Consider the following 111,283-nt stretch of genomic DNA (forward strand, 5'->3'; position numbering starts at 1 on the left):
GCGCCTTGCATGAACCAGCCCATTCCGCTGCCGCCGCGCGCGTCCGAACCCGATCCGATCCGTGGCGTGCTGGCCATCGTGGCGGTCTTTGCCGTGCTGGTGTTCTGGCGCCTGGGCACGCCATCGAAGATCATGTTCGATGAAGTGCATTACCTGCCTGCCGCGCGGCACTTGATCGCGCTGTCCAGCCGGCTCAATCCCGAACACCCGCTGCTGGGCAAGGAATTGATCGCGCTGGGCATGATGCTGTTTGGCGACAATCCGTTCGGCTGGCGGTTCTGCAACGCGCTTTATGGCGTGATCGGGCTTTACGGTGCGATCCGGGCGTTCTGGTGGGCCAGCCTTTCAGGCCGCGGCACCCTGCTGTTCGGCGTGTTCCTGGCGACCAATTTCATCTGGTTCGTGCTGTCGCGCATCGCCATCCTCGACATGGCAATGGCCGCTTCGCTGGCCCTGGCCTTCTGGCAATGGGCGCTGGCGGCGCGCAAAGGTGCGCGCGTGCACCTGGTGCTGGCGGGCCTGTTCATGGGCCTGTCGATGGGCGGCAAGTGGAACGGCGTGCCGCTGATGGTCTTTCCCGGCCTGTGGTATGCCCATGCGCGTTGGCGGGCCAGTGCGGGGCAGGCCAGCGCGGGGCAGGCAAGCGCAGGCCGCCCGCATCGCGCCCTGGCCTGGTTGGTCGGGCGTGCCGGCGGCCCGGTGCCGGGCGTGTGCCTGATCGAGGCTGCACTGTGGCTCGGGATCTGGCCGGTGCTGGTCTATTTCGCCACGTTCACGCCGGCGATGTTCTATGCGGTCAATCCGCTCAGCCCCTGGCACCTGGTGGAATGGCAGCAGACCATGCTGAAATTGCAGGACAGCGTGGTGAAGCCGCACCGCTACATGAGCCACTGGTACCAGTGGATGCTCAACGCGCGGCCGATCTGGTTCTTCTATGAAAAGTGGGACGGCGCCCAGCGCGGCGTGCTGATGATCGGCAATCCCTACACGATGTGGGCGGGGCTGCCCGCGCTGCTGTGGTGCGCGGCAGACGGCGCGATGGCGCTGGCCCGCCGCAGCCTGGCGCTGCCGGGCAAGTGGTGGCCCACCGGGCGTGATCGCCTGTCGGCGCTGAGCGGCATGGTGGCGCTGTTCTACGTGGGGTCGCTGTTCTTCTGGGCGATCAATGGCAAGCCGGTCCAGTTCTATTACCACTACCAGCTTGCCGCCGTGTTCCTCGACGCGGCGCTGGCGCTGGTGCTGGCGCAGCTCTGGCGGCGGGGTCTGCGTTGGCCGGCCTGGACCAGCCTGGCCCTGGCCTTGCTCGGTTTCGTCTATTTCTTCCCGATCCTGGCGGCCTTGCCCTTGCCCAGCGTCAAGTCCTTCCGCCTCTTCACCTGGATGCCGGTGTGGAAGTGACGGGCATTTCGGCCGGGCAGGGGTACTAAAAACCAGTTGTCTCAATCCGTTCGGGCTGAGCCTGTCGAAGCCCTTTTCGACGCCATGCGCCGCGCCACGATGACCGCCCCCGCCACGATCGCGCCGGCGCTGGCGCAGGCCATGTCCTTTTGCGAATCCCACAGGTCGCCCTGCTGCCCGTTGTAGGCATCGGCATCCGTGGTGGCCATGATCACGGTCAGCAGCCATTCGAAGATCTCGTAAAGGCAACTTCCCGCCATCACGAATTCCACCGCGACATAAAGCGACAGGCGCGGCCCCACGCCGCCCTGCCGCATCAGTGCCTGGCGGATCGGGTGGACCATCAGCAGGCCGAACGCAAAGTGCACCAGCCGGTCATAGGAATTGCGCGGCAGGCCGAGCAGCCGGTTGGGGCTGGGCAGGGCCAGCTCTTGCGCCCAGCGTTCATAGGGTACGTAGGAATAGATGTATTTCCCGCCCAGCGCATGCAGGGCGAGGAACGCGCAAAGGCATGCCACGGCCGACGTGGGTTGCGGGCGGCGCCAGGCCCATATGGCAACGCCGCCCAGAATGGCTAGCGTGGGGCCATTCTGCAGCGGCGCATAATAAGGATAAGGTGATGTCAGCAGGCAATAGACCGTCCAGATGCCGGTTGCCGCCACGATTGCCAACTGCAAGCGGGGCAGCGCACCGGCACCGGAACCATCACCCATACTTGCCCCACACGAACTTGCTCGACAGCGCGAAATTCCACACCGAGGCGAGCACGATGCCCACCAGCGCGGCCGAGATCGGATGGAAGCCGACGCGCACCAGCGCAGTGGAGACGCCGATGTTGGCGAGCATGCCGAACGCGCAAGTGGCGGCGAATTTCAGCCAGCCGCGCGTGAGCGGCATGAACCCGCGCAGCCGCTTGTCGGCATAGGTCAGTTCGTTGTTGAGCACGAAGTTGAAGGTCATCGCGGTCAAGGCAGCCAGGGTCTGGCCGACGATGAACGCCGCTTCCTTGGGATAGTGGCTGAGCGCGAATTCCGCGCCGAACAAGTGCAGCACCACATAGAGCACGGCCAGGTGCACCAGTGCGCCCAGCGCGCCGACCGTGCCGAACAGGGCAAAGCGGGTGGGGATGATGCGGCCAAGCCACTTGTCGTAAAGGCCGATGAGGAATTCAAACACGACGGTACGGTCCAGTTTCGATTCGCCTTCGGCCCGGGCGGCGAAGTGCAGGGGAAATTCCTTTACCCGCAGCGGCGCGTCAACCGTGGCGAGAATATCGAGCAGGATCTTGAAGCCCACGCCCGACAGACGGTGCGCATCGGCGCGCAGCACCGTGGCGGGCAGCATGAAGAACCCGCTCATCGGGTCGGTCAGCTGCACGCCCGTGACCTTGCGGGCGATGGCGTTGGCCAGGCCCGAGGCTTTCACCCGATCGGGCCGGCCCCAGGCTTCGGTGCTGGCCCCTTCGGCAAAGCGCGAGGCATAGGCCACGTCGCACTCGCCGCTGGTGATGGCGGCCAGCATCTGTGGCAGCAGCGCGGGATCGTGCTGGTGATCGCTGTCCATCACCGCCACGATCGGCGCGGCGGTGGCGCACATGCCCTCGATCGCGGCAGAGGCCAGGCCCCGCCGCCCGATCCGCTCGATCACGCGGATGCGCGGATCGGTGCGGCCGATGGCACGCGCCACATCGGCGGTGCCATCGGGGCTGTTATCGTCGACGAAGACCGCTTCCCAGGCGATGCCGGTGAGCGCCTTGTCGAGCCGTTCGACCATCGAGGCAATGTTCTTGCTCTCGTTGAAGGTCGGGAGAATGACTGCCAGTTGCAACATGGGGCGCAGCGCTTACAGCTTTGCGATCACGGCGTCACCAATTTCCGCAGTTCCGGCGGTGCCGCCCAGGTCGCGGCCCAGCACGCCATCGGCCAGAGTGGCGGCAACGGCTGCTTCCACGCGGTCGGCCGCATCGGCCAGGCCCAGCGAATGGCGCAGCAGCATGGCGGCCGAAAGGATCGTGGCCATCGGATTGGCCAGGCCCTGGCCGGCAATATCGGGCGCGGAACCATGGATCGGCTCATAGAGGCCGAAGGTGCCGTGCGCGGTCTGGCGTTCACCCAGCGAGGCCGAGGCGAGCAGCCCGATCGAACCAACGCACATGCTGGCCTGGTCGGACAGGATGTCACCGAACAGGTTGCCGGTCACCACCACGTCGAACTTGCCCGGCGCGCGCACCAGCTGCATCGCGGCGTTGTCGACGTACATATGTTCGAGCGCGACTTCGGGATATTCCTTGGCCACTTCCACGATCACGTCGCGCCACAGCTGCGAGGTTTCGAGCACGTTGGCCTTGTCCACCGAGCACAGGCGCTTGCCCCGGCCCAGCGCGGCGCGGAACGCGACATGGGCAATGCGGCGCACTTCGCTTTCGCTGTACGACATGATGTCATAGCCCTCGCGCTCGCCGCTGGCGGTCTGGCGGAAGCCCTTTTCGCCGAAATAGACGTCGCCGTTCAATTCGCGCACGATCAGCAGGTCGATCGCGCCGGCCACTTCGGGGCGCAGCGCGGAATGGCTTTCGAGCCCGGCAAAGACCTTGGCCGGGCGCAAGTTGGCAAACAGCGTCAGTTCCTTGCGCAGACCCAGGATCGCCTGTTCCGGCCGCAGGTGGCGTTCCAGCGCGTCGCAATCGGGATCGCCCACCGCGCCGAACAGGATGGCATCGGACGCGCGGGCCAGCGCCAGTGTCTCGGGCGGCAGGGGGTGGCCGCTGGCCTTGTAGGCGCTGCCGCCGACCAGCGCTTGTTCCATCGCGATGCCAAGGTCGAGTGCCTCGATCACGCGGACCGCTTCACGCGTCACTTCGGGGCCGATGCCGTCGCCGGGCAAAACCGCAATTTTCATGTTCTGGCCTTCTCAATCCGATCCGATGCGCTTCAGCCGTTCCAGCAGAATCGCGCGGGCCGCCATAACATCGCGCCGCCGTTCGGCAAGCAGTTGGCTTGCAATCGCCGGCCCCTGGGCATCCAGCCGGGCCAGCAGGGCGGGCCAAGTCTCGTTGGCAACGGGCAGGGGCGCCAGGCCGTGCCCGCCTTCGCGCAGCAGCAAGGCTTCATAGCCGGCCAGCGCGCGCGCCCAACCGCGTGCCGATGGCGCCAGGCAAATGGCATCGAGCAAGGCGACGAGCGCGGCATGGATCGCCGGCAGGGGCAAGCCCTCGGGCAGGGCGGCGGCGGTCAGCGCGCAGGCCCAGGCCAGGCCGGCGCTGGCCAGCGGCTCGCCCAGCCAGGGGCCGCGGCTGGCGATCAGTTCCACCCGCGCGGTGGGCAGGCGCGTATCGCCGCGCCGCGCCAGGTCTGCGGCCACCAGGTTTCCGGGGATCAGCACGGGGCGCAAGGTCCGCCCGCGCGCACCCGCCACATAGACCGCGACGAGTCCCGTCTCCTCGCCCAGCAGGCGCACCACCGCGCCGGTTTCCCCATGGGGCAGCACGGCGCAGACGATGAACGGGGGCGGTGGCTGGTCAGTCATCACATTCCTGCCTGTGCCGTGCCCGCCCTGCTGCAGCAAGGGCGTTGGCGCAGATGGTCCATTTCGGGCATTGGAACGAACGCCCAAGTGCGTTAGTCTGTGGCGGATGAAGCAGCTTTTCCAGCATGCCGCGATCACGCATGGCATCACCGTCCGGGTGGCGGTGAACTTTTTGCCTGAGCAATCGCGCGTGGCGGCCGGCAAGTGGTTCTGGGTCTATCACATCCGCATCGAAAACGATTCGAACGAGCCGGCCCAGCTCGTGACCCGGCATTGGCGCATCACCGACGGGCGTGGCCATGTCAGCTTTGTCGATGGCGAAGGCGTGGTGGGCGAACAGCCCCGGCTGGAACCGGGCCAGGCGCACGACTATGTCTCGGGCTGTCCGCTGGGCACGCCCACGGGCAGCATGGAGGGGCATTACACCATGCGCCGCGACGATGGCTCCTTGTTGGAAGTGGCCATCCCCTTCTTTCCGCTGGCCGCCCCGGCCACGGCCAATTGACCGCCAAGAAGAAGGCAATCACCTCATGAAGCGGACCCATCTCCCGCTCAACGGGCTGCGCGTGCTCGATGCCGCCGCCCGCCACCTGTCCTTCACCCGCGCTGCCGACGAACTGGCCGTGACGCCCGCCGCCGTTGGCCAGCAGATCCGCGCGCTGGAAGACCTTTTGGGCGTGGTGCTGTTCCGCCGCACGTCCAAGGGCCTGGAACTGACCGACGAAGCCGCCGCCGGCCTCGATGCCATCCGCGAAGGCTTCCTGCGCTTTGAAGAAGGCGTGCAGGCGATGCAGGCCGGCCAATCCAGCCACGTCTATACCATTGCCTGCCCGCGCGATTTCTTTGCCGCCTGGTTCAGCCAGCGCCTCGCCGCGTTCCGCGCCGAAAACCCCGCGCTGCGCTTTTCGCTGGTGGGCGGCGATGGCGACATCGACTTTACCGAGGCCAACCTCGATCTCGCCGTGCGCTGGGCCGAAGGGCCGGGCGAACTGGAAGGCATCCCGCTGGGCGCGCCGCAGACCGTGATCGTGGCCGCGCCCGGCTTTGCCGAAGGAAACCCGGAGAACAGTGTTGGCGCCAACAGCGACGGCGCGTGGATCGGCTGGCCGGGTGACCCGGTGCCGGCGGGCGAAGGGCGCGAAGTGGCCTTTTCGGTGGGCGATGCGGGCACCGCGATCAGTGCTGCCGCCGCTGGCCTGGGCAAAGCGCGCGTGCCTTTGCTGCTGGCCGAATATGCGCTTTCCACCGGCCGCGTGGTTGCGCTGGGCGAAGTGGAAAACGGCCGGCGTGGCTATTGGCTGGTAGCCCCCCTGCCGCAGTGGCGGCAGAAGAAAGTCAAGGCCTTGGTGGCGGCGCTGGCCGAGGGCTGACGGCGCCGGGCGCACTGGTTTCCGCGCGCGAGGGCAATCGCTTGGGTGGGCGCGCATACCACCTGTTAACTGCCTTGGCCCTATGGCCGCCAGATGGAAGTCCTTAGCGGAAACCCTCAGGCAGACTACGATGTGGAGGCAAGCCCAGCGCCAGTGCCGGGCAAGCCAACGCGCCGTCGCGGCCGAGGGCGGACGGCACGGGCATTGGTCGGTTCGGTCCTGGGCGCTTCGCATTGGCGCAGCCATCGTGGCGAAACCATGGTGGCGTCCTACGCCCACAATCTGTCGCGGCGCCTGCCGCTGCTGTCGCTGCTGGTGATCCTGGGCGTGGGCCTGGTGATCATGCGCTTCATCGGCACGGTCCACTGGCCGGTCTTGTTGCCGGGCGTGGCGATGATGGCCTTCGCCGCCGAGCGCGGCTGGCACTGGCTGCCTTCCCAGGTGGCGCAACGCCCCCTGGCGCGGCGGCGCAAGGATATCGTCACTTTGCCGATGAGCGTGGGGCTTTCGGCGCTGTTCGCCGTGTCGTGGGCGCTCTCGCTCTATTGCGTGGGCAACGATGCGCAGCGGGCGCTGGTGCGCGTGCTGCTCTCGGTGGTGTCGGTGGCGGGCGTGCTGGGCCTGGCCCATGCGCCCGCCGCGGCCCTGCGCCTGGCGCTGACCTGCACGGTGCCGGCTGCCATTGTCTACCTCGCCGTCGATGGGGCGGGGGTTTGGCCGGTGGTCGTGGTCCTGACGATGGCCAATCTCACCGTGCTGATGATGACGTTCGGCTTTCACGCCGATTTCGTGCGGCTGGAGCTGTCGCGTCAGCAACTTGCCCGGCGCGAACGGCTGGCCGCGCGGCTGGCGCAGACGAACTTTGAGCAGGCCTCGCGCGATCCCCTGACCGGCGGTCTCAACCGCCGCGCGATCCTGGCGCGGCTGGCCCAGGAAGTGACCCGGTACGATGCGCCGCAACCCTGGCTGGCGCTGCTCGATCTCGATGGGTTCAAGCATATCAACGACACCTATGGCCACGCTGCGGGCGATGACGTGCTGCGCGCGGTTTCGCGCCGCATCGATGCGATCGGCGGGGTGGTGGCGCATGGCCGGCTGGGCGGCGATGAATTCGCGATCCTGTTCGATGGCGCGCTCGACGGGCCGGGCGTGGCAGCGGCTGCCCATGCCCTGTCACAGGCGGTGCGCGCGCCCGTGGTGCACAATGGCGTTACCTTGCGCCTGCATGCGTCCACCGGAATTCACCGGATGCGGGGGGCCAATGCCGGGGCGGCGAATGTGGGCGGGCACGCCGTGGGGGCCTGCCTCGAACGAGCCGATGCCGCGCTCTACAAGGCCAAGAAGCGGGGCGAAGGCGCGATCGTTCTGTTCGGCCCGGAAGACGAAGTGGCCCTGCAGCATCGCAGCGCGATGACCCGCCAGTTCAACGGTTGCCGCCTGGATGACCGGCTGCGCCTGCTTTACCAGCCGTTCTACGATGTCGACAGCGGCGCCGTGCTGGGGTTCGAGGCGTTTGCCCGCTGGTCGCCCGATGGGCAGACCTGGTTGGCGCCCGGCGAATTCATGCACCTGGCCACGGCCACCGGCCGCACCGGCGAACTGACCCGCGCGGTGATCGCGCGCACTTTGGCCGAATGCGATGCCTGGCGGCGCGGGTTGACCGTGGCGATCAACCTCAGTCCGCGCGATGTCACCCGCGAGGGCGCGGTCGAATCGCTCGATCGCCTGGTGCGCGATGCCGGCGCGGACCCTGCCCGTTTCCTGCTGGAAATGAACGAAGCGGCGCTGCTGGCCGATCCGCGCCGCGCCCGCACCCAGTTGGAAGCATTCCGCGCCGCCGGCTTCCGCCTGGCGCTCGACGATTTCGGTGCCGGCTGGTCAAGCCTGTCGCAATTGCGCGATCTGCCGCTGGACATGGTCAAGATCGATCGCGGGCTGGCGGCCGCGCTGTCGAGCGATCCTGGCGCGCGGGCGATCGTGGGCACGATCGTGTCGTTCGCCTGGCAACTGGGCATCGAATGCATGATCGAAGGCGTGGAGGACGAAGCCCAGCTGGCCACCGCCCGCGCGCTGGGCATCCGCCTGATGCAAGGCTATCACCTGGGCCGGCCCGAGCGGGCCGACGTGGCCCTGGCTGCCATGGACCGCGCCGTGGCTTGATGCGGCAAGGTTGCGCTGGGTGCGAGGCTTTACGCCTGCGTCAGTGCACGTCCACCAGCACCCGCTCTCCGCCCGGCGGGATCAGGCGGCGAAACAGGCGGCCGCGTTCCGAGAACAGCACGAGGCCCAGCGACAGCAGGCCGCAGGTGACGAAGGCGATCGAGAGCGGACGCGCCGTGCCGTCGTAAACCTGGCCGATGGCGATGCCGATCAGCGAGCCGATCAGGGTTCGCATGAACATCTGCATCGAACTGGCAGCGCCCGCCGTGCGGGCAAAGGGCTGCAGCGCGATCGAGCTGAAATTGGCGCCGATGAATCCCATGGCGCAGATGTTGGCCGCCATCACCGGCATGAAGCGCAGCAGCGTCTGGTGCGGGCTGAACGCGAAGTGGACTTGCAGCAGGCTGAGGCCGATGCACGCCAGCAGCGCGGTCTGCGACACGCGCCGCGCGCCAAAGCGTTCGACGATGCGCGCGTTGAAGAAGTTGGAGAACGACAGCGACAGCGCCGTGGCCCCGAAGATCAGCGGGAAATAGCGCCCGGCGCCAAAGTGTTCGGCCACCAGCTGTTGCGAGCAGTTGATATAGCCGAACATCGCCCCGAACACGAGCGAGGCGCCCAGCACATAACCTGCCGATGAGCGCTCCATCGCCGAATTGGCCATGTTGCGCGCGATGGTGAGCGGCATGATCGCTTGGCGGTTGGCGGGATTAAGCGTTTCGGGCAGTCGCTGGAACACCCACACCCCCATGATCGCGCCCAGCACCGCCAGCACGCCGAAAATCCAGCGCCATCCGGCAAACAGCAGCACGAATTGCCCGACGCTGGGCGCCAGCATCGGCACCACCATGAACACCGTGGACACGGTGGACAGCGTGCGCGCCATCTGGTCCCCGGCAAAGCGATCGCGCACGATCGCTGCCGGCAGCACCGCCACCCCGGCGCTGGCCACCGCGTGGAGCGCGCGGAGAATCAACAAGCTATTGAAATCGGGCGCCATCGCGCAGCCCAGAGCCAGCACCACATAGAGCACGATGGTCACCAGCAGCACCGGCCGCCGCCCGTGGCGATCGGCCAGGGCACCGGGGATCAGCGCGCCCAATCCCGCCGAAACCAGGAACACGCCCACCACCAGTTGGCGGCGATTGGGATCGCTCACGCCCAGATCGGCGGCAATCTGGCCAAGGCCGGGCAACATGGCATCGATGGCCAGCGCCTGGAGCGCCATGAGCAAGGCCATCATGGCAATGAATTCGCGCCCGCCCAGCGCCTGGATCTGGCGCCGGCCGGCTGGATAGTTGGGTTGCATAACGATCCTATGGCAGGCGGGGGACGCCAATCCAAGGTTTTGTTGCAGCCTTTGCCAGGCCTTTGTGGCATGATCGCGTCGCGTCATGCCCGTGCCCGAACCTTCGATTTTCGATCCTGCCGCTGCCGATGGCGCCGATACGGCGCCGGGCCTGCGCAAGATCATCCATGTCGACATGGACGCATTCTATGCCAGCGTCGAACAGCGCGATGCCCCCGAATTGCGCGGCAAGCCGGTGGCGGTGGGCGGCAATGCCGCGCGCGGCGTGGTGGCGGCGGCCAGCTATGAGGCACGCGCCTTTGGCGTGCGTTCGGCCATGCCGTCGGCGCGCGCGGTGCAACTATGCCCGGACCTGATCTTTCGCCGCCCGCGCTTCGATGTCTATCGCGCAGTGTCGCAACAGATCCGCGCGATCTTCCTGGATTATACGCCCGATGTGGAGCCCCTCTCGCTCGACGAGGCCTATCTTGATGTGACGCGCGATGCGCGCGGGATCGGTTCGGCCACGCGCATCGCCGAATTGATTCGCCAGCGCATCCGCGCCGAAACCGGGCTGACCGCCAGTGCGGGGGTCTCCTACAACAAGTTCCTGGCAAAGCTGGCGAGCGACCAGAACAAGCCCGACGGCCTGTGCGTGATCCGCCCGGGCGAAGGCGCTGCGTTCGTTTCGGCGCTGCCGGTGGCGCGGTTCCACGGGGTGGGGCCGCGCGGGGCGGAAAAGATGGCGGCGTTGGGCATTGCCACCGGCGCTGACTTGCGCCGCCTCGACCTGGCCAGTCTGCGCCAGCATTTCGGGGCCCAGGCCGATTATCTCTATCGCGCCGCGCGCGGCATCGATCTGCGCGCGGTAACGGCCGATCGCCCGCGCAAGTCGGTGGGGGCAGAGCGCACGTTCGACCGCGATCTGTCATCGGGCACCGTTTTGCGCGAAACGCTGGAAACCATCATCGACCTGGCGTGGGAGCGCGTGGCGCGGGCCGACGTGACCGGGCGCACCGTCACCCTAAAGCTGAAATTCAAGGATTTTTCGGCAATGAGCCGGGCGCGTTCCATTTCCACCCCGGTGTCCAGCCGCGATACCCTGGCCGAGGTGGCGCGTGGCCTGCTCGACCAGGTGCTGCCGCTGCCGCAGCCGGTGCGGCTGATGGGCGTGATCCTCTCGGCGCTGGATGAGCCCGGCGAGGCGCCCGCCGTGGCGCCAGGGCAGGCCGAGCTACCGTTCTGAGGCTTGCCCCGTCTTATGCTGCCAAAGCGCGATCATCTCGCGCGTGGCCGGGCTGGTGGTGGGCGGCAGCGCATCGAGGGCAAAGAACGCGGCCTCTTCCAACTCGCGCCCGTCTGCGCGCGGGGTGCCGTAGGCCAAGCCGGCCACCAGGGCGATCTGGTTAAGCCAGCCGCCGCGATCGCGCAAGTGATCGGCAAAATGCACGGCTTGCGCCAGGGTGCAGCCGGTTTCCTCCGCCAGTTCGCGCGCGGCCGTGGCCACAGGGCTTTCCCCGCGCGCCAATCCGCCGCCCGGCAGCATCCATAGCGCGCTGTGGTGATAGCTGTGCCGCACCAGCAGGACATGCCCCGCCGCGTTGCGCGCCACCACCATGCAGCCCAGCACCGGCACTTGCCGCCAACGCCACCAGGCCACGCGCAACCGATGCGCCACGCGCAGGGCGGCACGGTGCAGCGGTTTGGGAAGCGCGATCATCGGTCAGATCCTAGGCGCTAGCGGAACCGAAATCGAGGCTTTCCCGCACTCTGGGCGCGGCAGACTGGATTACCCTGCGCCAGGCAAGGGGCAAGGCAATCATGGGCAAGCGGGCGCAAGGGATGCACGGATCGGGAGGGCGCATACAAGGGCTGGTTGCGTCGCGCGCCAGGCGGCCGCGCTCCATGTCGACCTCGCCCATCGCTGCGCGCCTGGCCGAAGTGGCGCTGCTGGGCAGTGCCGGGGCGCTGCTGGCGATGTTGTGCTGGGTCGTCCTGGCGCCGCTCGATTCTGCGGTGGCCGACGATGCGGGCGGGGCGATGGTGCTCGATGCCCCGGCGCGGGCCGGCCTGTTTGCCCAATTCGATCCATTTGCGCGTGAAAGTGACGGCGGCTCTGGCGATGCAGGGCCGCTGCGTTTGCTCGGCACGCGCTCCACGCCCGACGGGCAAGGCGGCAGCGCGATCCTCGCCGGTGCGGATGGCGTGCAGCATGTCGTGGCCCAGGGGGAAGAGGCATTGCCCGGCGTGCGCCTGGCGCAAGTGGCGTTCGATCACGTGGTGCTATTGCGCGCGGGCGGGCGGGTGACGCTATCGCTCGCCCCGCAGGACGGCACCGCGCCAGCGGCGGCACCATCCGCGCCGCATGAGCTTGCGCCGCAAGACTTGGGCGGCCGGTTTGCCCTGGTCACGGCTGACGGAAAACCCGCGCTTTCGCTCACCGGCGGGGCCGGGCAAAGCTGGGGCCTGCTGCCCGATGATCGCATCGTGGCGATCGGCGGCGCGCCGGTGCGTGGGCAGGAGGATGCCGCCCGGCTCGATGCTGCGATCGCGCAGGGCCGCGCCCTGGCCGTCACCGTGCGGCGCGGCGGGCGCGATCTGGCGCTGTCGCTGGGGTCGCAAGGGGGCGGGCAGTGAGGCGTGCGATCGGGTGGCGCGCGTGGCTGGCCTGCCTGGCGCTGCCGATCCTCGGGCTGGCCATGCCGCAGGCCGCGCAGGCGCAATACCGCCTCAACGTGCGCGAGGCCGATATGCGCGCGTTCATTGCCGATGCCGCCGAAGTGACCGGGCGTACGTTCATCGTCGATGCCCGCGTGGCCGGCAAGGTGAGCGTGGCGAGCGAGCGAACCTTGAGCGCCAGCGAATATTTCGAGGTATTCCTGGCCACCTTGCGCGCCAATGGCCTGGTGGCGGTGCCCACCGGCAACGGCGCATTTCGCATCCAGCCGGTTGAAGGCGCGGCCAGCCAGCCGACCGGCATCCCGCGCGGCGGCGCGCGCAACCAGATGGTCACCGAAGTGATCCGCCTGCACGCCGCCGACGCCGCCCAGGCGCTCGACACGCTGCGCCCGCTGGTCAGCAAGGATGGCTCGCTCACGGCCAACAAGGCCGGCAATTCGCTGGTGGTGGTCGATTATGCCGATAACGTCGCCCGCATCCGCGCGCTGGTGCGCCAGATCGACCAGGACCGGGCCGCGGTGTTGACGATCGACCTTGCCCATGCCGGTGCGCGCGAAGTGGCCACCGCGCTGACCCAACTGGTCGCGGCTGGCGAGGGCGGGCGCACCCCGGCCAGCGTGGTGGCGGTGGACAGCGCCAATGCCGTGGTGCTGCGCGGCGATCCGCCCACGCTGGCTCGCCTGGCCGAAGTGGCGCGGCGGCTGGACGCGCGCGCCGGGGAAGGTGGGGCGATCCGCGTGCTGTGGCTCGACCATGCCGATGCCGCGTTGCTGGTGCCGGTGCTGGAGCGCCTGGTCGGTGGCAGCGGCGGGGAAGCCAGCGCCGGGTCGGCCGCGCCGGTTTCGCTGGGTGGCATGGGCGGCGCAACTGGTGCATCGGGCGCCAATCCCGCCGCTGGCCCGCCGCTTTCTGCCGGGCAGGGCAACGGCGCCCCGGCCAATCCATCGGGTGGCACCATGGGCAGCCTGGGCAGCGGGCCGATCCGGCTGGACGGCGGGCGCGGCACCGCCACGATCACACGCTATCCCGGCGCCAATGCCGTGATCATTGCCGCCCCGGCGGATGAACAACGCCGCCTCTCCGATCTGGTCCACGCGCTCGATCTGCCGCAGCAGCAGGTGCTGGTGGAAGCGATCATCGTCGAAGTGTCTGACGACGTGGCGCAAAAGCTGGGCGTACAGATGCTGATCGGGGGCAAGGACGCGCCCTTTGCCGTCACCAGCTTTTCCAACGGCGCGGCCAATATCCTCGATCTGGCTGGCGGGCTCTATGCCGATCGGCTGGACCAGACGACCACCGTGATCAACGGCGCGACGGTCACCACCTCCACCACCAGCGCGACAGCCGATCTCCTGCGCCAGAACGCGGCGCAGGCGGCGTTGGGTGCGCGTGGGGGGATTGCCGGTTGGGCCACGACCCTGGGCGGTTCGGGCTTCTTCGGCACGCTGATCGATGCCGTGCGGGCGGACAACAATTCCAACGTGCTGTCCACCCCGCACATCGTCACCAACAACAATGTCCCGGCGTCGATCCTGTTCGGCAAGGAAATCCCGGTGGCGACCGGAGAAGCGCTGTCCAATTCGCTGTCGGGCGCCTTTCGCACCATCGCCCGCCAGAACGTGGGGATCGAACTGGATGTGACGCCGCAGATCAACGCCGGCAACGCCGTCCGGCTCGATCTGCGCCAGCAGGTAAGTTCGGTGGCCGGGCCGGTTTCGGCCAGCAACGGCGAACTGGTGGTCAACAAGCGCGAGATCCGCACCACCGTGACCGTGGGCGATGGCGAGATCATCGCGCTGGGCGGGCTGCTGGACGATGCCGAGCGGCGCACGCTGGAAAAGGTGCCGCTGCTGGGCGACGTGCCGCTGCTGGGCGAACTGTTCAAATCGCGCAGCAAAAGCCACGTGAAGACCAACCTCATGGTCTTCATCCGCCCCACGATCCTGCGCGGCGGGGCCGATCGCGCGGCGCTGACCGCGCGCCGGATGGAGGCGGTGCGCGGCGCGCAGTCGGCATTCGCACCGGGCCGCGAACCTTCGATCGATGAACTGGTGGAGGATTACCTGGGCGCGGCACGCCCCCGCACGCCAGCGCCCGGTGACATGGTGATCACGCCGCCGCCGCGCGCCGGCGCCGTGGGGGAGACACGGCCATGATGTTCGGCGGCGATGCGGCGCCGGCCTGGCGCCCGGACTATGCCGTGGCGCGCGATCGCGGCTTCCTGGTGGAAGGGCATGGGCCAGGCGGCCTGGCCGTGGTGCTGCGCGAGGATGCCAATGCCCTGGCCCTGCTGGAACTGCGCCGGGTGGCGGGGCCGATCGCCAGTTGGCGGCGCGTGGCCCCACCCGCGTTCGAGGCGCTGCTGGCCCAGGCCTATGCCGATGGCGCGGCCGCGGCTGCCGATGCCCTGGTGCGCGAGGATGCGCAGCCCGCGCTGGACCTGCCCAGCGCCGAAGACCTGCTGGGCAGCACCGACGACGCGCCGGTGATTCGCCTGATCAACGGCTTGCTGGCCGAAGGGTTGCGCCAGGGCGCGTCGGACATTCACCTTGAGCCCTATGAGCAGGCCTTGGTCGTGCGCCTGCGCCGCGACGGGCAGCTGGCCGAGATGCTGCGCCTGCCCGCCCATGTCGCGCCGATGCTGGCCAGCCGGATCAAGGTGATGGCCCGGCTCGACATTGCCGAGCGGCGCCTGCCGCAGGATGGGCGCATGGCGCTCGATCTGGCCGGGCGGCTGGTGGACGTGCGCGTTTCCACCTTGCCCTCGCGCGCGGGAGAGCGGGTGGTGTTGCGCCTGTTGGACAAGGCGCGCGCCGGGATCGATCTGGTCGCGCTGGGCCTCGATCCCGCCGCAGACGCGGTGCTGCGCCGTGCGCTGGCCCAGCCCAACGGTATCGTGCTGGTCACCGGCCCGACCGGATCGGGCAAGACCACCACGCTTTATGCCGCGCTGGGCCTGCTGGGCGATGGCACGCGCAATATCCTGACCGTGGAAGACCCGGTGGAATATGCGGTGGACGGCGTGGGGCAAACGCAGGTGAACCCGCGCCTGGGACTGACCTTTGCCGCAGGCCTGCGCGCGATCCTGCGGCAGGACCCCGACGTGGTGATGGTGGGCGAGATCCGCGACGCGGAAACCGCGCAGATCGCGGTGCAGGCGGCACTGACCGGGCACCTCGTGCTGGCGACGGTTCACACCAACGATGCCGCCGGCGCGGTGACCCGGCTGCGCGACATGGGGGTGGAGCCGTTCCTGCTGGCCGCCACGCTGCGCGCGGTGCTGGCGCAGCGGCTGGTGCGGCGGCTGTGCCCGCAATGCCGCAGGGCCGAAGCGGTGCCACCGCGTCTGGCTGCGGCGCTGGCGCTGGAATTCGGCGCCATGGCCATGGTCGCGCCTGGTTGCGATGCTTGCGGCCAGACCGGGCATGCCGGCCGCATCGGCGTGTTCGAGGCACTGTGGGCCGACGATGGCCTGCGCCGCCTGATCCATGACGATGCCGATGAAGATGCGCTGGCGGCCCATGCGTTTGCAGCGGCGCCGCGCCTTGCCGATGCCGCTCGTGCGCTGGTGGTGGCAGGCAAGGTGAGCGCGTCGGAGGCTGCCCGCATCCTGCGCCAGGACCAGGGCGGATGACGCCGGCCTTTCTCTATCGCGCGGTCGATCGCCAGGGGCGCGAGCGGCAGGGCCGCATCGCCGCGCCCGATGCGGTCAGCGCGCAGGCACGCCTGGTGGCGCAGCACTGGCAGGTCATGCGGATCGAGCCCGCACCGGCAGTGGCACGGGCACCCGGGCGGCTCGGCCTGCGCAGCCGCGCACTGTTGACCCGGCAACTGGCCGCGCTGGTGGCGGTGAGTCCGGTGGAAGAAGCGCTGCGCACCATGCTGAGACAGGCCGGCAGCACCCGCGAAGGCGCGGTGATCCGCGCTGTGCACGCCGGGGTGTGCGAAGGGCTTTCGCTGGCAGAGGCGCTTGCCCGCGCACCGCACGCCTTTCCCCCGGTCTATCGCGCGATGGTGGGGGCGGGGGAAAGCGCCGGGCGCCTGCCCCAGATCGCCGCGCGCCTGGCCGACCTGATCGAACGGCAGGCGCAGGTGCGCGCGCGCTTGGCCGGTGCGCTGGCCTATCCCGCGGCGCTGGCGGTGGTGGCGATTGCCGTGGTGACCGGGCTGATGGTGGCAGTGGTGCCGCGCGTGGTGGAACAGTTTGACGCCGCCAGCCGGCAATTGCCGTGGCTGACGCGCATGGTGATCGGCCTTTCGGACTTTCTCGCCGCGTGGGGCTGGGCCGTGCTGGCCACATTGGCGCTGGCGGCGGTGGGTTTTGTTCGCGGCCTGGCATGGCCGCCGTTTCGCGCGGCGGTGGATGGCGCGCTTTTGCGCCTGCCACTGCTGGGGCCGCTGTGGCGCGATGCCCAGGCGGCGGCCCTGGCACAAACCCTGGCCACCATGATCGCAGCGCGCCTTCCATTGCTCGACGGCCTGCGTCTGGCCGCGCAGACCGCGCAAAATACCCTGCACGCGCGTGCTCTGGGCCAAGTGGCGCAAGGCGTGCGCGAGGGCGGCAGCCTGGCCGCCGGCTTGGCCCAGGCCGAGTTGGGCCGCGCCGGGCTGTTTCCCCCGCTGTTGGTGGCGATGGCCGCCAGTGGAGAGGCATCGGGCCAGTTGGGCGCCTTGCTCGAAAGCGCGGCCGACGCGCTCGATCGCTCGTTCGAAGCGGCCGCTGCCACCGCGCTCGCCCTGCTGGAGCCGGCGATCATCGTGGTGATGGGGGGCATCGTGGCGCTGATCATCCTCGCGATCCTGCTGCCAATCCTGCAATTGCAAACGCTTACCGGAACCTGATCGATGGTTGTCTCTTCCGCTTCCCGCCGCGCCCCTTTTGCTGTGCCCAACGGGTTCAGCCTGGTGGAACTGATGGTGGTGATCTTCATCCTGGGTCTGCTGACCACGGTGGTGCTGATCAACGTGTTGCCCAGCCAGGATCGCGCCATGGTGGTAAAGGCGCAGAGCGACATCGCCACGCTGGAGCAGGCGCTGGAGATGTTCCGGCTGGACGAAGGCGTCTATCCCACCCAGGCGCAGGGTCTGGCCGCGCTGCGCCAGCCGCCACCCGATCTGCCGGTGCCGGAAACCTGGCGCAAGGGCGGCTATATCAACGACTTGCCCAAGGACCCTTGGGGCCGGCCCTATATCTATCGCGTGCCCGGTGCCGATGGGGCGCCCTTTGCGATTTTGTCGCTCGGCGCCGATGGCCAGGCGGGTGGCAGCGGCGCGGCGGCCGATGTGACATCGGCCGGCCAGGCTGCGGCGCCCGCGGCGGGCACGGATGGCGGCAAGGGCAGTTGACATGCCGGATGCCGGGCTGATCCTGCTCTTGCCCGAAGACGGCGGGCCGCCATGCGCCGGCTGGCGCGTGGCCGATGGGGTGGCGCAGCCGCTTTCCCCAGGCGAAGCCTTGCCCGCCATGCCCGGCTGCGTGACCGCGCTGGTGCCGTCGGGCGCGGTGCCAGTGCTGGTCCAGCCGTTGGAGGCCACGGCCACCCCCGCACAAACCCTGGCCCTGGCGCGCCTGGCGGCGCAGGACGGCGCCTTGGCTGCCGGCAGCGAGGCGGTGGCTGCGCTGTCCGAAGGGCAGGTCTTGATCGCGCTGGTCGATCCTGTTCGCCGTGCAGCGTGGCAGCAGGCGGTCTCGGTCGCGACCGGCCAAGTGGCCGATGCCCTGGTGCCGGCGGCGCTGGTGCTGCCGCCGCCAGCGCCGGGCACGGTGCACTGCGCAACGCTGGGCGGTGTGGATATGGCCCGCACTGCGACGGCGGCCTTCGTGGCCGAGCCGCCGCTGTGGCAGGCCTTGCTTCCCGCCGACGACCGGGTGGTGCGCTGTGACGCGTCGGTTCTGGCCGAGCGCCTGGCGCAGGGCCACGCGCAACCTTGGATCGACGTGGCAGACCATGCCGCCCACTGCGCGCCTTGGCCCATGCGGCGGCTGGCGCGGCTGGCTGCTCTCGTGGGTGTTCTGGCCCTGGCCGTGCCCGTGGCGCAGATTGTGCGCTGGCGCACCGACAGCGTGCGGATCGTGGCGACGGCGGTCGCGCAGGTGCGCGCGCGCCATGCCGACGTGACGGACCTGGCCGGGGCGGAACGCGCCGTGCGCATCGATCGGATGCAGCAACAGGCCGGCGCCGATGGTTGGGCGCCACCCACCGCTGCCTTGTGGCAAGCGCTGCGTGCTGCGCCGGCGGTACGGCTGGCGGCGCTGGCCCATCAGGAAGATGGCGCCTTGCGTTTCACCTTGGCCGCGGGCGATGCGCCGGCGATCGATGCGGTGTTGCTGGCGCTGCAACGCGATGGCTGGCGGGTGGCACAGCCGCCGGTGCCGGTGCGCGATGGCGCGGGGATCGTGGCCACGGTCACGATGCGCGCGCCGTGATCGCGCGGGTGCAGGCTTGGTTTGGCGCGCTGACCGGGCGAGAGCGGGGCATGGTGTCCCTCGCGCTTGCTCTCGCGCTGCTCGTCGGGGTGGGGCAGGGCGTGCTGCTGCCGCTCCGCCACGCCTGGCTTGCCGCGCGCGACGATCATGTCTTGGCCTTGGCGCGCAGCGCGCGCCTGCTGCGCCAATTGGCCGAAACGCAGCCGCGCGCGCGCATCACGTCCCACCCCGATGCAGCACGCCTGATGGCCGGTGCCGCGCGCACTGGCGTGCGGCTGCAGCCGCCCGTGCCACAGGGGAACGGCTTTGCGCTTGCCGGGCAGGGGCCAAGTGCCGCCGTGCTGGCCTGGTTGGAATCCCTTCGCGATCAGGGCCTGATGGTACGCCGCGTGGCGCTGGTGCCGCTGGCGGAAGGGGGCGTTTCATGCGAGGCGCGCGTGGTGCCGGCGGGGGGCTTCGACAGGCTCAGCCCGAACGGGGAGTGATGGCGGGTTGTGGTGGTTGGCTGCCGTCTGACATTGTATCGAACCTGGCTTCCCCAATCTGGCCTTGGTTCTTCGATGCGAAGCGGAAGGCCACGATCGCGAGCAAAATGGTCGCAATCAAAATCATCGCTGGAACTGCATAGCCCGAAGCTGAGGTTGCGTTACTGGCGGTTGTCCCTATCGCCACGGCCCCGGTGGCGACTATCACTCCCACGGCACTTTGAGATGGTGTTGGCTCTTTTTGTGGATGATTTTTGCGGGACCGCCAGTCCAAAATCATGCCAATGCCCCACAGCATCAGGTAGGCTATCCAGCAGGCGCTAAATATAGCGGGCCGAACCGAGATAAGCTTGAAGGAAGAGGCTAGCCACACGCTTCCTGTTAGGAAGGTGATCGCTGCAAGCGCGCGTCGCCATACCGTCATAGTTGCCTCCTTGGCGGGACATTGGCCCTTCGCCGCGATGTCCGCAAGTGGGGCGTTAACAGCCCTCCCGCACCAAAAAGGCCCGCCGCGCAAACGATGCGCGGCGGGCCTTTGGCATTCGGCAGCGGATGGTTCAGGCCAGAATCTGGCTGAGGAACCACACGCGCTGCTGGGCCTGGTCGGTCCAGTCGTCGGCTGCGCCTTCGGTGGCGTTGTCGCCGGCTTCGGTGGCGGCGGCCTTAACCGCGCGGATGGTTTCGACCAGGGCAGCGTTGTCGTCGCGCAGGGCCTTGACCATGTCCAGCGCGTCAACCTTGGCGCGGTCATCGTCCTTGACGCTGGTCTTGGCCGCGATGGCGCCGATCGAGGTCAGCGTATTGCCGCCGTTCTTGCGCACGCGTTCACCCACGATGTCGGTCAGGGCGAAGATCTCGGCAGCCTGCTCGTCGAACAGCAGGTGCAGATCGCGGAACTGCGGGCCGGCCACGTGCCAGTGATAGTTCTTGGTCTTGAGATAAAGCGCGAAATAATCGGCAAGCAGCCCGTTCAGGCTGTCGATCAGCGCCTTGTTTGCGTTGTCGCCCGGCATGGTAAACCCCTTTCCTTTGCTTGGCTTTGCGCTCTCATACGCCACAATCGTGCGAAAGTTTCATGCAATTGGTGGCTTGGACATATCGATTTTCCCGATCACGGCAGGCGCGCCGGCGCCATTCTCAGCACGAGCGCGCCGGCCAATGCCGACAGCAGCGATCCGCCCAGAATGCCCAACTTGGCCTGCTCCACCAGGTCGGGATCGGCCGGGAACGCCAGCGCTGCGATGAACAGGCTCATGGTAAAACCGATGCCACACAGCAGCGCCATGCCCCAGATGTGCAGCACCCCCGCGCCCGCTGGCCGGGGTGCCAGGCCCAGCCGCTCTGCGCCCAGCACGGCGCCCAGCACGCCAGCCTGCTTGCCCAGGAACAGCCCGGCGGCAATCGCCAGTGGCAACGGCGCGAGCACGCCGGCCAACCCGGCCTGGCCCAGCGCGACACCGGCGTTGGCCAGGCCGAACAGCGGCACCACGACAAAGCCGTTGAACGGCACCAGGCCGTGTTCCAGCCGCAGCAGTGGGCTGTCGCCATGGCGATCGAGTTTCATCGGCACGGTCAGCGCGGCCAGCACGCCCGCGACGGTCGCATGGACGCCCGATTGCAGCACGCAGACCCACAGCAGGACGCACAGTGCGGCATAGGGAGCAACGCGACTCACCCCCGCGCGATTGAGCGCCAGCAGCACGCCGAACACCGCCGCGGCACCCGCCAGCCAGGCCCAGGCGACGCCCGAGGTGTAAAAAAACGCGATCACGAGCACCGCACCCAGGTCATCGACCACGGCCACGGTCAGCAGAAACAGGCGGATCGACGACGGCACGCGGCGTCCGATCAGGGCCAGCACGCCCATGGCAAAGGCAATGTCGGTGGCCGCGGGAATGGCCCAACCGCGATGCAGCATGGATTGCCCCTGGCTTACCGCCAGGAACACGATTGCCGGAACCGCCATGCCGGCCATTGCCGCCAGCACCGGCAAGCGCCGCCGCCGCGCGTCGGACAGCGCGCCCGAAACCGTTTCGCGTTTGATCTCAAGCCCCACGACGAAGAAGAACACCGCCATGAGGCCGTCGTTGATCCACGCGTGCACGGTATCGAGCTTGGCCAGGGGCGCGGCAGGCAGCGGCGTGTGCAATGCGGCATGAAAAGCATGGTGCAGTGGCGAATTGGCAAGGGCGATCGCGAGTGCAGCGCAGGCCAGCAAGAGGATGCCGGGTGTGGCTTCGTGGCGCATAAGCCGGCGCCAGGGCGACCGCGGCCGAGAGGGAGAACCGCGCTTTTCCGCCATATCCGAATCATTCCTGATGGTTGGTAGCGTTGCCACGGGCCCCGCTGACCCGTAATTTGCCAGTGGGGTTGTTTGCCGTCAAACGGGGTGGGGGCAAATTGGGTATGATATCGCTGTCCACAGTCTGGCTGTGGCTGGACATGTTGCAGCGCGAACTTCTGCTTTTCGCGGCAGTGTGGCTGGCCATCGGAGCCTGCGAGGAGTGGGGAATAGACGCGCTGTGGGCCTGGCTTAGGGCCACGGGCCGCACACGCACCGCGCACCTGCCGCAAGGCTGGGCCGCACGGGCCGATTGGCATGCCCGCGGGGCGCGTGGGGGCGCGCTGCGCGGGGTGGCGGCGGTGTTCGTGCCGGCCTGGGCCGAAGCGCCGGTGGTGGCCACGATGGTGGAGCATTGCCTTGCGGCCTGGCCGCATGCGGACCTGCGCCTCTATGTGGGGTGCTATCGCAACGATCCGGAAACGCTGGCGGCAGTGATGCGCAGCGCGCACGATCCGCGCCTGCGCATCGTGGTGCACGATCGTGACGGCCCAACGACCAAGGCGGATTGCCTCAACCGGCTTTACGCTGCGCTGCTGGCGGACGAGGCACGGAGCGGTGCGCGGGTGCGCAGCGTGATCGTGCACGATGCGGCCGACATGGTGCATCCCGGCGCGCTGGGCCTGCTCGATGCGGCGCTCGACCACGCCGATTTCGTGGCCCTGCCGGTGCGGCCCGAACCGCAACCGGGATCGCGCTGGATCGCCGGGCACTATTGCGACGAATTTGCCGAATACCAGGCCAAGACCATGGTCGTGCGCGGCTGGCTGGGCGGTGGGTTGCCGGCGGCCGGGGTGGGCTGCGCCATCGCGCGCCCGGCGATTGCCGCGATGGCAGCGCTGGGTGCCGACGCGGCCGGGCGCGGCGGCCCCTTTGCCGCGGACAGCCTGACCGAAAACTATGAATTCGGACTGGCCCTGGCCGAAATCGGCTGCACCTCGCGGTTCTTGCTCGTGCGCGACGAGGCGGGCCAGTTGATCGCCACGCGCAAGTTCTTTCCCGCGCGGCTGGACGCCGCGCTGCGCCAGAAGACGCGGTGGATGCACGGCATTGCCCTGCAGGGCTGGGACCGCATGGGTTGGCGGGCCAGCCTGCCGGACTTGTGGATGCGGTTGCGCGATCGGCGGGGGCCGATGGTGGCGATGGTGCTGGCAGTGGTCTATGCCTTGCTGGTCCTGACCCCGATCCTGTCGCTGGCGCGCAGCCATGGCCTGGTGCCCGTGCACCGGCGCGATCCGGCGGTCACCGCGCTGCTCGTCTTTGATGGGGTGGCGATCGCCTGGCGCATGGCGCTTTGCGCGCTGTTCACCGCACGCGAATATGGCCTGGCCGAAGGGCTGCGCGCCATCGTTCGCATCCCCTTGCGCCATGCGATTGCCATCGTGGCGGCGCGGCGCGCGGTGACGGCCTATCTTGCCACGCTGAACACCGGCACCGTCACCTGGGACCACACCGCCCATTGCGCGGTGCCAGCGCAGGCCGCGATCGCATGATCGGCTGGGGCTCTGGCACCGGCACCGGCACCGCCTGCCGTCGGCGGGGCCGCCCGCTGCGCATGCTGGGGCTGCTGCTGGGTGGCTGGGTGGCGCTGCGCCTGGTCATGCTGTGCCTTGCCGTGCCGGCAGGCGCAGACATCGCCCCGCCCTGGCATACCGGCCGCGCATCGATGCTGGCGGTTCGCCCTGCCGGCGGGGATGGGGCGCAAGGGCGCTATCCCGCCCATGGCCGGGCGCGGCGCAACACCGGCGCGCGCCCGGCGGCGGCGCACGAGGAAAACCTGCTCACGGTTTCGGCACGCATGGCCGATTTCCAGAATCGGCATCCGGCGGCGCGCACCTGGCATGCCGGGCTGCTGGCCTTGCTGGACGAAGACCGGATGACGCGGCTGCGCAATTGAACGCGCGGCGCCAATTTTCGTGGCGGTACGCATCGGCGGCGGTTCCTTTGCCTCGCCACCTGCGCTAGGACGATGGGCGATGGATGTGTACCTTCCCATCGCCAACCTGGCGGTCAACGGCCTTGTGATCGTGGGGCTTGGCGCGTTGACCGGGCTGTTATCGGGCATGTTCGGCGTGGGCGGCGGATTCCTGACCACGCCACTGCTGATCTTCTATGGCGTGCCGCCGACAGTGGCTGCCGCCTCTGCCGCCAGCCAGGTGACCGGCGCCAGCGTTTCTGGCGCGTTTGCCCATGCGCGACGCGGGGGTATCGATTATCACATGGGCGCCGTGCTGGTGGCCGGCGGCGTGCTGGGTACCGGGATCGGCGCGTTGCTGTTCCGGCTGCTCCAGGCGCTGGGCCAGATCGATACGGTGATCAATATCCTCTATGTGCTGCTGCTGGGCGGCATCGGCGGATTGATGGCGCATGAAAGCCTTTCGGCCCTGCGCGCGCAGCGACGCGGGCTCGCCCAGCCGGCGCGGCGCCGGCGGCACCATCCGCTGGTGGCCAGCCTGCCGCTGCGCTGGCGGTTCTATCGCTCAGGCCTGTATATCTCGCCCCTGGCGCCGCTCTTGCTGGGCATGGCCACCGGCATCCTGACCATGTTGATGGGCATTGGCGGCGGGTTCATCCTGGTGCCGGCGATGCTCTATATCCTGGGCATGAGCACCAATGTGGTGGTGGGCACATCGCTCTTCCAGATCCTGTTCGTGACCATGGCCACCACGATGATGCACGCGCTGACCACCCATGCGGTGGACATCGTGCTGGCCGGGCTCTTGCTGGTGGGCTCCGTTTCGGGCGCGCAGGTTGGCGCGCAATTCGCGCAGAAGGCCAAGCCCGAGCAGTTGCGCCTGATCCTGGCGGTGATCGTGCTGGGCGTGGCGCTGCGCATGGCGCTGGGGCTGGGCTATCGGCCCGACGAAATCTTTACGGTGGTGCCGCTGTGAAGCGGAACCTGGCGCTGGCGCTGATCGCCCCGGCTGCCCTGCTGCTGGGCGGCGCGCGGGCGCCGATCCTGGTGCCGGAAATCTCGCAGCACAAAGTGGAAGTGCGGCAGGGGTTTACCGGGGCGGACCTGTTGCTGTTCGGCGCGATCCTTGATCCGGGTGGCACGCGGGCGGCGCAGGATTACGATATCGTCGTGGTGCTCAAAGGCCCGGTGCAATCGATCGTGCTGCGTGAAAAGCGCAAGGTGGCCGGCATCTGGATCAACGCGGCGAGCAGCGAGCTGCGTTCAGCGCCCAGTTTCTTTGCCATCGCTTCGTCGCGCCCGGTGCGCGAGATCGTCGATGACAAGACTGCCGCGATCTATGAACTCGGGCTCGATCGCCTGCAGCTTTCGCCGATCGGGGCGATCGATCCGGCGCGCCAGCGGCACTTTGCCGATGGCCTGGTCGATCTGATGCAGCGCCAGGGCCTTTATCGCGAGGACGGCCATGGCGTGACGATCAGCGGCCAGGTGCTGTACCAGGCGCGCATCACGCTGCCCTCGCAAGTGCGCACCGGGACCTATACGGCCGAAACCTTTGCCATCCGCCAGGGCCGGGTGATCACCTCGGCCGTGACGCGGGTGGACGTATCGAAGCAGGGCTTCGAACGCTTCGTGGCCGACCAGGCCGAAGGCAACGGGCTGCTCTATGGCCTGTTTGCCGTGGTGGTGTCGGTGGCGATGGGCTGGATCGCCGGGCGCCTGTTTGCCCTGGTGTAATGCCGTTCCCGGCCTGGCGGCGGGTCTTTAGCCCAAAATTAACCCTGTGCCCCCTAGCCTGCCGCGCAACAACGGGTTGGGGCAACAACAGGCATGAGTGACATGAGCAGGCAGGTTTTCATTCCAGCAGATCCTGCCCGGCCCGCAGACCTGGCCCCGCTGGGCCCGATGGCCGAAGCGGCGATCGGCGCGCCCCAGGCCCGGCACGACATGGCCGCGGCCGAGCCGGAGGACCTGCCGCCTTCGGAATGCGCGTTGATTCCGATCGGCGTGGTGGTGGACGTGGCCGGATCGGGCAGCGGGATCGCGCTCGACCTGCATCGCCTGGAAGACTGCATGGACGATCCCGATCCCACCGTGGCGCTTTCGGGCCAGGTCGGCAGCCAGATCAAGGTGCGCGTGGGGCGTGGCTGGGTGCTGGGATCGGTGCGCAACCAGCGCCGCGATGGCAAAGTGGACGGCGGCGCGCTGGCCCACCTCGATTTCCTGGGCGAGGGCGAGGAAGATCCGCGCACCGGGCGCATCTTCGGCTTTCGTCGCGGCGTCACCCGCTTTCCGGTGCCCGGCGCCCTGGTCTATCCCGCCACCAGCGCCGACCTGCGCCAGATCTATGCCAGCGACGGGCGCCCGCACGTGACCGTGGGCACGGTCTTCCCCACGGCAGACATTCGCGCCGGGCTCTATATCGATCCGCTGCTGGGCAAGCATTTCGCGCTGCTCGGCTCCACCGGCACGGGCAAATCGACGGCTGCCGCGCTGATCCTGCACCGCATCTGCGACATGGCGCCCGAAGGCCATATCGTGATGATCGACCCGCATGGCGAATATCTCTCTGCCTTTCGCCAGACCGGCCAGCTGCTCGACGTGTCGAACCTGCAGATGCCCTATTGGCTGATGAACTTCGAAGAGCACTGCGAAGTGTTCCTGACCGCGACGGGCGCGGAGCGGCAGATCGATGCCGATATCCTGGCCAAGTGCCTGCTGATGGCACGGCAGAAGAACCGCCTGGCCGAACAGGTGGGGCGTATCACCCAGGATTCGCCGATCCCCTATCTGCTCTCGGACTTGTGCAACATCCTGCAGAACGAGATGGGCAAGCTCGACAAGGGGCACAGCTCGATCCCCTACATGCGGGTGAAAAGCAAGATCGAGGAAATCCGCAACGATCCGCGCTACCAGTTCATGTTCTCGGGCATGCTGGTGAGCGACACGATGACCGAATTCGTGGGCAAGCTGTTCCGCCTGCCCGCCCATGGCAAGCCGATCTCGATCATCGATGTGTCGGGCGTGCCTTCGGAAATCACCTCTACCGTGGTGGCGGTGCTCAGCCGCCTGGTGTTCGACTATGCGATCTGGTCGCGCCAGGAAACCACCCGCCCGATCCTCTTGGTGTGCGAGGAAGCGCACCGCTATGTGCCCAACGAGCGCAATTCCGATGGATCGTCGGTGGGGCGCATCCTGTCGCGCATTGCCAAGGAAGGGCGCAAGTACGGTGTCTCGCTGGGCCTGATCACGCAGCGCCCGTCAGACCTGGCCGAAGGCGTGCTGTCGCAATGCGGCACGATCATTTCGATGCGCCTCAACAACGACCGCGACCAGCAGTTCGTGCGCGCGGCGATGCCCGAAGGCGCGCGCGGCTTCCTCGATGCCATTCCCGCGCTGCGCAACCGGGAATGCATCATCTGCGGTGAGGGCGTGGCCATTCCCATCCGCGTGGCGTTCGACGATCTGGACGAAGCGCGGCGCCCGGCTTCGGCCGATCCCTCGTTCAGCGACCTGTGGGGCAAGAGCGGCGGCGAAGAGGACAGCGTGGTGCGCACGGTGCACCGTTGGCGCGCGCAAAGCCGGTTCTGATTTCGCGGGCTTGGCGCTTGCCTGCCAGGGGGCTTCGACAGGCTCAGCCCGAACGGAATTCTAGGGAATTACCACGGCACCCCGTTCGCCCTGAGCTTGTCGAAGGGCGGCTGGCGCAACGCTCAGTCGGCTTTCAGCGCATCCGCCAGCCAGTGTGGCGGATGAGTGATCGCTTCCACGCGCAAGTGGTCCACGGCCAGGCCCAGGTCGGGATAGGCGGCGCGCTGGCGCGCCGGGTCTGACTGGGCGAGGGGGACGACCGCCAGGCGGCGGTTGACCTTCTGCCGCCAGTTCATCCGCGCGGTGTTTTCCTGGCCGACATAGCAGCCCTTGGTAAAGCTCACGCCGTGCAGTTCGGCGGCATTGGCTTCCAGCCACAGGGTCTGGTCGCTGCCCAGTTCGGCCTGGCCTTCGGCCACGCCCAGCTTGAGGCGATGTTCGCGCCATTGGGCGTCCACGCCTACGTCATCGTCGCCGACATGGCCGATCCAGCGCTGGCCCAGCGCGCCCAGGCGCGGGTCGGCCGCGCCGCCATCGCCCATGTGCCCTTCCCAATAGACGCCGAGTTCGGGGGCGATGGCGATGGCGATCTTGCGGCGCAGGCGATAGAGCGACAAGCGCTTGACCAGTGCCTCGGCAACGGCAGCCTCGCAATCGATCAGCAGCGCGTCGGTGCCATCAGGCCAGACGATGAAGTCGAACAGCGCCTTGCCCTGGGGCGTGAGCAACCCGGCCCAGACCGGCAGCGGCCCCTGCACATCGTTAGTTACCAGGCCTTGAAGGAAGGCGGCCACGTCCTCCCCCGGTGCGGTGGGGGAGAGGCGCACGAGCGCACGATCGAAAAGACGGGGATTGCTCATGGGTGACAGATAGGAAGCGATGCGCTTAAGGGGAAGCCATGACGACGCAAACGACTCTCACGATCCGCCGCCCGGACGATTGGCATGTTCACTTGCGCGACGGCGCGATGCTCGAGGGCGTGGCGCCCTATACCGCGCGCCAGTTTGCCCGCGCCATCGTGATGCCCAACTTGTCGCCGCCGATGACCGACGTGGCGGGCGTTTCCGCCTATCGCGACCGCATCCTGGCGGCCCTGCCCGAAGGCAGCGACTTCACCCCGCTGATGACGCTCTACCTGACCGACCACACCGACCCCGACGAAGTCGAGCGCGGCCACGGCGCGGGCGTGTTCACGGCGGCCAAGCTCTATCCCGCGCATGCCACCACCGGCTCGGCCCATGGGGTGACCAGCGTGGCGACGATCTATCCCGTGCTCGAACGCATGCAGACAATCGGCATGCCGCTGCTGATCCATGGCGAAGTGACCGATTCGCATGTCGATATCTTCGACCGCGAGGCGGTGTTCATCGAGCGCACCCTGCAAAAGCTGGTGGCCGATTTCCCCGCGCTCAAGATCGTGTTCGAGCATATCACCACAGAAGAAGCCGCGCAGTTCGTGGCAGGCGCGGGCGATAACGTGGGCGCGACGATCACGCCGCAGCACCTGCACATCAACCGCAATGCCATGCTGGTGGGCGGCATGCGCCCGCACGCCTATTGCCTGCCGGTGGCCAAGCGCGAGAAGCACCGCCTGGCGCTGCGCAAGCTGGCCACCTCGGGCCACGCCCGCGTGTTCCTGGGCACCGACACCGCGCCCCATGCGCGCCACCTGAAGGAAAGCGCCTGTGGCTGCGCCGGGCTGTTCAACGCGCCCTATGCCCTGGAAAGCTATATCGCCGTGTTCGACGAGGAAGGCGCGCTCGACAAGTTCGAGGCCTTTGCCAGCGAGAACGGCCCGCGTTTCTATGGCCTGCCGCTCAACGCAGGCACGGTGACCCTGGAGAAGAGCGGCGTTGTGGTTCCGGGCGAGATCGCGGCTGGCGGCACCACGCTGGTGCCGTTCCACGCTGGCGAAACCCTCGCCTGGCGGTTGGTCTAAGATCCTCCCCCTCCCCGTTCCGGGGAGGATCACGCCTTGCGGCGGCGGAGCAGGTCATAGCTGAACAGTGCGATCGCGCACCAGATCAGCAGGAAGCACGTGACGCGCGCAGGATCGAGCGGTTCGCCATACAGCAGCGCGCCCAGCACGAAGAGGATCGTGGGCGCAATGAACTGGGCAAAGCCCAGCGTCGACAGGTCGAGCTTGCGCGCGGCCACCGCGAACAGCAGCAGCGGCACGGCGGTGATCACGCCCGATCCGACCAGCAGCCAGGGCACCAGGCCGCCTTGCGTCAAGGCTGATCCAGCCGGCAGCGTGGCGGCATGGAACACGGCGAACAGCGCCGGCACGAACAGCACGGCGGTTTCCACCGTCAACCCGATGACCGACGGCACGGCCACGAACTTGCGCACCAGGCCGTAGAGGGCAAAGCTGCCGGCCATGGCCAGTGCCACGCCGAGCATCGACAGCGCGCCGGCCAGCAGCACCGCGATCCCGCCTGCCGCCAGCGCCACCGCCGCCCATTGCAGGCGGTTGAGGCGCTCCTTGAGGAAAAGCACGCCGATCAGCACATTGAGTAGCGGGTTGATGTAATAGCCGAGGCTGGCTGCCAGGACCTGGTGCGTCTCGATCGCCACCAGATACATCAGCCAGTTGCACCCGATCGCCGCCGCGCTCAGCACCAGGCGGCCGAGCACTGCCGGGGTGGTGAGCGCCGCTCGAAGGGCCGCGCCCTGGCCGCTGAGCAAGACCACGACGAGGCAGACCGGCAGGGTGAACACCACCCGCCAGCTGACCAGTTCCACCGCCGGTACGCCCAGCAACGGATGGAAGTAGATCGGGAAGAAGCCCCACAGCACATAGGCCAGCACCGCAGCGCCCAGGCCGCCCGCGCCCTTATGCCGTGCCTGGTTGGTCTGGTCGGTCATGGCCGCGCCTGTGACAGGCGCCCGGCCCGGCGCCAAGAGGCAATCTGCGAAGCGGCAAGGGCGGGACCAAACTTTTTTCGTTTCCGGTCAATTCTGACGAAGGCGTTGCATGTCGTTCAGGTTGAGTGGGGTAAAGATGAACCAACACGACGGATCAGGAGACCGAAGATGATCGCAATTCGCAAGACCCTGCTGGGCCTGGCCGCAACGGCCACTCTGGCTGCCGGGATCGCCCCGGCTTCGGCAACGGTGGCCATGACGCCGCAGGCCGCATTGGCCGCCCCGGTTGCCCACGATGGTTGGGATGGCCGTGGCGATGGTGGCTGGAACCACGGCGGCCGTGGTGACTGGCGCGGGCGCGACGATTGGCGGGGTGGCGGCTATGGCCGCGGGCCCAGCGACTATCGGGGCGATTATCGCGGTTATGATCGCGGCTATTATGGCGACGTTGCCTATCGCGGGCAGAGCTGGCGCGGCAATGACGGCCGCTATTACTGCCGCCGCAACGACGGCACCACCGGCCTGCTGGTGGGTGGCGTGGCCGGCGCGCTGATCGGCCAGGGCGTGGCCGGCCGCGGCGATCGCACCCTGGGTGCCATCCTGGGCGCCGCCGGTGGCGCGCTGCTGGGCCGCTCGATCGACCAGAGCAACGCCCGCTGCCGCTAAAGCGCTAGATCCCGCTCGGCCGGGGGACCAGGTCGAGGGACCAAGTCGGGGAACGGGCGGGACCGGGGGCCTGTACGCGTGGTGGCGTGCAGGCCCCCTTTCGTTTGTGCGGATATGGTTCGTGCGCCAGGCATGTTAACATGGCGCTAACCAAGCTCTGCGCATGAGGTGGCGATGGTTTGTAACCCCGTCTTGCGCATCGTTGCACCGCTGGCCGCCCTGGCGTTGGCCGGTTGCGCCGGGGATGATACGCGCAAGGCGCAGACCGATCACGACCCGGCCATGAGCGCCGCCCTGGAAGGGCCATTGCTGACCGATCCCGATCTTTCGCAGCAGAACATGCGCAACGCCGCCGTGGTGCCGGGCGGCCCGGTCGATCCAGCCACGCCCCCGCCCGACGGCAAGTAGGCTTATCCCGACAGGCCTATCCCGACAGGCCGATCCCGATCGAGGCGCGCGGCTGTTCCATTTCGGCCGACGCGACCGGATAGGCGCAATAGTCTGCGGCATAGAATGCGCCGGGGCGGTGGTTGCCCGAAAGGCCCACGCCGCCCAGCGGCGCGGCAGGCGAAACCCCGTTGGTGGGCCGGTTCCAGTTGACCACGCCGGCGCGCACTTGTGCCCAGAAACGGTTGTAATCCTGGGGTGAACCGCCGATCAGCGCGGCGCAGAGGCCAAACCGCGTGGCGTTCGCCTCGGCCAGGGCCTGGTCGAAATCGTCCACCTTGATCACTTGCAGGATCGGGCCGAACAGTTCGACGTCGGGGCGCTGGGCCATGGCCGTCACGTCGATGATCGCCGGGGCCAGGAAGGGCAAGTCGCCGCGTGGCCGCGTCAGGTGGCGGATCGGTCGCCCGCCGTTGGACAGCAGATACAGGAAACTTTCGGTGAGGCCATCGGCCGCGGCATTGTCGATCACCGGCCCCATGAACGGCGCGGGTTCATCCAGCGGTGCGCCCACGATCAGGCGATCGGCGAGGGCTTTTACCTCGCCCACCACGGCATCATAGAGATCGGCCTTGACGATCAGCCGCCGCGCCGCCGTGGCGCGCTGGCCGGCGGTGGTGAACGCCGATTGCACAACCAGGGCAGCGGCATCGGCAATCTTGGGCGTGTCCCATACCACGATGGGATTGTTGCCCCCCAGGTCCAGCGCCAGGATCTTGCCGGGCTGGGCGGCCAGGCGCCGTCCCAGCGCGACGCCGGTGTGGGTCGATCCGGTAAACAGCACGCCGTCCACGCCCTCGTGGGTGGCCAGCGCCTTGCCTTCTTCCCCCGCGCCCACCAGCACTTGCGCCAGGGCGGCGGGTACGCCGGCGCGATGCAGGCATTGCACCAGTGCCAGACCGGTGGCCGGCGCCTTTTCCGATGGCTTGAACACCACGGCGTTGCCCGCGATCAGCGCGGCAATGATATGCCCGGCCGGCGCCTGGGCAGGCAGGTTGAACGGCCCGATCACCGCCATCACGCCATGCGGCTTGTGGCGCAGTGCGGCCGTGCCCTGCAAGGCGCTGTCCAGCCGGCGCTGGGCCGTGCGCTCGGCATAGCTGCGCACCGCGATTTCCACCTTGGCCAGCACGGTATCGACTTCGCCGCGCGCTTCCCACAGCGGTTTGCCGGTTTCGCGCGCGATCAGGCTGGCCAGGCTTTCGGCATCCTTGCGCACTTCGTTGGCAAAGCGGCGCAGCAGTTCGATGCGGGTGGACAGCGGCTGTGCCGCCCACGCCGGCCAGGCGCGCCGGGCACGCGCCACCGCAGCATCGACATCGCCGATCGCCCCGCGCCAAAGCTCGTCGCCGGTGGCCGGTTCAGTGGAAATGATCTCTCCGGCGGCCACGGGGCTGGCGTCGATCCTTTGGGTAAGGCGGGATGTCACGGGGCTGGGTAAACCAAAAGCGTTACGAATGGGTCAGCGATCGGCTCTGGAGCCTGTCGGATTGCTTAATGGGCTTCGGCACCGGCAGCGTGGCCAGCGGGCACGGGCGGGGTGCCAAGTGCCTCACCCAACTGGCGGATCGCCGCGATCTTGGCATGCAGGACGCTCCAGTCATCGTGCTCGGCAATCGGTGCCCAGATGCTCTCCACTTCCTCGATCAGCAGGCTTTGCGGCGGCCGCCCGTGCCAGTGCGGATGATCCTCCCCAGCGGGGGCATAGCCTGCCAGCGCGGGCAGCGCTTCGGCGCCGCGGCCGCCGCGGTGGGCATGGAAAAAGGCGTCCGGCCCGATTTCCTGCGCGCGAATCGCCGCTTCGCACGCTTCAACCAGCGTACTGTCGTGCTCCGGCCCGCGCGGCGCCACGCCCAGGCGCCAGCACCAGCGGCGTGCCATCGCCGCCTGATAGAGCGGGCCGAAGGTTTCCAGCGCGGCGATCAAGGGCGGCGCCTCTTCCACCAGGCGCAGCGCCACCGCCAGTTGGCCGCAGTTCCACCCGATCACTTCGGGCTGGCGGCCAAAGGCATAGCGGCTCGCCTCGTCGAAATAGGCCGCGACGAAACGCGCGTCCCAGCGCGGCAGCCAGCGCCACGGGCCATAGTCGAAGCTTTCGCCCGTCACGTTCATGTTGTCGGTGTTGAGCACGCCGTGGACGAAGCCGGCGACCATGTAGCTCGCCGCCATGTCGGCCATGCGCGCCACCACTTGGTGCAGCAGCGTGGCCGCCGGGCTCGCGCCCGCCGGCGCGGCGTCCGGCGCGCCGGGAAACTGCTCCAGGCAATAGGCGATGAGCTGGTGCATCTCCTCGGGCTTGTCGAGCGCGAGCAGGCGCTGGAACGTGCCGATGCGGATATGCCCGTGGCTCAGCCGCACGAGCACGGCCGCGCGGGTGGGCGAGGGCTCGTCACCCCGCCACAGGCTTTCGCCGGTCTCGACCACCGAAAAGGTGCGGCTGGTGTTGACGCCCAGCGCTTCGAGCATCTCGGTGGCGAGAATCTCGCGCACCGCGCCCTTGAGCGTGAGGCGCCCATCGCCGCGCCGGCTCCACGGCGTTTGGCCCGAACCCTTGGTGCCCAGGTCCAGCAAGCGGCCGGCGCCATCGCGCAATTGCGCAAAGGTAAAGCCGCGCCCGTCGCCCAGTTCCGGGTTGTAAACGCCGAACTGGTGCCCGTGATAGCGCAGCGCCAGCGGGCCGGCCAGATTGCCGGGCAGGGGCGCGAAACGGCCGAAATGGGCGATCCATTCCGCATCGCTCAGGCCCGCCAGCCCCACCTGCGCCGCGGCACGATTGTTGCGCCAGCGCAGTACGGTTTGCGGGAAATCGGCCGCCTCAACTGGGTCGCCCAGCCAGGGCGCCAGCGCCGCCAGTTGCGGATCGGGGCGATAGGGAATGGCATGGCCCGGCTGCGGGGACACGGACACGGCTTGCGGGACAGGCTCCATTCTTTCATTAGTGGGGTGCTTGGGCGCCGCACACAAGGCGCCATGTTGCCGCACATCGTTACAGCACACGGGAAAACGCGCTTGGCCATTGTTGACGCCCACGCCGCATTCGAGATTCGCAGCTGGACCAGCACCGACGGGTTGCGCCTGGCCTATCGCGCCTATGCGGGGGACAATGCGCGGCTGCCGGTGATCTGCCTGCCGGGCCTGACACGCAATGGCCGCGATTTCGAGGATCTGGCCGCGCATCTGGCCGCAGGCGGCCGCCGCGTGCTGTGCCCCGACCTGCGCGGGCGCGGGGAAAGCGATTACGCCCGCGATCCGATGACCTACCAGCCGCCCGTCTATGCGCAGGACCTGGCCGGGTTGCTTTCTGCCGAAGGGATCACGCGCTTTATCGCGGTCGGCACCTCGCTGGGCGGTATTCTCACGATGATGCTGGCGGCCGGGCAGCCCGGCCTGGTGGCGGGCGCCGTGCTCAACGACATTGGCCCGGTGATCGAGGCGGACGGCCTGGCGCGGATCAGCGACTATGTCGGCCAGGGGCGCAGCTACCTGACGTGGATGCACGCGGCGCGGGGCCTGCGCGAGACGATGGGTGACATCTATCCCGATTTCAGCATCGAGGATTGGCTGCGCCTGGCCAAGCGCCTGATGGCCCTGGGCACGGGCGGGCGCATCGCGTTCGATTACGACATGAAGATCGCCGTCCCGATCGAGGCGGCGAACGAAGCCAAGGAAGAAGCCGAAGCGAAAGCGCGCAGCGGCGGCGATCCGGTGCCGCCGGCGGCGGACCTGTGGCCCCTGTTCATGGCGCTGGCACCCGTGCCGCTGGTGGTGGTGCACGGCGCCTTGTCCGACATCCTTTCGGGCGAAACCGCGGCAGCCATGGCCACGCGCCACCCCGATTGCGATCTGGTCAGCCTGCCGCGCGTGGGCCATGCCCCCACGCTGGACGAGCCCGAGGCCCGCGCGGCGATCGATCGCTTGCTGGCGCGGCTGGATTGACGCGCGCCAGTACCGGGGAATCGCCATGACCCAACCTGCCAGCCCGGCTCGCCGCCTGCATGTGCTGCACCTGCATTCCACGTTCGATGCCGGGGGCAAGGAACGGCGCAGCGTCGCGCTGATGAACCGCTTCGGCAATGCGCTCGATCATTCGGTGGTTTCGGCGCAGCCTGGTGCACTGGGCGCGCGCAGCTTGCTGGCGCGCGGGCTTTCGGTGCATTTCCCGCTGGGTTTTCCGCCTCTGGCGGGCAAGCTGGGGGTGCGCCGGCTGCAGACCCTCGCTCGCGGGATGCAGGGGTTCGACCTGATCTGCACCTACAACTGGGGGGCGATGGATGCGGTCATGGCCCATGCCCTGTTCGCCCCGCTCTATGGCCTGGCGCCGCTGGTGCATCACGAAGACGGCTTCAACCAGGACGAGGCAGAGCGGCTCAACCCCCGCCGCAACTGGTTCCGCCGCATTGCGCTCGCCCGTGCCAGCGCGCTGGTGGTGCCCTCGCGCCGGCTCGAGGCCGTGGCACAGGATGCCTGGCACCAGCCGGCGGGCAAAGTGCATCGCATTGCCAACGGGGTGGATACGGCCGCCTATGCCCGCAAGGCTCGCGCCGACGCCCTGCCGCGCGTGATCAAGCGACCGGGGGAAAAGTGGGTGGGCACCCTGGCGGGCCTGCGCGCGGTCAAGAACCTGCCGCGCCTGGTGCGCGCGTTTCGCGCCCTGCCGGAAAACTGGCACCTGGTGATCCTGGGCGAAGGGCCGGAGCGCGAGGCGATCCTGACCCAGGCGATGGACCTGGATATCGGCCACCGCGTGCACTTGCCCGGCCATGTGCCCGATCCGGCGCTGGCCGTGGGCCTGTTCGATTTCTTCGCCCTGTCCAGCGACAGCGAGCAGTTCCCGCTTTCTGTGGTGGAAGCGATGGCCGCCGGCCTGGCCGTGGTCAGCCCCGCCGTGGGCGACGTGGCAGAGATCGTTTCGGCCGAAAACGCGCGGTTCATCACCCCGGTGGGAGACGAGGCGGCCCTGGCCGCGGCCATGCTGGAACTGGCGCAGGACGAACTGGCCCGCCGCCGTGTGGGCGCGGCCAATCGCGTGCTGGCGACCCGCGATTACGATGAAAGCGTCATGGCGGCCCACTATGCCCGCATCTATGCCGCCGCCCTGGGGCACGGGCAATTTCCATGATGCAGGGGACATGTGTCGCGATGTTGCGCTTAACCGGCGGTTCAGCGGGGGACAGGCAGCATCATAGGCGTTGAAAAGGTGGCTCCATCCGCTAAACACCGCGCCCATTGCCGTGCAATTATTGCCCATCCCTTGCCCTTAACCGCCGAAAGCGCAGCCTTGGCCCTGAGACCGAACCGCCCGCAAAACCGATCCGAACAGCTTGCCGCCGCACGCGCCGCCCAGGGCGACGTGTTTGCCCGCGAGGTGGACGATGCCCTGCGCCAGGAAGAAGCGATGGACGCGATCCGCCGCTGGGGCTTGCCGATTGGTGCGGCCGTGCTGCTCGGCCTGGCCGGCCTGGGCGGCTGGCTGTGGTACAGCAACCACCAGGAAAGCCTGCGTGGGCAGCAGGGCGAACAACTGACCCTGGCGCTTGACGATACCGAGGCGAACAACGCCAAGGGCGCGCAGGGCCTGCTCGATACGCTTGCCAAGGACGGCACGCCGGGCAACCGCGCGGCCGCGCAGCTTCTGCTTGCCGGCAAGGCGCAGGACGATGGCAAGGCAGACCAGGCCGCCAAGAGTTTTGCCGCCGTTGCCGCCGATGGCGACGCCCCGCAAGCCTATCGCGATGCGGCCACCGTGCGCGAAGTGGCGCTGACGTTCGACAAGCTCTCACCCCAGCAGGTGATCGACCGCCTGATGCCCCTGGCCGTGCCGGGCAGCCCGTGGTTCGGCAGCGCGGGTGAACTGGTGGGCCTGGCCTATCTCAAGCAGGGGCGCAACGACCAGGCCGGGCGCCTGTTCGCGTCCATCGCCAAGGACAAGGACGTGCCCGATTCGATCAAGCGCCGTGCGCGGCAAGTGGCCGGCAGCCTGGGCGTTGACGCGGTGGACGATGTCTCTGCCGTGGTCAGCCAGGCGCAGAGCCAATAAAGCGCACAAGCGTTGCCCGCGCGATCGGGCGCACAGGAATTGCCCACCGCTGCCCCATGGTCGGCCGTGGCATGACAGGACAAGGAAGACAGGCATGATCCGCATTTCCAGCCAGGGCCAAGCGAGCGAGGGCACCGGGCGCCGCCGTCCGGCGATGCTGGCCCCGGCGGCCATGCTCCCTGCAGCGGTATTGGGCCTGGCTCTGGTTCTGGGCGGTTGCGCCGGGCACAAGTCCAAGGTCAAGGCCACGCCCACGGTGGGTGAGCGCGTTCCGGTGCTTTCGCGGATCGAAGCGGGCACCAAGGTAGATGCCACGCTGGCGAGCATGGACGTGGTCGTGCCGGCACCGGTGGTCAACACCGAATGGGCCCAGGGCGGCGGCACGGCTAGCAAGGCATCGGGCCACCTGGCCCTGGCCGATGCCCCGCGCAAGCTGTGGACGGTCCGCATCCCCGGCTCCTCGCCCAAGCAGCGCCTGGCAGCCTCGCCAGTGGTGGGCGGCGGCACGCTGTTCGTGATGGACACCGACGGCATCGTCCATGCGCTGGACGAGAACACCGGCCACGAAAAGTGGAAGCAGGGCTTCCGCGTGCCGGACAAGAACGATTCGATCTTTGGCGGCGGCGCGAGCTATGACGATGGCAGCGTCTATGTCACCACTGGCCTTGGCGAAGTGGCCGCGCTCGATGCCACCACCGGCAAGATCAAGTGGCGGGTCAAGCCCGCCGGCCCGCTGCGCGGCGCGCCTACCGTGGCATTCGGCGCGGTCTATGTGATGACGCAGGATAACCAGATCTTTGCGCTCAACGTGGCCGACGGCGCGAACTTGTGGAACCAGTCTGCCTCGGTCACGCAGAGCGGCGTGTTCGGCGTGGCTGCCCCGGCCGCTGGCCAGGGCACGGTGATCGCCGGTTACAGCTCGGGCGAACTGGTGGCCTATCGCTATGAAAACGGGCGGCAGCTGTGGTCCGACGCGCTGGCGCGCACGTCGATCGCCACCAGCGTTTCCACGCTGACCGATATCGATGCCGACCCCATCGTGGAACGCGGCCGGGTCTATGCCCTGGGGCAGGGCGGGCGCATGGCCGCCTATGAACTGGTCAGCGGCCAGCGCATCTGGGAACTGAACCTGGCGGGCATTTCCACCCCGGCTGTGGCCGGTGAGTGGATCTTTACCCTCACCGACGAAGCCAAACTGCTGTGCATCGCCAAGTCCACCGGCAAGGTGCGCTGGATGAGCCAGTTGCCCCGCTACATGAAGCCCAAGAAGAAGGAAGCCCCGATCTTCTGGACCGGCCCGGTGCTGGCCGGCAACAAGCTGTGGGTGGCCAATTCGCGCGGCGAGGTTTCCACCGTGACGGTGGGCGATGGCACGCTGGCGCGCATGGCCAAGGTGGCCGCTTCGGTCACCCTGGCGCCGATCGTGGCCGACAAGACGCTGTTCGTGCTGGACGACAGCGGCCAGATCACCGCGTGGCGTTGATACCTGGGCGTTAACCTTCTTCACCGAATTTCCACTTCTGGCGGTATAAGCGGGCGGGCATGACAGAAACGCCCACCCGCGCCGTTCCGCCAGACCTGCCGCGATCCCGGCCGCCCAGCGACGTTTCCGCCTGGGTCGGCCTCGCGGGCCTTGCCGGTCTGCTGCTGTGGATCGCCATTTGCCGGTCCTGGCCGCAGATCGTCGATGCGCTGGGCCTGCCCGGGCCGCGCGCGCGGCTTTCGGGATCGAGCGCGGCGGTGCTGGCGCTGGTTTTTTCCGGCACGCCGATGGTCGCCTGGTCGCTGCTGGTGGACAAGGTCCATCGCCGTCCCTCCACCGGGATCGACTGGTCGGCGCCGCGCCCCTGGCGCAGCGGCATCGAGGTTTCGATCACCAAGCTGGCGGGGCTGTGGGCCACCTGGGCGATCATCGCTTTCGTCTATTGCCTCGGGCGCTGGTATTGGCGCGGGCCTTATCTCTTTGCCATGGACCTGCTCGAGCAGGCGGCGCCGTTCCTGTTCCTGGGGGCCATTCCCTATGTCCTGTGGCTCGATCGGGTTCTGGTAAACCCGCGCGACGGGGCCTGGCATTTCGGCGCCATGCTGATCGGGCGCGAGCCTTATGACATCGCGCAAGTGTGGCACCATGCCCGCGCCTGGGCGGTGAAGGGCTTTTTCTGCGCGTTCATGATCTCGATCCTGCCCGGTGGCTTTGCCGCCGTGGTGGAAGCGGATTGGACCGGGCTGGCCCACGATCCGGTGCGCTGGTCCTATACCGCGATCGAAGCGATGTTCATGATCGACGTCCAGATCGCCATGGTCGGCTATCTGCTGACGATGAAGCCGCTCGACGCGCATATCCGCACCGCCAATCCGTTCCTGGCGGGTTGGGTGGCGGCGCTGATGTGCTATCCGCCGTTCGTGCTGATGGGCGGGGGCGGCGTGCTCGATTACCACCAGAACACCGCCGAGTGGGCGTTCTGGTTCGACGGCCACCCGGCGCTGCTGTGGATCTGGGGCATCGCGCAAGTCGTGCTCACCGCGATCTATGCCTGGGCCACGATTGCCTTCGGCCTGCGCTTTTCCAACCTCACCTATCGCGGCGTGCTGACCAACGGCCCTTATGCCTTCACGCGCCACCCGGCCTATCTTTCCAAGAACCTGTTCTGGTGGCTGGTGACGATGCCGTTCCTGGCCACCACCCATTCCAAGGTGGATGCCGTGCGCAACACGGTGACGCTGGCCCTGGTCAGCGCGGTCTATTTCTGGCGCGCCAAGACCGAGGAAAAGCACCTGCTGGCGGAAGATGCCAAGTATCGCGAATACCACGCCTGGATGGCGCAGCACGGGCTGATCACGCGGCGGCTGGTGCGGCTGGGGCGTCTGGTGTTCGGGCGGTCGGCGCTTGGTATCCACCAAACCCCGTCCCCCTCCCCTGAAGCGGAGGGGGAGAAGCTGCAGGCATAAAAAACCCCCTCCGCTTGAGAGGAGGGGGTTGGGGGTGGTGCGAAGCCTGACGCAAAGGCGTCAGACCGCCACGCCCTCGTCGCTTTCGTAAACGCGGATGTTGCGCTCGCTCAGGCCCAGGGCTTTGCGCTCTTCGGCCCAGGTGGCCATGTGCGCGGTCTTGAAATGGGCGTCGATCGCGGCGCGGTCGCGCCACTTTTCGCTTACGTGGATCAGTTCGGGATCAAGCGCATCGTGCGAATAGGCATAGGCAAGGCAGCCGTCTTCGGCGCGAGTGGCCTCGATCACCTTGCGCATCAGCGGTGCCGCGGCCTCGAACGAAGCGGTCGGCAGGCGGAACGTACCCATCACCAGGATCATGGCGTGCAATCCTCTCAAAAGCTCTTGGCGGCATAGACCTGGGACAGATCCCCGGCCCAGGCACCGTGATAAAGGTCGAGCAGGCGCTCGGCCGGGCTCTTGCCCGATGCGACGATCTCGTCGAGCGGCAGGAGATAGCCGGTCTCGTTGTCACCCGCGTCGTTGAGACGCCCACGCGCGGCAAGGCCGGAACGGGCGATTTCGAGCACGCGGGGCGCGATGTCGCGCAAGCTGCCGCCGCCCGGCAGCGGCGCATCGAGGCCCAGCTTGGGCACGCTGGCGCGCAAGGTTTCGCGGCCCGCCATGTCCCAGTCCTTGACCAGGTCCCACGCCGCGTCGAGCGCGCCCTGGTCATAGAGCAGGCCCACCCACAGCGCAGGAAGCGCGCAGATGCGGCTCCACGGGCCGCCATCGGCGCCACGCATTTCGAGGAACGACTTCAGCCGCACTTCGGGGAAAGCGGTGGAGAGGTGATCGACCCAGTCGCTCCGCCGCGGCTTTTCGCCGGGCAGGGCAGGCAGCTTGCCATCCAGGAAATCGCGGAAAGACTGGCCGGCCGCGTCGATATACTTGCCATCGCGGAACACGAAATACATCGGCACGTCGAGCATGTAGTCGACATAGCGTTCATAGCCGAAGCCGTCTTCGAACACGAACGGCAGCATGCCGGTGCGCGCGGGATCGGTGTCGGACCAGATGTGGCTGCGATAGGAAAGGAAGCCGTTCGGCTTGCCTTCCAGGAACGGCGAATTGGCGAACAGCGCGGTGGCCAGGGGCTGCAACGCCAGGCTGACGCGGAACTTCTGCACCATGTCTGCTTCGCTGGCATAGTCCAGGTTGGTCTGGATGGTGCAGGTGCGCAGCATCATGTCGAGGCCCATCGTGCCCACGCGGGGCATGTGGCGCAGCATGATCTCGTAGCGGCCCTTGGGCATGATCGGCAGATCGGCGCGCGCCTTGTCGGGCCACAGGCCCAGGCCAAGATAGGCCAGGCCAAAGCGATCGCCGATGGTCTTTACCTGGGCAAGGTGGCGCCCGGTTTCGGCGCAGGTATCGTGCAGGCTTTCCAGCGGCGCGCCCGACAGTTCCAGCTGGCCCGCCGGTTCCAGGCTGACCGTGCCATCGGGGCCGGCCATGGCGATGACCTTGCCGCCTTCCATCACCGGCTCCCAACCGAATTCGGTCAGCGCCATGAGCAGGTCGCGGATGCCGCCGGGCTCGTCATACGAAGGGGCGGCGTAATCGGCCGTGCGATAGACGAACTTCTCGTGCTCGGTGCCGATTCGCCAAGCCTCGCGCGGTTTTTCCCCGCGCTGCATGGGTATCACCAGCTGGTCCCGGCTCTCGATGAGGGGATCGTTGCTATCTGAAACCTGTCTCGTGCTCATGCGCGCATCCGTTAGTCGGCAAAAGGGCTTTGCGCCAGCGCTAAACGCAGGATGAACAATTGCAGGACAGCAACAATCAAGAACAGGTCTCTTTTGCGCAAGCAGAGCCTGGCCAGCCGCCCGCCTACCGCCCGCAGGCCTCGTAATATCCGGCGCGGCAATCGGCCACGGCCTGGCGCCAGGCGGCCAGGTCACGCTGGTATTGCGCCTGGGCCTGGGCATAGCCATCGTCGCCCCGCGCATAGCCCGCACCATAGCCATAGGCATCGGGCGCGGCCGTCGATTCCCGGTATTGCCGGGCATAGCGGGCGTCCCGTGCCCGCACGTAATCGAGCTGGGCCTGGTTCATGCGGCGGATCGCCTCGTGATCGCGGGCCCGGGCGGTGCTGCTGCGCATCGACGGATCGGCAGGGTCATCGGCATGCGCCGCAACCGGCAAGGCCACCGCGATCAGCGCGGCGGCAAACAGTGGATTGACCCTCATGGCGTGCGTCCCTTTGCGGTTCCCGGCAATGGCATAGCAACCGCGCGGGGCAGCGGGCAGAGGCCTTGCGACGAATGGTTCCGCAGCTTGCCTCAGGTTCCGCGCGTGTCGCCGTAGAGATGGATGTGCAGCCGGTCACTCATGCGCCAGCCATGTTGCAGCGCCAGGGCGGAAAGCCATTTTTCGCGCGATCTTACGGTGTCACTGTCGGTCCCCTCGGGCATCACGAACAGGCGTCCGCCGGGGATGCCGTAAGTGGCCTGGAGCGCGGCCACTTCATCGCAGTCCTCGGGGCTTGCCACCACGAACTTGAAGAAGGCGCGGGGCTCGGCCGCCCAGGCGGCGAGCCGGGCCGGGATGAGCGCCAGGTCGGCCGGATTGCCCGAATGGGCGAGCTTGGGCGAAACGTTGAACTGGTCGATCAGCGGATCGATGGCGGGCGCGGGCGCCACGGTGCCGTTGGTTTCGATCTCCACATGCAGGCCCGGCCGCGCGGCTTTGAGCGTGGCCAGCACGCGGGCCAGGGCCGGGGCCTGCAACAGCGGCTCCCCACCGGTCACCACCAGCCGGTCCTGCGGAAAAGCCAGCAGGCGGGCAACGATGTCGTCTTCTTGCAGGACCAACTGGTTGGCCTGGCGCTCGAACGCCAGGCCATCGCGGTGCGGGCGATTGTCGCCGGTAAAGCGCCAGGTATAGGCCGTGTCGCACCACTGGCAGGCCAGGTTGCAACGCGACAGGCGGATGAACAGCGAAGGCCGCCCGGCCGATGGGCCTTCGCCCTGGAGCGAGGCGAAGATTTCCGGCTCGCCCGGCGTGGTGGTCGCCAGTGCAATGGTCACGCCATCCTCCCCGGCACGAGGGGGGGGAGCGCCACCGCAGCGGGTGGTGCGAGGCACAACGCTGCGCCCGTGCCGGGCGCCACCACCCCTCGATCCCCTCCTCTGAAGAGGAGGGGAGGAAGAAGGCCTTGCGCCACCGTTACCCCAGCCGCGCCAGGGCCGCGCTCAATCGCTCGGCTTCGGCGCTGTGGTGGGCGTGGTCGGCGCGGGCCTTTTCCACCGCTTCGGGCTTGGCGCGTTCGACGAACGAGGGATTGCCCAGGCGGCCTTCCAGCGCCTTGGCTTCCTTTTGCGCGGCGGCCAGGGCCTTTTCCAGGCGGGCCTTTTCGGCGGCGATGTCGATCACGCCGTCGAGCGGCACCACCAGCGTCGCGTCACCGGCCACGATCTGCATCGCCGCGCCGGCAGGCGCGGGAGCGAAATGGATGGCCGAAAGGCGGGCGAGGCGCTCGATCGCGGCGGGGTTGGCGGCGATGGTCGCGGCGGTCTGAGCGCTCGGCTCGGCCAGATAGGCCTCAAGACGCGCGCCGGGCGCGATGCCCAGTTCGTTCTTGGCGGTGCGCAGCGCCGAAACCAGCGCGATCAGCCACTCCACTTCGCCTTTGGCCGCTGCGTCGACGCTCGCCTGCGGGGCGGGCCAGCGGGCGACGATCAGTTCGTTGTCGCGGGCGCCAAGCGCATGCCAAAGTTCTTCGGTGACGAAGGGCATGAACGGGTGGAGCATGACCAGGATCTGATCGAGCACCCAGCCGGCCACGGCACGGGTTTCATCGTCGAACGACCCCTTGATGAGTTCGATGTACCAGTCGCAGAACGTGTCCCACACGAAGTGATAGATCGTGTTGGCGGCGGCATCGAAACGCAGATCGGCCATGGCCTGATCGAGCGCGGCGACGGTTTCCACCACTTCGCCCACGATCCAGCGGTTGACCGCGCTCGTCGCGGCCGGCGCTTCGAGCGTGGTGGACGCGGTGATGCCGTTGGCCTGGCAGAAGCGCGCCGCGTTCCACAGCTTGGTGGCGAAGTTGCGATAGCCCTCCACCCGCTTCTCATCCATCTTCACGTCGCGGCCCTGGCTTTCCATCGCCGCCATGAAGAAGCGCAGCGCGTCGGCGCCGTACTTGTCGATCAGGCCCAGCGGATCGACCACGTTGCCCTTGGACTTGGACATCTTCTGGCCATCGGCCGCGCGCACCAGCCCGTGGAGATAGAGCCGCTTCCACGGCACTTCGTCCATGAAGTGCAGGCCCTGCATGGCCATGCGCGCATCCCAGAAGAACAGGATGTCGAAGCCCGAAACCAGCAGGTCGTTGGGATAGTGGCGCTTGACCAGTTCGGTCTCGTCCGGCCAACCCAGCGTGGCGAAGGGCCAAAGGGCGGAGGAGAACCAGGTGTCGAGCACGTCTTCGTCGCGGGTCAGCGGCTTGTTGCCGGCGAGCGCCTGCGCCTCTTCCTCGGTCTCGGCCACATAGGGCGTGCCTTCCGCATCGTACCACGCCGGAATGCGGTGGCCCCACCACAGCTGGCGGCTGACGCACCAGGGCTGGATGTTTTCCATCCAGTTGAAGAAGGTCTTTTCCCACGACTTGGGCACGATCTCGATCGCGCCCGAACGCACCGCCTCGATCGGGCGGCGTGCCAGGAATTCCGCGTTCACATACCACTGGTCGGTCAGCCAGGGTTCGATCACCACACCGCCGCGATCGCCGAACGGCGTCTGGATCGTGCGCGGCTCGGCGTCGTGCTCGGTCTCGTTGCCTTCCTTGTCCTTGGTGACATGGGGCACCAGCAGGCCTTGCGCCTTGAGCGCCTCGACCACGGCCTTGCGCGCGAAGAAGCGATCCTGGCCCAGGAACTCTTGCGGGATCAGGCCATCGGCGGTCTGCACCACCTGCGCTTCGGCATCGAGCATGTTGAGCATGTCGCGCGCTTCGATGCCCGCGCGGCGGCCCACTTCGAAGTCGTTGAAGTCGTGGCCCGGCGTGATCTTGACCGCGCCGGTGCCCAGCGCCGGATCGGCGTGCTCGTCGGCCACGATGGGAATGCGGCGACCGGTCAGCGGCAGCACCACGTGCTTGCCGATCACGCTTTTATAGCGTTCGTCGTCCGGGTGCACGGCCACGGCCATGTCGGCCAGCATGGTTTCCGGGCGCGTGGTGGCCACCACGATGTGATCGGCGCCGCTATCCAGCGTCACGCCATCGGCGAGCGGGTAGCGGAAGCGCCAGAAGTGGCCCTGGACTTCGCGCGTTTCCACTTCCAGGTCGGAAATCGCGGTCTTGAGCTTGGGGTCCCAGTTCACCAGCCGCTTGTCGCGGTAGATCAGGCCTTGCTTGTGCAGATCGACGAAGACCTTGACCACGGCGCGGGTGAAGTGCGGGTCCATGGTGAACTGCTCGCGGCTCCAGTCCATCGAACAGCCCAGGCGGCGCAGCTGGCGCGTTATCGTGCCGCCGCTTTCCGCCTTCCATTCCCACACTTTCTCCACGAACTGCTCGCGGGTGTAGTTGGTGCGCTTGTCTTGGGCGGCTTCGAGCTGGCGTTCCACCACCATCTGCGTGGCGATGCCGGCGTGGTCGGTGCCCACCACCCACAGCGCATCCTTGCCTTTCAGTCGTTCGTGACGGATCACGATGTCCTGCAGCGTGTTGTCCAGCGCGTGGCCGATGTGGAGCGAGCCGGTTACGTTGGGCGGCGGGTTCACGATGGTGAACGGCGTGGCATCGGCGCGCTCGGGCCGGAACAGCCCCTGGCTTTCCCAATGGCCATACCAGCGCGCTTCGATAGCGCCCGGTTCGAACGTCTTGGCCAGCTGCGCTTCGTTCAGCTGCTCCTGGCCCGATTCCTGCTGCGTATTCGTCTCGCTCATGGCCGGCGCCTTGCCAGTTGCCGCCGGGCATCGCAAGCGCAGGAAGGAACGGAAACGCCCATTCATGCGTTCCGCCGCACGTGATGCACTTGTCGCCCCTTCTGTTTTCCCCCATGAAGTGGGCAGGATGAGAGCCTTAGCCGATTTCACGATAGAGCCGGGCCAGGCGGAGCACGGTGGGGTGCTGCGTTTCAGCGGCCCCATGGTGGTATCCTCGCTGGGGCTGGTGGACCGGCGCCTGCGCCACATTTCCGAGTCCGTTGACGAAATCGACGTGCGCGACGTGGAGCGCATGGATACGGTGGGCGCGTGGACGGTGTGGCGCCTGTCGCAACAGCTTGGCGCGCGCATCGTCAATTGTCGGGACGAGGCCGAGCGCCTGATCAAAGCGATCAGCGACACCGACGAAAACCGCGAGAGCATTCGTGCCCCGCGCTTGCCGCTGCTGCAGCGGGTGCCCGACGAAGTGGGCAAAGTGGTCATCGCGCTGGGTGTCGGGTTCCTGCAAGTGGTGGGGTTCCTGGGCCAGGCGGTTTCGGCCGGTGGCACGATCCTGCGCCATCCGCGCCGCTTTCGCGCCCTGGCGCTGATCCACCAGATGGAACTCGTCGGCGTCAACGCCCTGGGCATCGTCGGGCTGATGAGCTTTCTGGTCGGCGTGGTGATCGCGCAGCAAGGCGCGGTGCAGCTCCAGCAATTCGGCGCTGAAATCTATACGATCAACCTGGTCGGCCGGCTTACCTTGCGCGAACTGGGCATCCTGATGACCGCGATCATGGTCGCGGGGCGTTCCGGCTCGGCCTTTGCCGCGCAGCTGGGCACGATGAAGCTGACCGAGGAAGTGGACGCCATGCGCACGATCGGCGTTTCGCCGACCGAGGCTCTGGTCCTGCCGCGCATCATCGCCACGATGATCATGCTGCCGCTGCTCGGCATCTATTCTTCGGTGCTGGGCATCATCGGCGGCGCCTTCCTCGGCTCGGTGAGCCTTGGCATTCCGTTCCTCACATTCCTGGCGCGCATCCAGGAAGTGGTGCCGATCCACGACGTGTGGGTGGGCCTGGTCAAGGGGCCGGTGTTCGGCCTGATCGTGGCGGTGGCTGGCTGCTACCAGGGCATGCAGGTCAAGACCAATGCCGAGGAAGTGGGCACGCGCACCACCTCGGCCGTGGTGCTGGCGATCTTCACCGTCATCGTGCTCGACGCCTTCTTTGCGGTGTTCTTCACCAAGATCGGCTGGGGCTGAGCCATGAACGACTCATCAGCCCATCTGGCCGAAATTCCCGACGAATTCGAAGGCGATTTCCCGATCCGCGTGCGCGGGCTGGTCAATCGCTTTGGCGACCATGTGATCCACGATGGGCTCGATCTTGACGTGAAACGCGGCGAGATCATCGGCGTGGTGGGCGGATCGGGCACCGGCAAATCGGTGCTGATGCGCTCGATCATCGGGTTGCAGATCCCGGCCGAAGGCTCGATCGAAGTGCTCGGCCGGTCGATCACCGATGCGCGCGACGACGAGGATATCGACATCCGCAGCCAGTGGGGCGTGCTGTTCCAGGGCGGCGCCCTGTTTTCCACGCTGACCGTGGCGGAAAACGTGGAAGTGCCGCTGCGCGAATTCTATCCCGAGATTACCGACGAGCTGCGCCACGAGATCGCGCGCTACAAGGTCTTGCTTTCGGGCCTGCCGGCGAACGCCACCAGCAAGTATCCGTCAGAGCTTTCGGGCGGCATGAAGAAGCGCGCCGGCCTGGCGCGCGCGCTGGCGCTCGATCCCGAATTGCTGTTCCTGGATGAACCGACCGCCGGGCTCGATCCGATCGGCGCCGCCGCGTTCGACAACCTCATCCGCAGCCTGCAGGAAACCCTGGGGCTGACCGTGTTCCTGATCACCCACGATCTCGATACCCTTTACGAGATCTGCGATCGGGTGGCGGTGCTGGCCGACAAGAAAGTGATTGCGGTGGGCACGATCCCGGAATTGCTGGCGCTGGATCATCCCTGGATCCAGGAATATTTCAATGGTCCGCGCGGCCGGGCGGCCAAGGATGCGCAAGACCGCGAATCGGCCAGTGTGGTGCAACCAAGTCTCCTGGCGGACACTGGCGCGATGGAACAGGAATAAGCGATGGAAACGCGGGCAAACCATATCTGGGTCGGGGCGGTCACGCTGCTGCTGCTGATCGGCGCGGCGGTCCTCACGATCTGGATCGCGCGGCTCAACCAGCATGCGCAGAACGAATACGACATCTTCTTCAAGCAATCGGTCGATGGCCTGGCCAAGGGATCGGAAGTGTCGTTTTCGGGTGTGCCTTCGGGCCAGGTGAAGGACATCGAACTGTGGGAGAAAGACCCCGAGTTCGTGCGCGTGCGCATTGCCATCGACAAGCGCGTGCCGATCCTGATGGGCACCACCGCCAGCATCCAGGGCAGCTTTACCGGCGTTTCCACGATCCAGCTGGCTGGCGCGGTAAAAGGCGCCCCGCCGATCGACCAGCCGGGGCCGGAAGGCGCGCCCGTGATCCCGACCAAGCGTTCGGGCCTGGGCGAAATCCTGTCCAACGCGCCGCTGCTGCTTGAACGGCTGGCCACGCTGACCGAGCGGCTCACCATGGTGCTGTCGGACAAGAACCAGAAGTCGATCGAGAACATCCTGGCGCACACCGACAAGATGACCGCTAACCTGGCGGATGCCTCGCCCCAGGTGCAGCGTACCTTGTCTGAACTGCAAGCGACGCTGCGCCAGGCGACCTACACGCTTTCCGCCTTTGAAAAGGTGGCCGGCTCTGCCGACAACCTGCTCAACGACCAGGGCAATGGCCTGGCCAAGCAGCTGCGCGACACGCTCAAGTCTGCGCAAGGGGCGGCCGATGCGCTCAACGCCACGGCCAATGCGGCGCAACCCGGCCTCAAGCAGTTCGATGAAAAGACGCTGCCGGCGGCCGAAGCGGCGATGCGCGATCTCCAGGCCACCACCCGGTCCTTGCGCGAATTGACCGATCGCATCAACGATCGCGGCGTCAGCAGCGTGTTTGGCAGTCCCAAGCTGCCCGATTACAAGCATTGATCGCCGCCAGGGGAGTTTGACATGACACTGCGTTTGCTCTTCCCCGCGCCGCGTCCGGCCCTTGCCGTGCTGCTGGCTGCCAGCGTTGGCCTGTCGGGCTGCGTCAGCATTGGCGCCAAGGCGCCGGCCAGCCTGCTGGCGCTCACCCCCGAGGCCACCGTGCCTGCCGGCCAGGGCGCCACGGGCACGCTGGCCAAATCGGTGGTGGTAATGGAGCCGGCCGCCGATGCGCGCGTATCCGTGCTGCGCGTGCCGGTGCAGATCGACGCCAGCAACGTGGCCTATCTCAAAAAGACGCAGTGGGTGGAACGCCCCGCCCGCCAGTTCCAGCACCTCATCGCCGAGACGCTGCGGGCCAAGGGCGGCCACCTGGTGGTGGAAAGCGACGTGAACCAGTGGGAACAGCGGCTGTCTGGCCGCTTGCTGGCGATGGGCTATGACTTGCCCAGCCGCAGCGCCGTGGTGCGCTTTGACGCGGTCAAGGAAGCACCCGGCGGCCGCATCGAAACGCGCCGCTTTGAAGCACGCGTGCCCAATATCGACGATGATGCCCAGGCGATCGGGCCAGCGTTGAACCAGGCCGCCAACGACGTGGCGCGCCAGGTGGTGGACTGGCTGGGCTGAGCAGGCAAGAAGCGAACCCCGGATCAAATCCAGGGTTCGCTGCTATCGGGCAATCAGCCCTTGCGGCCCGAGCCGGATTTCTTGCCGCCACCGTCCTGCTTGTTGACCGTGGCCCAGGCGCGCTTTTCCGCTTCGTCCTTGCTCAGCCCACGATCCTCATAGCTTTCCTCGATATGTTCGGCCTTGCGCTTCTGCTTGTCGGTATAGGCGTCCTTGCTGCCTTGGGGCATGGCATGTCTCCTGGAACGTGAGGCTCTTGCTGCGTCCAAGGGGCAGGGCCGGGGGATGGTTCCCGAAATTTGCCGCATTTGATCTAGCGCACCGACGCGTGCGCGGCGCGGGGGTAGAGCATGCTCACCCACGAGGGATCGCGCGATAGTCCGCCGCGCGGCGTTTCTTCCGGGGCGTTGACCCACGCGTCCAAGGAGGTTCGATCGATGTTGCCCAAGTTTCTCCGCCTGATTCTGGCGCCCGCCTTCGCATGCGCGGCCCTGGTGCCCCTGGCTTTCGTGCCGGCACCGGCGCAGGCCGCGACGCATGCCGGATCGGCCGACGCCCAGGCCCTGCTCACCCGCGCCGTGGCCGAACTGAAAGGCGTGGGCCCGCAAAAGGCCTTTGCCGAATTCAACGATCCGGCCGGCGCGTTCCACACCCGCGAACTCTACGTCTTCGTGTTCAGCATGACCGGCCGCTATGAAGCGTCGGGCGCCGATCCCAAGCTGGTGGGCAGCGATGCCACCGACATGACCGATGCCGAAGGCAAGCCGCTGGTGCGGGACATGATCGCGCTCGCCAAGGCCAAGGGTGGCGGCCGCGTCGATTACGTGTGGCTCAACCGCGCGGACAACCGCGTGGAACACAAGCGCTCGCTGGTGCAGCGGGTGGGCGACCACATTGTCGGCGTGGGATATTACGCCGGATAACGCGGGCGGGGCACGTTTGGCCGCTTGGCGGGTTTGACATCCATGGCCCAGCCGCGCCATCGCGCGGTGGGGGCCAGATGCAAGGATGCCAGGCCCCGTGTTCCAGGAAAGCGAGACGTTTGCCCAAACCCGTGTGCGCACCTCGCGTGCGATCGGCCTGGCTCGCGTTTTGTGTATCCTGGGCATCGTCTATGTCCACGCCTGGACGGGGCTCTATGGCCCGGCGCTGACCGCGCTCGACCATACGCCGCAGGGATTGCTGCGCTGGGGGCTGATCGAGTTGCTGGCGCGTTCGTCGGTGCCGCTGCTCAGCCTGGTTTCGGGCTGGCTGGTCGGCCCCTCGCTCGCCCGGCGCGGCGCGCGCGCGTTCCTGGTTGGCAAGGCGCGCACCGTGCTGGTGCCGATGCTGGCGTGGAATGCCATTGCCATCGTGGTGGTTTCCGGCGCGGCGTGGCTCGGCTGGCTCTATGCGCCGCAGCCCACCTCGTGGGGCTGGCTGGCCAACGAATTGACCGGTCTTGTCCATCCCAACGAAATCAATGTGCAGATGCCGTTCCTGCGCGATCTGTTCCTGTGCCTGTTGATTGCGCCGCTGCTGGTGCGGCAGGGGGATCGCACGCTGGCGGTGGTGGCGGTGGCTGCGCTGGCGTGGAGCCTGGCGCCGCCGGTCTTCCCGCTGTTGCAGCGCCCCTCGATCCTGGGATTCTTCGTGCTGGGCATCCTCGTGCGTCGCCGCGACGCCGCCGCGCGCATTGCCAGCGGGCCGCTGGCGCTGATCGTGGCGCCCTATCTGGTGCTGGCCGGGGTGAAGATCTGGCTGGAACTCTATGGCGAGGCGCAGGGCTGGGCCTCGCCGCTGCTGATCGCCGGGGTCGACCTGGCGATGCGCTGCGCCACCGCGCTATGTTTCTGGGCGCTGGCTTGGCGCCTGGCGGAAACGCGCGTTGGCGCCGCACTGCAAACCCTTGAGCCAGCCATGTTCCTGCTGTTCTGCTGCCACTTGATCCTGATCTGGTGCGCCGGGCCGGCGATCGGCACCCTCACCGGGCCGCTGGGGGCACCGCTCTATCCGCTGTTCCTGCTGGCCCAGCCGCTGCTGGCACTGGGGGCAACGCTGCTGCTCGGCCGCGCCTTGCGCGCGATCAGCCCGCCGCTGGCGCAATGGCTCAGCGGCGGGCGTCTCGCGGCGCGGGATTAGTCTTCTTCTTCCTCGTCCTTGAGCAAGGCGTCTTCGTCCTCGTCCCAGCCCTTTTCGTCTTCTTCCTCTTCCTCGTCTTCTTCCAGCGCGTCGATCAGCGCCTGGGCAAAGGCGGGAATGTCATCGGGCTTGCGGCTGGTGATCAGGTTGCCGTCGATCGCCACGGCCTGGTCCACCACATCGGCCCCGGCGTTTTCCAGGTCGGTGCGGATCGAGGGCCAGCCGGTGACGGTGCGGCCATCGACGATATCGGCTTCTACCAGCAGCCAGGGGCCGTGGCAGATGGCCGCGATGGGCTTGTCCATGTCGTCGAATTCCTCGACCAGCTCGATCACCCGCGGCTCCAGGCGCAGGGCATCGGGGTTCATCTGGCCGCCGGGCAGCAGCAGGGCATCGAAATCGTCTGCTTCCACGGCATCGAGGCGGGCATCGACTTTCACGCTTTCACCCCAGTCGGTGTGGTTCCAGCCCTTGATCGAGCCGGTCTTGGGGCTCGCCACGACGGTTTCGATACCGGCGGCTTCCAGGGCCTTTTTCGGATCGATCAATTCCGATTGTTCAAAGCCGTCGGTGGCGAGGATCAACACGCGTTTGGCCATGGCATTTCTCCGTCAATTCGGGGGTACCTGCCCACAATGGCCCGTGGGGGTGACAGTTCCGGCGGTTTCGTTTTGTTCACGACATTGCGTTGCGAAATCGGCCGGCGCGGCCTAAACCCTGCGGGCCATGGCCGATGATTTCAAAGATCCGTTCGACGCTATCGTCGATGCCCCGTTCGACTCCGCCCTGTCGGAGCGTTACCTGGTCTATGCCCTGTCCACGATCACCGCGCGCTCGCTGCCCGATCTGCGCGATGGGCTCAAGCCGGTGCATCGCCGCCTGCTGTGGGCGATGCGGCAATTGCGGCTCGATCCCACCGGCGGTTTCAAGAAATCGGCGCGCGTGGTGGGCGATGTCATCGGCAAGTATCACCCGCATGGCGATGCCAGCGTCTATGACGCGATGGTGCGCCTCGCCCAGGATTTCGCGCTGCGCTATCCCTTGGTCGATGGCCAGGGCAATTTCGGCAATATCGATGGCGATAATGCGGCCGCCTATCGCTATACCGAAGCGCGGCTGACGCCCACCGCGATCCGCCTGATGGCCGGGCTGGACGAAGGCACGGTCGATTTCGTGCCCACCTACAATGGCGAGGAGCAGGAGCCGGAAATCTTCCCGGGCCTGTTTCCCAACCTGCTGGCCAATGGCGCCAGTGGCATTGCCGTGGGCATGGCCACCAACATTCCCAGCCACAACGTGGCCGAGATCGTCGATGCCACGCTGATGCTGATCGACAATCCCGGCGTCGAACATGCCCAGTTGATGGAAGTGTTCCACGGCCCCGATTTCCCCACCGGCGGTGTGGTGGTGGACAGCCCCGCGGTCATTTCCGCCGCCTATGAAACCGGGCGCGGTTCGATCCGCGTGCGCGGGCGCTTTTCCAACGGGCGGGGCGAGGATGGCGCCTGGGAGGACACCGGGATCGAGCGGCTGGGCAGCGGCCAATGGCAGCTGGTCATCTCCGAAATTCCCTACATGGTGCAAAAGGGCAAGCTGATCGAACAGATCGCGGCCCTGATCGCCGACAAGAAGCTGCCGATCCTGGAAGACGTGCGCGACGAAAGCGACGAGCACATCCGCATCGTGCTGGTGCCCAAGAGCCGCAACGTCGATCCCGAGCTGCTCAAGGAATCGCTCTATCGGCTGACCGACCTGGAAACGCGCTTCGGCCTCAACCTCAATGTGCTCGATGCGCATCGCACGCCTGGCGTGCTGGGCTTGAAGCTGCTGTTGCAGGAATGGGTGATCAGCCAGATCGACATCATGCTGCGCCGCACGCAGCACCGGCTGGACAAGATCGCCGCCCGCCTCGAACTGCTCGAAGGCTATATCATTGCCTATCTCAACCTCGACCGGATCATCGAGATCATCCGGACCGAGGACGAGCCCAAGCCGGTGATGATGGACGAATTCGGCCTGACCGACCGCCAGGCCGAAGCCATTCTCAACATGCGGCTGCGTTCGCTGCGCAAGCTGGAAGAGATCGAACTGCGCAAGGAGCGCGACGCGCTGCTGTCAGAGCAGGACGATCTCAACGCCCTGCTGGAAAGCCCGGCGCGCCAGCGCACCCGGCTGAAGCGCGAATTGAACGCGCTGCGCAAGGACTATGGCCCGCACACCGCGCTGGGCCGCCGTCGCACCACGATTGCCGAAGCCGCGCCCACGCGCGAATTCTCGATGGACGCGATGATCGAGAAGGAACCGGTAACGGTGGTGCTGTCCGCCCGTGGCTGGATCCGCGCGGCCAAGGGGCACTTGGCCCTCGACACCGAGTTCAAGTTCAAGGAAGGCGATGGCCCGGCCTGGGTGCTGCATGCGCAGACCACCGACAAGCTGCTCGTCGCGCTCGACAATGGGCGGTTCTATACCCTGGGGGCGGACAAGCTGCCCGGCGCGCGCGGCTTTGGTGAGCCGATCCGCACCATGGTGGACATCGATCCTGACGCCCACATCATGGCGCTGGTGGTCTATCGGCCCAAGGGGCAATTGCTGCTGGCGGCCAACACCGGGCGCGGCTTTGCCGCGGAGATGGACGAACTGCTGGCCGAGACCCGCAAGGGGCGCGGCGTGGTTTCGACCAAGCCGGGCGTCACCCTCAAGATCGTGCGCGAAATCGCGCCCGAGCATGATCACGTGGCCGTGGTGGGCGACAATCGCAAGCTCGTCATCTTTGCCCTGTCGGAAGTGCCGATCCTGGCCAAGGGGCAGGGGGTGACGCTGCAACGCTATCGCGACGGCGGCTTGTCGGACGCGATCACGCTCAAGCTGGACGACGGGCTGACCTGGACGATGGGCGGCGAAACCGGCCGCACCCGCGTGGAAAAGGACCTGCTGCCCTGGAAAGTCGCGCGCGGCGCGGCCGGACGGCTGCCGCCGGTGGGCTTCCCGCGCGACAACACGTTCTAGGTTTCGGCCCCCCGTCAGGCCTGCGGCCTGCCACCTCCCCATTTCATGGGGAGGATCGCTACGTTTCGCCCTGTTCCTTGGCCGCGTCTACCAGCCAGTCGTGGAATTTCACCAGCCCTGGGTGGTCGCGCCAGTCGGGGCGGAGCACGAGGTAGTATTGGCCTTCGTCCACCAGCGCGGTGGCAAAGGGGGTTACCAGCGAGCCGGATTGCAGTTCCGGTTCGATCAGGAAGCGCGGGAGCAGGGCGGCGCCCGATCCGGCCGCGGCGGCCTGGGCCAGCATCAGGAAGTGTTCGAAGGTCGCGCCCTTGAGCGGTGGCAGGCCTTCGATGCCGGCCATGGCAAACCAGCGGTTCCAGGCGCTCCGCCGCGAAATCTGGAATAGCAGCGGCTTGTCCAGCAGGTCCTGGGGTTGTGTCACGCCTTCGGCCGCCAGCCAGGTGGGCGAGCAGGCGACCACGGCCTGTTCGGTAAACAGCGGCACCATTTCGGCATCGGCCCAATCGGCGGCGCCGAAGTGGATCGCGGCATCGAAGCGCTCTTCGCGCAAGTCGAACGGAAACGAGCGTGCCGCAAAGTTCACGGTCAATTCCGGGTGGCGCGCGGTCAACCCCGGCAGGCGCGGCGCAAGCCAGCGCATGCCAAAGCTGGGCAGCGTGGCGATGGCAAGGTCGCGCCGGCTGCCACGGTCCATTGCCTTGGCCGTGGCCATGCGGATGCGGCGCAGCGCCGGCTCGATATCCTCGGCATAGGTGCGGCCGGCTTCGTTGAGCGTGACGCGGCGGCCATGACGCTGGAACAGCGGGGTTTGCAACGCTTCTTCCAGCAGGGCGATCTGGCGGCTGACCGCGCTTTGCGTCAGACCGAGCTGCTCGCCGGCGCGGGAAAAGCCACCTTCGCGTGCTGCGGTCACGAAGCAGGCCAGCGCGGTCATCGAAGGGAGTTCACGACGCGATTCGCTCATTCCAAAACCCGATCAACAGATGATGCTTCCCCGTTTTGAAGCACGGCTTTCCTATCATAAATAGCATGTCCAGACGATATTAGATCGAAAGGGCGCATTATGCCGAACTTGGCAACCATCGAACAAAGCAGCGGCTCGGACCTTGTCGAAAATGTCCTGGGCCATGCCGAGGCCGCGCGGATTCGTGCGCTGGCCGCGCCGATGGTGCCGGTGGGCAGCCATGCTCCGGTCAATGGAATCGATGCCCTGCGCTTTGCCGAGGCACTCAACCTCGTGCTCTTTGCCGATCTGCTCGACCGCGTGCCCGAAGGCGCCGAGTATGTGGCGCAATGCGCGGCCCAGGGCCGCCGCATCGTGCTCGACCATGGCGCGCTGCGTACGGTGGCCCTGCCGCAAGGCGCGCGCTGCGCCATGCCCAACGGGGTGGAGGCGTTCCGCCGCGTGCTCGAACCCCTGGGCTATGTCGAAGTGGGCGTCTATCCCCTGCCGCGGCTCAAGATGACCGGGCATGTGTGGTGCCACGCGCGCTTTGCCGAAACGATGCCGCAGTTCTTTGTGAGCGAACTGCATGTGGACCAGTTCTCGCCCGCCTTTTCCAAGGCGGCGGTGCGGGTGTTCGGCTCCGCGCTCGATCGGCTCGACGCTGCGACGGCGCAAGTCCTGGCCCGCTTTGCCGCAGGCGGCAGCGTGCCGCAGGAAGACGCGGCAGCCGCGCTCAAGGTGGTCATGCGGCTGTTCGATCGCCAGCATCCCGTGCCGTTCGAGCGCGACTATGAAATCCTGCGCGCCGAAAGCGCCGAAGCCGCCTGGATTTCCACCGAAGGCAATGCCTTCAACCATGTGACCGACCGGGTGAGCGACGTTGAGGAAACGGCCCAGGGCGAGCGCGAGGCCGGGCGGAGCATCAAGGACAAGGTGGAAGTCTCGGCCTCGGGCCGGGTGCGCCAGACGGCACTGCGCGCCGCGCAAGTGAAGCGCTCGTTCCGCGCCGACGATGGCACGCTGACCGCGCAGACCGTGCCGGGATCGTTCTTCGAATTCATCACGCGGCGGGTCGATGCGGCCACGGGCAAGCTTGATCTCACGTTCGACAGCGGCAATGCCACGGGCATCTTCAAGATGACCGCCGCGGCCTGATCCCGTTTCGCCGCCCCCAGCCCGCAATCGCGCGGGGGGCGGTTCAAACCCAACAGAAACACAAAATCCGCGATCTCGTTTGCGGGGAGAAATCGTCATGTCTGAAGCTCTGATGCCGCTTTATGCCCGTGCCCAGATCGAAGTGGAACGTGGGGAAGGCGTGTGGCTGGAAGCGCGCGATGGCCGTCGCTTCCTCGATTGCGTGGCCGGCATTGCCACGTGCAGCCTGGGTCACGCGCATCCCGCGCTGGTCGAGGCGCTCACCGCGCAGGCGCACAAGCTGTGGCACGTGTCCAACATCTTCCGCATTCCCGGCCAGGAAGAACTGGCCGACAAGCTGACCAGCGCCACCTTTGCCGACCTGGCCTATTTCGCCAATTCGGGCACCGAGGCAGTGGAAGCCGCGCTCAAGACCGCGCGCCGCTATCACTATGCCAAGGGTAACGCCGAACGCATCGACGTGATCGGCTTTGCCGGATCGTTCCACGGCCGCACCTATGCGGCGATCAACGCCTCGGGCAATCCCACCTACCTCGAAGGGTTCGGGCCGCGCCTGCCCGGCTATGTGCAGTTGTCGATCGACGACATGCCCGCCCTGGCACAGGCGATTGCCAGCCCCACCACGGCGGCGGTGATCGTGGAGCCGGTGCAGGGCGAAGGCGGCGCGCGGGCGCTGTCGGGCGAGTTCCTGCTGGAACTGCGCCGCCTCACGCGCGAACACGGCGTGCTGCTGATCCACGATGAAGTGCAAAGCGGGATGGGCCGCACCGGCAAGCTGTTTGCCCACCAGTGGTTTCCCGGCGCAGAGCCCGATATCATGGCCATTGCCAAGGCGCTGGGCGGCGGCTTTCCGATCGGCGCGTGCCTGACCACGGCCGAAGCGGCCAGCGGCATGGTGACGGGCGTGCATGGCACCACCTTTGGCGGCAATCCGCTGGCGATGGCCGTGGGCCTCGCCGTGTTCGACGTGATTGCGCAAGATGCCACGCTGGCGCATGTTGCCGCCATGTCCGACCGTTTCTACACCGGCTTTGCCCAGCTTGCCGGGCGCTATCCCGATCAGATCGTGGAAACGCGCGGCAAGGGCCTGCTCATGGGGCTCAAGCTGCATGCCAACAACCGCGAGGTGATGGCCCTGGCGCGCGAGCATGGCCTGCTGGTGGCGGGCGGCGGCGAGAACTGCATCCGCATGCTGCCTTCGCTGCTGATCACGGCGGCTGAAGTGGACGAGGCGCTGGCCCGCCTCGACGCGACGCTGGCCGATGCGCGCGGGCGCGGCTGGGGCTTGGGTCACGCCGCCAGCGCGGTGGCGGCCTGATGCTGGTGGTGCGGCCGGCCGGGCCGGCCGACATCGATGCCCTGCTCGATCTGGCGTTCCTTTCGGGCAAGGGCTTCACCAGCCTGCCCGAAGACCGTGGCTTGCTGGCCGAGCGGCTGGCGCTTTCGGCGCAGAGCTTTGCCCGTGAAGTCGCCCCGGCCGAGGCGTGGTATACGCTGATGCTGGAAGACCTCGACACCGGCATGATCGAAGGCGTGGCCGGGATCAAGGGCGGGGTCGGGCTGCACCGGCCACACTTTTCGTTCCGCGTCATGACCTTGGCGCAGTATTCATCGGCCACGGGCACGCGGTTCGATCACCAGGCGCTGGTGCTGGTCAACGAATGCACCGGCGCTTCGGAAGTGGGATCGCTGTTCCTGCGCCCGCGCAAGCGGCAGGGCGGGGCGGGGTCGCTGCTGGCCCGCGCGCGCTATGCCCTGATCGGCGCCAACCGCGATCTGTTTGCCGCCACGATCATGGCCGAACTGCGCGGCTGGTTCGACGAGCGTGACGAAAGCCCGTTCTGGCACGGCATCGCCGCCAAGTTCTTTCGCCTGCCGTTCGAGGATGCCGACCGGATGATCACCGCCACCGATGGGCAGTTCATCCTGGACCTGGCGCCGCGCCACCCCATCTATCTGGAACTGGTGGATCCGGCCGCGCGCGAGGCGATCGGCAAGGTCCATCGCCATGGGGAACGCGCGCTGGCGATGCTGGAAGACGAAGGCTTTACCCGTTCGGGGCTGATCGACATCTTTGACGGTGGCCCCACCGTGACTGCTCCGCGCGACCAGCTGCGCACCATTCGCAATGCGCGCAGCCTGCCCGCCGCCGCCGGCGTGGTGGAAAGCGGGCCCGATGATCGGCTCCACCTGGTGGCAACGCCGGGCCTGGCCTCGTTCCGGGCCACGCTGACGCCGGCGCGCATCGGCGAAGACGCGCTGGTCGTTCCCGAAACAACCCTGGCCGCCTTGGGCATTCGCCCGGGCGATGCCCTGATCGTGAGTTGATTGCCGTGACCCAAAGGCTCCAGTCGTTTGATCCGGCCCATGGCCGCGTGGTGTGGGAAGGCGATGTGGCCGATGCGGCCGCCTGCACCGCCGCGCTGGACAAGGCCCGCGCTGCGTTCCCGTCCTGGGCCCGCACCCCGCTGGAAGAGCGGGTGGCGATTGCCCAGCGCTATGCCACCCTGGTCAAGGCCAGTCCCGCGCTTGCCGAACTGATCAGCGCGGAAACCGGCAAGCTGCTGTGGGAAACCCGCACCGAGCAGGCCGGCATGGCGGGCAAGGTTGCCGTATCCATCGCCGCCCAGGCCGAGCGCACGGGCACGCGGCAGGCTGAAATGCCGTTCGGCAGCGCCACGCTGCGCCATCGCCCCCATGGCGTGATGGCGGTGCTGGGCCCTTATAACTTCCCCGGTCACCTGCCCAACGGGCACATCGTGCCGGCGCTCCTGGCCGGCAACACCGTGGTGTTCAAGCCATCGGAGCTGACGCCGGCGACCGGTGCTGCCATGGTCGGCCTGTGGCGCGAGGCGGGGCTGCCCGATGGCGTGCTCAACATCGTGCAGGGCGGGCGCGAGACAGGCGAAGCGCTGCTCAAGGGCCGTATCGACGGCCTGCTGTTCACCGGCTCGGCCACGGCCGGCCAGATTTTCCGCCGCCAGTTTGCCGACCGGCCCGACGTGGTCCTGGCGCTGGAACTGGGCGGCAACAATCCGCTGGTGGCTTGGGATGGCGATCCGGCCGCGGTGGCCAGCCTGATCGTGCATTCGGCGTTTGTCACCAGCGGGCAACGCTGTTCGTGCGCGCGCCGGCTGATCCTGCCCGAAGGCGCCTGGGGTGACAGCGTGGTCGACGCGCTGGCAGACCTGGCGCAGCGCCTGCCGATCGCCGCGTGGGACGAGCCGGGCGAGGCGTTCATGGGCCCGCTGGTGGGCGACGCGCAGGCGCGTGGCGCACGCGCTGCGGTGCGCGACCTAGTGGCAGGCGGCGCCCGCACCATCCTGGCCGAAGCGGCGCAGGATGGGCGGCGCGAGGCGTTCTTTGCCCCCGTGATCCTGGACGTGACCGGGCTTGCCGTGCCCGATCGCGAAGTGTTCGCGCCCGTGCTGAGCGTGCGCCGGGTGCCCGATTTTGCCGCGGCACTGGCCAGCGCCAACGACACCGCATTTGGTCTTTCGGCCGGCCTGATCTCCGCCGATCCGGCGCTGTGGGATGAATTCCGCCTGTTCGTGCGCGCCGGCGTCGTCAACTGGAATCGCCCGACCACCGGGGCTGCGGCCAACATGCCGTTCGGCGGCCTTGGCGAGAGCGGCAACCACCGCCCCAGCGCCTATTACGCTGCCGATTATTGCGCCTGGCCCATGGCCAGTTTCGAAGCGCCGGCCATCGCGGCCCAACCGGTACCCGGCGTGCCGGCCTGAAAAACCGCACGGGTGCCGGATTTTTCCGGCACCTTTTTTGCATCCGTGCGTTATGCGCAGCACGGATGACCAAACACTCTGAATCGGACGGCCAGGTTCCCGGCAATGGGGCGGGAGCCTTTGCTGTAGATCTCAGCAATTGTGATCGCGAGCCGATCCATGTCTTGGGCATCATCCAGCCCTTCGGCTTTCTGGTCGCGGTCACGCCCGATTGGATGGTGGCACGGGTTTCGGAAAACCTCGCCGAATTCACCGGCACATCGCCCGAAACCGCGCTGGGGCAGCCGCTCTCCGACCTGATCGATCGCGAGGCTATCCACACCATTCGCAACCGCCTGACCACGCTGCGCGGGCCCGACGCGGTGGAGCGGATCTTTGGCGTGCCATTGCTGGCCGATCGGCCGCCGTTCGATGTGGCCGTGCATTTTTCCGGTCGAGAGATCGTGATCGAGGCGGAGCCGGCAGCAGCCGAACCGCTTGAAGCGACATCGGTCGTGCGCAGCATGATCGCGCGGTTGCAGCAGGTGGATGGCCTGCCTGCGTTCCTGCGCGAAGGCGCGCGCCAGGTACGCGCGATCACCGGTTTCGACCGGGTGATGGTCTATCGCTTCGATGCGCAGGAATCGGGTGAAGTGGTGGCCGAGTCCGTGCGCCACGGCGTCGACAGTTTTCTGGGCCTGCACTATCCGGCCAGCGACATTCCGTCCCAGGCCCGCAAGCTCTATCTGCGCAACACCTTTCGCGTGATTGCCGATGTGGGGTCAACCCCGGTGCCGCTGATGCCGCAGCGCGATCCCGACGGCAAGCTGCTCGACCAGTCGCTGTCGCTGCTGCGCGCGGTCTCGCCGATCCACGTCGAGTATCTGCGCAACATGGGCGTGTGCGCCTCGCTGTCCATCTCGATCGTGGTGGGGGGCAAGCTGTGGGGCCTGTTCGCGTGCCACCACTATGCCCCGCGCCTGCCCAGCATGGCGGCGCGCAGCGCGGCCGAACTGTTCGGCCAGATGTTCTCGCTGATGCTCGACGCGCGCGAGAATGCCCAGGCCCGCGAATACGAAGCGCGCGGCCGCGCCGTGACCGACCGCCTGCTGGCCACCGTGGCGCAGGACAACGACCTGCTCGACAATCCGCAATGGCTGGCCGACGTGATCGGCGATGCCATTCCCGCCGATGGCATCGGTGTCCACGTGCGCGGTCAAACCTCGCTGGTGGGGCTGACGCCCAATCCTGCGCAGTTCGAAGACGTGGTGCGGCTGCTCAACCGCGTGTCGTCGGGCCAGGTCTTCGCCACCGAAACCATCGCCGCGCAATTGCCTTCGGCCGCCGCGCATGGCGATGTGGCCGCCGGCATGTTGGCCATTCCGCTGTCTCGAGAGCCGCGCGACTACATCGTTTTGTTCCGCGCCGAACGCCTGCGCGAAGTGCGCTGGGGCGGCAAGCCGGAAAAGGAAATCGTCTACGGCCCCAATGGCCCGCGCCTTACCCCGCGCAAGAGTTTCGAGGCGTGGGCGGAACTGGTCAAGGGCACCAGCCAACCTTTCACCCCGGCCGAGCGCCGCGTGGCCGAGGCGCTGCGCGTGGGCATGCTGGAAGTTCTGGTGCGCCTGGCCGAAACCGCCGGGGCGGAGCGCGCGCGCGCCTCGGAACGGCAGGAACTGCTGATCGCCGAACTCAACCACCGGGTGCGCAACATCCTGTCGCTGATCCGCGGGCTTATCGCCCAGACCCGCGATGGTGCCGCCGACGTGGCCGGCTTCATCACCACGCTGGATGATCGCATCCGCTCGCTCGCCCGCGCGCACGACCAGATCACCGCCGATCGCTGGGGCCCGGCGCGGCTGGCCGATCTGGTGGAAATAGAAGCCGGCGCCTATCTGCGCGCGCAGTCCGAACGCGTCGTGGCGCAGGGCGAGAACGTGCTGCTCTATCCCACGGCCTATGTCACCATTGCCCTGGTGATCCATGAATTGATGACCAACGCCGTGAAATACGGCGCGCTTGCCGGGCAGGGCACCGTGCATCTCTCGTGGGAGCGCGACGTGCATGGCGGGCTGGCGCTGGACTGGCAGGAGCGCGACGGCCCCCCCGTCGCGACGCCCACCCGGCGCGGCTTTGGCAGCACCATCATCGAGCGATCGATCCCCTATGACCTGGGCGGCACGGCGCAGATTTCCTATCTGCCGGCCGGGGTACACGCCCGTTTCACGCTGCCCGAACCGTGCGTGGCAGGGGTGACGGCGGCGCGCCACAGCGGGCCCATGCCGATCAGCCTGGGCGGCGCGACCACCCCGCTCGACGGGTGCAACGTCCTGCTGGTGGAAGACAGCATGATCATTGCGCTCGATGGCGAGGACGCGCTGCGCGAACTGGGCGCTGCCGCAGTGAGCACCGCGCCCACGGTGCGTGACGCGTTGCGCATGCTGGACCAGGGTCCGTTCCACTTTGCCTTGCTCGATTTCAACCTGGGCGTGGATACCAGTGCGGCCGTGGCCGACAAGCTGATCGAGCTGGGCGTGCCCTTTGCCTTTGCCACCGGTTATGGCGAGGGGATCGGCGTTGAGCGCTGGCCCGGCGTGCCGGTGATCAACAAGCCCTATGGGCTCAAGGAACTGCGCGCCGCCGTCAGCCAGGGCCAGGCCGCGCCCCCGGCGGACTCTGCCGCGCAGCAATAAGCACGCCCCCGCCACGATCGGTCCACGCGGGCACTTGACCGGCAGGGCCGCTGCCGGGCACACCCCGCAACGCGCGGCAACGGCATGCCGCAACCGGGGAGACGAAAGCCAATGTTCAGCCACCTGATGATCGGCACGAACGATATCGATCGTGCCAAGACATTCTACGATGCCACTTTTGCCACGTTCGGCGGGCCCGAGGGCATCGTCGATCGCAAGAAGGGGCGGCTGATCTATGTGCACAACGGCGGCATCTTCATCCTGACGTTGCCGATCAACGGCGAACCCGCCACGTGCGCCAACGGCTTTACCGTGGGCTTTGCCATGACGCCCGAACAGGCCGATGCCTGGCATGCGGCCGGCCTGGAGCATGGCGGCACGCCGTGCGAAGATCCGCCGGGGCCACGCCAGGGCAGCCCCTATTATCTGGCTTACTTGCGCGATCCTGATGGCCACAAGATCTGCGCACTGCACAACTATGGACAGGTGCAATGACGTTGGAAACCGTTTCGACCAGCCGGGCCCACGGCGGCGTGCTGGGGGTGTACAAGCATGCCTCTACTGCCACGGCCACGCCGATGACCTTTTCGGTCTTCGTGCCGCCCCAGGCGCAGCAGGGGTCCAAGCTGCCCGTGCTGCTCTATCTTTCCGGGCTCACCTGCACCCACGCCAATGTGACGGACAAGGGCGAGTATCGCCGGCTTTGCGCCGAACTGGGCCTGGTCTTCGTGGCGCCCGATACCTCGCCCCGCGGCGAAAACGTGCCCGACGATCCGGCCGGCGCCTATGATTTCGGCCTGGGCGCTGGCTTCTATGTCAACGCCACGCAAGAACCCTATGCGGCGCACTATCGCATGTGGGACTATGTGTCGCAGGAACTGCCCGCCTTGCTGGGAGCGCATTTCCCGGTGGACCTCGATCGCATGGGGATCACGGGCCATTCGATGGGTGGCCATGGCGCGCTCACCCTGGGGCTGACCTATCCCGAAACGTTCAAGTCGCTTTCCGCCTTTGCGCCGATCGTGGCGCCGGGCCAGGTGCCCTGGGGGCACAAGGCGCTGGGCGGGTACCTGGGCGAAGACCGCGCTGCGTGGCGTGCGCACGATGCCACCGCGCTGGTGGAAGACGGCAAGCGTCCGGCCGGCGCGATCCTGGTCGACCAGGGGGATGCCGATGGCTTCCTGGCCGAACAGCTGCGCCCCGAACTCTTCGTCAGCGCGTGCGAGGCGGCGGGAGTCGACCTCACGCTGCGCCTGCAGCCGGGCTATGACCACAGCTACAACTTCATTTCCACCTTCATGGAAGACCACTTGCGCTGGCACGCCGAGCGCCTTTGAGCCTATCCGTGTCATCACCCCGGGGCTGAGCCCGGGGTGACGACAATGGGGCCTACCGCCCCCAATCCCCGGCAACTCCCATCCACAATGCAAGACCGGCGAGCGCGGCGGTTTCGCCCCGCAGGATGCGCGGCCCCAGCGTGATGGCGCGGGCGGCGGGATGCGCGCGGACGAGCGCGCGCTCGGCTTCGTCAAAACCGCCCTCTGGCCCGATCAGCAGCGCCGCCGGGCCATTGTGCGCGGCAAAGGCTGCTGCGGCCGGGTCGCCGCCCTGCTCATCGGCAAAGAACAGCGCGCGGTCTTCGGGCCAATCGCGCAGCAGGGCCTCCAGCTTCACCGGATCGGCCAGCGCGGGCAGGGCGGTGCGTGCGCATTGCTCGGCCGCCTCGGTCACGATCGTGGTGGCGCGTTCGGCATTGAGCTTGTCCGCCACGCAGCGGCGGGTGATCACGGGACGGATCTGCGCCGCACCCAGTTCGGTGGCCTTTTCCAGCACCCAGTCGAACGCCTGCTTCTTCAGCAGGGCCGGGCACAGCCACAAGTCCGGCACGGCTTCCAGCGGGCGCATCTGCCGCTCCACCGCCAGCACCAGATCGCGCTTGCCGGCGTGCGCCACGCGGGCCAGCCATTCGCCGGTCTGGTTGTCGCACAGCACCACGGCATCGCCGGCGCCCGCGCGCATCACTTTGCCCAGATAGTGTGCCTGCCCGCCTTCCAGCAGCACGCTGGCGCCTTCCTCCAGCCGTTGCGGCACGAACAGGCGGGGGGCGGAACGCGGTGGCCAGGCGGGGGTGGCGGGCAAGTGATCGGTCATCGGCAGGTTCATAGGCAGGCGGGCGGCTTCGGGCAATCTGTCCCCTTGCGGGCCCATCCCCTTGCAGCCAAGCTCAAAGCGGCGCAGGAACCGGTGGGCATGACCACCGCAACCGACCAGATCGTCCCCGACAGCGAGCATCGCGGCCTTGTCGCGCGCCTGCCGCAACCCTTGCGCGATTATGCGTTGCTGGCCCGGCTGGACCGGCCGATCGGCTGGTGGCTGCTGTTCTGGCCTTGTGCCTGGGGCGTGTTCCTGGCCGGCGGCGCGCGGCAATGGCACCTGGTGGCGTGGATGCTGCTGGGTTCTATCGCCATGCGCGGGGCAGGCTGCGTCTACAACGACATCGTCGACGCTGATCTCGACGCGCAAGTGGCGCGCACCGCGCAACGCCCGGTGGCCAGCGGCCGCGTGCGCAAGAAAGCGGCCTGGGCCTGGCTTGGCCTGCTGGCCGCCGTCGGCCTTGTCGTGTTGCTGCAATTGCGCTGGCAGGCGCAGATCGTGGCGCTGGGCAGTCTGGCGCTGGTTGCCGCCTATCCGTTCATGAAGCGGATCACCTGGTGGCCGCAGGCCTGGCTCGGCCTGGTCTTCACCTGGGGCGCGCCCACCGGCTGGGTGGCGGTGAGCGACACCGGCCTGGGCGCCCTGGCCGCGCTCTATGCCGGCGCGATGTGCTGGTGCATCGGCTATGACACGATCTACGCGCTGCAAGACCGCGAGGACGACGCGATGGTCGGCATCCGCTCCAGCGCGCGGGCGCTCGGCAACAAGGTGAAGCCCGGCGTCACCGCGTTTTACGCCGCCGCCGTGGCACTCTGGGCGCTGGCGTTGTGGCTGGTCAGGCCCGATCCGCTGGCCCTGCTCGCCCTCTTGCCGGTGGCGCTGCACCTTGGCTGGCAGGCCTTGAGCCTGGAGGTTGACGATGGCGACAATGCCCTGGCGCGGTTCCGGTCGAACCGGACGGCAGGGTTTCTGATGGCGCTGGCGTGCCTGGTGGTGGGGAGCGCGGGGTAGGGCATGTCACGACCCGCGTGCCGCAATCAGTTCGGCCGCGGCTCCACCGGGAAAACGATGAAATCGGCCTGCACGACCTTGACCGGCGTGTCGCCCATGCCGTCCACCACCTTCACGAGTTCGGCAATCGCGGCCGGGGATAGGGCCAGGCCGTGTTCGGCCGGATGCGTGGGTGCTTCGTTCGGATAATCCAGGCCCGGCGTGGTGGTCATCTCGATATGGGCGCCCAGCAGGGCGCGGATCGGATGCGTTTGCGCGAAGGTGGCCAGGCGGTGGGCACTGGCGCGGAATTCGGCGAAGTGGTTTTCCGGCACATAGAGCCGGCCAGGATAGAGCATGTCCCCGGAAAACAGCAGGCGGGTGCGCGGGTCATAGATCATGACATGCGCCGATTGGTGCCCGGGCGTGGGAATGGCGCGCAGCACGCGGCCGCCCAGGTCCAGCGTGCCGATGCCGTTGGGCCAATCGGCGACGTGGAACGCGCTGGCCACGTCGGTCGGGGCGAGGCCGACCACGGTGGTATCGGGCCGGCCGGCGAATTCGCTGTCACCGGCGTGGTGGTCGCCATGGCTGTGCGAATGGGCCACGGTCAGGTGCAGTGGGCGGCCGCCATGGGCCTGGCGCCATTGCGCGATGACCTTTTCCACCGTCGGCCGCACGGCAAGCCCGCCGGCACCGGTATCGATCAGCAGGGCGCCCTTGTGACCGAACAGCAGATAAAGGAACGGCGCTTCGAAATTGGTCTTCACAGATTGGCGGATGACGAAGGTATCGGCGTCGATCGCCTGGACCTGGGTTTGCGGCTCGCTCGCCGTGGTGCCGTCGATCCAGTGCGCGAAGGGCGGGGGATTGAACGCCGGGGCGGGGGCTGCCCCGATCAAAGCGAGGGCGGCGATCGCAAATGCGGGGCGAAAACGGCGTGCGGCATCCATCCTGCCCTGATGCCACGCGCCCGCGCGCGCGACCATGACGGCGCGCGCCCGCGTTGTTGATCCTCCGCGCCTCAAACCGCGCTGGCGAGCAAGTCTTCCGCCCCGCCCAGGTCCACGCTGACCAAGCGTGAGACGCCGCGTTCCACCATGGTTACCCCGAACAGGCGGTGCATCCGGCTCATGGTCACCGCGTTGTGCGTCACGATCAGGTAGCGCGTCTGGGTTTCTGCCACCATGGCATCGAGCAGGTCGCAGAAGCGTTCGATGTTGGCATCGTCGAGCGGGGCATCCACTTCGTCCAGCACGCAGATCGGCGCCGGGTTCGTCAGGAACAGGCCGAAGATCAGCGCGACGGCGGTGAGCGCCTGTTCGCCCCCCGAAAGCAGGGTCAGCGATTGCAACCGCTTGCCCGGCGGCTGGGCCATGATTTCCAACCCAGCTTCCAACGGGTCATCGCTGTCCACCAGCGCCAGATGGGCTTCCCCGCCGCCGAACAGGCGGGTGAACAGGCGGCGGAAATGGCCATCCACCGCTTCGAACGCGGCGCGCAGGCGTTCGCGGCCTTCGCGGTTGAGATTGCCGATAGAGCCGCGCAGGCGATTGACTGCTTCGGCCAGTTCCGCCTGCTCGGCCAGGCTTTCGGCCTGGCGGGCTTCGGCCTGGGCCAATTCATCGGCGGCCACCAGGTTGACCGGGCCAATACGCTCGCGCTCGGCCACGAGGCGCTCGTGCGCGGCGCTTTCGGCACTCGCTTCGCCCACTTCGGCGCCGGCAAAGGCAAAGCGTTCGGGCAGCAGTGGGGGCGGGCACTGAAAGCGTTCGCCGGAAATGCCGGCCATTTCCTGGCGGCGCTGGTCTTCATGGGTGGCCTTGGCACTGGCCGTGGCACGTGCTTCACGCGCAAGGGCGAGCGCTTCGTTGGCCTGGGCCAGGGCCGTATCGGCCGCCTTGCCTAAGCTCTCGGCCTTGGCCAGCGCAGCCTCTGCCGCGGCGAGTTCGCGGGCAAGGCGGTCGCGGATCGTTTCGCCCTGTTCGATCTCGGCGATCAGGCCCGCAGGCTTGGCCGCAGCGATCGTGCGTTCGGTGGCCAGCTCGTCTGCCCGGCCCGCCATCTGCGCCAGCCGCTTGGCGGCATCGCCAGCGCGGGCCTGCCAGTTGCGCACGTCGGCCTTCATGCCACCCAGCCGCTCGTGTCCCACGGCAAGACCCTGTTCCAACGCGGCATGGGCGGCCATCGCCTGTTGCAGGCTGGCGTGCGCGGTTTGGTGCGTGGCGCGTGCGGCATCGACCGTGGCGCGCCCGGCGGCCGGATCGGGCAGGGCAGCGTGGCGGGCCTGCGCCGCCTCCGCTTCGGCCTGCGCAGCCTGGATCTGCTGCGCCAGCATGGTCTCCTGGCGGGTGAGATCGGCCGCGCGTGCGTCGCGCTGGGCGCGGGCAGCTTCGGCCTGGTCCAGCGCGCGTAGGGCGCTGCGCTCGGCTTCGGCGGCCTGGCCAATGGCGCGCTCCACTCCGCTCCATTCCGCCTGGACCTGGGACAGCCCGTCGCGCGCGGCATCGTGGCTGGCCTGTGCGTCCTGCACCGCCGCTTCCAGCGCGGGGCGGCGCGCTTCGAGTTCGGCGAGGCGGTTGTCCGCCTCCAGCGCGGCGGCCTCTGCCGCGCCTTCGCCACGCGCGACAAAGCCGTCCCAGCGGCGCAAGTGCCCCCCACGCGTGACCAGCCATTCGCCCGGACCCAGCGGCTGGCCCTCGTCGGCGTCCACCGCGCGCACCAGCGCCAGCCGGGCAGCCAGTTCGGGCGGATAGGTCGGCACATGGTGCAACAGCGCATCGGGCAGTGGTTCGGGCGCGTTGGCCCCGGTCCAGAAGCGCCCTTCGCCCGCTTGCGGGGCCGGGCCCAGTGGCGCCATGGCATCGCGGCCCAGCACGGCGGCCAGGGCGCGTTCCCAGCCTGGCGCCACGCGGCAGCCGGAAAGCGCCGCCGGCCCGCGCCCCCGTGCGGCTGCGGCCTTGGCGCGGGCGGCCTTGTCGCGGGCCAGGGCCTCGGCCTCGCGCGCCACACCCGCCAGTTCGGCCCGCGCCGTGGCCAGGGCATTGGCGGCAGCATCGCGTGCCTGGGTCAGGCTTTCGCGCGTAGCGGTCAATTCCTCGCGGCGGGCACGCTGGCTGGCGAGAGTGGCGGCCGCTTCCGTGCGCCGCCGCTCCGCCTCGGCCAAGGCCAGGGCGGGATCGGGTTCGCTCGCCAGCGCTGCCTGCTGGGTGGCAAGGCGCTGCGCTTCGGCTTCAAGCCTGGCAAGGGCCGCCTGCGCGGCAGCCAGCGCGGCCTGGGCCACGCGCCAATCGGCTTCCACCCCGGCCTGTTCGGCTTGCGCCTGGGCCTGGGCCAATTCGGCAACGCGCGCGCCGCGCTCGGCATCGTCCAGCGCGGCGGCCAGCAGCGGCCGGCGCGCCTCGTCGGCCAAAAGCGTGGCTTGCGCGGCTGCCAGGTCGCTTTCCAGGCGGGACAGGGCCTGGGCCGCCTGCGCGGTAAGCTGGTCGGCTTGGGCGCGGTCTTCGGCAATGGAGCGCAACTGCCGGTCGATGTCGGCCACGCGCTGCTCGGCCGCTTCCAACTGGGCGGAAAGGGCGGCCATGCGCTGCCCGTGGGCAGAAGCGTCCTGGCGCCGGTCGAACAGTTCCTCGCGCGTGGCGGCAAGCGCCGTGGCGGCGCCGTGCTGCGCGCCCTGGGCGGTGACGGTGGCGGCCTGGGCGCCGGCCACGGCCGCTTCGGCGCGGGCCGCTTCGTCGCGCGCGGCCTGGGCGGCAGCGGCGGCATCGCGCCAGCGGGCAAAGACCAGCCGCGCTTCGGCCACGCGAATGCGCTCGGTCACGGCCTTGTAGCGTTCGGCCGAGCGGGCCTGGCGGCGCAGCGTGGCGATCTGCCCGTCCAGCCCGGCCATCAGGTCTTCCAGCCGGGCGAGGTTCGCCTCGGTCGCGCGCAGCTTCTGCTCGGCGTCGCGGCGGCGCACGTGGAGGCCGGCGATGCCCGCCGCCTCTTCCAGCATCATCCGCCGCTCGGCCGGCTTGGCGGCGATCACGGCGGCGATGCGCCCCTGGCTGACCAGCGCCGGGCTGTGCGCACCGGTGGCGGCATCGGCAAAGATCAAGGCCACGTCCTTGGCGCGCACGTCGCGGCCGTTGACGCGATAGGCCGAACCGGCGCCGCGCTCGATCCGGCGCACCACTTCCAGTTCGCCGCCCCACTGGTCGTCCGCGTCGGTTTGGGCGGTCAGGGCCACTTCGGCAAAGGCGCGGGCGGGGCGGCTGGCGCTGCCGGCAAAGATCACGTCGTCCATCCCGGCGCCGCGCATGGCCTTGGCCGAAGCCTCGCCCATGACCCAGCGCAGCGCTTCGAGCAGGTTGGACTTGCCGCAGCCGTTGGGGCCGACCACGCCGGTCAGCCCCGGTTCGATGCGCAGTTCGGCCGGCTCGACGAAACTTTTGAAGCCGGCCAGTTTCAGCCGCTGGAAATGCATTGCCCCCGGTCCCCCAATCCCTGCACGACCAGCCCCCGCCGGCGCAGGATCAGCGCGCGCCGGCGCGCTGCAGGATCGGTTCCAGCTGTTCCCAGGTGGCCACGTCCACGTTCTTGCCATTGACGATGAACGTGGGCGTGCCGGTGATGGTGTACTTGTCACCCGCGGTCTGGGTGTCGCTGGCCAGCGCTTCGGCGGTCTTGCTGTTGGCAAGGCACGCGTTGGCCTGGTCGCGCGAAATGCCGCGCGCGCCGAAGAAATCGATCAGGCCGCCCTTGTCGGCCATCACGCCGAACATCTTGGCCGGCGGCAGGTTCATGCCCTGGATTTCCTTGGCAGCGGGCTGCAGCTTTTCAAAGATGTCCTTCTGGTTGGCATAGACCTGCTGGGTCAGCGCAAAGAAGCTTTCCGGCGCGCCGCAGTGGGTCAGCATGGCCATCGTGGTGTCGAACGGATCGCGCACGAAATTGCGGAATTCCAGGCTTACCCGGCCGCTGTTGACATAGGTGTCGCGCAGCTTGGGAAAGCCCTTTTCCTCGAACTCGGCGCAGTGCGGGCAGGTGAGCGAGCCGAATTCGATCAGCTTGATCGGCGCATCGGGGTTGCCCATGACATAGCCGCCTTCGGCGGTCTTGCTGACCACGTCGCTCCACGCCTTGCCGGCGGGCGCGGCCACGGTGGGCAGGGCGGCGGCGGTTTCGGTCGAAGGGCCTGCGGCATCGTCCTTCTTGCTGCAGGCAGCAAGACCCAGGGTGAGCGGCAGAGCCAGCAGCGCAAGGCGGGTATTGGCAAATTTCATCGCGTGGTTCCCGTGTGATGGGGCAGTAAACCGGTGGGTGGCCGATCAGTTCATGCGGGCTTCGAGCTGCGGCTTGAGCGCGGCCCAGCTGGCTGTGCCGGCCAGCGGCAAACCATTGATCATGAAGGCAGGCGTGCCTTCAACATAGTCCTTGTCGGCCGCTTCCTTGGTGCCGGCGGCCAGGCGATTGGCCAGGGCTTCGTCAGCCAGGCAACGATCGGCGGTGATGCGGCTCACCCCGCGCGAAGCCATCATGTCATAGAACTTGAAATCGCTGGCAATGGCGCGGGTGCGGCTGGCCAGCGGGCCGGTTATCCAGCGCTGGCGCTGGGCCTGGCTGGCGGTCATTTCCAGGCCGATCCAGTCTTCCTGACGCGTCAGGAACATGAGGTGCGTCTGCCAGAACTGGGCCGGCGCCACGCAATGGGTGAGCAGGGCCACCGTCAGGTCGATCGGGTCGCGCACGAAGTTGCGCACTTCGATCGAACCTTTGCCGGGCGCGATGAAGCCCAGGCGCAGCTGGCCATCGGCTTCTTGGGTGAAATGGGCGCAGTGCGGGCAGGTATAGCTGATGTATTCCACCAGCTTGACCGGGGCATTGGGATTGCCCAGCACGAAGCTGTCACGTGGCGTGCGCACCACGGTCTGGTTCCAGTTGCGGCCGGCCGGGGCGGCCGGCGCCTTTTTCGGCGGGGCAGCCAGGGCCGGGTTCGTGGCGAACATGCCAAGGGCAGCGGCAAGCGAAAGGGCCAGCGCCCTGGCAGCGGAACGAAGTTTGATGGTCACTTCCGATTGTCCCTGTTGTCCGTGTCTTGTCTGGCGCTGGCTTCACCCAGAGAGCGGGCCAGCGATTCGAGCACCGCGCGCAATTCCGGATCGCCGATGGCGCGCAGGCTGTCACCCAAGTCCATCGGTACCGGCTTGAGTGAGGGCGGCGCCAGCGGCGCAGGGCCTGTCGGGCGCGGCGCCTGAACCACGCCTTGACGCAGTTTCACCTTGGCCACGGCGCGATAGCCGAAGAAGCGGTTCACCCGCTCCATGATCTCGGGCACGACGTGCTGGATCAGCGGGGCATGGGCCGGCGTCACCACCAGTTGCAGGATGCCGTCAGATTTTTCGCCCGGCGCAAAACGGATCGATTCGGGCATGCAGTGGCGGGCATGCGCGGTGCCGACGATTTCGGGCCAGCGGGTGACGACCGAGCTTTGCACGAAGCCGAAGCGGCGGAATGCGGTACGCCCGATGGCGGGCATCAGGTCGGCAATCTGGCGCGCATCGCCGCCGCGCTTGCGCTCGAACGCCTTGGGCGCAGGCTTGCTGGCTGCGGCCTTGGGGGCGGCCTTTCGGGCAGGACGTGATTTTGGCGGATCGCTTTCCATCTTGGCGCCTGCCATGCCATAGCGGCGCCATGCAAGCCAGTGGCCATCCTGACGATTTCCCCGCCCGCAACACGGAAACCGGCGATGGCGTGGCACCTGCGCTACTGGGCTGGTACGATGCCAATGCCCGGCGCCTGCCCTGGCGCAGCCATCCCGGAACGCCCGCGCCCGATCCCTATCGGGTGTGGCTGTCCGAAGTGATGCTGCAACAAACCACGGTGGCCGCCGTCGGCCCTTATTTCGAGAAATTCACCCGCACCTGGCCCACGGTGCACGATCTGGCCGCGGCAGACGACGCGACGGTCATGGCTGCCTGGGCGGGGCTTGGCTATTATGCCCGTGCGCGCAATCTGCTGGCCTGCGCCCGCGCCGTGGCGCAACTGGGCGCCTTTCCCGATAGCGAAGATGGATTGCGCGCCCTGCCGGGCCTGGGGGCCTATACCGCCGCAGCGGTGGCCGCGATCGCGTTCGATCGGCGCGCGGTGGTGGTCGATGCCAATGTGGAGCGCGTGGTGGCGCGGCTCTTTGCCATCGATACGCCGCTGCCCGCTGCACGCCCGGCGATTCGCGCCGCCACCGATACGATCACGCCCGCTGCCCGTGCCGGCGATTTTGCCCAGGCGATGATGGACCTGGGCGCCACGATCTGCACCGTGAAGGCGCCGCGCTGCCTGCTGTGCCCCTTGCGTGGCGCGTGCCGCGCCGAGCGCGAGGGCCGGGCCGAAACGCTGCCGGTCAAGGCGGCCAAGAAAGCCAAGCCGCAGCGCCAGGGCCGCGCGTTCTGGATCGAACGGACCGGCCCGGACGGCGCGGTACAAGTGCTGGTCGTGACGCGGCCGGACAAGGGCATGCTGGGCGGCATGCGCGCACTGCCCGACGATGGCTGGAGCGCGCGGGCCGATGGCCATGGCCAGCCGCCGCAGGATGGCACGTGGCGATCGGCGGGGGTGGTGCGCCACGGTTTCACCCATTTCGATCTCGATCTGCAATTGATGGTGGGCGAAGGCGGTTCTGCCGCTAATATCCCCGGCGCTCATTGGTGGCCCCGCGCCGACATGGAAAATGCCGGGTTGCCAACGGTTTTTGCCAAGGCGGCGCGGCTGGCGCTGGCCGGTGCGCAAGAGGTTTGAAGAAAGGGTTTGCTCGCGATGCACGATGGCCAGATGCACGATGGAATGACACTTCCGCGAACCCCGGCGCTCAGCCGCCGCGCTCTGTTGGGTGGGGCAGGCATGCTGGGCGGCGGCCTGCTGCTGCGGCGCTGGGCCCATGCCGCGCCCACCGATCCGCGCTTGCCCGCCCTGTCTGCCTTGCTTGATGACTACGTCGGCTCTGGCAAGCTCGTGGGTGCCGTGGCCACGCTGGGCTGGGGGCAGGGCGCCCCCGAAGTGGTGGCGCGGGGCGTGGGCACGCGCGGTGACGCACGCGCCCTGGACGAGAACAGCCTGTTCCGCGTCTATTCGATGACCAAGCCGATCACCGGCATGGCCGCGATGATGCTGATCGACGAGGGCAAGCTCAAGCTTGACCAACCGATTGCCGATTTCCTGCCGGGCTTTGCGCACATGAATGTGCTGGTCGATCCGGCTGGCCCGGTGGACAAGGTGGTGCCGGCCACGGCGCCGATCACCGTGCGCAACCTGCTGACCCACACGGCTGGCCTGGGCTATACCATCGTGCAGACCGGCCCGATCCGCGAGGCTTATGCCGCAGCGGGCATCACCCCCTATGCCGTGAGCCGCGTGCCCGTGCCCGGCTTTGGCGAATCGCATCCCGCACCCAGCCTGGCCGCCTTTGCCGACAATCTCGCCAAGCTGCCGCTGGTCTATCAACCCGGCACGCGCTGGTCCTATTCGGTCGGCCTCGATCTGATGGGGCGGATCATCGAGCTGGCCTCGGGCCAGGATTTTGCTTCGTTCCTGCAAGCGCGGCTGTTCGATCCGCTGGGCATGGCCAGCACCGGCTTCCGCCTGGCGCAGGCCGACGTGGCGCGGTTCACCACCAATTATGCCGTCGCCAACGGCCGCCTGCTGCCGATCGATGTGGCCGCCAACTCGGTCTATCTCGATCCGCCGGCTTTCCCCTTTGGCGGGGCCGGGATGATCAGTAGTCCACGCGATTATGACCGCTTCCTGGCCATGCTGCTGGGCGGCGGGGTCTTTGCCGGCAAGCGGGTGATGAGCCAGCGCGCGGTGGACCTGGGCACCAGCAACCTGCTGCCGGCCACCGCCAGCACGGCGGGCACCTGGATTGCCGGGCATGGTTTCGGGGCCGGCGGCCGCGTGGGGCTGGGCGAATCGGCCGGCACTTATGGCTGGTCGGGCGCGGCCGGCACGATCGCGTTCATCAGCAAGGTGGGCGGGGTGCGCGCCGGGTTCTTCACCCAATACATGCCCAGCACCGCCTATCCGTTCAGCGATGCCTTTCCCCAGGCCGTGCGCAGCGACGTGCGCGCGCGGCTGCTCGCCCAACACAAGGTTGCCGCATGACCGATACTGCCACGCTGACCGCCGGCTTGCACAAGGCCTTGCCGCCGATTGCCTATGCCGGCAATCCGCTCGACCGGGCCGATGCCGTGCGCACCGATCCGGCGCGGCTGGCGGCGGTGCAGGCCGCGGCCGGCGCGCGCCTGCTGGTGCTCGATGGCCTGTCACCGGAATTTTCGGCCGAGGGCGGGCTGGTCTGGGCGCCGCTTGCGGCCGCGCCAGAGGGGGCCGATCTCGTGTTCCTGGGCCTTGATCCGCAGGGCCACGGCTGCTTTGCCGCGGTCGCGCCTGCCCTGGGCGGCAGCACGGCGCCCGCCGCGCCAAACTTGCGCGCCATGCTCGATGCCATGCCGGCAGCAGACCTGGCGATCTATGGCGGCGCGCGCAGCCTGGTCGATTGGCATGCCCGCCACCGGTTCTGCGCGCGCTGCGGCCATGCCACGCGCGCGGCCAAGGGCGGGTGGCAGCGATCTTGCACCAATGCCGCTTGCGGGGCGGAGCATTTTCCGCGTGTCGATCCGGTCACGATCATGCTGGTCGAACACGATGGTCGGCTTCTGCTGGGGCGCCAGCCGCGCTTCCCCGCCGGGCGCTATTCCGCGCTGGCCGGGTTCGTGGAACCGGGGGAAACCGTGGAAGAGGCCGTTGCCCGCGAGGTGCTGGAAGAAGCAGGCGTGCGCGTGCGCGACGTGCGCTATGTCGCCAGCCAGCCCTGGCCCTATCCCTCGTCGCTGATGATCGCCTGCCACGCCCTGGCCGACGATCCGGCGATCGCGATCGACCATGCCGAACTGGAAGACGCGCGCTGGTTCACCCGCGCCGAAGTGACCGCCGCGCTGGAAGGCCGGCCCGATGCCCCGTTCGGGGCGCCCACGCATACGGCGGTGGCGCGGCACCTGCTGGAATGGTGGATGGTGGCGCGGGGATAGGTTGCGTCAGGCCTCGCAAGCAACCCCGCTTCAAACCAGTCCCAGCTTGGCCAATTCCCCGGCAATCTCCGCTGGCAAGACATCGCCCGCTTCGCCATCGCCCAGATCGGCCGGCGCATCGCCTGGTTCCAGATAGCGCCAGCCCTGGTGCGCGCGGCGCGGCTTGGGCACCACGTCGATCAGGCGGGTGGACACCAGGATGTTGGTGCGGCCGCCTTCGGCCTCTTCAAAGCCCAGGATCTCGCTGCGGGCGACGAGCTGATGCTTCAAGATCCAATAGAGCGAGCCGCCGATCATCTCGGCATGGCGGCGGGGGCAATTGCGCGTGGTCAGGCGCGCCACGCCATCGGCACCGTGCCGCCGCCCGGCGGAAAACCATTCGTGGACTTCGGCCAGCGATTGGGCGCCATAGGCCACCTTGGTCATGTGCAAGGGCATTTGCAGGTCTTCCGATCGGTATCAGGCGGCAAGTCCGGTAACGACCGCCAGCCCCAGGAACGAGAAGAACCCCATGACATCGGTCGCCATCGTGACGAATACGGCCGAAGAGACAGCCGGATCCACACGCAGCCGATCGAGCGTGACGGGAACCATGATTCCGGCCAGCCCGGCCACCAGATTGTTGATGACCATCGCCGCCGCGATCACCGCGCCCAGATGCGGGTTGCCGAAGATCAGCGTGGTGCCCACCCCGATCAGCACGCCCAGCGACAGCCCGTTGGCCAGCGCAATGCGCAATTCGCGCAGGATCATGCGCACGGTGTTGGAACTGGTCAGCTGGTTGGTGGCAATCGCGCGCACCACCACGGCCAGGGTTTGCGTGCCGGCGTTGCCCCCCATGCCCGAAACGATCGGCATCAGCACGGCGAGCAGGGCAAAGCGGGCGATCGCGCCCTGGAACAGGCCCACCACCGACGCGGCGATGATCGCTGTGCCCAGGTTCACCACCAGCCACGACAGGCGCGTGCGCACGGTCAAGGCGATCGGCTCGTTGATGTCGCCGTCGCCCGCGCCCGAAAGACGCAGGATGTCTTCGCTGGCTTCTTCCTGGATGATGTGGACCACGTCGTCCACCGTGATCTGGCCGACCAGGCGGCCACTGTCGTCCACCACGGCGGCCGAGATCAGCGCGTATTTCTGGAAGCGGAGGGCCACTTCCTCCTGGTCCATGGTCACGGGAATCAGCGTCTGGTCGCGCTTCATCACATCGGCCAGGGCCACGCTGCGCGGCGCGCGCAGCAGCCAGGACAGCATGCACGTGCCCACGGGGCGGTGCTTCACGTCAACGATGAACACTTCCCAGAATTCGGTGGCAAGGTCATCGTCGTCGCGGCGCAAGTAATCGATCAGGTCGCCCACGCTCAGGTGTTCGGGCACCGCGATCACGTCGCGGCTCATCAGGCGGCCGGCGGATTCTTCCGGGTAGGACAGCGCGCTTTCGATCGCTGCGCGGTCTTCCGGCTCCATCTCGGCCAGGACCGCAGCCTGGTCTTCCTCGTCGAGATCTTCGATCAGGGCGACGGCGTCGTCCGTCTCCATCTGCTCGGCAAGATCGGCAACTTCGTCCGGCTCCAGATCGTCGACCAGCGCATCACGCACCCAGTCGTTCAATTCGGCCAGCACTTCCGACCCCAGAAGGTCGTTGATCGCGCGGGCGAGCGGCGCCCGATATTCCTGCTCGATCAGCTCGAACAAGTCGGCAATGTCGGCCGGGTGCAGCGGCTCGACCAGGTTATAGACGGTTTCCTGGTCGGCCTCGTCCAGCGCTTCGGTCACCTTGCGCAGGAACGAGGGGCGCAGCGTGTTGTCTTCCTCGTCCAGCTCCTGCGAATTGCGCACAGGATCGGGCGCCGCCACCATCACGGTGTCGGTGTCGATCTGCGGTTCGTCGTCCCGGTGCGCGGCTTCATCCATCATGGGCCGGGATAGGCGATCATCCGGCAAATGCAATGATGCAGTGCAGCGTGACTTTGCCGGCAGATTGCCTATATCGGCGGCATTGTTTGCCAAGGAAGAGTGGTCGATGTCTGAAGAAAAACTGGTCCTGTCGCTGGATTCGGGCGATGTGGTGATCAAGCTGCGTCCCGATCTGGCCCCCGGCCACGTGGAACGCATCAAGGAACTGGCCTCGGAAGGCTTTTACGATGGCGTGAAGTTCCACCGCGTGATCCCCGGCTTCATGGCGCAGGGCGGCTGCCCCCAGGGCACCGGCATGGGCGGCTCCGACAAGCCGGACCTCAAGGCCGAATTCAACGACCAGCCGCACGTGCGCGGCGTGTGCTCGATGGCCCGCACCAGCTATCCGCACTCGGCCAACAGCCAGTTCTTCATCTGCTTTGACGACGCGCGCTTCCTCGATCGCCAATACACCGTGTGGGGCGAAGTGGAGAGCGGCATGGACCTGATCGACGCGCTGCCCAAGGGCGAGCCGCCGGCAAACCCGGGCGTGATCCGCAAGGCGACCGTTCAGGCGGCCTGAGCCAGAGCGACGATCGGGCGCTGTCTCGGTTCTGAGACGAAACCTGTATCATATCAGGGAAAGGCGGGGCTGGTCCCCGCCTTTTTTGCTGCCGGAATGGGCACATCGGCCTAGGGGCAAGGGCAGACCGAACCCGAGAGGAGCCCCCCATGAACGCCCCCGTTTCGTCAGCACCCGTTTCCACCGCGCGCATTGCCCATCCCGATTATCGTGCCCGCCTGATGAGCGCGGACGATGCCGCAAGCCTGATCGGCCCTGGCGCGGTCGTGGGGATGAGTGGCTTTACCGGCGCGGGCTATCCCAAGGCGGTGCCCCAGGCCCTGGCGCGGCACATGGAAGCAGCGCACGCGGCGGGCGATCCCTATGCCATCAAGGTCTGGACCGGCGCTTCCACCGGCCCCGAACTCGATGGCGCGCTAGCGCGGGCCAAGGGCATCGATTTCCGCCTGCCCTACAATTCCGATCCCTTGGTGCGCGAACAAATCAACGCGGGCACCGTGCAGTATTTCGACATGCACCTGAGCCAGGTGGCGCCGGTGGCCTGGCAGGGCTTCCTCGGCCCGCTCGACGTGGCGCTGTTGGAAGTCTCGGCAATCCTGCCCGATGGCAGCGTGGTGCCGTCCTCTTCGGTGGGCAACAACAAGACCTGGCTGGACCGCGCGGGCAAGATCATCCTGGAGGTCAATTCCTGGCAGCACGAAGCGCTGCACGGGATGCACGACATCTATTACGGCACGGCGCTGCCGCCGCACCGCCAGCCGATCCCGCTGACCCATCCCGATGATCGCATCGGCCAGCCCACGTTCCGCATCGATCCGGCCAAGGTGGTGGCGGTGGTTGCCACCGACACGCCCGATCGCAATGCCCCGTTCAAGGCGCCTGACGATGCCGCCCGCGCCATTGCCGGCCATCTGCTGGCGTTCCTGGAGCACGAAGTCACCGTGGGCCGCCTGCCGCGCAGCCTGCTGCCGATCCAGTCGGGCGTGGGCAATATCGCCAATGCCGTGCTGCACGGGCTGATGGACAGCCCGTTCGAACCAATGACCGCTTATACCGAAGTGCTTCAGGACGGCATGCTCGAACTGCTGGCATCGGGCAAGCTGGCGATGGCTTCGGCCACGGCCTTTTCGCTCAGCCCCGATGCGGCCGAAGCGCTCAATGCCGAAATGCACCGCTACCGCAATCGCATCGTGTTGCGCCCGCAGGAGATTTCCAACCACCCCGAACTGGTGCGCCGCCTGGGCTGCCTGGCCATGAACGGCATGATCGAGGCCGATCTCTATGGCAACGTCAACTCCACCCACCTGATGGGCTCGCGCATCCAGAACGGCATCGGCGGCTCGGGCGACTTTGCGCGCAATGCCTATATCTCGATCTTCATGGCGCCTTCGGTGGCCAAGGGCGGGGCGATTTCCACGATCGTGCCCCAGGTCAGCCATGTCGACCATATCGACCAGGACGTGCAGGTGATCGTCACCGACCAGGGCCTGGCCGACTTGCGCGGGTTGGCGCCCAAGCAGCGCGCGGAAAAGGTCATCGCCAACTGCGTCCACCCGCTCTACCGCGACCAGCTGGCCGATTACTACGCACGTGCCCTGCGCGATTCCTATGGCAAGCATTCGCCCTCGCTGCTGCGCGAGGCGTTGTCATGGCACCAGCGTTTCGTCGAAAAGGGCACGATGCTGGCGGGGTGAGGGGGTGCCCCTCTGTCGGCCTGCGGCCGCCACCTCCCCATCGGGGATGGGGAGGAATTTCCGGTTCCTCCCTGCCGAAGGCGGGGAGGGGGACCGCCGTGAAGCGGTGGTGGAGGGGCGTGGGCCTAAAGCCCCGCCTTCAGCATCCAATCATGGAACAAGCGCACCGGGCGCGATTGTAGCGCGCGCGGGCGGCAGACGAACCAGTAGGAATAAGGGCTGTCCACCTCGATGTCATAGACCCGGGCCAAGCGGGGATCGTGGCTTCGGCTAAAGTGATCGTCGTGCATGATCGCGATGCCCAGCCCTTGCGCGGCGGCTTCCAGGATCAGCTGGCCCGAATCGAAATGGTCGATCGCCGCCGGTTCCAGCGCTTCCAGGTGCAGCGTGCGCTTCCACGCTTCGAAGCTGGCAGGCAAGTCGTTGTGGACCAGGAACGTCTGCTTGGCGAGCTTGGCCATGTCGGGCCGGTCGCCCAGTTCCTCGGCCAGTTGCTTGCTGGCGATGGCATAGACGCGGTTGTGATCAAGCCGCACCGAATGCAGCGTGGCATCGGGCCCTTCGGAAAGGACGATGGCCGCGTCGATCGTATCGCCCAGCTTGGTTTCCGCCGCGGTGGAGCTGTCGATGTCGATATGCAGTTGCGGGTGCAGCTTGCGCAATTCGCCCAGGCGCGGGAACAGGCGCTGGCTGCCGAACAGCGGCAGCACGCCCAGGCGCAGGCGCATGACCTTGCCGGTGTCGATCATGCGGTCGATCCGGTCGGCCATCTCGTCGATCAGCGGGGCCACGGCATCATACAGCGTCTGCCCGTCTTCGGTCAGCTTGAGCGCCTGGTGCTTGCGCTCGAACAGCGGCTTGCCCACGAATTCTTCCAGTGCCGCCAGCCGCCGCGACAGGGCCGAGGGGCTGAGCGCCAGTTCCGCCGCCGCCGTCTTGGCAGATCCCGCGCGCACCACGCGGATGAAGGCTTCCAGCGAACGCAGCGGAGGCAGGCGGCGGATCATCAGGCGTCTTCTTCTTCTTCGGCAAGGGCAGTGGAGGGGGCATGCAGGCGGATGCGGGTCAGGCGGCGTTCGTCGCCCCCGGTCACTTCCAGGCGCCAGCCGGATTCGTGTTCCAGCACACGGCCCACCGGCGGCACTTCGCCGGCCAATACCACGGCAAGGCCGCCGAGCGTGTCGACATCTTCCTCCACTTCGGCAAGGCGCGGGTCGATCGTTTGCGCCACGTCTTCCAGTTCGGCGCGCGCATCGGCATCCCAGGTATCGGGATCGAGCTGGTTGAGCAGCACTTCGGGCGCGTCGTCGTGCTCGTCTTCCACGTCGCCGACGATTTCCTCGACCAGATCCTCGAACGTCACGATCCCGTCGGTGCCGGAATATTCGTCGATCACCACGGCCAGGTGGGTGCGGCTGCTGCGCATGTCGGCCAGCACGTCGATCGCGCCGCGTGCCTGGGGCACGAACAGCGGCTGGCGCATCAGCGTGGTCCAATCGGCCGGCGCGGGCGCGCCTTTCAGGGCCATGTCCGCCAGGAACGGGAACACGTCCTTGATGTGCATCATGCCCTGCACTTCATCGAGCGATTCGCCATAGACCGGCAGGCGGCTGTGGCCATGCTCGGCAAAGGCGGCGACCACCTCGGCAAAGGTGGATGAGGCCGGAATGGCGATGATCTGCCCGCGCGGGATGGCGACATCGTCGGCATCGCGTTCGCTGAAATGGAGCAGGTTCTTGAGCATCTGGCGTTCCACCGGCACCAGGTCGCCATCGGCGCCCTCGATGTGGCCGGGTTCGTGCTCGTGCTCTTCGATCGCTTCCTCGATCTGCGCCCGCAGCGATTGATCATGGTCGGGCCCCTTGAAAAAGGCCTTGATCACGCGCCACAGCGCGCCGCTACTGTCTCCTTCGCCAGAACGGCCTTCGCCGCTTGGCCCATTGCCCTCGGGCACGGACATCGTTCCTTTCCCCGTTTCAGAAACCATCATGCATATGGGTCGGCCAGGCCCAGCAAGGCAAGCGCCTTCCGCTCCAGGTCTTCCATTTCCTCGGCCTGGGCCTCGCCCTCTTCGTGATCGTAGCCAGCCAGGTGCAGCAGCCCGTGGACCACCAGGTGGGTGGCGTGGGTTTCCACCGAAACACCCTTTTCGGCCGCCTCGCGCGCGCAGACGCCCTGGGCCAGGATCAGGTCGCCAAGCATGCCCGGCGCGCCTTCATCGGCTGCGGCACGCAGCACATCCTCGCGGGCAAGCATCGGAAACGAGAGGACATTGGTCGGCTTGTCCTTCGCCCGCCACTGCTTGTTGAGTGCGTGCACTTCCTCGTCGTCGGCCAGGACCAGGCTGACCAGCAGGTTGGGATGCGCCAGTTCGGGTGCCACCTTGGCGGCCGCTTCGGCGGCACGGTTGGCCAATGCCTCCCAATCGGTGGCGTCTCCCCAGATGGGATCGATGTCGATTTCCAGAATCGGCGCGGTCATGCGGGGGCCTGTACAATTGGGGGGAGGCGATTCGCTTTGGCATGGTGGCGCAGGGTGCGCCAGCCGCCATGTGCAAAAAATGCAATATCGGCCTCGCGCGAGGTTTCCACCACCCCCTCGCCCCCTCCTCTTCAGGGGAGCGGGTTGGGTGTGGTGGAGCCACAGCGCAAGATCAGGCCTCGTTCCCCTCATAGGCTTCCACGATCCGCCCCACGATCGGGTGGCGCACCACGTCGGCGCGGCTGAAATGAACCACGCCGATCCCGTCCACGCCCTCCAGCCGGCCCACGGCATCGGCCAGCCCGCTGGCCGCCACGCCGCCGGGAAGATCGACCTGCTTGGGATCGCCGCACACCACCATGCGGCTGTTCTGGCCAAAGCGGGTGAGGAACATCTTCATCTGCGCCGGCGTGGTGTTCTGCGCTTCGTCCAGGATGACAAAGGCATCGGCCAGCGTGCGCCCGCGCATGAAGGCGATAGGGGCAATCTCGATTTCGCCGCTGGCGATGCGCCGCTCCACCTGTTCGGGCGGCATGCAGTCATAGAGCGCATCGTAGAGCGGGCGCAGATAGGGATCGACCTTTTCCTTCATGTCGCCCGGCAGAAAGCCCAGCCGTTCGCCCGCTTCCACTGCCGGACGCGACAGGATCAGGCGCTGTACCGATCCGGTCATCAACTGGGCCACGGCCTGGGCCACGGCCAGGTAGGTCTTGCCGGTGCCCGCCGGCCCCAGGGCAAAGATCACGTCGTTCTTCACCAGCGCCTGCATATAGGAGATCTGCGTGGCCGAACGCGGCACGATCGTCTTGCGGCGGGTGCGGATCATGATCGGCGGGGCATTGCCGGGCGTGCCGGTGATGATGCCTTCCAGGGTGGGTTCCGCGCTCATCGCAATAAGGGACTCCAGTGCGCCGCTATCGATTTCGTGTCCGGTGTTGAGGCGCTGGTACAGGCCCTTGAGCACGTCGCGGGCGCGGGCCACGGCGTCTTCTGGCCCTTCGATCAAGACCTTGTTGCCGCGCGCGGAAATATACACGCCCAGGCGGTTTTCGATCTGCACCAGGTTGGTATCGAACTGCCCGAACAGCGCACCCAGCATCGTCTGCTCTTCAAATTCCACTTCCACGCGCGCGCGCCGTGGACTTTCCGGCCTGGCCCCGGCCCTTGCCCCGGCATCTCCGGTTATTCCGGCACGGTGCCCGGGGCGGTCGAAGGTCATGTCGCGATGCGCCTCTTCGTGGGCGCGGGGGAATTTGCGAGCCATGGGATGGGGTTTTCGCGCTCCTTTCATCGAACTCTCTATGCAAGTGTAAGGTGTGATCGGCGCGGTGCAAGCGCCGCAATCGTAAAATGCCTGTCATAGGTAACGAGACCGCGACACTTTGCTGCCAGGGCACGACAAACCTGAGCGGTTTCTTGCGCAATCCTTCGGCACGCGTTCAGCCGCTGCGCGCCATAACCGCTTCATGGCCGACGGACACGCCAAGGCGCTCTGCCCCAAGTGTCTGCCAACCTCGGCCGATCAAGGAGTTACCCCCATGCGCAAGTTCGTCCTCGCCATTGTCGCTGCCGCCGTTCTCGCTCCCGTGGTTGCCCCGGCCATGGCCAATGCCCAGCCGGTCCAGACCCCCGCAGTTGCCGCCGCCCGCCACGAAGTGCGCCATGACCGCGCCGAATTCCGCCACGATCGCGAACGCCTGGCCGTCGCCCGTGCGCATGGCAACGAACGCGCCGCCCGCGTTGCCCGTCACGAAGTGCGCCACGACGCCCGCGAACTGCGCCATGATCGCAAGGTGATGCACCACAAGATCCGTCACGCCTACCGCCACCATCACCACCATGGCTGAGGCCTGGCGCTGAGCTGACAAAGCAAAGGCCCCCGTCGCGTGATGCGGCGGGGGCCTTTTCATGCCGACAAGCGCCGGCGTTCAGGCCACCAGTTGGCCGGCGAGCGAATTGGGCCCTGCTTCCACCAGATCGACCGTGACGAGATCGCCGATTGCCACCTCTCCGGTGAAATGCACCGATTGCAGCCAGGGGGACTTGCCCAGCCACTGGCCGGGATGGCGCCCGCGCCGTTCCACCAGAACCTGGCAGCGCCTGCCCACGCTGGCCTGGTTGAACGCGGTGGCATCGCGCACCAACGCGGCCTGCAGCCGTTTCAGCCGCTCGTCCATGACCTCGGCTGCGACCTGGCCGTCCATCGTCGCGGCCGGGGTGCCGGGGCGGGGCGAATACTTGAAGCTGAAGGCCTGGGCATGGCGCACCGTGGCGACCAGATCGAGCGTGTCCTGGAACTCGGCCTCGGTCTCGCCGGGAAAGCCGACGATGAAATCGCCCGACAGCGCGATGTCGGGCCGGGCGGCGCGCACGCGATCGAGGATCTTCAGATAGCTTTCCACCGTGTGGCTGCGGTTCATCGCCTTGAGCACGCGATCGTTGCCCGCCTGCACCGGCAAGTGCAGGAACGGCATCAGCTTGTCGATCTCGCCATGCGCGGCAATCAACCCGTCGCTCATGTCGTTGGGATGGCTGGTGGTATAGCGGATGCGCGCCAGGTCCGGCTCTGCCGCCAGCACGCGGATCAGGCCGTCCAGGCCGATGGCGCGGCCCTTGTCGTCCTGCCCGCTCCAGGCATTCACGTTCTGGCCCAGCAGCGTGATCTCGCGCGCGCCACCGGCCACCAGCAGCTTGGCTTCCTCCACCAGATCGGTGAACGGACGCGAGATTTCCGCGCCGCGCGTATAGGGCACCACGCAATAGGTGCAGAACTTGTCACAGCCTTCCTGCACGGTCAGGAACGCGCTGGGGCCGGAACGGCGGCGCTTGGGCAGCGCGGCGAACTTCGCCTCGGCCGGCATATCCGTTTCGGTGCCGCTCTTGCCTGCGGCAGCGTCGGCCACCATGTCGGGCAGGCGGTGATAGGCCTGCGGCCCCACCACGACCTTGACCGACGGCGCGCGCTTCATGATTTCCTCGCCCTCGGCCTGGGCCACGCAGCCGGCCACGGCGATCAGCGGCACGCTGCCATCGTCCCGGCGCAGGCGGCCGATGTCGGAATAGACCTTTTCGGTGGCCTTTTCGCGGATGTGGCAGGTGTTGAGCACGACAAGGTCGGCGCCATCGCGTTCTGCGGTCGCAGTCATGCCTTGCGCGGTCAGCAATTCGGCCATGCGCTCGCCGTCATAGACGTTCATCTGGCAGCCGAAGCTCTTGACGTGAAACGTCCGGGGGGGATTCTCTGCGGGCATAAGCCGCGCCCCATAAGGCAATCGGGCGGCAATTGGAACTGTCTTGCGCGCGTGCGAAGCCCCCCGCCAGCCGCATCATGCCGCGCGGTCGTGCTTCTCGCGGCTATAGCCCACTTGTGGCACGTCCAGGTGGAACGGGCGCAGCGGCTTGCCCAGGTTGCGTTCCATGGCGGGCACGATGCGGTTGCGCGCTTCGGCGGCAATCGCCTTGCGGCCGGGGAAATCGCGCGGATCGAACGGGTCGAGGAAATGGATGTCGAGGCGGAACGCGCCGCGCCGGGCAAGGATGCGCATGGCATTGGCCATGCCGCCCTCGGTGCCGATCCAGCCGATCCATTCCGCCACGGCGCCATAGTCGAGCACCACCGGCTGCACCAGCACGCCGGGCGGCGGCGGTTCCAGCACGCGCAGCATCGAGGTCTTGAACGGCAGCAGCGATTGCCCGTCGGTGGTGGTGCCTTCGGGGAAAACCGTGATGGCCCAGTTGTCGGCCAATGCCTCGCGCAGGCGGTTGATCTGTTCGGCCACGCCCAGGCGGTCTTCGCGGCTGACGAAGACCGTGCGGTTGAGCCGCGACAGCCAGCCCACCACCGGCGACTGGCCGATTTCAGCCTTGGACACGAATGCAGTGCCGCTCGCGCCGCCCAGCGCCAGGATATCCACCCACGACAGGTGGTTGCTGATATAGAACACGTCGCGCCGCAGCGGCGTGCCGTGGACCCGCACCCGCGCCCCGCACAGGCGTGCGGTCAGGTACAGGAACACGCGCGGCAGCGGGGAGCCGTAGTGGATGGTGCGCCACACATAGTGCAGCGGCACGCAGACCAGCAGCGTCAGGATGATGCCAAGGGCACGCCAGAAGATGCGCAGCTTGCCCAGCGCGCCGATGGGGGAACCGCGTTCCGGTCCGATGCTGCGGGGGCGGGGCATGGGAGGATCAGCTCTCTCGGCCGAGCTTCACGCCGTAGAGTTCCATGCGGTGATCGACCAGGCGATAGCCCAGCTTTTCCGCGATCTGCCGCTGCAACTGTTCGAGTTCGGGATCGACGAATTCGATCACTTTGCCGGTTTCCACGTCGATCAGGTGGTCGTGGTGCGCTTCGGGTGTCGCTTCATAGCGGGCGCGGCCATCGCCGAAATCATGGCGATCGAGAATGCCGGCCTCTTCGAACAGGCGCACGGTGCGATAGACGGTGGCGATCGAAATGCGCGGGTCGCGGGCAGAGGCCCGCTCGTGCAGCTTTTCCACATCGGGATGATCCGTGCTTTCCGACAGCACTTGCGCGATCACGCGGCGCTGGTCGGTAATGCGCAGGCCACGTTCGGCGCAAAGGGCTTCGAGATCGATCACTCGGTGCACGCTGTTCTCGTCATTCTGATTGCTTCGCCACCCATATAGGGGAATTGGCAGGGCTTGTTAACCGGCCAAGCGGCCAGAACCGCAGGGGCCGTGGCAAGGCGCTGTGGAAGAGCGCAAAATCGATCACCCACGGCCCAATTCAAGCAACCTTTCCGGCATGCAAAAGCCCGGCGGACATGCAGCGCCATGCGCCACTGCCCGCCGGGCCGAAATTGCCGGTAGGCGAGCCGGAAACGGCCCGCACACCCGATCAGGCCGTTGCAGCAGCCTTGCGACCGCGCTTGGCGGGGGCAGGGGCAGCGGCCGGCTTGCGACCAAGGCCAATCTTCTTGGCCAGTTCGCGGCGCTTTTCGGCATAGGCCGGGGCAACCATGGGATAATCGGCCGGCAGGTTCCAGCGGGCGCGATACTGTTCGGGCGTCATGTTGTAGCGCGTGGCCAGGTGACGCTTGAGCATCTTGAGCTTCTTGCCGTCTTCCAGGCACACGATGTGGTCGTTCTTGACCGAAGCGCGGATCGAAACGGCAGGTTCGGGCGCGGGTTCGGCCACGGGTTCCGACGGCTTGAGGCCGGCGAGCGCCGAATAGACATTGGAAATGAGGACCGGCAGGTCACCCACCGAGACGCTGTTGTTGCTCACATGGGCGGCAACGATGTCCGAGGTTAGCGTGATCAGGGTTTCACGCATATCATTTTCGATATCACTCATTGCGATCCGGCTTTCGTTCTATGTTGCTGTGCGACACGTTTTGACGGCAGCCCGACTAGTCAGGCGCGTGGCCTGTCTATACGCCATTGTATTCGAGAAACAACCACAGGATGCTACGGTATTCGACAAAATGACCGAAATTTCACAAAATGCTGATTTGCCAAAATTTCAAATCACAGTCTTAGTTCCTGGCTGATTGCTGCAATCCTTTCGCCCGCCGTGCTGCGATAGTAACCCGGTCTAATTCCAATGGGTTGGAATCCGTGCTTGCGATATAGATAGCCGGCCGGATTGCCTTCGCGCATTTCCAGGAAAAGCCGCGTCATGCCCAGCTCGCGCGCTTGGGCGATAAAACGGGTCAGAAGCGAGTCGCCCAGGCCGCGCCGGCGGTATTGCGGTGCAACAGCGAACAGCAACAGTTCTTCTTCATCGAATATACTGCGCGACAAGAAAAAGCCGGCCGTCGATTCCGCGTCTAGAGGATATTCGCTGCCATCGGCACCGATCAGGCCATAGCGAGTGCGCCCAATCAGCAAGGCATCGCCCACCTGCCGGCGATTCCACGCTTCGCCATAGTCGGGGGGAAAAGCCGCGGTCATCACGGCCATGATCCGGTCGAGATCGTCCACGGGTGCCGTCATGCCGGCTTCGTCACGCCAAGGCCATCATGCGGGCAGGGCAGCAGCCGCGGCGGGCAGGCGCGCATCGGGCGCCCGGCCATAAGCTGGGGCTGCGCCATCGGACAGCAGACCCGGTGCGAGCAGGCCGGCACTGCGCGCATCAGGCCACAGCGCGCGCGCTTCCACGCCGGGCCGCGCCGCGGCGCAGGCATCGGCCTGGCTGCCGGCAACCAGCGGTGCGGCAAGCCGCGCCAGCACGTCTTGCGGGGGCAGGGAAACCAGGGGGGCCAGCGGCTGGCCCGCGGCATCGAACGGACGGAAGAACCATTCGCCGTGGCCGCCGGTCATGACCACATCGACCGGGGTGGGGCTGTCCTGCCCGGCGTGCGCCATGGCGGCCACCAGGGCCAGGCTCTGGTAACCCAGAACCCGGGCGTTCCAGGCCAGGGCCAGTGCGCGCGCTGCGGCCAGGCCGACACGGATGCCGGTAAAGCTGCCCGGCCCGCTATCGACCCAGATCGTGCCGGCGCGCCCCTTGTCGGGCAGGGCGGCGATCATCGGCACCAACCGTTCGGCATGGCCGCGCCCGAGCATCAGGCATTCGCCGGCCAGCAGCACATCATCTTCGAAAAGTGCCACCGAACAGCTTTCGGTGGCACTGTCGATCACCAGTCGGCGCCTGTTGAACCAAGCAGGGTCGAACGGAGCGGGATCGGCCATCGTCGGGTCGCTGCGCTCAGGCCGCGCGCACTTCGGTCACTTCGGGCACGTAGTGCTTGAGCAGGCTTTCGATCCCGTGCTTGAGCGTGGCGGTGGACGAAGGACAGCCCGAACAGGCGCCCTGCATCTTGAGGTAGACCACGCCTTCGCGGAAACCCTTGTAGATGATGTCACCACCATCGTTGGCGACGGCCGGACGCACGCGGGTTTCGATCAGGTCCTTGATCTGGTCCACGATATCGGCGTCGGCCGGATCGTCGCCCAGGTCCTCGTCCTCGCCGGGCACTGCGATCTCGGCCGCGCTGCCGCCGGCAAAGAGCGGCGCCTGCGACACGAAGTGATCGAGCAGGATCGCCAGCACCTGCGGCTTGGCATCAGGCCACTGCGCGCCCGGGGCGATCGTTACCGCCACGAATTCCTGGCCGAACAGCACTTCGGTCACGTCACCCAGGGAAAACAGGGCCTGCGCCAGGGGCGAGGCCTCGGCCTCTTCGGGCGAGGTGAACGAGCGCGTGCCGCTGGCCATCACCCGTTCTCCCGGGAGGAACTTGAGCGTGGCCGGATTCGGCGTGGTTTCGGTTTCGATGAACATGGTCTGCATTTAGGACGGGGGGGGCATGGGTCAAGGGGCGAGAGGGGTCAGAGGGCCCCTGGAACCGCGATTGGCGCGCTATTTCGCTGGAATGGGCCCGGCTGGCTGCTATGAACCGCGCCATGATCACTGCCTTCTCGCGCCGCGCGCGCTTCGCCACGCTCGTTTCCGCTGCCTTGCTCGCCCTGCCGGCGCTTGCCGTCCCGGCCCTGGCAGTGCCTGCCAAGGCCCCGGCCAAGGCCGCTGCCCGCCCGGCCGCCGCAGCGGCGCTGTCCACCGCGATCCTGCCCGTGCCGCTGATGCCGGTGGTGCCCGCCGGCCAGCGCCAGTGCAGCGCCAAGACCACCTCGGGCCTGGGCACCGTCACGCTCAAGCCTTCGGCCGAAGCGGCGCATCCGGCCAAGGGCGATTACGTGCTGGTCAACTATATCGGCTATCTTGCAGCCGACGGCCGCGTGTTCGACCAGAACACCGCCGCCGCCTTTCCCGTGGAAGGCGTGATCCCCGGCTTTTCCGAAGGCCTGCAACTGATGGCCAAGGGCAGCACCTGGCGCTTCTGCGTGCCGGCCGCGATCGGCTATGGCGCGCAAGGGGCGGGCGATACCATCCCGGCCAATGCCGATCTCGTGTTCCAGGTCGAACTGGTTGATTACAAGACCGCCGCCGAAGTGGAAAAGATGCGCGCCGCCGCCGCTGCCGCGCAAGGCGGCACCGGCCCGGCCGGCGCTGAACAGCCCGCGGCCCCCGCCACCCCGGCGGCTCCTGCTCCCGCTGCCACGCCCAAGCCATAACGGCGTAAAATAGCGATACGATCTCGCTGAAGGGCCAGTCTATTCACTGGCCCTTCACAAACCCCCTCCCTATAGATGGCGGATGCGATCGAACACCTGGCGCTCGCGGCGCTTCGCTTTTCTCGTTCTTTCCCTGCTCGCCACCACGGCGCCAGCCGGATTTCCCGTCCAGGCGGTGGCACGCGCTGCGCCGGTGGCGACGGCGGTGGACAACACGGCGCAGAACTGGCTCTACGTCGGCAGCGACGTGCCGCAGGACAAGGAATGGATCTTTGGCCGGCTGCCCAATGGCCTGCGCTATGCGGTGCGCCACAACGGGGTGCCGCCCGATCAGGTTTCGGTGCGCGTGCTGGTCGATGCCGGATCGTTCTATGAAACCGATGCGCAGCAGGGCTTTGCCCACCTGATCGAGCATCTCACGTTCCGCGATTCCAAGTATCTCAAGTCTGGCGAAGCGATCCCCACCTGGCAGCGCCTGGGCGCCACGTTCGGCAGTGACACCAACGCCGAAACCAGCGGCACGCAAACCGTCTACAAGCTCGATCTGCCCGGTGCCACGCCGGCCAAGCTCGACGAAACGTTCATGCTGCTGTCGGGCATGATCGCCGCGCCGATCTTCACGCCGCAGGGGGTGAAGACCGAAGTGCCGATCGTGCTGGCCGAAATGCGCGAGCGCTCCGGCCCGCAAACCCGCGTTTCCGATGCCACCCGCGCGCTGTTCTTTGCCGGCCAGCCGGCCGCCACGCGTTCGCCCATCGGCACGGTCGAAACGCTTCAGGCCGCGACGCCCGAAAGCATCAAGGCGTTCCACGACAAGTGGTATCGGCCCGACAACACGATCATCGTGGTGGCCGGCGATGCCGATCCGCAGGCGATGATCGAGCAGATCAAGAAGTGGTTCGGCCCGTGGACGGGCAAGGGGCCCAAGCCCGCGCCGGTCGATTTCGGCAAGCCGGTGGCCCCCAAGGGCACCGATCCGGCCAATCCGGTGGACGGCGCCAAGGTCATCGTCGAACCCAGCGTTCCGTTGCAGTTCAACTATGCCATCGTGCGCCCGTGGAAGCGGCACGCCGATACCATCGCCTATAACCAGGGGCTGATGATCGACCGCCTGGCCATGGCGCTGATCAATCGCCGCCTGGCGGTGCGCGCGCGGGCCGGCGGCAGCTATCTCTCGGCTTCGATCGACCAGCAGAACTATGCGCGCTCTGCCGATACCACGCTGGTTTCGGTCACCCCGCTGGGCGACGATTGGAAGGCCGCCGTGGCCGATGTGCGCGCGGTGATCGCCGATGCGCTCGCTTCGCCACCCTCGCAGGCCGACATCGATCGCGAAGTGGCCGAATTCAACCTGTCGTTCAAGGTGCCGGTGGAAACCCAGCGGACCCAGGCCGGGTCAGACCTGGCGGACGACATCACCCAGGCGGTGGACATCCGCGAGACGGTGGCCAACCCCGATACCGTCTACACCATCTTCCAGAAGTCCATCCCCCTGTTCACGCCCCAGGCCGCGCTGGAACACACCCGCGCGCTGTTCAAGGGCACCGCGATCCGCGGCATGCTCACCACCCCGCGCGATACCGGCGCCACCGATGCCGACGTGCGCGCGGCGCTGACCGCCAAGCCGGTGGTGGCCAGCAGCATCCGCCTGCCGACAGACAAGCTGACTTTTGCCCAACTGCCCGCGATCGGTGTGCCGGGCACCGTGGCCCAGGCCGAGCAGACCGGCGTTCTGGGCATCGAGCGGCTTACCCTGTCGAACGGTGTCAAGGCGCTGCTGTGGGCCAACGATGCCGAACCGGGGCGGATCATCATCCGCATCCGCTTTGGCGGCGGCCTGGCCGCGATTGCCCCCAAGGACGCAGTCTATGCCCCGCTGGGGGACATGGCGCTGATGGAAACCGGCTTTGGCCAGGTCGATCGCAATGCGATGGACGAACTGGCCACGGGCCGCAAGTTCAACCTCAATTTCAAGCTCGACGATACCGCGTTCGAGTTTTCGGCCGATACGCGCCCGTCCGACCTGAAGGACCAGCTCTATCTGTTCGCGGCCAAGCTGGCGCAGCCGCGGTGGGACGCAAACCCGATCATGCGGGCGGTGGCCGCGGCCAAGCTGCAATATGCCGCCAGCGGCTCTTCGCCCCAGGCGGTGTTGCAGCGGGACATGGGCTGGCTGCTCAAGGACAAGGATCCGCGCTACAAGATCCCCGATCCGGCCGCGCTCGATACCGTCACCGCCGACGATTTCCGCCGCGTGTGGCAACCCCTGCTGGCGCAAGGCCCGATCGAGGTGGACATGTTCGGCGATTTCACGCGCGAACAGGCGCTCGACGCGCTCAACGCCACGTTCGGTGCGCTGCCCCCGCGCGTGGCGGCCACGCCGCCGCCGCTCGATCCGCATCTGCCCGCCCACAACGAAACGCCCGTTGTCCTCACCCACAGCGGCGATCCCAACACGGCGGCGGCCATGGTCGTGTGGCCCACGGGCGGCGGGCGCACGGGGGTCCACGAATCGCGCCAGCTCGAAATCCTGGCGCAGATCGTCAACAATCGCCTGTTCGATGAAATGCGCGAGAAGATCGGCGCGTCCTATGCGCCGCAAGTGGAATCGGTGTGGCCGATGGACCTGCCTTCGGGCGGATACCTGGGGGCCACGGTGCAGTTGCGGCCGCAGGATCTTACGGCCTTCTTCGCCTCGGCCGACAAGATCGCATCCGACCTTGTCGCCTATCCGCCATCGCCGGACGAGATCGCGCGCGTGACCGAACCGCTCAAGCAGTTGATCACCCGTGCCAGCACGGGCAACAGCTTCTACATGTCGCTGCTGGGCGGCGGCGCGCAGGAACCGGGCAAGTTCGACGATATCCGCTCGATCCTGGTCGATTACAGCAAGACCACGCCCGAAGCGATGCAGGCGCTGGCCGCCCGCTATCTCCAGCACGACCGCTCGTGGCGTGTCGAAGTGGTTCCCCAACCCAAGAACTGACAAAGGATCCTCCCTCCGCATTGCGGGGGGAGGTGGCGGCCGCAGGCCGTGGAGGGGGGCACGCGCAACGGCGCGGCCGCAGGCCGCCGTGAGGGGGATTTGCTTCCACCCACGCAACAAAATGTCGATCACAGTGTCCGCAAGGCTTCCTTTGCAATCCGGCGTGGCAGCGCCTATGTCCGCGCGTCTTGAAAGGAAAGAGGACAGTGGCACAGAACTGGAATGCAAAGAGCTGGCGGGATCAAGAGGCGCGGCATCTGCCCGTCTATCCCGATGCGGAGAAGCTGAACGCGGTGGAAAGCACCCTGACAAGCTTTCCGCCGCTGGTCTTTGCCGGCGAAGCACGCGCGCTCAAGGCCGATCTGGCCCAGGTGGCGGCGGGCAAGGGTTTCCTGCTCCAGGGCGGGGACTGCGCCGAAAGTTTTGCCGAGTTTCATCCCAACAACATCCGCGACACGTTCCGGGTGCTGTTGCAGATGGCCGTCGTCCTCACCTTTGCCAGCAAGCAGCCGGTGGTGAAAGTTGGCCGCATGGCCGGCCAGTTCGCCAAGCCGCGCTCTTCGCCGGTGGAACGCCAGGGCGATGTGGAACTGCCGAGCTATCTGGGCGACAACATCAACGGCATCGATTTCACGCCCGAGCAGCGGATTCCCGATCCCGACCGGATGCTGCGCGCCTATAGCCAGGCGGCCGCCACGCTCAACCTGCTGCGCGCCTTTGCCGGCGGCGGTTATGCCAACTTGCGCCAGGTCCACGGCTGGACGCTCGATCATATCGCCAAGAGCCCCTGGGCCACCAAGTTTGGCGAAATGGCCGACAAGATCGGCGAAGCGCTGGACTTCATGGAAGCCTGCGGGGTCAACCCGTCGAGCGTGCCGCAGTTGCAGGGCACGAACTTCTACACCAGCCACGAAGCGCTGTTGCTGCCGTATGAAGAGGCGATGACGCGGCAGGATTCGCTGACGGGTGACTGGTACGACACCAGCGCGCACATGCTGTGGATCGGCGATCGCACCCGCTTCGAAGGATCGGCGCATGTCGAATTCCTGCGCGGCGTGGGCAATCCCATCGGCATGAAGTGCGGCCCCAGCCTCACCCCCGATGCGCTGCTGCGCATGCTCGACACGCTCAACCCCGCGCGCGAAGCCGGGCGCATCACCCTGATCAGCCGCTATGGCCACGACAAGGTGGAAGCCGGCCTGCCCGCGCTGGTGCGCGCGGTGAAGCGCGAAGGGCACCCGGTGGTGTGGAGCTGCGACCCGATGCACGGCAACGTGATCAAGGCCGACAACGGCTACAAGACCCGTCCCTTCGACCGCATCCTGGGCGAAGTGAAGGGCTTCTTTGCCGTGCACCGCGCCGAAGGCACCCATGCCGGCGGCATCCACATCGAAATGACCGGCCGCGACGTGACCGAATGCACCGGCGGCGCCGTGGCAATCACCCAGGAAGGCCTGGCCGACCGCTACCACACCCACTGTGACCCGCGCCTCAACGCCGCGCAGTCGATCGAACTGGCGTTCCTCCTGGCTGAAATGCTCAATCTGGAACACGCAGAAAAGAAAGCTGAAGCGGCGTAAGCTGCCCCTGAAAGCCCCCTCCTTTTCGTAAGGAGGGGGTTGAGGGCGGTGGAAGCGTGGCGCTTCCTGATGAAAACGCTGCGCCGGCGACTTTTCCGGGGACATCGCCACACCGCCACTTCCCCCCGGCCGCCCCATCGCGCACAACGCGGGGCATGAGCCAGCCCAACGCCCAAAAGCCCATGGACCCGCTTGCCCAGCGCGCGCTGTTTGCCCGTGCGGTCGATCTGCTGGGCGGGATCAAGGCGGCCGGGCAGGCGATCGGTGAGAGCGAGCTGGGCATGGCAGCGCTGCTGTCGGGCGCCGAACCATTGCAGCCGCGTGTGCTGGAGCGGGCGAGCAAGGCCCTGATCGCCCATGCCGATGCCTGCCGCGCGATGGAGCGGCGGATTTCCCCCGCGTTTACCGCGAATCTCACCAACGCCCAGATCGGCAAACCCTGACGGCCCGCAACCAACCGGCAACATTCGTCGGCTGCGGTTTGTCGTTCGTCGAACGGCGTGGGAACGATTGCTTGACACCGCCATCCGCGCGGGTTCGATGCGCGCCAATCTGGTTTCGCCTGAAAAGGAATTGCCCCTTGCGCCGCACTCTGTCGCTCGCTGCCGCCGCCGTTTCGCTGCTTGCCTTGCAACCCACGCTGGCCCTGGCCAAGGCCGAGGTGAAGGCCGATGCCAAGGCAGACGCAGCCCGCAGCGATGATCCCGACGGCGTGCCCGATCCCGATACCGCCACCACCACGCGCTTCTTCCAGCCGCGCAAGGTGCAGTCGGCCGGCACGGTGACGGTGGGCGGCCAGCGGATCGACTATACCGCCGAAGCCGGCACCGTGGTGGTGCACCAAGGCGATTGGGACGATGCCGATTGGCGCGAAAAGGCCGCGGCCGGCAAGGGCAAGGACGAGGCCAAGGACGCCCCGGCCGAAGCCTCGATGTTCTACACCGCCTATTTCAAGAAGGGCGCGCCTTCGGCCGATCGGCCGATCACCTTCCTGTTCAACGGCGGCCCCGGTTCGGCCACGGTGTGGCTGCACATGGGCGCGTTCGGCCCGCGCCGGGTGATCACGGCCAACGACAGCCACACGCCGCCCGCGCCTTATAACCTGGTGGACAACGCCTATAGCCTGCTCGACGCGTCGGACCTGGTGTTCATCGATGCGCCGGGGGCCGGCTGGTCGCGCATTGCCGGCAAGGACAAGGAAAAGGCGTTCTGGGGCGTGGACCAGGACGTCCATGCCTTCCGCGAATTCATCAAGGCGTTCCTGTCTGACCATGGCCGCTGGAATTCGCCCAAGTTCCTGCTGGGCGAAAGCTATGGCACGCCGCGTGCCTCGGCCCTGGTCAACGCGTTGCAATCGGACGATTCGGTTGATTTCAATGGCGTCGTGCTGCTTTCGGCGATCCTGAACTTCGATCTTTCGGCCGATGGCCCGCAGAACAACCCCGGCGTGGACAACGCCTATGTCGTCAGCCTGCCGACGGTGGCCGCCACGGCGTGGTATCACAACCGCCTGGCCGGCACGCGCCCGGCGGAACTCGAACCGTTCTTGCGCGAAGTGGAACACTTTGCCACCACCGACTATGCCATGGCCCTGATGCAGGGCAGCACGCTGCCCGATGCCCAGCGCCAGGACATGGCCAAGCGCCTGGCCGGCTACACTGGCATTTCGGCGGACTACTGGCTGCGCTCAAACCTGCGCCTCAATGTGGGGCAGGTGATGCAGCATATGCAGGAAGAGCAGGGGCTCACGACCGGCCGGCTCGACACGCGCTTTTCGGGCCCGACGCTCGATCCCACGGCCAAGGAAGCCGGCTATGACCCGCAGAGCGCGGCAATCAGCTCGGCCTATATCTCGGCGTTCAACGCCTATGCGCGCGACAGCCTGCATTACACGACGCAGCAAACCTACAAGCCCTTTGCCGGCAACGAGGAATGGGACATGACCCATCGCCTGCCCGATGGCAGCCGTTCGGAAAGCGGCCCGCTCAACGTGATGCCCGATCTTGCCAATGCGATGAAGCAGAACCCGGGGCTCAAGGTGCTGCTGGCCGGTGGCTATTACGATCTTGCCACGCCCTATTTCGAAGGGTTGTTCGAGGCGCGTCACCTGCCGATGGCGCCGTCGCTGCAGGCCAACATCAGCTATGCCTATTACCCTTCGGGCCACATGGTCTATGCCAACGAAGCCTCGCTCAAGGGCTTCCACGATGCGACGGCTGCTTTCATCGCCCGCAACAGCGGCAAGCACTGATCGCGGTCAATAGAACGCGGTCACGTTGAACGAGCCATAGGTGGTGGATTGCCCCGGTTGTGCATTGGGCGCGGTCTGCATGAAGCCACCTTTGGCCAAGTATACGCCGTCGAATTCCAGGCGCAGCCGCTTGGGCACGGCCCAATAGCGCAGGCGCGTGTCGAACTGGTGGCCGGCAAAGGTGCCGCTGGTGCCGGCCGCGTTCTTGACGCCCGAACTGCCGAACGCGTCGCGCGCATTGGCCAGCCACATCGGGTGCCAGGTCAGCAGATAGTCGAACCGCTTGGACGGGGCGCCTTCCAGCCGCAGCCCCGGCGCCACGATATTGGCGCGATAGGGCACGTTGTAGAGCCCGCCTGGCGAAAAATCGTTGCGCCGCGTGGCATAGAGCGGATCGTACCGGGTGATCGTGCCGCCCGGTGTATCGCCGGTGGCATAGTCCAGCTCTGCGGTGAGGTGGGTCTTGGCGTGATCGGCAAAGGTATAGCCCAGGCGGACGTGCAGGTTGGCCGCGCTGACCGGGAGCAGCGGGGCATTGGCGGCGGTGACGGTGGCTTCCTCGCCCCACTGGTAATTGCCTTCCAACTCGTAATCGAGGTGGGACGGCGCCGGGTCTGCCGCCAAGCGCAGGCTGGCGGTGTTGAGCGAACGGTCGCGCGTGGGGGTGTCCGGGCGATCGCGCTCGCCCAGGTGCAAGAGGCCCGCTTCCACCAGCGTGACCGGCGCGCCCTTGGGTGAAATCACCTTGCCCACGAAACCGCCCCACAATTGCAGGTCGAAGCCTTCGTGGTCCCAGGCGAAATGCTGCGATTCCATGCCACGCCGGTCGAGCGGCAGGCGCTGGTCGGGCAGGGTATAGACCAGCGACGCGCGCCAGCCGCTGGGCCAGGACGCTTCGGCGTGCAGGCCGGTATAGCTGTTGATGGTGTTGCGATAATCGTCGGCGGCGATCAGCCGGCGCGATCCGATGTTGAGCGTTTCGCGTCCCAGCTTCACATTCAGCTTGCTGCCCTTGCCCAGCGCATTGGGAAGGTCGAGCCCGACATAGCCTTGCACGAGTTCGAACGCGTTGACTTCGCCCGTGGTGATCGGCGTGCCGGGGTTTTCGTTGAACACGCGCGCGTCCCACACCTCGCCCACCACTTGCCAGGGGCCTTTGGTCCACACCGCCTTGAGCGTGGCACGGGTGTTGATGATCTGGTCGGTCAGGTTGGCATTGGGCCGCGCCTGGCCGTCGATCACTTCATAGCGCACGCGCACCTGGCCCGAGATGGCCAGGCCATCCTTGGGCCCGTTTTTCGCCTGGGCTTCGGCGCCATGGGCGGCGGGCACGGCAAGCGCCAGCGCCGGCAGTAGTGCGCAGGCATGACGGCGAATGGCAGGCATCGGTTTCCCCTGTGGCACATGCATGCCGCAGGGATAGGCCGCGCGCCGCCAATCCTGCGTGAAAGCGGGGTTAAGCGGAATTACGGCCCATCGAACAGCACCACCGCCCGCGCGCCATCGCCCTGGCGCATTGCGGCAAAGCCTTCGTTCACTTGGGAAAGCCCGATCCGCATGGTCAGCATCGCGTCGAGTCGCAGCAGGCCGTTCATGTAGAAATCGACCAGGCGCGGCAGGTCCACCGGAAAGCGGTTCATCCCCATCAGCGCGCCCTGCAGTTTCTTGCCCGAAAGCAGGTCCATTGCCGAAAGGCCAACCTGGTGATCGAGCGGCATCATGCCCAGGATCGTGGCCGTGCCGCCGCGGCGCAACACGTTCACCGCCAGCGCGCCGGAGTCCGGGCGGCCCACCGCCTCGATCGCGTGGTCCACTCCGCCGCGGGTCAGTTCCACGATCGTGCCGGCCGCGCCATCGATAATGGGATCGATCGTGTCGGTGGCGCCCATCTGCGTGGCCAGCGCCCGCTTTTCCGGCGAAGGATCGGCCGCAATGATGCGGCCCGCCCCGGCAATGCGCGCGGCATTCACCGCCGCCAGGCCCACGCCGCCGCACCCGATCACCGCCACGCTTTCGCCCGGCGTCAGCTTGCAGGCATTGAACACCGTGCCCGCCCCGGTCGTTACCGCGCAGCCCAGCAGGGCCGCCCGGTCGAGCGGCATGTCGGGCCTGATCGCCACGCAGGCGTTCTCGTGCACCAGCATCATTTCGGCCAGCGCCGAAAGGTTGAGCATCTGCTGCACCGGCGTGCCATCGGCGCGGGCCAGGCGCGGCGGCTCCTTGCGCGAACGCCGCGTGCCGCTGCCCAGGCACAGCGCCATGCGGCCCGAAACGCAGAATTCGCAGGTTCCGCAAAAGGCAGAAAGGCACGTGACCACCGCATCGCCCTTTTTCAGCCGCTGCACATGGCTGCCCACCGCTTCCACGATACCCGCCGCCTCGTGACCTGGCACGGCGGGCAGGGCGTGGGGATAGGCGCCGTCGATGAAATGCAGGTCGGAATGGCACAGGCCGCAGGCGACCGTGCGGATCAGCACTTCGTGCGGGCCCGGCTGGTCGATCACCAGGTCTTCGATCGCCAGCGGCTGGCCCTGTTCCACGATCACGGCGGCTTTCATTGCAGGTGCCCTCTCATCATCGCCCGGTAAAGCGGATCATCCAGAAATCCGGCCGCGTGCCGATGCGCAGCGGGAACGATCCCGATCCCACGCCGCCGCTGACCAGCACGATGCGATTGCGCCAGCGGACCAGTCCGCAGCGGAAGCGCGGGTTGTAATAGGTGGTGCCGGTGATGGGATTGCGGCCGCCGGTCCAGCCGGGCAGACGCACCTGCCCGCAATGGGTGTGCCCGGCCAGGATCACCGGCACATCGGGCGCCAGCAGGCGCAGCAGGCTGGGCGCATGCTCCATCACCACCAGCGGGCGGCCCGTGGCATGGGCCTGGGTCATCAGGATCGGCAGCCGCGCGCGCTTGGGCAGGGCATCGTCCACCCCGATCAACGTGATCGGGCCCAGCGCAGCCAGTTGGTCCACCAGCACGGTCACCCCGGCGCGGGTCAGCGCGGCCTGCACGGCAGCAGGGTCGGTGATGCGATCGTGGTTGCCCAGCACTGCAAACACCCCGAGCGGGGCATGCAGCCGCGAGAGCGGGGCAGCCAGCAGATCGACGCGCATGGCCGGATCGCCGGGATATTCGCCGTTCACGAAATCGCCGGCCAGCAGGATGGCATCGGGCCGCCGCGCCATGATCTGGTCCACCACCCGGTCCAGCCGGGCAGCAGTCATGCCGTGATTGCCCACGTGGATATCGGACACCAGCGCGACGTTGAGCGATCGGCCGCGCAGCGCCGGATCATCGAACGTGATCGTGGTTTCGCGCACTTGCGGATCCCACGTCGGCACCCACAGGCCCCAGGCCAGCACCGCCAGGGCAAAGCCCAGCACGATGCAAAAGCCATGGGCCAGCCCAAGCGACCCCGCCTGGACCACGATCCGCCAGGGAGCGGGCAGGGGCGTGCCCAGCGCCATGGATCTAGTGCCGGGTCAGTTCGCGGACAAAGCCGATCAGCCCGGTCTGGCGCGCGCGCTTCAGGCGCTCGGCCGCCAGGATCTGGCTGATCTGGGCATAGCAGGCATCCACGTCGTCGTTCACCACGACATAGTCATAGCCGTCCCAGTGGCTGATTTCGGCCTGGGCGCGGGCCATGCGCGCGGCGATCACTTCGGCGCTGTCGGTGCCGCGCCCGGTCAGGCGGCGGCGCAGTTCCTCGATGCTGGGCGGCAGGATGAACACGCGCACCACATCGGCTTCGGCCTTTTGGTACAACTGCTGCGTGCCCTGCCAGTCGATATCGAACAGGGTGTCGAAGCCCTCTTTCAATCGCGCGCGGATGTGGGCCTTGGGCGTGCCATAGCAATGGCCGAACACTTCGGCCCATTCATAGAATTCACTGGCTTCCACCATGCGGTCGAACGTGGCGCGATCGACGAAGTGATAGTCCTTGCCATCCACTTCGCCCGGCCGGATCGGCCGGGTGGTGGCCGAAACCGATGCTTCGATCTGCGAATCATGGGCCAGCAGCCGCTTGGCGATCGTGGTCTTGCCGGCGCCAGAGGGCGACGACAGGATCAGCATAAGCCCGCGGCGATGCAGGGCATCGGCGGAATGAACGGGCTGGGTTGGGTGGGTTGCGCTTTCGGCCATGGTCGCAGATGGACCATGGCCGCCCCGCCGGTCAAGCCGGGGCATGTTGCGATTGCGAAGATTTTCGGCGGATCAGCGGGTGACGGGGGGTGGTCCAGCGGCCGCCTTGGCGGCCTTGCGCGCGCGCCGGGCCTTGCGCCGGTCATAAAGCGCCTTGGCGACCAAGCCGCCGCCCACCACGATCGCGCCCGGAACCGAGCGGGTGGCAACGCGGGCAATCGCCGTTCCGACCAGGCTGCCCGCCAGCGAAGGCGCCTTGATCAGGCCGCCAGGGCTGCGCACCGGCAGGGCCCGGCCCAGCACGCGGCCAGCCAGGCCCCGGCCCGCAACGCCGCGCGCCAAAAGCGCGCTTCCCGCGCTCAGCGCAATGTCGGTAAGGATAAGCGTGGTCAGCGGGCTGGTGGCGGGCGGTTCGGCCTTGGCCGGCGCGGCCTGTGCCTCAGCCGGCGTTTCGGCGGCGTTGGTGCTGCCATCCTTGGTGTCTTGCCCGGTCTTGGAAACCATCTGCGGATGCCCCGTTGGCTTGATGGCCTGCGGCAAACGAAGACCGGGCTGATGGCCGGATCGGGGCTTGCGGCAGGCAGTTACTTCTTGCGGCCGAAATCGACCGTGACAACGTTCGATCCGTCATCGCTGCGTTCAACGGCGGGCTTGTCGGAAGTTTCCCCGTCGATGACCGAAGAATCGTTTTCCGCGTCTTCGTGCGTTTCGTCGTCCAGATCGTCGGCCGCCTGGAACTGCAAGCCAAAGTCCACCGCCGGATCGACGAAGGCGGTGATCGCGCGGAACGGGATGATCAGGGTGGAGGGCACCTGGTTGAAGCTGAGCCCCACCGAAAAGCCTTCTTCCTCAACCTTCAGGTCCCAGAACTTGTTCTGGAGCACGATGGTCATCTCGTCGGGGAAGCGTTCCTTGAGCCGGTTGGGAATCGAAACCCCCGGCGCCCCGGTGCGGAAAGTGATGTAGAAGTGGTGTTGGCCGGGCAGCATCCCGCCGGATGCCTCCACCTGGCCCAGGACACGGCCTACCACGGCGCGCAGGGCCTCCTGCACGATTTCGTCATAGGGGATCAGGCTGTCGGGCGTTTCGCTCATATCCAGCACAACTGGCGCTGGCACGGGCGCGGGTCAAGAGGGAGAGATTGATTCTCGCCCCTTGGCGCGTATAGGCATGGCCCATGCGCACCGGATCGATCACCCGCACCACCGCCGAAACCGATATCAAGGTCAGCGTCAACCTGGATGGCTCCGGGCTCTATGACGTGAACACCGGGATCGGCTTCCTCGATCACATGATCGAGCAGCTTTCGCGCCACGGGCTGATCGACATCACCTTGCACGTAAAGGGTGACCTTCACGTGGACGAGCACCACACCGTGGAAGACAGCGCCATCGCGCTGGGCCAGGCGATCGCCCAGGCGCTGGGGGACAAGAAGGGCATCACCCGCTACGGTTCCACCTACGCCCCGATGGACGAGGCGCTAGCCCGCGTGGCGCTGGATATTTCCGGCCGCCCGATCCTGGTGTGGAAGGCGCGCTTTTCCCAGCCGCGCCTGGGCACGATGGACACCGAGATGTTCGAGCACTGGTTCCACTCGCTGGCCCAGGCCGCCGGAATCACGCTGCACATCGAATGCCTCTACGGCACCAACAACCACCACATCATCGAAGGCATCTACAAGGCCTTTGCCCGTGCCCTGGCGCAGGCGATCACGATCGATCCGCGCAAGGCCGATGCCGTGCCCTCGACCAAGGGCATCCTCGGTGGCTGAGGTGCTGGCCCTGATCGACTACGGCGCGGGCAACCTGCGCTCGGTGGCCAATGCCCTGAAAGTGGCGGGCGCCGAGCATGTCACGCTCACCGCCGATCCCGATGTGGTGCGCCGCGCCGATCGCATCGTGTTGCCCGGCGTGGGCGCCTATCGCGCCTGTGCCGGCGCGCTGCGTGGCGTGACAGGCATGATCGATGCGCTGGAAGAGCGCGTGCTGGTCGATGCCGTGCCGTTCCTGGGCATTTGCGTGGGCATGCAACTGCTTGCCTCGCGCGGGGTGGAATATGGCGTGACCGAGGGGCTGGACTGGATCGCGGGCGAAGTGCGCCTGATCGAGCGCACCGACCCGGCGATCAAGGTGCCGCACATGGGCTGGAACGATGTTTCGCCCACGCTCCATGGCGATGGCGCCACCCTGATCGAAGGGGGTGAGGCCTATTTCCTGCATTCCTACCACTTTGCCGCCGACAACGGCGCCGATGTGGCGGCGATGACCGACCATGGCGGCGGGCTGGTGGCGGCGGTTGCGCGCGACAACATCCTGGGCGTGCAGTTCCACCCTGAAAAGAGCCAGGGCTATGGCCTGCGGCTGCTCTCGCGCTTCCTCGACTGGAAGCCCTGAAGAAAGGGCAGGCCGCGGAACCACCCGCTGCCCCCGCGCTTTCCCTTTCCTGATACCCGCAGGAAAGGACAAATCATGGCAACAGGTTATGCCGCAACGGCGGCCAAGCCGGGGCACACCGCGCAAACGCCCCTTGCCGGGCGGCGCATCGCCATTACCGGCGGCACCACTGGCATCGGCCGGGCGACAGCACTGCTCCTGGCGGGCGAAGGTGCGCAGATTTTCACCTGCGGCCGCGATCCCGAACACCTGAACGATTGCCTGGTGGCCGTGCGCGAGGCGGGCGGCACGATCGATGGGCTGGCGCTCGACCTGGCACACGAAGGGGCGGTCGATCGCTTTTTCGGTGCGGCCGAGCAGGCCATGGGCGGGCTCGACGTGGCCGTGATCAACGCGGCCGTCCCTGCGTCCGGCTTGACCGAGATGGACGAGGCCGGCCTGCGCTATGCGATCGCTGCCGATTTCACCGCCTATCTCGTTTCGGCCTGGCGCGCCGCCGCCGCGCTTTCGGGCAAGGGCGGCGATATCGTGCTGGTTGGTTCGATGAGCGCGCATGTGCTGGGTGGGCATTCCACCGTCTATGCCGGGATGAAGGCCGGGATTGCGGGTTTTTCCGAGGCGCTGCGCCGCGAAATGGGCGGCAAGGGCGTGCGCGTCGGGTTGGTGGAGCCGGGCCTTGTCGGCACCGATTTCCAGTATCCCGACATTCCCGCCGACAAGCAGCGCGACATGATTGCCGCTGAAAAGATGCTGCGCGCCGAGGATATCGCCGTTGGCATCCATTATTTCCTCACCCAGCCCAGCCGCACCGTGGTGCAGCAGCTGGTCATCGTTCCCAGGGTCAACGAAGAATGAAATTTCCCCACGATCGTCTCGTCATCACGCCCCACGTGATCGACCTTTCGCGCTCGCCGCTGGCCGGGCATTTCGATGCGGAAACTTATGTGCTGGGCGCGTTCAACCCAGGCATGACCGTGCTGCCCAATGGCAACGTGCTGCTGATGGTGCGCGTGGCCGAGGCGCTGCGCGAACCGGTGCGCGACGGCAAGGTCCACGCGATCCGCTGGGATGGCGACGGGCGCACCGTTGGCGGGCAGGCCTTTGGGCGTTACGTGCTCGATGCCTGGCCGCTGGAACTGGCCGACACGCGCGATCCGCGCAAGTTCGTGGTGCCGGGCGGTGGCTGGAAAGTCATGGCGCTCACCTCGCTGTCGTGGTTGCTGCCGGTGGAAATGACGCCCGATGCGATGGACATCGTGGCGGTGCATTACGACAAGGCGATCGCGCCCGAAGGGCCATGGCAGTGCTATGGCCTGGAAGACGCACGCATTTCGCGCGTGGCCGAAGGGCAGTACCTGATGACCACCTGCTCGGTCAGCCCCGAACGCCATTCCACCACGCTCTATTCCTCTGACAATGGGCTGGACTGGACGTTCGAAGGCCTGGTGCTCGATCACCAGAACAAGGACATGTTGATCTTCGAAGGCCTGATCGATGGGCAATACTGGGCGCAGACGCGGCCCTTGGGTGACTTGTGGTTTGCCTATCCACCCGGCAGCCCATGGCGTGCGGGCCCGTCGATCAATCTGGCCACGTCGCCCGATGGCCGCCACTGGAAGCCGCACCTTTCGCCCCATATCCGCCCCCGCACCGATCGCCCGGCCAGCGCACGCATGGGCGGCGGCGCGCCACCGATCCTGACCGAGGTGGCCGGCCAGCGCGGCTGGCTTTCGCTGTGGCACGGGGTGGAGCCCAAGGAGATCGTGGGGATCTATCGCACGTTCTGGACGCTGCTCGACGAAGCCGATCCCACCCGGATCCTGGCGCAGGGCGACGGGCCCCTGCTTGAACCCGACGCCGAACTGACGCACCCCCTCGAAGACTTGCTCTACTTGCGCGACGTGGTGTTTACCACCGGCGTGATCGACCAGGGCGATCGCTTCATCGTCGCCTCGGGCGAGGCAGACCTGGCCTGCCGCGTGACCCACGTGCCCAAGGATGCGTTCGGCTAAGCGGGCGGAGGGGCTTGGACAGGCTCAGCCCGGACGGGATTTCCACGGGTTCAAACCGACCCCCGTTCGCCCTGAGCTTGTCGAAGGGCGTCACGCGCAACGCACGCAAAACCCATTGGACATGCCCGCGCGCGCTGCTAGGCGCGCGGGCATGATCGTGTTTCCCGCCATCGACCTCAAGGGAGGTCAGGTCGTCCGCCTTGCTGAAGGCGATATGGATCGTGCCACCGTCTATGGTGACGATCCCGCCCACCAGGCCACGCTGTTTGCCCAGGCCGGCTCGCAATACCTGCATGTCGTCGATCTCGACGGCGCCTTTGCCGGCGAAGCGCGCAACCGTGGCGCGGTGGAAGGCATTCTCAAGGCGTTTCCCGGCCATGTCCAACTGGGTGGCGGCATCCGCAATCCCGTGGCGGTGGATGGCTGGTTCGATCTGGGCGTCTCGCGCGTGGTGATCGGCACCGCCGCGCTGAAAGATCCGCAGTTCGTGAAGGACATGGCCAAGGCCTATCCCGGCGGCATCGTCGTGGCGGTCGACGCGCGCGATGGCATGGTGGCCACGGCCGGCTGGGCCGATGTGTCCGACGTGTCGATCGTGGAGATGGCCCGCCGGTTCGAGGATGCGGGCGTTGCCTCGCTGCTGTTTACCGACGTGGGCCGCGACGGGCTGCTCAAGGGCTGCAACATCGAGGCGACGGTCGACCTGGCGCGCGCCACGCGCCTGCCGGTGATCGCCAGCGGCGGGGTCAAGGGCATTGATGACATCGCCATGCTCAAGGTGCATGAAGCCGATGGCATCGAAGGCGTGATCACCGGCCGCGCGCTTTACGATGGGCGGCTTGACCTTGCCGCCGCGATCCAGATCGCCGAGGGCTGAAAGGCAAAGCCATGACCGTTCGCGTCCGTGTCATTCCCTGTCTCGACGTGGCCGAGGGCCGCGTGGTCAAGGGCGTCAATTTCGTGGACTTGCGCGATGCCGGCGATCCGGTGGAGCAGGCCCGCGCCTATGACGCGGCGGGCGCGGACGAGCTGTGCTTCCTCGACATTTCCGCCACGCACGAAGGGCGCGGCACGCTGCTCGATGTGGTGGCGCGCACGGCCGAGGTCTGCTTCATGCCGCTGACCGTGGGTGGCGGCGTGCGCGCGGTGGACGATGCGCGCGCGCTGCTGCTGGCCGGGGCGGACAAGGTTGCCGTCAACAGCGCGGCGGTCGCCCGCCCAGAACTGGTGCGTGACATTGCCGAGAAATTCGGTGCGCAATGCGTGGTGGGCTCGGTCGATGCGCGGCGCGTGGGGCCGGGCAAGTGGGAAATCTTCACCCACGGCGGCCGCAAGGGCACCGGGATCGACGCGCTGGTTCATGCAGAGCGCCTGGCCAAGCTGGGAGCGGGCGAACTGCTCGTCACGTCGATGGATGGCGATGGCACCAAGGCCGGCTATGACCTGGAACTGACCCGCGCGATTGCCGATGCGGTGCCCGTGCCGGTGATTGCCAGCGGCGGGGTGGGCAACCTGGATCATCTGGTGGATGGGGTCACCAAGGGCCACGCCAGCGCCGTGCTGGCAGCGTCCATCTTTCACTTCGGCACCCATTCCATTGCCGAAGCCCATGCCGCCCTGCGCGCCGCCGGATTGCCCGCGCGCGGCTGACCGGGGAAGGGGGCGCAACAGGTCTTGACCCGTGCCCCGCGCCGTTCCATGCCCCCGGCCATGGATCAGACCACTGCCACGCTTGCCCGTCTGGAAGCGACCATCGCCGCGCGCCGAAGCGCCGATCCCGATGCCAGCTATGTCGCGCGGCTCCACGCCAAGGGGCTGGGCAAGATCGCGCAGAAAGTGGGCGAGGAAGGCGTGGAAACCGTGATCGCCGCGCTTTCGGGCAGCGAGAGCGAACTGGTGGGCGAAGCGGCCGACCTCTTGTTCCACCTCATGGTGTTGCTGGGCGCGCGCGATGTGTCCTTTGCCCAGGTCCTGGCTGAACTGGACCGGCGCGAGGGCCTTTCGGGCCTGGCGGAAAAGGCCGCGCGCCCACGCGATTGAGCCGGAATTCACCAGTCTGAACAATCCACGTATCTGAAAACCCAACGGTTTCAGCGTTCTGCGGAGAGCCATTCCATGCCGATCGATGCCACGCTGCCCTATGACGATCAGAACGTCTTTGCAAAGATCCTGCGCGGGGAAATCCCTTCGAAGAAGGTCTACGAAGACGAATTTGCCCTGGCATTCCATGACATTGCGCCCCAGGCGCCGGTCCATGTGCTGGTCATCCCCAAGGGGTCATACGTGGCATGGGACGATTTTGCGGCCCATGCCCCGGCTGACCTCATCGCCGGCTTCGTGCGCGCGGTGGGCAAAGTGGCGCGCGATCTCGGGCTGGTGGAGCCGGGCTATCGCGTGCTCGCCAACCTGGGCGGCCATGGTGGTCAGGAAGTGCCGCACCTGCACGTCCACCTGTTCGGCGGGGCGCCGCTTGGCCCGATGCTGGCGCGTTAATCCTTTCGCAGCGCAGCAGAATAGGTTAACACAACCTTGTCATTCCGTCGCAAGGCAGCCACGCTTCGTCCATGAACGGCCCGGATTTCCCTGCTGGCTGCCTTGATGGCAAGACGCATCGCTTTGCGGTGCGGGTTTATTATGAAGACACCGATCTATCCGGTGTTGTCTACCATGCCAATTACTTGCGCTGGTTCGAACGCGCCCGATCGGATTTGTTGCGGCTGATTGGTATCGATCAGCGCGCGGCCCATGAAGCCGGTGAGGGCGCCTTTGCCGTGGCCGACATGGCGCTGCGCTATGCCAGCCCCGCGCGCCTGGATGACGGCGTCGTGATCGAATCGCGTCTTGCCGCACTGCAAGGCGCAAGTGTCACGCTGCTTCAGCAGGCGTTCAGGCGCGCCACCCTTCTTTGCACCGCGCGTGTCCGCGTTGCCTTCGTCACGCCGGGAGGGCGGCCGCGCCGTCTGCCGCCTGCCTGGCACGATGCCTTTGCCGCCCTGATTGTTTCCGAACAGGACCTTGAGAAAGCCCGCCCATGACTTTGGCCCTTCTTGCCGCCGCCGCAAGCGTGACTGCCGGCGCACCCACCCGGCTCAACCCGGTTGCCCTGTTCCTTCATGCCGATATCGTTGTGCAGATCGTGATGGGCGCGCTGGTTCTGGCCAGCGTGTGGGTGTGGATGATCATCGTATCGTTCAGCCTGCGCATGGCCGGCGCCCAGCGCCGTTCCAACCGCTATGAGCAGGGCTTCTGGGAAGCGCGCGATATCGACGCCTATCACAAGGACAACGGCAAGGGCGACGTGCCCGCCGCCCGCGTGGTGAGCGCCGCCCTGGGCGAATGGCGCCGCTCCACCGCCGGCAAGAACGTGGACCGCGAAGGCACGCGCCAGCGCCTGTCCGTGGCGATGGACAGCGCCGTCGCGGCCGAGACGGACCGCCTTTCGGGCCGGCTCAACTTCCTCGCCACGGTGGGTTCGGTTGCGCCGTTCGTGGGCCTGTTCGGCACGGTCTGGGGCATTATGGACAGCTTCTTCAATATCGGCGCGCAGGCCAATTCCTCGCTCGCCGTGGTGGCGCCGGGGATTTCCGAAGCGCTGTTCGCCACGGCGATCGGCCTGGTGGCGGCGATCCCCTCGGTCATTGCCTACAACCGTTTCAGCAACGCGGTGAACCGCTTCGAAGCGCGCCTGTTCCGCTTTGCCGACCGTTTCCACGCCACCTTGAGCCGCGAGCTGGAGCAATAAGCCATGGCCATGAACCTGGGCCAGGGTAGCAGCGGTGGCGGGCGCAGGCGCCGGTCGCGCGGCGCGCCCATGGCGGAAATCAACGTGACGCCGCTGGTGGACGTGATGCTGGTGCTGCTCATCATCTTCATGGTGACCGCGCCGATGCTGACGGCGGGCGTGCCGATCGATTTGCCCGACAGCAAGGCCGAAGCGCTGCAGGAAAAGAAGAACGAGATTACGCTGAGCATGGATGGCCAGGGCCGGCTGTTCCTGGATGACCAGGAACTGGCGCCGGGCGAACTGGCCGACCGGCTGGCCGCAGTGCGCAAGCCCGATGGCAAGGCCCCGCTTGTGACGCTGCGCGCGGACAAGGCGCTCGATTATGGCCGCGTCATGGCGGTGATGGGCGAATTGAACGCCGCCGGGTTCAAGCAGATCTCGCTGGTCAGCAATGGCACGGCGGGCGGTGGGGAAAGCGCCGCCGCGCCCGCAGCGGAAAGCCAGCCCTGATCCCCATGGCCACGCGCGATCCCCTTGATACGCCTCCATCCGGTTTCCGCCGCGAAGAAGCCGTGGCGCTGGGCATTGCGGCCGCTGCCCATGTTGCGCTGATTGCCGCGCTGACGCTGTCGCCGCCGGGCAAGAGCATTAAGCCGCCGCCCGAGCGCATGGTGGTGACGATTGCCGACCAGGTGGCCGATACCGCCACCTCGCCCGATCCCAACGCCCAGGCCGCGCCCGACGTGGCACCGGATCTGGGCGAGCAGCAGGCCGCCGCCGAACCCGAACCCGCGCCGCCAGCGCCGGTGGAAAAGCCGCAGCCCGCGCCACCGCAACCGGCCCCGCCCAGGCCCGCCCCACCCAAGCCTGC

General features: G+C 67.3%; 108 protein-coding genes and 1 pseudogene (1 of these 109 cut by a window edge). 63 read left to right on the forward strand and 46 right to left on the reverse strand.

Going from position 1 to position 111,283, the window contains the following annotated elements; translation table 11 throughout:
• Positions 1-9: 9 nt before the first annotated feature.
• Positions 10-1,398, forward strand: a complete 1,389-nt coding sequence (locus FHW94_RS02335; protein ID WP_168554167.1) for a glycosyltransferase family 39 protein — start codon at positions 10-12, stop codon at positions 1,396-1,398.
• A 41-nt stretch (positions 1,399-1,439) separates the two neighbouring features.
• On the opposite strand, the gene FHW94_RS02340 is transcribed toward FHW94_RS02335, so the two are convergent.
• From FHW94_RS02340 to FHW94_RS02355, 4 genes are read right to left on the reverse strand one after another with little or no spacing between them, the layout of a single operon-like run.
• Positions 1,440-2,111 carry a DUF2238 domain-containing protein gene (locus FHW94_RS02340; RefSeq protein ID WP_168554168.1) on the reverse strand — a complete coding sequence of 224 codons (672 nt, stop codon included), beginning with the start codon at positions 2,109-2,111 and terminating at the stop codon, positions 1,440-1,442.
• Complete coding sequence (locus FHW94_RS02345) at positions 2,104-3,228, reverse strand: glycosyltransferase family 2 protein (RefSeq protein ID WP_168554169.1); 1,125 nt, start codon at positions 3,226-3,228, stop codon at positions 2,104-2,106. The genes FHW94_RS02340 and FHW94_RS02345 overlap by 8 nt, the downstream gene beginning before the upstream one ends.
• 12 nt (positions 3,229-3,240) lie before the next feature.
• On the reverse strand, positions 3,241-4,296 hold the full coding sequence (leuB, locus tag FHW94_RS02350; protein WP_168554170.1) for a 3-isopropylmalate dehydrogenase: 1,056 nt from the start codon (positions 4,294-4,296) through the stop codon (positions 3,241-3,243).
• Between the two features lie 12 nt (positions 4,297-4,308).
• Entirely contained in the window at positions 4,309-4,923 is a 615-nt protein-coding gene (locus tag FHW94_RS02355) for a recombination protein O N-terminal domain-containing protein (RefSeq protein ID WP_168554171.1), read from the reverse strand.
• Positions 4,924-5,029: 106 nt separating this feature from the next.
• Between FHW94_RS02355 and apaG the strand changes: the two genes are divergently transcribed.
• The 3 genes from apaG (at position 5,030) to FHW94_RS02370 (ending at position 8,453) form a co-directional block, all read left to right on the forward strand.
• The gene (gene apaG, locus FHW94_RS02360; RefSeq protein WP_168554172.1) at positions 5,030-5,428 is read left to right on the forward strand and encodes a Co2+/Mg2+ efflux protein ApaG; all 399 of its coding nucleotides are present in this window, start codon (positions 5,030-5,032) and stop codon (positions 5,426-5,428) included.
• Between the two features lie 25 nt (positions 5,429-5,453).
• The gene (locus tag FHW94_RS02365) at positions 5,454-6,293 is read left to right on the forward strand and encodes a LysR family transcriptional regulator (protein ID WP_168554173.1); all 840 of its coding nucleotides are present in this window, start codon (positions 5,454-5,456) and stop codon (positions 6,291-6,293) included.
• A gap of 204 nt (positions 6,294-6,497) precedes the next feature.
• On the forward strand, positions 6,498-8,453 hold the full coding sequence (locus FHW94_RS02370) for an EAL domain-containing protein (RefSeq protein WP_246865853.1): 1,956 nt from the start codon (positions 6,498-6,500) through the stop codon (positions 8,451-8,453).
• Positions 8,454-8,493: 40 nt separating this feature from the next.
• Here the strand turns inward: FHW94_RS02370 and FHW94_RS02375 are convergent, their stop codons facing one another.
• Entirely contained in the window at positions 8,494-9,762 is a 1,269-nt protein-coding gene (locus FHW94_RS02375; RefSeq protein WP_168554174.1) for a multidrug effflux MFS transporter, read from the reverse strand.
• A gap of 85 nt (positions 9,763-9,847) precedes the next feature.
• Here FHW94_RS02375 and dinB point away from each other — a divergent pair, with 85 nt between their 5' ends.
• Positions 9,848-10,987 carry a DNA polymerase IV gene (gene dinB, locus FHW94_RS02380; protein ID WP_168554175.1) on the forward strand — a complete coding sequence of 380 codons (1,140 nt, stop codon included), beginning with the start codon at positions 9,848-9,850 and terminating at the stop codon, positions 10,985-10,987.
• Here dinB and FHW94_RS02385 read toward each other — a convergent pair.
• Complete coding sequence (locus FHW94_RS02385) at positions 10,976-11,461, reverse strand: NUDIX domain-containing protein (RefSeq protein WP_168554176.1); 486 nt, start codon at positions 11,459-11,461, stop codon at positions 10,976-10,978. The genes dinB and FHW94_RS02385 overlap by 12 nt on opposite strands.
• Before the next feature lie 185 nt (positions 11,462-11,646).
• Here FHW94_RS02385 and FHW94_RS02390 point away from each other — a divergent pair, with 185 nt between their 5' ends.
• The 7 genes from FHW94_RS02390 to gspM are packed head-to-tail and all read left to right on the forward strand — an operon-like array spanning position 11,647 to position 19,332.
• A complete protein-coding gene (locus FHW94_RS02390) occupies positions 11,647-12,378 on the forward strand; it encodes a type II secretion system protein N (protein WP_168554177.1) in 732 nt (243 codons plus the stop codon).
• Positions 12,375-14,576 (forward strand): type II secretion system secretin GspD, encoded by a 2,202-nt coding sequence (gene gspD / locus FHW94_RS02395; protein ID WP_349237421.1) that lies wholly within the window; start codon positions 12,375-12,377, stop codon positions 14,574-14,576. Before FHW94_RS02390 ends, gspD begins: the two co-directional genes overlap by 4 nt.
• A complete protein-coding gene (locus tag FHW94_RS02400; RefSeq protein ID WP_168554178.1) occupies positions 14,573-16,054 on the forward strand; it encodes an ATPase, T2SS/T4P/T4SS family in 1,482 nt (493 codons plus the stop codon). The genes gspD and FHW94_RS02400 overlap by 4 nt, the downstream gene beginning before the upstream one ends.
• Positions 16,051-17,262, forward strand: a complete 1,212-nt coding sequence (locus FHW94_RS02405; RefSeq protein WP_168554179.1) for a type II secretion system F family protein — start codon at positions 16,051-16,053, stop codon at positions 17,260-17,262. The genes FHW94_RS02400 and FHW94_RS02405 overlap by 4 nt, the downstream gene beginning before the upstream one ends.
• Before the next feature lie 3 nt (positions 17,263-17,265).
• Positions 17,266-17,766 (forward strand): type II secretion system major pseudopilin GspG, encoded by a 501-nt coding sequence (gene gspG / locus FHW94_RS02410; RefSeq protein ID WP_168554180.1) that lies wholly within the window; start codon positions 17,266-17,268, stop codon positions 17,764-17,766.
• A gap of 1 nt (position 17,767) precedes the next feature.
• A complete protein-coding gene (locus FHW94_RS02415) occupies positions 17,768-18,847 on the forward strand; it encodes a hypothetical protein (RefSeq protein WP_168554181.1) in 1,080 nt (359 codons plus the stop codon).
• Positions 18,844-19,332, forward strand: a complete 489-nt coding sequence (gspM, locus tag FHW94_RS02420) for a type II secretion system protein GspM (protein WP_168554182.1) — start codon at positions 18,844-18,846, stop codon at positions 19,330-19,332. Before FHW94_RS02415 ends, gspM begins: the two co-directional genes overlap by 4 nt.
• Here gspM and FHW94_RS02425 read toward each other — a convergent pair.
• The 3 genes from FHW94_RS02425 to nhaA form a co-directional block, all read right to left on the reverse strand.
• Complete coding sequence (locus FHW94_RS02425) at positions 19,313-19,756, reverse strand: hypothetical protein (RefSeq protein WP_168554183.1); 444 nt, start codon at positions 19,754-19,756, stop codon at positions 19,313-19,315. The two genes, gspM and FHW94_RS02425, sit on opposite strands and share 20 nt — an antisense overlap.
• A 133-nt stretch (positions 19,757-19,889) precedes the next feature.
• Entirely contained in the window at positions 19,890-20,345 is a 456-nt protein-coding gene (locus FHW94_RS02430; RefSeq protein WP_168554184.1) for a DNA starvation/stationary phase protection protein, read from the reverse strand.
• Between the two features lie 98 nt (positions 20,346-20,443).
• Positions 20,444-21,634, reverse strand: a complete 1,191-nt coding sequence (gene nhaA, locus FHW94_RS02435; RefSeq protein WP_168554185.1) for a Na+/H+ antiporter NhaA — start codon at positions 21,632-21,634, stop codon at positions 20,444-20,446.
• Positions 21,635-21,738: 104 nt separating this feature from the next.
• Between nhaA and FHW94_RS02440 the strand changes: the two genes are divergently transcribed.
• The 5 genes from FHW94_RS02440 (at position 21,739) to FHW94_RS02460 (ending at position 27,179) form a co-directional block, all read left to right on the forward strand.
• On the forward strand, positions 21,739-23,166 hold the full coding sequence (locus FHW94_RS02440; RefSeq protein WP_168554186.1) for a glycosyl transferase family protein: 1,428 nt from the start codon (positions 21,739-21,741) through the stop codon (positions 23,164-23,166).
• Positions 23,163-23,570 carry a hypothetical protein gene (locus FHW94_RS02445; RefSeq protein ID WP_168554187.1) on the forward strand — a complete coding sequence of 136 codons (408 nt, stop codon included), beginning with the start codon at positions 23,163-23,165 and terminating at the stop codon, positions 23,568-23,570. The genes FHW94_RS02440 and FHW94_RS02445 overlap by 4 nt, the downstream gene beginning before the upstream one ends.
• A gap of 79 nt (positions 23,571-23,649) precedes the next feature.
• The gene (locus tag FHW94_RS02450; RefSeq protein ID WP_168554188.1) at positions 23,650-24,564 is read left to right on the forward strand and encodes a sulfite exporter TauE/SafE family protein; all 915 of its coding nucleotides are present in this window, start codon (positions 23,650-23,652) and stop codon (positions 24,562-24,564) included.
• Positions 24,561-25,325, forward strand: coding sequence for a TIGR02186 family protein (locus FHW94_RS02455; RefSeq protein ID WP_168554189.1), 765 nt, complete (start codon positions 24,561-24,563; stop codon positions 25,323-25,325). Before FHW94_RS02450 ends, FHW94_RS02455 begins: the two co-directional genes overlap by 4 nt.
• 210 nt (positions 25,326-25,535) lie before the next feature.
• Positions 25,536-27,179: a DUF87 domain-containing protein gene (locus FHW94_RS02460; protein WP_246865970.1), complete on the forward strand. Its 1,644-nt coding sequence runs from the start codon at positions 25,536-25,538 to the stop codon at positions 27,177-27,179.
• A 122-nt stretch (positions 27,180-27,301) separates the two neighbouring features.
• Here the strand turns inward: FHW94_RS02460 and FHW94_RS02465 are convergent, their stop codons facing one another.
• Entirely contained in the window at positions 27,302-28,039 is a 738-nt protein-coding gene (locus tag FHW94_RS02465) for a folate-binding protein YgfZ (RefSeq protein ID WP_168554190.1), read from the reverse strand.
• Between the two features lie 38 nt (positions 28,040-28,077).
• Between FHW94_RS02465 and pyrC the strand changes: the two genes are divergently transcribed.
• A complete protein-coding gene (pyrC, locus tag FHW94_RS02470; RefSeq protein WP_168554191.1) occupies positions 28,078-29,118 on the forward strand; it encodes a dihydroorotase in 1,041 nt (346 codons plus the stop codon).
• A 29-nt stretch (positions 29,119-29,147) separates the two neighbouring features.
• Here pyrC and rarD read toward each other — a convergent pair whose 3' ends face one another.
• Positions 29,148-30,047: an EamA family transporter RarD gene (gene rarD / locus FHW94_RS02475; RefSeq protein WP_168554192.1), complete on the reverse strand. Its 900-nt coding sequence runs from the start codon at positions 30,045-30,047 to the stop codon at positions 29,148-29,150.
• A 168-nt stretch (positions 30,048-30,215) separates the two neighbouring features.
• Here rarD and FHW94_RS02480 point away from each other — a divergent pair, with 168 nt between their 5' ends.
• Positions 30,216-30,713 (forward strand): glycine zipper 2TM domain-containing protein, encoded by a 498-nt coding sequence (locus FHW94_RS02480; RefSeq protein ID WP_246865855.1) that lies wholly within the window; start codon positions 30,216-30,218, stop codon positions 30,711-30,713.
• Positions 30,714-30,887: 174 nt separating this feature from the next.
• The gene (locus tag FHW94_RS02485) at positions 30,888-31,121 is read left to right on the forward strand and encodes a hypothetical protein (RefSeq protein WP_168554193.1); all 234 of its coding nucleotides are present in this window, start codon (positions 30,888-30,890) and stop codon (positions 31,119-31,121) included.
• A 16-nt stretch (positions 31,122-31,137) separates the two neighbouring features.
• Here the strand turns inward: FHW94_RS02485 and FHW94_RS02490 are convergent, their stop codons facing one another.
• Positions 31,138-32,550: a succinylglutamate-semialdehyde dehydrogenase gene (locus tag FHW94_RS02490; protein WP_168555417.1), complete on the reverse strand. Its 1,413-nt coding sequence runs from the start codon at positions 32,548-32,550 to the stop codon at positions 31,138-31,140.
• A gap of 104 nt (positions 32,551-32,654) precedes the next feature.
• Positions 32,655-34,088 carry a protein adenylyltransferase SelO family protein gene (locus FHW94_RS02495; RefSeq protein ID WP_168554194.1) on the reverse strand — a complete coding sequence of 478 codons (1,434 nt, stop codon included), beginning with the start codon at positions 34,086-34,088 and terminating at the stop codon, positions 32,655-32,657.
• Positions 34,089-34,169: 81 nt separating this feature from the next.
• Here FHW94_RS02495 and FHW94_RS02500 point away from each other — a divergent pair, with 81 nt between their 5' ends.
• From FHW94_RS02500 to FHW94_RS02520, 5 genes are all read left to right on the forward strand, one after another.
• The gene (locus tag FHW94_RS02500; RefSeq protein ID WP_246865856.1) at positions 34,170-35,096 is read left to right on the forward strand and encodes an alpha/beta hydrolase; all 927 of its coding nucleotides are present in this window, start codon (positions 34,170-34,172) and stop codon (positions 35,094-35,096) included.
• Between the two features lie 25 nt (positions 35,097-35,121).
• The gene (locus FHW94_RS02505) at positions 35,122-36,279 is read left to right on the forward strand and encodes a glycosyltransferase family 4 protein (protein ID WP_246865857.1); all 1,158 of its coding nucleotides are present in this window, start codon (positions 35,122-35,124) and stop codon (positions 36,277-36,279) included.
• A gap of 159 nt (positions 36,280-36,438) precedes the next feature.
• Positions 36,439-37,197 (forward strand): tetratricopeptide repeat protein, encoded by a 759-nt coding sequence (locus FHW94_RS02510; RefSeq protein ID WP_168554196.1) that lies wholly within the window; start codon positions 36,439-36,441, stop codon positions 37,195-37,197.
• 94 nt (positions 37,198-37,291) lie between these two features.
• A complete protein-coding gene (locus FHW94_RS02515) occupies positions 37,292-38,680 on the forward strand; it encodes a PQQ-binding-like beta-propeller repeat protein (RefSeq protein WP_168554197.1) in 1,389 nt (462 codons plus the stop codon).
• 59 nt (positions 38,681-38,739) lie between these two features.
• On the forward strand, positions 38,740-40,146 hold the full coding sequence (locus tag FHW94_RS02520; RefSeq protein WP_168554198.1) for an isoprenylcysteine carboxylmethyltransferase family protein: 1,407 nt from the start codon (positions 38,740-38,742) through the stop codon (positions 40,144-40,146).
• Positions 40,147-40,206: 60 nt separating this feature from the next.
• Here the strand turns inward: FHW94_RS02520 and FHW94_RS02525 are convergent, their stop codons facing one another.
• The 5 genes from FHW94_RS02525 to FHW94_RS02545 all read right to left on the reverse strand — a co-directional run bounded on the left by FHW94_RS02525 (position 40,207) and on the right by FHW94_RS02545 (position 46,086).
• Positions 40,207-40,506, reverse strand: a complete 300-nt coding sequence (locus FHW94_RS02525; protein WP_168554199.1) for a putative quinol monooxygenase — start codon at positions 40,504-40,506, stop codon at positions 40,207-40,209.
• Positions 40,507-40,520: 14 nt separating this feature from the next.
• The gene (locus FHW94_RS02530; protein WP_168554200.1) at positions 40,521-41,894 is read right to left on the reverse strand and encodes a glutamate--cysteine ligase; all 1,374 of its coding nucleotides are present in this window, start codon (positions 41,892-41,894) and stop codon (positions 40,521-40,523) included.
• 124 nt (positions 41,895-42,018) lie between these two features.
• On the reverse strand, positions 42,019-42,378 hold the full coding sequence (locus FHW94_RS02535) for a hypothetical protein (RefSeq protein ID WP_168554201.1): 360 nt from the start codon (positions 42,376-42,378) through the stop codon (positions 42,019-42,021).
• Positions 42,379-42,470: 92 nt separating this feature from the next.
• Complete coding sequence (locus tag FHW94_RS02540) at positions 42,471-43,217, reverse strand: 7-carboxy-7-deazaguanine synthase QueE (protein ID WP_168554202.1); 747 nt, start codon at positions 43,215-43,217, stop codon at positions 42,471-42,473.
• 139 nt (positions 43,218-43,356) lie between these two features.
• The gene (locus FHW94_RS02545) at positions 43,357-46,086 is read right to left on the reverse strand and encodes a valine--tRNA ligase (RefSeq protein ID WP_168554203.1); all 2,730 of its coding nucleotides are present in this window, start codon (positions 46,084-46,086) and stop codon (positions 43,357-43,359) included.
• Positions 46,087-46,213: 127 nt separating this feature from the next.
• Between FHW94_RS02545 and FHW94_RS02550 the strand changes: the two genes are divergently transcribed.
• From FHW94_RS02550 to FHW94_RS02565, 4 genes are read left to right on the forward strand one after another with little or no spacing between them, the layout of a single operon-like run.
• Complete coding sequence (locus tag FHW94_RS02550) at positions 46,214-47,332, forward strand: ABC transporter permease (RefSeq protein ID WP_168554204.1); 1,119 nt, start codon at positions 46,214-46,216, stop codon at positions 47,330-47,332.
• A gap of 3 nt (positions 47,333-47,335) precedes the next feature.
• Positions 47,336-48,214 (forward strand): ABC transporter ATP-binding protein, encoded by an 879-nt coding sequence (locus FHW94_RS02555; protein ID WP_168554205.1) that lies wholly within the window; start codon positions 47,336-47,338, stop codon positions 48,212-48,214.
• 3 nt (positions 48,215-48,217) lie between these two features.
• Positions 48,218-49,156 (forward strand): MlaD family protein, encoded by a 939-nt coding sequence (locus FHW94_RS02560; protein ID WP_168554206.1) that lies wholly within the window; start codon positions 48,218-48,220, stop codon positions 49,154-49,156.
• Positions 49,157-49,177: 21 nt separating this feature from the next.
• Positions 49,178-49,780, forward strand: coding sequence for an ABC-type transport auxiliary lipoprotein family protein (locus FHW94_RS02565; protein WP_168554207.1), 603 nt, complete (start codon positions 49,178-49,180; stop codon positions 49,778-49,780).
• Between the two features lie 62 nt (positions 49,781-49,842).
• On the opposite strand, the pseudogene FHW94_RS02570 reads toward FHW94_RS02565, so the two are convergent.
• Positions 49,843-50,010 (reverse strand): annotated as a pseudogene (locus tag FHW94_RS02570) (plasmid stabilization protein); the annotation flags it as partial.
• A gap of 207 nt (positions 50,011-50,217) precedes the next feature.
• On the opposite strand from FHW94_RS02570, the gene FHW94_RS02575 reads away from it, so the two are divergent.
• Complete coding sequence (locus tag FHW94_RS02575) at positions 50,218-50,703, forward strand: cache domain-containing protein (RefSeq protein ID WP_168554209.1); 486 nt, start codon at positions 50,218-50,220, stop codon at positions 50,701-50,703.
• Between the two features lie 97 nt (positions 50,704-50,800).
• The gene (locus FHW94_RS02580) at positions 50,801-51,901 is read left to right on the forward strand and encodes an acyltransferase (RefSeq protein WP_349237422.1); all 1,101 of its coding nucleotides are present in this window, start codon (positions 50,801-50,803) and stop codon (positions 51,899-51,901) included.
• Here FHW94_RS02580 and FHW94_RS02585 read toward each other — a convergent pair.
• Entirely contained in the window at positions 51,898-52,500 is a 603-nt protein-coding gene (locus tag FHW94_RS02585) for a type 1 glutamine amidotransferase domain-containing protein (RefSeq protein ID WP_168554211.1), read from the reverse strand. The genes FHW94_RS02580 and FHW94_RS02585 overlap by 4 nt on opposite strands.
• A 127-nt stretch (positions 52,501-52,627) precedes the next feature.
• Between FHW94_RS02585 and parC the strand changes: the two genes are divergently transcribed.
• Positions 52,628-54,907, forward strand: coding sequence for a DNA topoisomerase IV subunit A (gene parC / locus FHW94_RS02590; protein ID WP_168554212.1), 2,280 nt, complete (start codon positions 52,628-52,630; stop codon positions 54,905-54,907).
• Between the two features lie 58 nt (positions 54,908-54,965).
• On the opposite strand, the gene FHW94_RS02595 is transcribed toward parC, so the two are convergent.
• Positions 54,966-55,871, reverse strand: a complete 906-nt coding sequence (locus FHW94_RS02595; RefSeq protein ID WP_168554213.1) for a LysR substrate-binding domain-containing protein — start codon at positions 55,869-55,871, stop codon at positions 54,966-54,968.
• 99 nt (positions 55,872-55,970) lie between these two features.
• Here FHW94_RS02595 and FHW94_RS02600 point away from each other — a divergent pair, with 99 nt between their 5' ends.
• The 7 genes from FHW94_RS02600 (at position 55,971) to fghA (ending at position 64,760) form a co-directional block, all read left to right on the forward strand.
• A complete protein-coding gene (locus FHW94_RS02600; protein WP_168554214.1) occupies positions 55,971-57,008 on the forward strand; it encodes a DUF1338 domain-containing protein in 1,038 nt (345 codons plus the stop codon).
• Between the two features lie 97 nt (positions 57,009-57,105).
• Positions 57,106-58,326, forward strand: a complete 1,221-nt coding sequence (locus FHW94_RS02605) for an aspartate aminotransferase family protein (protein WP_210425443.1) — start codon at positions 57,106-57,108, stop codon at positions 58,324-58,326.
• Positions 58,326-59,336 (forward strand): arginine N-succinyltransferase, encoded by a 1,011-nt coding sequence (locus FHW94_RS02610; RefSeq protein WP_168554215.1) that lies wholly within the window; start codon positions 58,326-58,328, stop codon positions 59,334-59,336. The genes FHW94_RS02605 and FHW94_RS02610 overlap by 1 nt, the downstream gene beginning before the upstream one ends.
• A 5-nt stretch (positions 59,337-59,341) precedes the next feature.
• On the forward strand, positions 59,342-60,751 hold the full coding sequence (astD, locus tag FHW94_RS02615; protein ID WP_168554216.1) for a succinylglutamate-semialdehyde dehydrogenase: 1,410 nt from the start codon (positions 59,342-59,344) through the stop codon (positions 60,749-60,751).
• A gap of 65 nt (positions 60,752-60,816) precedes the next feature.
• Complete coding sequence (locus tag FHW94_RS02620; RefSeq protein ID WP_168554217.1) at positions 60,817-63,423, forward strand: HWE histidine kinase domain-containing protein; 2,607 nt, start codon at positions 60,817-60,819, stop codon at positions 63,421-63,423.
• Between the two features lie 111 nt (positions 63,424-63,534).
• Positions 63,535-63,918: a VOC family protein gene (locus FHW94_RS02625; protein WP_168554218.1), complete on the forward strand. Its 384-nt coding sequence runs from the start codon at positions 63,535-63,537 to the stop codon at positions 63,916-63,918.
• Entirely contained in the window at positions 63,915-64,760 is an 846-nt protein-coding gene (gene fghA / locus FHW94_RS02630) for an S-formylglutathione hydrolase (RefSeq protein ID WP_210425445.1), read from the forward strand. The genes FHW94_RS02625 and fghA overlap by 4 nt, the downstream gene beginning before the upstream one ends.
• A gap of 52 nt (positions 64,761-64,812) precedes the next feature.
• On the opposite strand, the gene FHW94_RS02635 is transcribed toward fghA, so the two are convergent.
• On the reverse strand, positions 64,813-65,562 hold the full coding sequence (locus tag FHW94_RS02635; protein WP_210425523.1) for a 16S rRNA (uracil(1498)-N(3))-methyltransferase: 750 nt from the start codon (positions 65,560-65,562) through the stop codon (positions 64,813-64,815).
• 111 nt (positions 65,563-65,673) lie between these two features.
• Between FHW94_RS02635 and ubiA the strand changes: the two genes are divergently transcribed.
• Positions 65,674-66,588: a 4-hydroxybenzoate octaprenyltransferase gene (gene ubiA, locus FHW94_RS02640; protein ID WP_168554219.1), complete on the forward strand. Its 915-nt coding sequence runs from the start codon at positions 65,674-65,676 to the stop codon at positions 66,586-66,588.
• Positions 66,589-66,614: 26 nt separating this feature from the next.
• On the opposite strand, the gene FHW94_RS02645 is transcribed toward ubiA, so the two are convergent.
• The 5 genes from FHW94_RS02645 to FHW94_RS02665 form a co-directional block, all read right to left on the reverse strand.
• Positions 66,615-67,469, reverse strand: a complete 855-nt coding sequence (locus tag FHW94_RS02645; RefSeq protein ID WP_349237423.1) for an MBL fold metallo-hydrolase — start codon at positions 67,467-67,469, stop codon at positions 66,615-66,617.
• A gap of 122 nt (positions 67,470-67,591) precedes the next feature.
• Positions 67,592-71,032, reverse strand: a complete 3,441-nt coding sequence (locus FHW94_RS02650) for an AAA family ATPase (RefSeq protein ID WP_168554221.1) — start codon at positions 71,030-71,032, stop codon at positions 67,592-67,594.
• A gap of 49 nt (positions 71,033-71,081) precedes the next feature.
• On the reverse strand, positions 71,082-71,831 hold the full coding sequence (locus FHW94_RS02655) for a thioredoxin domain-containing protein (protein WP_168554222.1): 750 nt from the start codon (positions 71,829-71,831) through the stop codon (positions 71,082-71,084).
• Between the two features lie 45 nt (positions 71,832-71,876).
• The gene (locus tag FHW94_RS02660; RefSeq protein ID WP_168554223.1) at positions 71,877-72,617 is read right to left on the reverse strand and encodes a thioredoxin domain-containing protein; all 741 of its coding nucleotides are present in this window, start codon (positions 72,615-72,617) and stop codon (positions 71,877-71,879) included.
• Positions 72,614-73,225: a DUF721 domain-containing protein gene (locus FHW94_RS02665; RefSeq protein ID WP_179504259.1), complete on the reverse strand. Its 612-nt coding sequence runs from the start codon at positions 73,223-73,225 to the stop codon at positions 72,614-72,616. Before FHW94_RS02665 ends, FHW94_RS02660 begins: the two co-directional genes overlap by 4 nt.
• Before the next feature lie 14 nt (positions 73,226-73,239).
• On the opposite strand from FHW94_RS02665, the gene FHW94_RS02670 reads away from it, so the two are divergent.
• Genes FHW94_RS02670 through nudC form a run of 3 tightly spaced genes read left to right on the forward strand, consistent with a single transcriptional unit; the run spans position 73,240 to position 76,625 of the window.
• Positions 73,240-74,340 carry an A/G-specific adenine glycosylase gene (locus FHW94_RS02670; RefSeq protein ID WP_168554224.1) on the forward strand — a complete coding sequence of 367 codons (1,101 nt, stop codon included), beginning with the start codon at positions 73,240-73,242 and terminating at the stop codon, positions 74,338-74,340.
• A 45-nt stretch (positions 74,341-74,385) separates the two neighbouring features.
• On the forward strand, positions 74,386-75,699 hold the full coding sequence (locus tag FHW94_RS02675) for a serine hydrolase domain-containing protein (RefSeq protein ID WP_168554225.1): 1,314 nt from the start codon (positions 74,386-74,388) through the stop codon (positions 75,697-75,699).
• Positions 75,696-76,625, forward strand: coding sequence for an NAD(+) diphosphatase (gene nudC, locus FHW94_RS02680; protein WP_168554226.1), 930 nt, complete (start codon positions 75,696-75,698; stop codon positions 76,623-76,625). Before FHW94_RS02675 ends, nudC begins: the two co-directional genes overlap by 4 nt.
• 30 nt (positions 76,626-76,655) lie before the next feature.
• Here nudC and FHW94_RS02685 read toward each other — a convergent pair whose 3' ends face one another.
• Both FHW94_RS02685 and mgtE read right to left on the reverse strand, forming a co-directional pair.
• The gene (locus tag FHW94_RS02685) at positions 76,656-77,063 is read right to left on the reverse strand and encodes a DUF1489 domain-containing protein (RefSeq protein WP_168554227.1); all 408 of its coding nucleotides are present in this window, start codon (positions 77,061-77,063) and stop codon (positions 76,656-76,658) included.
• A 21-nt stretch (positions 77,064-77,084) separates the two neighbouring features.
• Entirely contained in the window at positions 77,085-78,485 is a 1,401-nt protein-coding gene (gene mgtE / locus FHW94_RS02690) for a magnesium transporter (RefSeq protein WP_168555423.1), read from the reverse strand.
• Between the two features lie 163 nt (positions 78,486-78,648).
• Between mgtE and FHW94_RS02695 the strand changes: the two genes are divergently transcribed.
• A complete protein-coding gene (locus tag FHW94_RS02695) occupies positions 78,649-79,104 on the forward strand; it encodes a peptidylprolyl isomerase (protein ID WP_168554228.1) in 456 nt (151 codons plus the stop codon).
• 149 nt (positions 79,105-79,253) lie between these two features.
• Entirely contained in the window at positions 79,254-80,798 is a 1,545-nt protein-coding gene (locus FHW94_RS02700) for an acetyl-CoA hydrolase/transferase family protein (RefSeq protein ID WP_168554229.1), read from the forward strand.
• A 125-nt stretch (positions 80,799-80,923) separates the two neighbouring features.
• Here FHW94_RS02700 and FHW94_RS02705 read toward each other — a convergent pair whose 3' ends face one another.
• The 4 genes from FHW94_RS02705 to FHW94_RS02720 all read right to left on the reverse strand — a co-directional run bounded on the left by FHW94_RS02705 (position 80,924) and on the right by FHW94_RS02720 (position 84,498).
• Complete coding sequence (locus FHW94_RS02705; protein ID WP_168554230.1) at positions 80,924-81,805, reverse strand: LysR substrate-binding domain-containing protein; 882 nt, start codon at positions 81,803-81,805, stop codon at positions 80,924-80,926.
• Positions 81,805-82,758, reverse strand: coding sequence for a hemolysin family protein (locus tag FHW94_RS02710; RefSeq protein WP_168554231.1), 954 nt, complete (start codon positions 82,756-82,758; stop codon positions 81,805-81,807). Before FHW94_RS02710 ends, FHW94_RS02705 begins: the two co-directional genes overlap by 1 nt.
• Before the next feature lie 26 nt (positions 82,759-82,784).
• Positions 82,785-83,279 carry an rRNA maturation RNase YbeY gene (ybeY, locus tag FHW94_RS02715; RefSeq protein WP_168554232.1) on the reverse strand — a complete coding sequence of 165 codons (495 nt, stop codon included), beginning with the start codon at positions 83,277-83,279 and terminating at the stop codon, positions 82,785-82,787.
• Positions 83,280-83,451: 172 nt separating this feature from the next.
• Entirely contained in the window at positions 83,452-84,498 is a 1,047-nt protein-coding gene (locus FHW94_RS02720) for a PhoH family protein (protein WP_168554233.1), read from the reverse strand.
• Between the two features lie 319 nt (positions 84,499-84,817).
• Here FHW94_RS02720 and FHW94_RS02725 point away from each other — a divergent pair, with 319 nt between their 5' ends.
• The gene (locus tag FHW94_RS02725) at positions 84,818-85,126 is read left to right on the forward strand and encodes a hypothetical protein (protein WP_168554234.1); all 309 of its coding nucleotides are present in this window, start codon (positions 84,818-84,820) and stop codon (positions 85,124-85,126) included.
• Between the two features lie 81 nt (positions 85,127-85,207).
• Here FHW94_RS02725 and miaB read toward each other — a convergent pair whose 3' ends face one another.
• From miaB to FHW94_RS02760, 7 genes are all read right to left on the reverse strand, one after another.
• Positions 85,208-86,530 carry a tRNA (N6-isopentenyl adenosine(37)-C2)-methylthiotransferase MiaB gene (gene miaB / locus FHW94_RS02730; protein ID WP_168554235.1) on the reverse strand — a complete coding sequence of 441 codons (1,323 nt, stop codon included), beginning with the start codon at positions 86,528-86,530 and terminating at the stop codon, positions 85,208-85,210.
• A 75-nt stretch (positions 86,531-86,605) separates the two neighbouring features.
• Positions 86,606-87,460, reverse strand: coding sequence for a lysophospholipid acyltransferase family protein (locus FHW94_RS02735; RefSeq protein ID WP_168554236.1), 855 nt, complete (start codon positions 87,458-87,460; stop codon positions 86,606-86,608).
• Positions 87,461-87,467: 7 nt separating this feature from the next.
• Positions 87,468-87,890 carry a Fur family transcriptional regulator gene (locus tag FHW94_RS02740; RefSeq protein ID WP_168554237.1) on the reverse strand — a complete coding sequence of 141 codons (423 nt, stop codon included), beginning with the start codon at positions 87,888-87,890 and terminating at the stop codon, positions 87,468-87,470.
• 250 nt (positions 87,891-88,140) lie between these two features.
• Positions 88,141-88,599 (reverse strand): MucR family transcriptional regulator, encoded by a 459-nt coding sequence (locus FHW94_RS02745; protein WP_168554238.1) that lies wholly within the window; start codon positions 88,597-88,599, stop codon positions 88,141-88,143.
• Positions 88,600-88,772: 173 nt separating this feature from the next.
• Complete coding sequence (locus FHW94_RS02750) at positions 88,773-89,240, reverse strand: GNAT family N-acetyltransferase (RefSeq protein WP_168554239.1); 468 nt, start codon at positions 89,238-89,240, stop codon at positions 88,773-88,775.
• A gap of 24 nt (positions 89,241-89,264) precedes the next feature.
• Positions 89,265-89,939, reverse strand: coding sequence for a tRNA (adenosine(37)-N6)-threonylcarbamoyltransferase complex dimerization subunit type 1 TsaB (gene tsaB / locus FHW94_RS02755; protein WP_168554240.1), 675 nt, complete (start codon positions 89,937-89,939; stop codon positions 89,265-89,267).
• A 16-nt stretch (positions 89,940-89,955) separates the two neighbouring features.
• Positions 89,956-90,531, reverse strand: a complete 576-nt coding sequence (locus FHW94_RS02760; RefSeq protein WP_168554241.1) for a NifU family protein — start codon at positions 90,529-90,531, stop codon at positions 89,956-89,958.
• 122 nt (positions 90,532-90,653) lie between these two features.
• Between FHW94_RS02760 and FHW94_RS02765 the strand changes: the two genes are divergently transcribed.
• The 5 genes from FHW94_RS02765 to FHW94_RS02785 all read left to right on the forward strand — a co-directional run bounded on the left by FHW94_RS02765 (position 90,654) and on the right by FHW94_RS02785 (position 98,139).
• Complete coding sequence (locus tag FHW94_RS02765) at positions 90,654-91,322, forward strand: FKBP-type peptidyl-prolyl cis-trans isomerase (protein WP_168554242.1); 669 nt, start codon at positions 90,654-90,656, stop codon at positions 91,320-91,322.
• Between the two features lie 82 nt (positions 91,323-91,404).
• A complete protein-coding gene (locus tag FHW94_RS02770) occupies positions 91,405-94,308 on the forward strand; it encodes a M16 family metallopeptidase (protein ID WP_168554243.1) in 2,904 nt (967 codons plus the stop codon).
• Between the two features lie 206 nt (positions 94,309-94,514).
• Positions 94,515-95,888: a 3-deoxy-7-phosphoheptulonate synthase class II gene (locus FHW94_RS02775; RefSeq protein WP_168554244.1), complete on the forward strand. Its 1,374-nt coding sequence runs from the start codon at positions 94,515-94,517 to the stop codon at positions 95,886-95,888.
• A 155-nt stretch (positions 95,889-96,043) separates the two neighbouring features.
• Positions 96,044-96,331 carry a hypothetical protein gene (locus FHW94_RS02780; RefSeq protein ID WP_168553768.1) on the forward strand — a complete coding sequence of 96 codons (288 nt, stop codon included), beginning with the start codon at positions 96,044-96,046 and terminating at the stop codon, positions 96,329-96,331.
• Positions 96,332-96,468: 137 nt separating this feature from the next.
• Positions 96,469-98,139 (forward strand): peptidase S10, encoded by a 1,671-nt coding sequence (locus FHW94_RS02785; protein WP_168554245.1) that lies wholly within the window; start codon positions 96,469-96,471, stop codon positions 98,137-98,139.
• 6 nt (positions 98,140-98,145) lie between these two features.
• Here FHW94_RS02785 and FHW94_RS02790 read toward each other — a convergent pair whose 3' ends face one another.
• From FHW94_RS02790 to FHW94_RS02815, 6 genes are all read right to left on the reverse strand, one after another.
• On the reverse strand, positions 98,146-99,525 hold the full coding sequence (locus tag FHW94_RS02790) for an alginate export family protein (RefSeq protein WP_168554246.1): 1,380 nt from the start codon (positions 99,523-99,525) through the stop codon (positions 98,146-98,148).
• 80 nt (positions 99,526-99,605) lie between these two features.
• The gene (locus tag FHW94_RS02795) at positions 99,606-100,697 is read right to left on the reverse strand and encodes a Zn-dependent alcohol dehydrogenase (RefSeq protein WP_168554247.1); all 1,092 of its coding nucleotides are present in this window, start codon (positions 100,695-100,697) and stop codon (positions 99,606-99,608) included.
• Between the two features lie 16 nt (positions 100,698-100,713).
• Complete coding sequence (locus tag FHW94_RS02800) at positions 100,714-101,607, reverse strand: metallophosphoesterase (RefSeq protein WP_168554248.1); 894 nt, start codon at positions 101,605-101,607, stop codon at positions 100,714-100,716.
• A 4-nt stretch (positions 101,608-101,611) separates the two neighbouring features.
• Positions 101,612-102,283, reverse strand: a complete 672-nt coding sequence (gene gmk / locus FHW94_RS02805; protein ID WP_168554249.1) for a guanylate kinase — start codon at positions 102,281-102,283, stop codon at positions 101,612-101,614.
• Between the two features lie 72 nt (positions 102,284-102,355).
• Entirely contained in the window at positions 102,356-102,787 is a 432-nt protein-coding gene (locus FHW94_RS02810; RefSeq protein ID WP_168554250.1) for a hypothetical protein, read from the reverse strand.
• 80 nt (positions 102,788-102,867) lie between these two features.
• Positions 102,868-103,377, reverse strand: a complete 510-nt coding sequence (locus FHW94_RS02815) for a ClpXP protease specificity-enhancing factor SspB (protein WP_168555424.1) — start codon at positions 103,375-103,377, stop codon at positions 102,868-102,870.
• Between the two features lie 83 nt (positions 103,378-103,460).
• Here FHW94_RS02815 and hisB point away from each other — a divergent pair, with 83 nt between their 5' ends.
• The 12 genes from hisB to FHW94_RS02875 form a co-directional block, all read left to right on the forward strand.
• Positions 103,461-104,054 (forward strand): imidazoleglycerol-phosphate dehydratase HisB, encoded by a 594-nt coding sequence (gene hisB / locus FHW94_RS02820; protein WP_168554251.1) that lies wholly within the window; start codon positions 103,461-103,463, stop codon positions 104,052-104,054.
• Positions 104,047-104,676 (forward strand): imidazole glycerol phosphate synthase subunit HisH, encoded by a 630-nt coding sequence (hisH, locus tag FHW94_RS02825; RefSeq protein ID WP_349237424.1) that lies wholly within the window; start codon positions 104,047-104,049, stop codon positions 104,674-104,676. The genes hisB and hisH overlap by 8 nt, the downstream gene beginning before the upstream one ends.
• A 75-nt stretch (positions 104,677-104,751) precedes the next feature.
• Positions 104,752-105,531: an SDR family oxidoreductase gene (locus FHW94_RS02830; RefSeq protein WP_168554253.1), complete on the forward strand. Its 780-nt coding sequence runs from the start codon at positions 104,752-104,754 to the stop codon at positions 105,529-105,531.
• A complete protein-coding gene (locus FHW94_RS02835; protein WP_168554254.1) occupies positions 105,528-106,688 on the forward strand; it encodes a glycosidase in 1,161 nt (386 codons plus the stop codon). Before FHW94_RS02830 ends, FHW94_RS02835 begins: the two co-directional genes overlap by 4 nt.
• Before the next feature lie 151 nt (positions 106,689-106,839).
• Positions 106,840-107,565, forward strand: coding sequence for a 1-(5-phosphoribosyl)-5-[(5-phosphoribosylamino)methylideneamino]imidazole-4-carboxamide isomerase (hisA, locus tag FHW94_RS02840; protein WP_168554255.1), 726 nt, complete (start codon positions 106,840-106,842; stop codon positions 107,563-107,565).
• 11 nt (positions 107,566-107,576) lie between these two features.
• Positions 107,577-108,338 carry an imidazole glycerol phosphate synthase subunit HisF gene (gene hisF, locus FHW94_RS02845; protein ID WP_168554256.1) on the forward strand — a complete coding sequence of 254 codons (762 nt, stop codon included), beginning with the start codon at positions 107,577-107,579 and terminating at the stop codon, positions 108,336-108,338.
• A gap of 60 nt (positions 108,339-108,398) precedes the next feature.
• Positions 108,399-108,728, forward strand: a complete 330-nt coding sequence (locus tag FHW94_RS02850) for a phosphoribosyl-ATP diphosphatase (protein ID WP_168554257.1) — start codon at positions 108,399-108,401, stop codon at positions 108,726-108,728.
• 75 nt (positions 108,729-108,803) lie between these two features.
• Positions 108,804-109,181: a histidine triad nucleotide-binding protein gene (locus FHW94_RS02855; protein ID WP_168554258.1), complete on the forward strand. Its 378-nt coding sequence runs from the start codon at positions 108,804-108,806 to the stop codon at positions 109,179-109,181.
• Between the two features lie 71 nt (positions 109,182-109,252).
• Complete coding sequence (ybgC, locus tag FHW94_RS02860; RefSeq protein WP_168554259.1) at positions 109,253-109,723, forward strand: tol-pal system-associated acyl-CoA thioesterase; 471 nt, start codon at positions 109,253-109,255, stop codon at positions 109,721-109,723.
• Positions 109,720-110,430 (forward strand): protein TolQ, encoded by a 711-nt coding sequence (tolQ, locus tag FHW94_RS02865; protein WP_168554260.1) that lies wholly within the window; start codon positions 109,720-109,722, stop codon positions 110,428-110,430. The genes ybgC and tolQ overlap by 4 nt, the downstream gene beginning before the upstream one ends.
• Before the next feature lie 3 nt (positions 110,431-110,433).
• Positions 110,434-110,922, forward strand: a complete 489-nt coding sequence (tolR, locus tag FHW94_RS02870; RefSeq protein ID WP_168554261.1) for a protein TolR — start codon at positions 110,434-110,436, stop codon at positions 110,920-110,922.
• Between the two features lie 5 nt (positions 110,923-110,927).
• Positions 110,928-111,283: the start of a TonB C-terminal domain-containing protein gene (locus FHW94_RS02875; RefSeq protein WP_168554262.1), read on the forward strand. 655 nt of this gene lie beyond the right edge of the window; 356 of the gene's 1,011 nt are visible here — the first part of the coding sequence; it begins with the start codon at positions 110,928-110,930; its stop codon lies off the right edge, out of view.

It is taken from the genome of Novosphingobium sp. SG720 (assembly GCF_012275365.1).
Classification (GTDB): domain Bacteria; phylum Pseudomonadota; class Alphaproteobacteria; order Sphingomonadales; family Sphingomonadaceae; genus Novosphingobium; species Novosphingobium rhizosphaerae.

What these genes read in the sequence shown, in the direction of transcription:
- apaG (WP_168554172.1), top strand. Translation starts at nt 5,030, where the DNA reads ATGAAGCAGCTTTTCCAGCATGCCGCGATCACGCATGGCATCACCGTC.
- FHW94_RS02595 (WP_168554213.1), bottom strand. Translation starts at nt 55,871, where the DNA reads ATGAGCGAATCGCGTCGTGAACTCCCTTCGATGACCGCGCTGGCCTGC.
- fghA (WP_210425445.1), top strand. Translation starts at nt 63,915, where the DNA reads ATGACGTTGGAAACCGTTTCGACCAGCCGGGCCCACGGCGGCGTGCTG.
- FHW94_RS02425 (WP_168554183.1), bottom strand. Translation starts at nt 19,756, where the DNA reads ATGACGGTATGGCGACGCGCGCTTGCAGCGATCACCTTCCTAACAGGA.
- FHW94_RS02790 (WP_168554246.1), bottom strand. Translation starts at nt 99,525, where the DNA reads ATGCCTGCCATTCGCCGTCATGCCTGCGCACTACTGCCGGCGCTGGCG.
- FHW94_RS02365 (WP_168554173.1), top strand. Translation starts at nt 5,454, where the DNA reads ATGAAGCGGACCCATCTCCCGCTCAACGGGCTGCGCGTGCTCGATGCC.
- FHW94_RS02650 (WP_168554221.1), bottom strand. Translation starts at nt 71,032, where the DNA reads ATGCATTTCCAGCGGCTGAAACTGGCCGGCTTCAAAAGTTTCGTCGAG.
- FHW94_RS02765 (WP_168554242.1), top strand. Translation starts at nt 90,654, where the DNA reads ATGATCACTGCCTTCTCGCGCCGCGCGCGCTTCGCCACGCTCGTTTCC.
- FHW94_RS02655 (WP_168554222.1), bottom strand. Translation starts at nt 71,831, where the DNA reads ATGAAATTTGCCAATACCCGCCTTGCGCTGCTGGCTCTGCCGCTCACC.
- FHW94_RS02810 (WP_168554250.1), bottom strand. Translation starts at nt 102,787, where the DNA reads ATGGTTTCCAAGACCGGGCAAGACACCAAGGATGGCAGCACCAACGCC.
- hisF (WP_168554256.1), top strand. Translation starts at nt 107,577, where the DNA reads ATGACCGTTCGCGTCCGTGTCATTCCCTGTCTCGACGTGGCCGAGGGC.
- FHW94_RS02745 (WP_168554238.1), bottom strand. Translation starts at nt 88,599, where the DNA reads ATGAGTGATATCGAAAATGATATGCGTGAAACCCTGATCACGCTAACC.
- FHW94_RS02495 (WP_168554194.1), bottom strand. Translation starts at nt 34,088, where the DNA reads ATGGAGCCTGTCCCGCAAGCCGTGTCCGTGTCCCCGCAGCCGGGCCAT.
- FHW94_RS02465 (WP_168554190.1), bottom strand. Translation starts at nt 28,039, where the DNA reads ATGAGCAATCCCCGTCTTTTCGATCGTGCGCTCGTGCGCCTCTCCCCC.
- FHW94_RS02485 (WP_168554193.1), top strand. Translation starts at nt 30,888, where the DNA reads ATGGTTTGTAACCCCGTCTTGCGCATCGTTGCACCGCTGGCCGCCCTG.
- FHW94_RS02525 (WP_168554199.1), bottom strand. Translation starts at nt 40,506, where the DNA reads ATGATCCTGGTGATGGGTACGTTCCGCCTGCCGACCGCTTCGTTCGAG.
- FHW94_RS02800 (WP_168554248.1), bottom strand. Translation starts at nt 101,607, where the DNA reads ATGGCGCTGGGCACGCCCCTGCCCGCTCCCTGGCGGATCGTGGTCCAG.
- FHW94_RS02460 (WP_246865970.1), top strand. Translation starts at nt 25,536, where the DNA reads ATGGCCGCGGCCGAGCCGGAGGACCTGCCGCCTTCGGAATGCGCGTTG.
- nhaA (WP_168554185.1), bottom strand. Translation starts at nt 21,634, where the DNA reads ATGGCGGAAAAGCGCGGTTCTCCCTCTCGGCCGCGGTCGCCCTGGCGC.
- miaB (WP_168554235.1), bottom strand. Translation starts at nt 86,530, where the DNA reads ATGCCCGCAGAGAATCCCCCCCGGACGTTTCACGTCAAGAGCTTCGGC.
- FHW94_RS02405 (WP_168554179.1), top strand. Translation starts at nt 16,051, where the DNA reads ATGACGCCGGCCTTTCTCTATCGCGCGGTCGATCGCCAGGGGCGCGAG.
- FHW94_RS02480 (WP_246865855.1), top strand. Translation starts at nt 30,216, where the DNA reads ATGATCGCAATTCGCAAGACCCTGCTGGGCCTGGCCGCAACGGCCACT.
- rarD (WP_168554192.1), bottom strand. Translation starts at nt 30,047, where the DNA reads ATGACCGACCAGACCAACCAGGCACGGCATAAGGGCGCGGGCGGCCTG.
- FHW94_RS02815 (WP_168555424.1), bottom strand. Translation starts at nt 103,377, where the DNA reads ATGAGCGAAACGCCCGACAGCCTGATCCCCTATGACGAAATCGTGCAG.
- parC (WP_168554212.1), top strand. Translation starts at nt 52,628, where the DNA reads ATGGCCGATGATTTCAAAGATCCGTTCGACGCTATCGTCGATGCCCCG.
- FHW94_RS02830 (WP_168554253.1), top strand. Translation starts at nt 104,752, where the DNA reads ATGGCAACAGGTTATGCCGCAACGGCGGCCAAGCCGGGGCACACCGCG.
- FHW94_RS02620 (WP_168554217.1), top strand. Translation starts at nt 60,817, where the DNA reads ATGACCAAACACTCTGAATCGGACGGCCAGGTTCCCGGCAATGGGGCG.
- FHW94_RS02560 (WP_168554206.1), top strand. Translation starts at nt 48,218, where the DNA reads ATGGAAACGCGGGCAAACCATATCTGGGTCGGGGCGGTCACGCTGCTG.
- ubiA (WP_168554219.1), top strand. Translation starts at nt 65,674, where the DNA reads ATGACCACCGCAACCGACCAGATCGTCCCCGACAGCGAGCATCGCGGC.
- ybgC (WP_168554259.1), top strand. Translation starts at nt 109,253, where the DNA reads ATGAACGGCCCGGATTTCCCTGCTGGCTGCCTTGATGGCAAGACGCAT.
- FHW94_RS02750 (WP_168554239.1), bottom strand. Translation starts at nt 89,240, where the DNA reads ATGACGGCACCCGTGGACGATCTCGACCGGATCATGGCCGTGATGACC.
- FHW94_RS02625 (WP_168554218.1), top strand. Translation starts at nt 63,535, where the DNA reads ATGTTCAGCCACCTGATGATCGGCACGAACGATATCGATCGTGCCAAG.
- FHW94_RS02505 (WP_246865857.1), top strand. Translation starts at nt 35,122, where the DNA reads ATGACCCAACCTGCCAGCCCGGCTCGCCGCCTGCATGTGCTGCACCTG.
- FHW94_RS02550 (WP_168554204.1), top strand. Translation starts at nt 46,214, where the DNA reads ATGAGAGCCTTAGCCGATTTCACGATAGAGCCGGGCCAGGCGGAGCAC.
- FHW94_RS02430 (WP_168554184.1), bottom strand. Translation starts at nt 20,345, where the DNA reads ATGCCGGGCGACAACGCAAACAAGGCGCTGATCGACAGCCTGAACGGG.
- FHW94_RS02515 (WP_168554197.1), top strand. Translation starts at nt 37,292, where the DNA reads ATGATCCGCATTTCCAGCCAGGGCCAAGCGAGCGAGGGCACCGGGCGC.
- FHW94_RS02345 (WP_168554169.1), bottom strand. Translation starts at nt 3,228, where the DNA reads ATGTTGCAACTGGCAGTCATTCTCCCGACCTTCAACGAGAGCAAGAAC.
- FHW94_RS02600 (WP_168554214.1), top strand. Translation starts at nt 55,971, where the DNA reads ATGCCGAACTTGGCAACCATCGAACAAAGCAGCGGCTCGGACCTTGTC.
- FHW94_RS02605 (WP_210425443.1), top strand. Translation starts at nt 57,106, where the DNA reads ATGTCTGAAGCTCTGATGCCGCTTTATGCCCGTGCCCAGATCGAAGTG.
- FHW94_RS02670 (WP_168554224.1), top strand. Translation starts at nt 73,240, where the DNA reads ATGCAAGCCAGTGGCCATCCTGACGATTTCCCCGCCCGCAACACGGAA.
- tsaB (WP_168554240.1), bottom strand. Translation starts at nt 89,939, where the DNA reads ATGGCCGATCCCGCTCCGTTCGACCCTGCTTGGTTCAACAGGCGCCGA.
- FHW94_RS02520 (WP_168554198.1), top strand. Translation starts at nt 38,740, where the DNA reads ATGACAGAAACGCCCACCCGCGCCGTTCCGCCAGACCTGCCGCGATCC.
- FHW94_RS02575 (WP_168554209.1), top strand. Translation starts at nt 50,218, where the DNA reads ATGTTGCCCAAGTTTCTCCGCCTGATTCTGGCGCCCGCCTTCGCATGC.
- FHW94_RS02795 (WP_168554247.1), bottom strand. Translation starts at nt 100,697, where the DNA reads ATGAAAGCCGCCGTGATCGTGGAACAGGGCCAGCCGCTGGCGATCGAA.
- FHW94_RS02445 (WP_168554187.1), top strand. Translation starts at nt 23,163, where the DNA reads ATGATCGGCTGGGGCTCTGGCACCGGCACCGGCACCGCCTGCCGTCGG.
- FHW94_RS02535 (WP_168554201.1), bottom strand. Translation starts at nt 42,378, where the DNA reads ATGAGGGTCAATCCACTGTTTGCCGCCGCGCTGATCGCGGTGGCCTTG.
- FHW94_RS02335 (WP_168554167.1), top strand. Translation starts at nt 10, where the DNA reads ATGAACCAGCCCATTCCGCTGCCGCCGCGCGCGTCCGAACCCGATCCG.
- FHW94_RS02665 (WP_179504259.1), bottom strand. Translation starts at nt 73,225, where the DNA reads ATGGCAGGCGCCAAGATGGAAAGCGATCCGCCAAAATCACGTCCTGCC.
- FHW94_RS02855 (WP_168554258.1), top strand. Translation starts at nt 108,804, where the DNA reads ATGCCGATCGATGCCACGCTGCCCTATGACGATCAGAACGTCTTTGCA.
- FHW94_RS02385 (WP_168554176.1), bottom strand. Translation starts at nt 11,461, where the DNA reads ATGATCGCGCTTCCCAAACCGCTGCACCGTGCCGCCCTGCGCGTGGCG.
- FHW94_RS02375 (WP_168554174.1), bottom strand. Translation starts at nt 9,762, where the DNA reads ATGCAACCCAACTATCCAGCCGGCCGGCGCCAGATCCAGGCGCTGGGC.
- mgtE (WP_168555423.1), bottom strand. Translation starts at nt 78,485, where the DNA reads ATGGTGGCGGCGCCCGATCCTGTGCGCAATTCGCAGGAGCTGGACGAG.
- FHW94_RS02390 (WP_168554177.1), top strand. Translation starts at nt 11,647, where the DNA reads ATGTCGACCTCGCCCATCGCTGCGCGCCTGGCCGAAGTGGCGCTGCTG.
- ybeY (WP_168554232.1), bottom strand. Translation starts at nt 83,279, where the DNA reads ATGACCGCGCCGATTCTGGAAATCGACATCGATCCCATCTGGGGAGAC.
- FHW94_RS02700 (WP_168554229.1), top strand. Translation starts at nt 79,254, where the DNA reads ATGAACGCCCCCGTTTCGTCAGCACCCGTTTCCACCGCGCGCATTGCC.
- FHW94_RS02735 (WP_168554236.1), bottom strand. Translation starts at nt 87,460, where the DNA reads ATGCCCCGCCCCCGCAGCATCGGACCGGAACGCGGTTCCCCCATCGGC.
- FHW94_RS02850 (WP_168554257.1), top strand. Translation starts at nt 108,399, where the DNA reads ATGGATCAGACCACTGCCACGCTTGCCCGTCTGGAAGCGACCATCGCC.
- FHW94_RS02450 (WP_168554188.1), top strand. Translation starts at nt 23,650, where the DNA reads ATGGATGTGTACCTTCCCATCGCCAACCTGGCGGTCAACGGCCTTGTG.
- FHW94_RS02400 (WP_168554178.1), top strand. Translation starts at nt 14,573, where the DNA reads ATGATGTTCGGCGGCGATGCGGCGCCGGCCTGGCGCCCGGACTATGCC.
- dinB (WP_168554175.1), top strand. Translation starts at nt 9,848, where the DNA reads ATGCCCGTGCCCGAACCTTCGATTTTCGATCCTGCCGCTGCCGATGGC.
- pyrC (WP_168554191.1), top strand. Translation starts at nt 28,078, where the DNA reads ATGACGACGCAAACGACTCTCACGATCCGCCGCCCGGACGATTGGCAT.
- gspG (WP_168554180.1), top strand. Translation starts at nt 17,266, where the DNA reads ATGGTTGTCTCTTCCGCTTCCCGCCGCGCCCCTTTTGCTGTGCCCAAC.
- FHW94_RS02585 (WP_168554211.1), bottom strand. Translation starts at nt 52,500, where the DNA reads ATGGCCAAACGCGTGTTGATCCTCGCCACCGACGGCTTTGAACAATCG.
- nudC (WP_168554226.1), top strand. Translation starts at nt 75,696, where the DNA reads ATGACCGATACTGCCACGCTGACCGCCGGCTTGCACAAGGCCTTGCCG.
- FHW94_RS02610 (WP_168554215.1), top strand. Translation starts at nt 58,326, where the DNA reads ATGCTGGTGGTGCGGCCGGCCGGGCCGGCCGACATCGATGCCCTGCTC.
- tolR (WP_168554261.1), top strand. Translation starts at nt 110,434, where the DNA reads ATGGCCATGAACCTGGGCCAGGGTAGCAGCGGTGGCGGGCGCAGGCGC.
- FHW94_RS02340 (WP_168554168.1), bottom strand. Translation starts at nt 2,111, where the DNA reads ATGGGTGATGGTTCCGGTGCCGGTGCGCTGCCCCGCTTGCAGTTGGCA.
- FHW94_RS02780 (WP_168553768.1), top strand. Translation starts at nt 96,044, where the DNA reads ATGAGCCAGCCCAACGCCCAAAAGCCCATGGACCCGCTTGCCCAGCGC.
- FHW94_RS02415 (WP_168554181.1), top strand. Translation starts at nt 17,768, where the DNA reads ATGCCGGATGCCGGGCTGATCCTGCTCTTGCCCGAAGACGGCGGGCCG.
- hisB (WP_168554251.1), top strand. Translation starts at nt 103,461, where the DNA reads ATGCGCACCGGATCGATCACCCGCACCACCGCCGAAACCGATATCAAG.
- FHW94_RS02720 (WP_168554233.1), bottom strand. Translation starts at nt 84,498, where the DNA reads ATGACCTTCGACCGCCCCGGGCACCGTGCCGGAATAACCGGAGATGCC.
- FHW94_RS02760 (WP_168554241.1), bottom strand. Translation starts at nt 90,531, where the DNA reads ATGTTCATCGAAACCGAAACCACGCCGAATCCGGCCACGCTCAAGTTC.
- FHW94_RS02545 (WP_168554203.1), bottom strand. Translation starts at nt 46,086, where the DNA reads ATGAGCGAGACGAATACGCAGCAGGAATCGGGCCAGGAGCAGCTGAAC.
- FHW94_RS02710 (WP_168554231.1), bottom strand. Translation starts at nt 82,758, where the DNA reads ATGTCCGTGCCCGAGGGCAATGGGCCAAGCGGCGAAGGCCGTTCTGGC.
- FHW94_RS02555 (WP_168554205.1), top strand. Translation starts at nt 47,336, where the DNA reads ATGAACGACTCATCAGCCCATCTGGCCGAAATTCCCGACGAATTCGAA.
- FHW94_RS02695 (WP_168554228.1), top strand. Translation starts at nt 78,649, where the DNA reads ATGTCTGAAGAAAAACTGGTCCTGTCGCTGGATTCGGGCGATGTGGTG.
- gmk (WP_168554249.1), bottom strand. Translation starts at nt 102,283, where the DNA reads ATGGCCGAAAGCGCAACCCACCCAACCCAGCCCGTTCATTCCGCCGAT.
- FHW94_RS02835 (WP_168554254.1), top strand. Translation starts at nt 105,528, where the DNA reads ATGAAATTTCCCCACGATCGTCTCGTCATCACGCCCCACGTGATCGAC.
- FHW94_RS02770 (WP_168554243.1), top strand. Translation starts at nt 91,405, where the DNA reads ATGCGATCGAACACCTGGCGCTCGCGGCGCTTCGCTTTTCTCGTTCTT.
- FHW94_RS02355 (WP_168554171.1), bottom strand. Translation starts at nt 4,923, where the DNA reads ATGACTGACCAGCCACCGCCCCCGTTCATCGTCTGCGCCGTGCTGCCC.
- leuB (WP_168554170.1), bottom strand. Translation starts at nt 4,296, where the DNA reads ATGAAAATTGCGGTTTTGCCCGGCGACGGCATCGGCCCCGAAGTGACG.
- FHW94_RS02565 (WP_168554207.1), top strand. Translation starts at nt 49,178, where the DNA reads ATGACACTGCGTTTGCTCTTCCCCGCGCCGCGTCCGGCCCTTGCCGTG.
- tolQ (WP_168554260.1), top strand. Translation starts at nt 109,720, where the DNA reads ATGACTTTGGCCCTTCTTGCCGCCGCCGCAAGCGTGACTGCCGGCGCA.
- hisA (WP_168554255.1), top strand. Translation starts at nt 106,840, where the DNA reads ATGATCGTGTTTCCCGCCATCGACCTCAAGGGAGGTCAGGTCGTCCGC.
- FHW94_RS02685 (WP_168554227.1), bottom strand. Translation starts at nt 77,063, where the DNA reads ATGCCCTTGCACATGACCAAGGTGGCCTATGGCGCCCAATCGCTGGCC.
- FHW94_RS02705 (WP_168554230.1), bottom strand. Translation starts at nt 81,805, where the DNA reads ATGATCCGCCGCCTGCCTCCGCTGCGTTCGCTGGAAGCCTTCATCCGC.
- FHW94_RS02675 (WP_168554225.1), top strand. Translation starts at nt 74,386, where the DNA reads ATGACACTTCCGCGAACCCCGGCGCTCAGCCGCCGCGCTCTGTTGGGT.
- FHW94_RS02440 (WP_168554186.1), top strand. Translation starts at nt 21,739, where the DNA reads ATGATATCGCTGTCCACAGTCTGGCTGTGGCTGGACATGTTGCAGCGC.
- FHW94_RS02530 (WP_168554200.1), bottom strand. Translation starts at nt 41,894, where the DNA reads ATGAGCACGAGACAGGTTTCAGATAGCAACGATCCCCTCATCGAGAGC.
- FHW94_RS02725 (WP_168554234.1), top strand. Translation starts at nt 84,818, where the DNA reads ATGCGCAAGTTCGTCCTCGCCATTGTCGCTGCCGCCGTTCTCGCTCCC.